Origin of the sequence: Ereboglobus luteus, assembly GCF_003096195.1 — a bacterium.
GTDB lineage: Bacteria > Verrucomicrobiota > Verrucomicrobiia > Opitutales > Opitutaceae > Ereboglobus > Ereboglobus luteus.
On record NZ_CP023004.1, the window covers coordinates 1,699,571 to 1,814,913 of the forward strand.

Here is a 115,343-nt window from a genome sequence, read left to right on the forward strand (position 1 = left end):
GGGACGGTTCGCCCTGCCAAAATATAATAGGATATTATTCTTCCGGCAGCGCGACGACCATCAGGTTGAGGGCCTTGCCGTCGGTGAGCATGCCGGACTGGATGAGCACGCGCTTGCTATCCTTGCTCACGATCGGGTGCGTGTGGTCGGGGCGCATTTTGTGGCCGGTGGTGAGCATCGTGCGTTTGCCGGTGGCGCGGTTGATCGCGTAAACACTGCCTTTGAAGGTGTCGCCGACCGCCCACTTGCCGTCGGGGGAGCCGTTGCTGTGCCAGAAGCCGCCGAGCTGGCCGTTGCCCATGTCCTCCTCGACCTGGCCGAGCAGCTTCATCTCTTTTGTGCGGAGATTGATGACGGCGATGCCGGTCGGGTGCTCGCGAAGGTAGGGGAGGTGGCCCATGATGTTGAAGATGAGTTCATCGGGGCCGGCCACGGTTTCGTGCGTGATCCACTCGTCGTCGGTTTCGACGTAGATGGGGCGATTGTTGGAGCCGTCGGCGTTGCAGGCCCAGATGCGCTGCACGGCGTCGCCGGTGGTTTCGTGACAATAGATGATTTCACCGGGCGTCCACGGATTGGCCTGCAGATGGCCGAGACGGAAGGGGACTTTGATGACGTCGGTGATTTTGCCGGTGGCGATGTCGATCATCTTGATGCCGCAGTCGCCCTTGCCGGCCTCGGCGAAGCGTTTGCGGTTGGCTTCGCGGTCAACTTTCGGGTCGGTGTTGCTTTTGTCGATCTGGCGGGCGCCCTTGGAATCGCGCGCGGCGGCAGCCTGGCGCTGGCGCGCCTGCAGGTCGGGTTTTGCGTAGTTGACGCCCCAGTAGAGGCGCGTCTCGTCGGCGTCGAGCGCGAGGCCGCCGTCGCGCACATCATCGGGAAGCGTGACGACAATGCGCTCGTAGGTTTCGGGAGCTTTTAGTTCGCCGGCCATGCTGTCGGCAATGAGGTTGCCGATGTTGAGCTCGATGACTTGGAGGGGCCTCGGGGCTTCCAGCGTGGTCACCGATCCGGGCGGCAGGCGGCGCGGACCACCGCGCGAATAGTAGAGTTTCATTTCCTTGCGCGAGAGGTTGATCGAGCCGGTGTTGGTGGCGGGATCACCGGTGAGCTGAATGATGTCGCCGGTGATTTCGCTCACGACAAAAATCTGGCCGTTTTTGGCGCCGTCACGCGTGGAGCGGAAGATGATCCAGTTGCCGTCGGCCGTCCAGGTGTCGTGCGTCTGGTAGGGCTTGGCGTCGCTGAAGCTGGACGCGGTGAGCACGGTGAGCGTGGCTCCGGTGACGCGGTCGGTCATGGTGCGCATTTCCGACGGATAACGCTTGCCGACATTGGACGCGTCGAGCGCGGCGGGAACAATAAATGCGCAGAGCGCGGTGATGAGAAGGGTGCGTGTTTTCATTTTTGGTTTTGGGAAAGGTGCGGATGACACAAAGACTGCGCAATTGATGCGCATTGTCGCCGAATGTTTTTAGTGGACTGTCAACTGGCCGGCCACGCGCTTGTCTTGAGGCGTGTTTCGCAAAAATTCAGATGATGGATGGACAGCCACTGGTCGCCGCCTATTGTCCCCAACGCGATAAAGAAACGAACAACCCCCATCATCACCATGACTGACTCTGTTAATAATCTTTCAAGGCGAACTTTTTTGCAAACCGGCCTTGGCGCCGGCGCGGTTGCGTGGGCGAGCATTGCGTTTGGCGCAAAAAGCGTGTCCGGAAAAAACGCGTTGCCCGGGGCGCTTGAGCGCCAATCGGCCAGCACGCAGTTTCTGGAAAACGAGGTCGATGTCCTGGTTGTCGGCGGCGGCACGGCGGGGCATGTTGCGGCCATTCAGGCGGCGCGCGCCGGGGCGAAGACATTGCTTGTCGAGCGCTCGTCCATGCTTGGCGGAACCATGACGCTCGGCGGCGTGGCCTGGCCGGGCATCTTTCACGCATGGGGCAAGCAGATCATCGGAGGGTTTGGCTGGGAGCTTGTTAAAAAGGCGGCCGAGTTTGACGGCGATCCCATCCCGGATTTCACGGTGCCCTACGAGGGCCGCAAACACTGGCAGCACCAGATCAGGATCAATCAACATTTATACGCGCTTCTCGCGGAGGAGGCGGTGCTGGGCGCGGGCGCGGAGCTTTGTTATTACGAGTTTCCCGCGGGCATCCGCGCGGAGCCGGACGGCTGGATTGTCGCCACCGCCGGGCCGGGTGTTTGCCGCACAATTCGCGCGCGCCAGCTCGTCGACGCCACCGGCGGCGCCGACATTGCGGGCATGGCCGGATTGGCGCGGCTCCGTGAAAATGAAACCCAGCCGGGCTCGATTTTATACAAGACGGGGAGCGGCTTCATTCCCGGGCGCGACAAAACCCGCGCGATTTATGTCCATGGCGCGGACTCTTCGTCGGCGCTCACGCGAACACGCGACAACCAGCAGGCGCGGAGTTCCGTTTTGAAACGCCTGCGCGCGATCAAGGAAAAGACGCCGGAGAAGGCAAAGCTCACGCATTTGCAGCCGGAGGTGTCCATCCGCGAAAGCTGGAGAATCGACGCGGAATACAACGTGACCGTCGATGACTACCGCTCCGGGCGAAAATTCCCCGACGCGGTGTGCAACGCGTTTTACCCGGTTGACTTGCACACAAAAACTGGCGTGCGCCCCGAGCAGCTAAGCGAGGGAACCGTGCCGACAATTCCACGGCGCGCGTTGATACCGAAGGGCGGAAAAAACATTCTCGTCGCGGGCCGCTCGGTCGGCAGCGACCGGCTGGCCAATTCCGGCTTCCGAGTCCAGGCCCCGTGCATGGCGATGGGGCAGGCCGCCGGCGCAATCGCGGTTCTGGCCGCGAGGAAAAAATGCCAGCCGATTGACGTTCCCTTCGGGGAGGTTCGCGCGTTGCTCGAACAGCACGGCGCGATTGTTCCCTGAGCCGCGCTCAGGCGAGGTGGCCGTAGAGCGAGCTCACCGTGGCGCGCTCGATGCGGAACGGCACGAGCTGCCCGACGCGGTGCGGCTGTGTGTCGAATATCGCGACGCGGTTGCCGCGCGTGCGGCCGGTGAAGTGGAGACCGGTCTTGTCGCGCCCCTCGACGAGCACCTCCTGCACGGTGCCGACAAGCGACTCGTTTCGGCGGAGGGAATTGCGGTGCAGGATGTCGAGCAGGATTTGGTTGCGATGCTCCTTCACCTCGTCGGGAACCTGGTCGGCGAGCGCGGCGGCGGGCGTGCCCGTGCGTATCGAATATTTGAATACATAGGCCATGTCATAATTGCATGCCTCGAAGAGCTCGCGCGTTTGCTCGAAATCCTCGTCCGTTTCGCCGGGGAAGCCGACGATCACGTCGGTCGAAAAATAAATATCGGGGTTCGCCGCGCGCAGTGAATCGACGATTTCCTTGTAGCGCGCGGGTGAGTAAGGCCGGTTCATCGCCTTGAGGATGCGCTCGCTGCCCGATTGCATGGGCAGGTGCACTTGCTCGCAAAGTTTCGGCATGCGGCCCGGCGCGAAGGCGTCGACCAGGTCCTGCTTGAACCCGCGCGGATGCGGCGAGGTGAAGCGGATGCGCTCGATGCCGTCGACGGCGTGCACGCGCTCGAGCAGTTGCACGAAGGGCGAAATGCCGCCGGTGTGCGTGTAATCGCGCCGCCCGTAGCTCGTCACAATCTGGCCGAGCAGTGTGATCTCGCGCACGCCGCGCTCCGCAAGCCGCCGGCATTCCTCCACGATGTCGTCCATCGGGCGCGAGCGTTCGTCGCCGCGCGTTTTTGGCACGATGCAAAACGCGCAATCCATGTTGCAGCCCTGCTGGATCGAGACGAACGCGCTCACTTGTTTTTCGCCGGCTTCGTCCGAGTCAAACACGCGGTGATCCTTGATCGTGTTCTGGGAGCCGGCCTCCTCGGCAATGTCCACGATGGTTTCGCCGACGGGCAGGCCCGCTTCGCGCGCGGCGCGGATGTTGTCGAGATAACCGGGCACCTGGTGAAACTTTTGCGTGCCGATGACCAGGTCGACGTCGGGCAGTTTGTCGAGCAGCGCGGCGCCGCGGTTCTGCGCCATGCAGCCGAGGATGCCGAGGACGAAGTCGGGATTGCGGCGCTTGCGGCCCCGCATGTAGGACGCCTTGCCGATGGCTTTCTGCTCGGCGGCGTCGCGCACGCTGCACGTGTTCAGCAGCATGATGTCGCACTCGTCCTCGCTCCGCACGATGCGGTAGCCCCGGGCGCGCAACATCGCCGCGACCGCCTCGCTGTCGCGCTCGTTCATCTGGCATCCGTATGTCTTGATGTAAACCCGGTTCATCTTTTTTGCGCGCTGTTATGCGCGAATTGAGGGTGAATGAACAGACGCAAGGGGCCGTGTTCGTCAAACGGGAAAGCGCGGTTATTTGCGCGTTTGTCGCGCTATTTTGCCGCCGCATCAATCCACGCTTTGTGTTTTTCCAACTGTTGCGCAGCCTTGCATCGGCTGGTTTTTCGGGCGTGACTCTCCGCTTTGCCAGCACTTCATATCTCACACTTTCGCATGTCACAGCCCTCGAGCAGCCTGAACCTATTTCGCACCCGCCGTTTTTTGCCGCTTTTTGTCGTGCAATTTTTCGGGGCGTTTAACGACAATTTTTTCAAGAACGCCTTTGCCATTCTCGCCACGTTTCACTTCGCGGTGACGCACGACTGGAATGTCGCCGTGGTCACGCAGATCATCGCGGCGTTGTTCGCGCTGCCGTATTTTTTGTTCTCGGCGTTCGCGGGGCAGTTGTCGGACAAACTCGAGAAGTCGCGGCTGGTGCGCATCAACAAGCTGTGTGAAATCGTGATCGTGGCCTTCGGCTCGGCGGCGCTGATCATGGGCGTGGCGTGGATGCTGTTTGCGACGATTTTTCTGCTGGCGGTGCAATCGACTTTTTTCGGACCGCTCAAATACAGTTTGCTGCCGCACCATTTGCGGGAGAGCGAGCTGGTGGGCGGCAACGCGATTTTTGAGGCGGCCACGTATGTCGCCATCATCGGCGGGACGCTTCTCGGCGGCGTGCTGATCATGGTGAAGGGCGGCGCGTATATCGTGAGCGCCGGGCTGGTCGTCTGCGCGCTGGTGGGCTGGGGGGCGAGCCATTTTGTGCCTCAGGCGCCCTCGGAAACGCCCGACCTGAAAATCAACCGCAACATTCTCACGGCAACGCGCGACCTGATCGTTTTCACGTCGCGTCGGCGGCGGATTTTTTTGGCGATCCTGGGCATCTCGTGGTTCTGGCTCATCGGCGCGTTCTGGATCAACCTCACGCTGCCGTTTGTGAAGACGCAGTTGCACTCGGACAACCACACGGTGACGGCGATGCTGATTATCTTCGCCGTGGGCGTGGGCGCGGGGTCGATGTTTTGCAACCGCCTGCTCGGCGGAAAGCCGTCCGCGACCTACGTGCCGCTGGCGGGGCTGGCGATCTCGGTTTTCATGGTGCACGCGGCGCTGCTGACCGCGGGAATCGGCGACCGGTATGTGACGGAGACGTTTACGTTTTTCTCGTTCACGGGCCTTTGGCTTTGCGTGGATTTGCTGGGCGTGGCGATTTGCGGCGGCATATTCAGCGTGCCGTTGTATGCGCTGATGCAGCTGTGGTCGCCGCCCGCGTATCGCTCGCGCATCATCGCGGCGAACAACGTGATCAACGCGCTTTTCATGGCCGTGGTGGCGGTGGTGTGCGCCGTGCTGTTTGAACTGGGCGCGACCCCGACGATGCTGATCATGCTGCTGGCGATCATCAACGCCGTGATCGCGATCTACATCATCGCGCTGGTGCCGGAGGCGGTGCTGCACACGTTTTTGCGCTGGCTGCTCAAGGTGTGGTTCAAGGTCGAGGTGCGCGGAATGGAGCATTTCGACGAGGCGGGCAAGCGGCGCGTGATCATCGCCAACCACACGTCGTTTCTCGACTCGGTGCTGCTGACGGCGTTCCTTCCGGTGCGGCCGACGTTTGCGATCAGCCCCGACTGGGCGGCGCGCTGGTGGCTGAAACCGTTTTTACGACTGGTGAATGTTTACCCGGTCGATCCCACGAAACCGATGGCGATCAAGGCGCTCACCGCGCTCGCGCGCACGGGCGTGCCGATCGCGATTTTCCCCGAAGGGCGGCTCACGGTGACGGGCGGAATCATGAAGGTTTACGAGGGGCCGGGATTGATCGCGGACAAGGCCAACGCGGACTTGATCCCCGTGCAGATCGACGGCGCGATGCACACGATCTTCTCGCGCATGCGCGGAAAGTTCCGCCGCCGTTGGTTCCCGAAGATCACCATCAGCATTTTGCCGCCGCGCAAATTTCACCCGCCCGAGGGGCTTCACGGCCGCGACGGTCGCGCGCACATGGCGCGCGAGCTCTACGACATCCTCGTGCAGATCAACGTCGCGACGGCGGATTGCGGGCGCACGCTCTTCCGCAGCGTGATCGAGGCGGCGCTGCGCCACGGGCACAAGGTGCCGATTCTCGACGACACGAATTTCAGGCCGATCAGCTACCGGAAGCTGCTCGCGGCGAGTTTGTTTCTCGGCCGGAAAATGTGCGCCGGCACGAAGGCGGGCGACCCGATCGGCCTCTTGATCGCGACCAGCTCCGCGGCGGTGTGCGCGTTTTTCGGCGTGCAGTCGATGGGGCGCGTGTGCGCGATGCTCAACTACTCGGCGGGCCCGGCGAGCATCAAGGCGGCGTGCGAGTGCGCGCGGATTCGCGTGGTGTGGACCGCGCGCAAATTCATCGAGGTTGGAAAACTGCAGCACCTGGTTGACGCGATGCTCGAGTGCGGCGTCGAAGTGCGCTACCTCGAGGACGCGGCGAAGCGCAATTTCGGCGACTACCTGCGACTGCCGTTTTACCTGCGCGCCGCGCGCTGGGTGGCCACGAGCCGCGAGCGCCGCGCGGCGGAGGAATTGTTTGCGCGCAACCATTCGGGAAATGTTTACCAGACCGGCAGGACCACGCCGCCGATGCCGGTGCCGCCCGTTGCGTCAAGCGGCGCCGCAGACGCCCCCGCGCTGAGCGGCGCGGCGGCGCGACGCCAGCGGCTTTACGACATGCTCGCGAACGCGCGCTCGCGGCTGGTGAAGACGATCGAGCGGTTTTCGCGCTACGACGAATCCGTGCTCGCGGACAAGCCCGCCGTCATCCTGTTCACCTCGGGCTCGTCGGGCACGCCGAAGGGCGTCGTGCTTTCGCATCGCAACCTGATTTCGAATTACCAGCAGTTGCTCGCCGGCGTGGACATCACAAGCTCCGACCGCTTTTTCAGCGCCCTGCCGATCTTTCACGCGTTCGGGCTGACGGGCGGCGTGGTCGCGCCGATCCTGAACGGAACGCCCACGTTCATGTATCCGACGCCGCTGCACTACGGCATCATTCCGGAAATGATCTACCAGACAAACGCGACGCTCATTTTCGGCACGAACACATTTCTCGCCGGCTACGCGCGCCGCGCGCATCCCTACGACCTGTTCTCCGTGCGCTACATCGTGAGCGGCGCGGAAAAGCTGAAGGCCGAGGTGCGGCAGTTTTACTCGGAGCAATTTGGCGCGCGCATTTTCGAGGCCTACGGCTCGACCGAGGCGTCGCCCGGCATTTGCCTGAACACGCCCATGTATAACCGCCCCGGCTCCGTGGGCATGTTCCTGCCCGGCCTGGAATGGCGGCTCGATCCCGTGCCCGGCATCGAGCACGGCGGTCGCCTCTGGGTGCGCGGACCGAACGTGATGCTCGGTTATCTGCTTGTGGAAAATCCCGGCGTGCTCGTGCCGCCGCCCGGCGGCTGGTATGACACGGGAGACATCGTGGACGTGGACGACGAAGGTTACGTCACGATCATCGGCCGCGCAAAACGCTTTGCAAAAATCGCCGGCGAAATGGTGTCGCTCGCGGCGGTCGAGGAGCTCGCCTCGGCGACCTGGCCGGAGGCGCTGCACGCGGCGATCTCGCGCAACCATCCGCAGAAAGGCGAGGAGATCGTGCTCGTGACGGACCAGAAAAACCCGCAACGCTCCGAGCTTCTCGCCAAGGCGAAGGAAAAGGGGCTGGACGAGTTGCAAGTGCCGCGCGTGCTGATTGAGCGCGACGTGCCCGTGCTCGGCTCCGGCAAACCGGACTACCTGACGCTTGAAAAAGAGCTGCGCGAACCGGCGGAGGCGAGTGCCGCGCAATAACCGCCGAACCGCCTTCCCCGTGTGAAATAATAAACCGAAAAAGCTCGTCACCGCTTTATTGAATTGGCCGCATCTTGGAAATCTCCCCCTTCATGAAAAAACCTCACACCTCCCCCGGCGGTCGCACGTTCCGCCTTCGTATTATGGCGCTGGTTGCCGTTGTGATTTGTTTCAACGCCGCAACCGCCTTTGCATTGGAAACGGGGCCGGGCGAATATCGGCACGAGGACCGCGAAACCGGCAAGACGCTCACCGTGTGGTATTACAAGCCGGCGGATTTCGACGCGCGGACTCCGGTTGTGATCATCATGCACGGGATGGGGCGCAACGGGAAAAGTTATCGCGATTCGTGGGCGCGCCACGCGCAGGCAAAAAACTTCATGCTTCTGGTGCCCGAGTTTTCCAAGAAGGACTTCCCCGGCAGCGAGGCCTATAATCTCGGCAACTACATGCTGCCCGACAAGCGGGTCAGTCCGAAGTCGAAGTGGAGCTACACAATCATTGAAAGAATCTTTGATGATTTCAAAACCCGCCGCGAAAAAACCGATGTCCGAAAATACTACCTCTACGGGCACAGTGCCGGCGCGCAATTTGTCCATCGCCTGCTGCTGCTGCTGCCCGAGGCCCGCGTGCAGCTCGCCGTCAGCGCCAATGCCGGTTTCTACACCATGCCTGATTTCACGAAGGAATGGCCCTACGGCATCAAGGACACGAACCTTCCCAAGGATTCGCTTCGCCAATACCTGGCTGTGCCGATGGTGGTTCTGCTCGGCGAGAAGGACAACGATCCCAACCATTCCAGCCTTCCGCGCGCCCCCCAGGCCTACGAGCAGGGCGACAACCGTTTCGCGCGTGGAAACTACTTTTTCGACTTCTGCCAAAACGCCGCGAAAAAAAGCGACATTCCGTTTAATTGGAAAAGGCAAACCGTCCCCGGCGCCGGTCACAGCAACAAGTTGATGTCCGTTGCCGCCGTGGAACTCTTTGCCGCCGACATGGCCGCCGACAAAGCCGCTGCGGCAAAAGCGAAATAGATCCCGTGCGTTGACGGTGGGGCGCGCGTGCCGTGTGCGCCGGAAGTGACGGAAATCGACAACCAATCCGCGGCGGCCTCGGCGAGACCGCCCTACCGAAACAGCTTATGCCTGGCGCCGTGGCGCGTCCACATATACGAGCACGCCGGTGGCGTTGTCGCGGCCGCCGCGGTCGTTGGCGGTGGCGATGAGGCGGGCGAGGATGTCGGCGGGCGCGTCGTCCTTTGTCAGCATGACGGCGAGCTCAAGTTCGTTGATGGCCTTGTCGATGCCGTCGCTGCAGAAAAAATAGCGGTCGTTTGCCTGAAGGGGAAGCTGGAGCGTGTCGACCTCCGGATGCCCTTGCTGGCCTATGCAACGGGTGAGCGATTTTCGCTGCGCCTCGTTGTAAACCGCGTATCCGGCGGCGGCGCGGCGGCGCGCGTCGTTTTCGACGGTGTGATCCATCGTGAGCGGGGTGAGTTTGCCGTCGCGTATCCGGTAGCAGCGGGAATCGCCAACGTGCGCGAGGCAGAATTGATTTTCGCGCAAAACCGCGTAGGTGAGCGTGGTGCCCATGCCGATCGGGCTGATTTTTTCGGCCAGCGAACAAACCGCTTGGTTGACGCGACGCGTGACGGGCACGAGGTCGGGTATGGGGCCGTCGGGCATGGCGGCGATCTCCTTGCGCAAGGTGGTGACGGCCATCTGGGCGGCTTCCGCGCCGCCGGGCAGTCCGCCTATGCCATCCGCTACGCCGTAAAGCAGCAGCGAGTCGTCGCAAACGAAGCGGTCTTCGTTTGCGCGCCGGACTTTTCCGATATCAGTGGATGCTGCGCTGCGGATTTGCATATGTAGGTAATATGCAAAAACTGTGAAGGGATTCCGCTCCGAGTAAATGATGATTTTTTATTGTTCCTTTGTGCGGGCGAAAACGCGTGGTTTTGGACGCCGGCTAAACTTGGCAAAGTTCGGACCACTTGACTTGTGCCGGTGAAGGCGAATGGGCAAAATCACTCGAACGGGAGGAACACGTCGTCGCGATTTTCGCGCGTCATGCGCGTGATGCGGCGCTGGGGCAGGCATTCGAGAAAGAGGCGTCCGTAGGTTTTGGCGTGGAGGCGCGAGTCGAGCAGGGTGACGACGCCGCGGTCGGCGGCGGTGCGGATGAGGCGGCCCGCGCCCTGGCGAAATTTTATCAGCGCGTCGGGCAGCGTGAGTTCGTTGAAGGGGTTGCCGCCGCGGTTGCGGATCCATTCGGCGCGCGCCTCGAGCACGGGGTGCGTGGGCACCTCGAAGGGCAGGCGCGTGATGACGACTTGCGAGAGCGCGGGGCCGGGCACGTCGATGCCCGTCCAGAACGAGTCGGTGCCGAAGAGGATGGCGTTGCCCGCCTCGCGCATGAGACGCGCGAGCTCGGTGCGCGAGCGTCCGTCGCCTTGCATGAGGAAGGGGCGCGCATAGTCGGCGAAATCGCGGGCGAGCGCCTGCGCGGCGGCGCGCATGTCGGCGTAGCTGGTGAAGAGCACGAGCGAGCCGCCGGGGACGCGCAACGTGCAGTGACGCAGGTAGTCGATGAGCGCGTCGAGCGCGAGCCGCGCGTCCTTGGGCGAGGGAAGGGGGATGTCGGTCGCGGCGAAGACGCGCATGTGGCGCTCGAAGTCGAAGGGCGATTTTTCGACTGCCCAGCGCACGCCGGTCGCGCCGATGCGTTGCTGGAAGGGCTCGATGGCGCCGCCCATGGCGAGCGTGGCGCTGGTGAAGAGCACGGAGGTGTTGCGCTCGAGGAGCGTCTCGCGGAGCGCGGGGGCGATGTCGATGGGGGCGTTGCGGAGGGTGACGATGGTGTGGCGGCGGCCCGTGCGCTCGACCCAGTAAACGGATTCGTCGTCGGAGAGTTTCAGGAAGTCGCGTAGCGTGGCGAGGCAGGTGTTGAGCTTGCGGTATTGCTCCAAAAGTTCCTCGCGGGCGCGACCGGCCTCGCCGTTGTCATCGAATTTGTCGGCGTAGGCGCGCACGGCCTTGATGAGCGCCTGGAGGGGAGGGTTGAGCCACGGCTCGGCGATGCCGGGCTCGCGCACGCGGACGATGGCGCGCTGGGCGAGGACGCGCTCGGCGATGTGCGAGAAAAACTGGTGCGCGGCCTCGATGGCGTCGCTGACGAGCTGGAGGGTTTCGAGCGGGGCGCGGAGTTTGACGAGGAGGCCGCGTTTGTTTTTCGGGTTGTAGAGATATTTGAGCATGCGGTCCACGCCGTAGCTGGAGAGGCGCATGCCGAAGTGGTCGGTGGCGACGCCGGGCACGGTGTGCGCCTCGTCGAGCACGACAAAGTCGTCGGGGAAAAGGATGCCGCGTGTCGCGCCGCCTTTTTCGCGCGCGCCGCCGGCGTTGATGAGCGCGAAGAGGAGCGCGTGGTTGACGATGATGAGGCTGGCCTTGGCGATGCGAGCGCGGGCGCGCTGGTAGAAGCATTTTTCGCAATCGCAATATTTGCGCGCGCATGCGGACGAATCGGCGTTGACCATTTCCCAGACATCGGGCGAGGGCGGCGGGTTGAGTTCGTGGCGGAGTCCGTCGCGCGAGGTGTCGGCCCATTCGGCGATGCGCCGGAGTTCGTCGTGCTCGGGCGTGGAGAAGAGCTCGTGCTTGTCCTTGAGGGCGGCGGCGAGTCGCGTGGTGCACAGGTAGTTGGATTTGCCGACGAGGACGGCGCTCTTGAAGTCGGCGTATTTTTTGAGCTCGGGGCGCGAGGAAAAGATGCCGCGGCAGTGAGGGATGTCCTTTTTCTCAAGCTGTTCCTGAAGCGCGATGGTGTGTGTGGAAACGACGAGCTGGCGCGACTGGTCGACGGCGTGGATGATGCCGGGCAGGAGGTAGGCGAGCGATTTGCCGACGCCGGTGCCGGCCTCGAAGAGGAGCGGCTCGTCGTCCCGCATGGCCGCGGCGACGGCGCGCGCCATGGCTTCCTGTTGCGGGCGGTGCTCGAGATCGTGTCCGGACTGGAGCCATCCGCCCTCGGCGAAGATGCGCGCGGCCAGCCGCGGCGCGTGCGAAGGCGGCGGCTCGGGCGGCGGAGGCATGTCCTCCGGCGAGTGCGGGTTGGAGAGTCCGATCATGTTGGCGGAGTGAAGGGAAAACAGTGAGTGCGCGGATGCGCGCGGTGCGCAAACTATTCCGCGAGAATTTTTCCACGGGCGTGACGAGGTGCGGCGGACGGTCTTAAAATGGTTGCAACAGCACGCCGCTTTTTCAGATTCGGGCGCATGTTTATTATCCTTGGCAGCGATGGTGTTGAGTATGGGCCGGTGGATGCGGCCACGGTTAAGGCGTGGCTGAACGAGGGCCGCGCGGTTTTGCAGACGAAGGCGCGGAGGGCGGATTCGCCCGAGTGGCAAACGCTGGCGGCCTTTCCGGAATTCGCGGAGAGCGAAACACCGCCGCCGCTGCCCGATTCGGTCAGGAAAACTCCGGTCACAATCGATGCCGAGGCGTATGCGGCGGACTTGGTCGCGCGCGCGAAACCGCTCGATGTCATTGGCTGCATTTCGCGCGGGTGGGCGTTTTATAAATCGGATTTCGGACCCATTCTTGGCGTGACGCTGCTGACGCTGGTGTTGATGAGCGCGATACCGTTTGGCGCCGTGATCGCCACGGGGTTGGGCATGGCGGGGATTTATTATTATTACCTGGGAAAAATGCGCGGGCAGCAAAGGCAGCTTTCGGATGTGTTTGTGGGATTGTCGCGCATGACCACGCCGCTGATCGTGGGCAACCTGGCGATTTTTGGGATCGTGTTCGCGTGCATGCTGCCGATCTATGCTTTTGTTGTGGTCGGGGCGATTATGCAATCCCCGGCGGGATTGATAGTGGCGGCGGCCGGCGGATTGGCGGGCATGGCCGTGATACTCTACATTTCGGTGGTGTTTACTTTTGTGTTTCCGCTTATCATCGACAAAAATCTCGACTGGAAGGATGCGGTGAAGGTGAGCCGGCGCGTGATTGGGGCGCAGTTTTGGCGGTTCCTGTTGTTGATGATTTTGGTGGGACTGATTTCGTGCCTCGGATTGCTGCTATTTTTTATCGGCGTGTATCTGCTGGTGCCCCTGGCCATTGCCTCGTATGCGCAGGCGTATGAGGATTTGTGCAACCCGAAGGATTGAGATTGCGCGCCGGAGACGCGCATCGACGCGATTCGGCATTCAGTTAATAATTGCATTGGGCGCGCGCGATTGCATGGTTCGCCGGTTCCAAGCATGGAACCCAAGGCACAATCGTATTTTTCGGAGGCGCGCAGCACGTTGCTGCTCGCGGTGCCGATCATTGCCGGCCAGGTGGGGCAGGTGCTGATGGGGATCACCGACAGCTACATAATCGGTCGCATCGGGGACAAGGTTTCGTTCGCGGCCTCGTCGTTTGCGGGCAATATTTTCAACATGTTCTACATCGCGGCGATCGGGCTGCTGGCGTCGGTGCCGGTGCTGGTGGCGCGCGCGCATGGCGAGAACAATCCGCGCGAGTGCGGCGAGCTGCTGAGGCACGGTTTGCTGATCGCGGTTGTGTTTTGCGCGCTCGAACTGGCGGCGTTGTTTGTGTTGAGCTTTCATTTGCACCTGTTCGACCAGCCGGAGGCGGTCGTGGCGGCGGCGGGGGCGTATTTCCGCATCGTGGCGGTGTCGCTCGTTCCGGTGATGATTTTTCAAGTGCTGCGGCAATATTCCGAGGCGATGGGGCGGCCGTGGGAGCCGATGGTCATTTTGCTTTCGTGCGTGGTGCTCAATGTGTTCCTGAACTGGGTGCTGATCTACGGCAACCTGGGCGCGCCGAAGCTGGGGCTTGTGGGCGCGGGCTGGGCGACGTTGATTTCGCGCGTGGCGGCGGCCGTCGCCTTGTTTTGGTGGCTGAGGCGCGCGGCCACGGCGGGCGATTGGGACGAGCTTGAGCGCAAGGCGTGGCCGGCGCGGTGGTTTTACCGGGCAAAGGGCTCGCGGATCATCGCGATGCTGCGCATCGGCGTGCCGACCTCGGGGCAGTTGCTGTTTGAGAGTGTCGCGTTCGCGGCGGCGGCGGTGATGATGGGCTGGTTCAACAGCGTCGATCCGATCGCGGCGCACCAGATCGCGATGAACTGCGCGGCGTTCACATTTATGTTTGTGCTGGGCTTGGCGACGGCGGCGTCGATCCGGGTGGGCCAGTGCGCGGGCGCGGGCGAGCGCGAGCGTCTGCGCGTGGTGGGTTTCAGCGCGATGGCGATGTGCGTGCTTTGGATGTCGATGGCCGCCGTGGCGATTTTTCTGGGGCGCTGGATGGTCGCGGGCTGGTTCAAGCAGGACGCGGCCGTGACGGCGCTCGCGGCGCAATTTTTGGTGGTGGCGGCGGTGTTCCAGATTTTCGACGGCGTGCAAGTCGTGGGCGCGGGCATGCTGCGCGGGCTGACCGATGTGAAGGTGCCCACGCTGGTCACGTTTGTCGCGTATTGGGTGATCGCGCTGCCGCTGGGATATTTTTACGGCGTGCGCGGCGGCGGCGGGCCGGTGGGCATCTGGATCGCGCTGGCGGCGGCGCTGACGGTCGCCGCGGTGATGCTTTCGCTGCGATTTGCGCGATTGACGCGGACGGGGCAACTGCGCGGTTAAATTCGAAAATCAGCCACGAGCACACTGCTGCGATTGTCCGGGCGCGGTCCCACGGTGCGCATGGCTCGGAACGCGGCAACAACCGAGGCGTCAAACACGGTGCTGCCCGATGTGCGGAGGATTGTGACTTCGCCGATGGTGCCATCGGCGGCGACTTCGTATTGGATGCGCACGGCGAGTTCGCGCTTGGGGCCGAGGGTGGCGGGGATTTCGTAGGCGTCTCTTAATGTTTGCGTGAAGATTGCAAAATAGCTGTCGATTTCTGAATGCTCATCCTTGGTGGAGGAGTGTCCGATCAGGGGCATCGTGATGCCCGCGGTTGTTTCGTCCTTGGAGGTTTCGCCGGGGGCTGGAATAGTGAATGATGGCAGTTCGGAGAGCAATGGCGCGGAGTGCGCAAATGTTTCGGACGCCGCAGGCTGAAGGTTTGGGCTTGCGGGCACGGTGTGATGTGGTTGCGGCAATGGCGGCGGTTCGGGTTTGCCGGCGAGGCTGGCGGGTTTTGCTTCATCGGCGGAATCGAGGGGAGGCGTTGCCGGCTCGTCGGGTTGGAGCGTGATAATAACTTCGTTCGTTTTGGGCGCGGGGCTGAAGAGGTTTGTTGACAAGGCCACCGCGACGCCAATGCACACGGCATGGATCAACATGGAGCAACCGCAGGCTTTGAGCCGGCGCGCGCGCTGGGGAGTGATGCGCAGTTTCATGACAACGATTGGCAGCCTTGCGGAGTGGCGGGGTTTTGACAAGTGCAGGGAACGATAATTGCCACACTCTTTTTGTTGGGGGATTATCTGTCGGGTGGGGGGAATCAATTTTGAGAGTTTTACGTCCGCGCCGGTGTTCCTTTTAGGGGTATTTTGAAAATGGCATGCCCACCTGAAATTATTATGCAATAAACGTCATTTATTGCAAAGTCATAACAATCTATCAATCAGGTGATTGCTTGACTTGTTTGCGAACTGCCCCAAATAATATCGCTCCCCACCAAAACCCTAAACCCAAAACGCAGTTTGCAGGAATCATTCTGTCTCCACGGGATTAACGTAAATAAATCATAAAAAATAACCCATAATCAGTCCTCAAAACGATGAACACTAAACATAGCCGCACCACTTCCATCTGTTGCCCTGGTAATTGTTCAATTAAATCCCTCGCCACGGCTGCCGCCGTGTTTGCCGCGGGATTTTTCTCACCGCTCTCGGCTGCGATACAGTATGACGACAACGATTACCGTTCGGACCCGGTATCGACCGGTGCCGCGGGCAATGTCGAGGAACTGCGTGTGAACAACGGACATGCGGCGCAGGCCGGCACCATCAGCGGCGAGGGCGGCGTGCTCAAAACCGGGGCGGGCGACCTCTGGCTGGCTGCGGAAAACACGTTTGCCGGCGGACTGACGATTGGCGGAGGAATTATTTCATTTTATCAAGGTTCCGCGCGCGCCGATGGAGCGCTCGGTGCCGCTGGCGGCGCGATCACGCTCGACGGTGGACTACTCTACTCGACCCACTCCATCACGATTGATCCGACTCGACCTATTACACTTGGTGCGAATGGCGGTGCGCTGGCCGGCAATCTCATCATCAACCAAACTATCGGCGGTAGCGGTGCGCTGTCTGTCGAGCACTATGGTAGCAATTCATCTACCATCCTCGGCGGCTTTCAAAACTACACCGGCGCAACCACGGTCGACAGCACAGAACTTTGGATTACGGGCACATCGCTCAACCCGGGCGGAATCACGTTGATCGGCGAATCCTATCTGCAAGTCGGCGATTATGACTCGGACGCGGCGCGTCTGGACGGCTTGGTGAACGCCCGCGATGGCAGCGTCTACTTTTTGGGCGAGTCGCTTTTCAACGGAACGATAAATCTCGGCACCGACGACGCGTCATCCGTGTGCACGCTGTCCTTTGGGGAAAATAGTTCCGCCGGAAGCTCCGCCTTTAACATTAATCCCAACGGCAGTCTTCAATTTTGGGACAATGCCCTGCCCGGTTCGGCCACCATCAAGAACAACGGCGGCACGATTGAGTTTTATTATTTCGACATGCCTGTTTCCGCGGCCTCGGTGAGCATTGTCAATGAAGCCATGTCTTCTTTCCCGGGATATGTTTATATTCAAACCATGGGCGGCCTGGGCGATACCTTTGCCATTGGTCATCTGGCCGGTAGCGGCAACGTTTATATTGGCGATTCCACCCTCATCCTCGGCGGACTCGACAGTCGCGACATGGTCATCAGCGGCACCATCTCGTTTGGCGATCCGGGCGGTTACGGCGGCGTGCTAGGCGGCCTTCGAAAAATCGGTGACACCACGCTCACACTGAGCGCGGCCAACGCCTATTACGGCCCCACTTCCCTGGTTGCGGGCAGAATCGTTCTCAGTGCCGCCGACGCCGTCTCATACAGCGCGCTCGTCGAGCTCGCCGAGAACACCACAATGTCACTCACGGCCGACAACACCCTCTGGAACCTTACCGCCGGCTCCACGTCCGCCAGGCTCGAGCTTGCCAACGGTGCCACGGCCACGCTTGCCAACGGTATTGTCGAAAACATCGACACCTATTACGGCGGCACCACCGTCGTCATTTCCAACGGCACCACCGCTTTTGCCGGCAGCATTGCGGGCAACGGCGCAATCACAAAAACCGGCGATGGCACGCTTCTCCTCTCCGGCGTTAATACTTACACCGGCAACACCACGATTGAGGAGGGCGAGCTCGCCATCGCCTCCGACGCCGCCCTCGGCGCGGCTGGTGGCACGATTACCGTCATGGGGTATTCCAATGCGCCCGAAATCACCCTTGCTGGTGATGTTGATGCCGCGAGCCGCGCACTTTCCCTCGTCAAGCTGGCCGATCCCGGCGTGTCCGAGACCAGTGCCGCCGCCATAATCAACACCGCCGGTCACACGCTCGCCATTGGCCGGGGGCTTTCCGGTAACGGCAATCTTCAGGTCACCGGCGGCGGCGAGGTTTCGATTGCCGGAACCGTTGCGCATGCCGCCACAATTGAAGTCACAGGCGCCGCCACGCTCGCTCTCGCCGGCGCGGGAAGCGCGGGCAAAATTGTCCTCGGCGACGGCGCTCTCGCCCCCAACGGCGAGCAAACCATCGCCAGCCTCGAATGGCAGTCCGGCGGCACGCTCAAGGTGGACATTGACCGCGGCGACCGCCTCAACGTGACCGGTGTGATCGAGCGCGCCGGCGCCAGCCTGCTCAATGTCGCCCCTGTGAAAAGCGGCGCGTGGGCCGGGAACGAAACCCACGTCATCGCCAACTTTGCCGGCACATCGCTCACAAACGCCGATTTCGCCACGCTCACACTCGGTGACGGAATCACGGGCCGGATCATTGTCGATGGCAACACGCTCAAGCTCACCACCGCCTCCGATGTCGAGCCGGAACCGTCGACCAACCCCTACACGGCTTGGATAAACGGTTTCAATCTCCCCGTCGCCGATCGCGCGCCCACGGCCGATCCCGATGGCGACGGCATTCCGAATCTTCTCGAGTTCATCCTCATGCTCGATCCGACCAAGGTTGATTGCCATGGCATCGTCGCGACCACGGTCATCGTTGGCCAAAGCAAATATCCCGCGGTCGGCTACGTGCGCCGTCGCGCCCTTGGCGATGTCCGGTCGGCCGTGCGCATTTACAGCAATCTCAAGCAGGCCGCCGATCTCAATCCCGTCGAGGTCTCCGTCACCGCTCGCGACGCGCTGAGCGACTACGTCATCATCCGCTCCGCCTCGCCCCTCACGCAACGCGCCAGCCAGTTCTTCCGCATCGAGGCCACCGCGCCATCCTCGCTCAGGGGCACGGTCACGCGCTCCATTCCCATCTCGATGCTCTCCGACCCCGTCGGCGCGATGTATCGCGGTTTTTCATACGGCAGAACCGCCACGGTCGCGTTCCCGCTGCTCGACGATGTCTGGGCCGGCATCGTTTCCGCCGGTTCCAGCAAAACGATCACCTTCAACGAAACGCTTCCCGCGCTTGAGCGCGGCGCCAGTTACTACCTTGAGGTTGTCACCGGGCCGCGCGCCGGTGATCGCTATGATGTCGCGGAAGTTGCGGGCCAGTCCGCGAAGCTCGACCTCTCCGCGTCCTCATGCAGCACCGTGAAAAACGTGCTTCCCGCGGACATCGCCGGAGCCCGCTGCATCCTGCGCGAGCACATGACGCTCGCCAAGCTCGGGCAGCTTTTGGATGCCGGCAAAAGGGACTCCGCTGACATTGCGGCGACCGCGCACAAGTGTGTTTGCAAGAAAACATACAGGCATCGCGGCAAATACAACATCCGCAGCCTGTCCCACAGGCAGCTGTGCCGCGGAGATTGTTATCATGGCGGCAATGGCGGCAGCCAAAACACATCGGCCTTTGGTTACAGCCACGTGGAAGTTTATCATGGTCCGTTGATGGGCTGGGTTTGTTATTATCCCGATAGCACGGGCGCGGTTTGGACCCTGCAAAAGAACCCCGGAAGAACTGCCGTCAACAAAGCCGGCACGATCATCGCCCCCGGCACGGTGGTCAAGGTTGTCGCGCGCGCACCCGGCCTCAGTCTTGTGCAAACGGGTTCCGTTCGCACGAACCCGTTCAACCTGCCGCTCGTCAGGGGCCTGCAATTGTTCTCGACCGGCTTTCCGTGCGCGATGAGCTCGGACGAGCTCGCGATGACACGGGACAACGGCTGGACGGGCGCGCCGTTTTCGTTGCTCGCGGACGAGGTCTACGCGCTGAGCTCCAAGACCACGTCGGGTTACATGCACTACCTCGACAGCAGGGGAGTCTGGAGGGCCCTGTTCGGCCAAAAATCCTCCATCGTCATCGGCCCCGATGATTACATCAAGGTCAAGCGCATGAGGGCCGACGAGGACTATACAATCCTGCCTCCGTTCTGATTATATATTAATAAACTAAAAAAGGCGCCCGGCCAGTTTTGCCGGGCGCCTTTTTCGTTTATGCATCCTGGCAACCACGGCGGTTTCGGCGTTTCGCGCGTTGGCGTTAGTCAGCCAACCACCCTACTATTGATGACGCCTAAAGAATAAACTTGGTCGTAAATAGTATGATTTTTAGAGTTTCAATGCCGCGCGCAAACGGTCCGCCAGCTTTCGCGCGTTCGGGCGCACTTGCTCGGTGCGCGGGTTCCATGCGAGCACGAGGTCGCGTTTCAGTTTTCCCAGTTCCGGCGCGTTTGCCTCGACGAAACTGCCGCGCTCCATGTCGCGCAACGCGATCGCCGGCAGCACCGCCGCGAATCCGCCCGAGCGCACCGCCGCGAGCGTTTGCGGAAAACTCTGGCACACCAGCGCCGGCTTCATTTCCACGCCCACTTTGGCGGCGACTTCGCGCAGGCGCTGCGTGAATTGTCCGTCCGCCATTTGCGCCGCGAGGGGCAGCGCGCCGCCGAGCACGTCGACCAGGCCGATCTTCTGTTTCGCCGCGCGCGCGGGGCCGCCGAACAACGCCGCCGGCACCACGCCCGCGTAGGCGAGCGTGCCGAGTGACGCGGACTTCAGGCCGTCGGTCAGCGCATCCTTGCGGATCACGCCGAAATCCACGCGGCCGTCGCAAAGCTGCTGCACGATTTCGTTTGTGCGCAGGTTCACCGTCACGAATCGCGCCTTGTCGCCAAACTCCGACACCAGCGCGCCGAGCTTCGGAATCACAAACCAGTGGATGAGGCTGTCGCCCGCCGCGATTGTGTAATCGATGCTTTCCTCGCGGCACTCCGAGCGAAAATCCTCCAACGCGCGCAACTGCGCCCGCGCCAGTTCCGCGAGTCGCGCGCCCTGCGGGCTGAGCTTGAGCAGCTTGCCCCGTCGCCTCGCGACTTCGCAGCCGAAGAACTCCGATATCTCGCGCAACTGGCGGCTGTATTGGCTCTGGCGAATCAAGTCGCCGGGGGCGGCCTGCGCGATGCTCCCCGCGTCGTGCACCTCGACAAGCACGCGCAACCGGTCGAGCGAAAGTCCCCTCTCTGCGAACAATTTTTCAAACATGATTATCCAGTCATATATTATGCGTCAACTATAGTGGAAGGAAAAAATATTTCGTGTATTCTCCTACCCCAATCCATTGAACGCGGATTGCGCGGACAGGCGCGGTTAACCACCGCAGGGACCGTCCGTGTGATCCGTGAATAATAAAACTTTTCAAACAACCAACTCATCATGACACACACACACGCGCACATGCAGCCCGGCATCCGGGCCTCGGAACAGTATCGCCCCGGCATGGATTCGCGCGACGTGCAAAGTCTCAAGTCCGCAATGAACAATTTCGTCCATAATATAAACACACAAGGAAGCGGTGCCTAGACGCACCCGGAACACACGTAGTGATTCCAACAGCGAGCCCGCTTCCAAATCCGGAAGCGGGTTTTTTATTTCGCGCCAAAACCACGCCGCGAAAAACGAAAACCATGCGACGACTCCGGAACCCGCCGGGAGACCCATGCCCGTTGGTCAATTTTCAGATTCCACAGGTGGCTTCACAGCTGAGCCCAGATCAATCAGCCAACGTCCGCGCAAAATCCCGCGGTCGTCCAAACCGCTAGCATGCAAACAATGCGCGCGAGAGGGACGCGGGTGTGTGTTCTTTTACGCGCTTCGCGCCAATGAAGAATGTATGCTGTGAAATGTGGAATAATATGGATCAGCAACCTGGAGTGGCATCAAAACGGCGCCGGGTCCGGGCCTTTTCCGTCTATCATTAGACATCATTCATTCTTTATTAGTGCGCGGAGCGCGCGCAAGGAGCTGTAGTGTTTAACAGATAGCACAGCGGGCTTTTAACTCGCAAGGTGCGGGTGCGAATCCCGCCGGCTCCACCAATTTTCACCTGCGGTCATTGAGGGCGGCAAGAGCGGAGAAGTCTTCCGCCGCCGAGCGACCTGAGCCGCAGTCTAATTTTTTCCAGGTAGGGCGAAGCCTCCGGCTGAGCCGACGCGGTTTGAATATCGCAACGTTTTTCGGCTCAGCCGGAGGCTTCGTTCTGCCTAAACATAAACAATATTATATTGAGTTAATATTATTCAGGTGCGCGGCCCGGGTAGCGGGGCACCGGCTTGTGACGCCGGAGAAGCGGGTGCAATTCCCGCCCACCTGACCAGTATGCGGTCGAGGGCAAACCAGCAGAGCCGTCTGCCTGTCGAGCAGAAGATAGCGGGGGCGGCACCCGCCGACCGCGCCAATTTTTTGCCGGGTAGCATAATAGTAATGCGACGCCCTGTTAAGGCGGTGGATGCAAGTGCGACTCTTGCCCCGGCAGCCAGTCTCTCAGTCGTATCGGAGGTTTGGATGCGACGAGGGGAAAAGCCGGCCCGGTGTGTAATCGCATCGGAGCAAAAGTTTCCTCCGCTTTGCCGGCACCAATTTTTCCGGACGTGGTGTAGTAGTCAACATGCTCGCATTGGAAGCGAGGGACCGCGGGTGCGAATCCTGCCGTCCGGACCATTTTTTTTGCGGTGTCGTCTAACAGCAGGACCACGGACTTTGAATCCGGAAATGGAAGTGCGAGTCTTCCCGCCGCAGCCAGTGCAGTCTCTCGTGAAGAGAATGGACAACCCCATGTCAGGAGCACGGAGTATTGCAGAAAAGATCTTCGCTTCAGTGTCAGCGGGCTGCAGCTATCCCTGCGGCAAGCGGCGGGGCATTAAGCCGTCTTTATTAATATGCGCTGGTTTTGAAGCCCAAAGGGCTTCCATAGCTTAGCCCAGGGTTGCTGCAGCAACGCGAAAGCTACCCTGGGTTAATATAGAAAAATAAACATGACCCTGTAAGGGTCGCACAATCGAAATCTCACGATGCTTTGTGCAACCCTTGCAGGGTTGTGTATTAAAAACTTTGATACCCAGGGTAGGCTCCTGTGTCGCCAACCCTGGGCTGATGTATAAAACCCCGTTGGGGTTTAGCTTATTTTTTCAATTACCCGAAACCTGCCCCAAGGCTCTTTATATTTATCATTATATATTTCCAATTTTCCGGACAGTGAGGCTTGGAGTTACTTCGTAGCTCAATGGTAGAGCAATCAAATCCTAATTGATGTGTTGCGGGTTCAATCCCCGCCGAACTCGCAAGAGTTCATCACTCCAGCCGCCGTTCTTCCGGAATTCTCTTTTCGGGCAGTGAAGGTGAAGATACTTCAACCAACGACAAAGGCCAGATGCTCCCGGGCCGAGGGATCGATGAGCCGGCGTGTAATGCGCCGGCTTTTGCGCGTAGTGCTAAAATCGAAACCGAGCGGTGTGTGGCGCGGCAGGGCTCCTAAACCAAGCCCTGCTATGCAACATGTCAGCGCACTCCGTCAGGGAGCGCCTCTTCGCCGATTATTCTCCCGAAATCCTTTTGTGCGGGCAATCCCCGCACGGTGTTGCATCCACTTTCGAGGGCAGTGAGGGCGCGGTTACTTCCCGTCACGAAATCCAACCGCGCTCGTGAATCCTCCCTCGATCTTGGCGGCACCGTTTTCCACTTTTCCTTTGAGGGTGGTGAACGCGCAGTTACTTCGGAAAAGCGCCCATGCGTCGCCGTTCTAATCGGCAAATTCCGCGCATCCCATTCTCCCTCATTTCTTATTTTTCAATTTTTTGCAGGCAGTAAGTTTGCGGTTACTTCTTAACCGAAAAGTCGGCGGTTCAAATCCGCCAGCGCGAAAGCGCTTGGCCCAGTGGTAGGGCATTCGGACGCCGCGAGGCATCTCCGCGAACGCCGTTCTCCTGCAATGTTACATTACCACACGCAACCCGGCGCACCGGGCAAACCAAACAACCAGGAAAGGAGGCCAACCATTATGGCCAAATTCAGCAAAATCCTGTCCGCTGCGCGCAAAACTTTCATCCGCGCGCCGGACACCGTCAACCATGCCGGCGGCGCCGCCTACGCGCAGCCCGCCAAGCTCGAACTCGTTTCGACGCTCGTCACCTCGTTCCTTCAGGACGAGTTTTATCGCACCGAGCCTCAGACCGTGGCGCGCATCCGCGAACTCATCGCGATGCTCGTTGCGACCGATCCGCTCTTTGTCGCGAAAGCCGCGCTCTACGCGCGCCACCAGCACGGCATGCGCTCCGTCAGCCACCTCGTGGCCGGCGAGATCGCCAGGCACGTGAAAGGCGCCTCGTGGAGCAAAAACTTTCACGACAAAATCGTGCGCCGTCCCGACGATGCGATCGAAATCCTCGGCTACTATCTCGCCGCCCACGGACGTCCGCTGCCCAACTCCCTTAAAAAAGGGCTCGGCGCAGCGCTCGCCCGTTTCGACGAGTATCAGCTCGCGAAATACCGCCGCGATCACGCCGCGTTCAAACTCGTCGACGCCGTCAACCTCGTGCGTCCGCCCGCCACGCCCGCGATCAACGCGCTCATGCGCGGTCGGCTCGCTCCCGCGACAACCTGGGAGACGCGCCTCACGCAGGCCGGCGCCGCCGCGGCCGCGGAAAGTCCCGACAACGCCGAAGCCCTCGCCGCCGCGAAAGCGGACGCTTGGGGCTCGCTCGTCCGCGAGCGCAAACTCGGCTACCTCGCGCTTCTCCGCAACGCGCGAAACATCCTCGAGCACGCGCCCGACGCCGTCGGCGAACTCTGCGGGCAGCTCGCGGACGAAACCGCCGTGCGCCGCTCGCTCGTGTATCCGTTCCAGTTCCTGACCGCGCTTGACGCGCTCAGGAAAGGCAACCTCGCCGGCACCGACCGCGTGATGGACGCGCTCAACCAAGCCGTCGATCACTCGCTCGCCAACGTCCCGCGCTTCGAAGGCGCGACCCTCGTCGCGCTCGACTGCTCGGGCTCGATGGCCGGACACCCGCAGGCCATCGGCTCGCTCTTCGCGGCCGTGTTGGTCAAGGCGAGCGGCGCGGACCTGATGCTCTTCAGTGACGACGCGCAGTATCACGCGCTCAACCGCCGCGACACCACGCTCACCGCCGCGAAAAGCATCCCCTTCGCCGCCGGCGGCACGGACTTCAACGCGATCTTCCAGTGCGCCAACCGCGCCTACGATCGCGTGATCGTGCTCTCCGACATGCAAGGCTGGATCGGTGGCGGCGCGCCCCTCGCGGCGCTTGCCGACTATGAGCGCGCGCACAACGCCTCGCCGCGCATCTTCAGCTTCGACCTGAACGGCTACGGCACGCTCCAGTTTCCGCGGGAGCGTGTTTACTGCCTCGCGGGCTGGAGCGACCGGGTGTTCGAGATCATGCAAAAACTCGACCACGATCCGCGCGCCCTCGTGCGCGAAGTCGAGGCGGTCGAGCTTGGCTGACGGACAACAATTCACGCGTTGCATGAGCGTGACACACGGGCTTCCGCCCGTGGGTTTGGAAAATGAAACACCGCAAAAGCGACATTTCACCGCGGGGCGATTTGCCCCGCGAGGTTTGCGCGGCATGGCAGCAACTTTTTGCCATGAGAGTTGGAGCGCACGGATGATTCACCGTGCCGCGCCGCGCAAACTTTTCCAACCCACGGGCGAAGCACCCGTTTTCTTTTCGTTTATTCGTTTTTCGTAGCGCAGACTGCCAAGTCTGCCCTCCTTAAAAATATTCAACCACCAGCATGCAGACTTGGCAGTCCGCGCTACACTCACCTCGACGCCAAATGCCACATGCCGCAAACCGCGCAGCGATACGCCACGCGCCGCCGCTCGACACCCGCCAGCAACGCGGCATCAAGCGCGTCGCCCTGTGATTTGTAGCGACGTTTGCGGGTGCACATCCTGTGCCGCAGTTCGCGAGACGGCTCGCGTGCCGGCTTCCTTGCCATGCGTGTGACACTATTTTCCGCCGCTCACCCTGCAAGCCGCTTCAACCATTTTTCCATCCAACAACCCTTCATCGTCCAAAAGCCAGGACGCGGCCGTGCGAAGGCCGAAATCGAGGTGCAAGTCCTCGTGAAGGGACCACGTTTTCAAATGTATAATGAGTAATGTATAATGAATAATGCGCCAGCCCTGCCATTACGCGCACATTCACCCGGTTCATTATACATTTAAAATTATCCATTATTCATTAGCGCGAAGCGCGCACAGAACACACGCCACCGCTCACCACACATTACATATTCTTCATCCAACATTCACCATTAACGCGCAACGCGCGCGCAAACACCATGACACCGCTCCTCGACAAACCGCTCGTTCTCTCGCTCAACCGCTCCTGGCAGGTTATCGGCCACCGCACGGTCAGGCAGGCGCTCGTCGCGCTCAACGGTGGCGATCCCTCCGCCGCCTCCGCGCTTCCGCCCGCGCTCGGCATCGACATCGCCTACGGGCAACACGCCGACGGCACTTGGGATTTTTCCCATCCGCTCTACCTGAACCCGCTCGCTTGGGACGACTGGCTCGCGCTGCCGATCCGCGATTTCGACCTCACCGTCAACACGCCGCGCCAGGCCGTCCGCGTGCCCACGGTCATGATCGCAACCAACTACGCGAAAATGCCCGTGCGCATGCCGCGCCTCACGCGCGAGGCGATCTACGAGCGCGACGGCGGCGTCTGCCAATACACCGGCGAATACGTCGGCCGCGGCAACGGCAACCTCGACCACATCGTGCCCCGCTCGCGCGGCGGTCGCGACACGTTCGAAAACCTTGTCTGGGCCAAGCGCGAAATCAATTCGCTCAAGGCCGACCGCCTCCCGCACGAGGCGGGCCTGCGCCTCCTGCGCAGCCCGCAAACACCGCGCCCGCTGCCCGCCTCCGCGCTCATCCGCGAAGTGCGCCACCCAGACTGGCGCCACTTCATCACCGCATCCGCATAACAAAAACAATAGCCGCAAAAGGCACAAGAAGCACAAAACGAACCCTGCTTTCTTTGCGCCTTTTTGAGCCTCTTTGCGGCTATTTCAATTCTCAAAAAAACACACACATTATGAATACCAACATGGAAATTAAAGCACGCGATCTCATCGCCGCCGGCTGGCACGAGGGCAAACGCCTCGGCCCTGCGCTCCGCCGCGCCCGCGAACTCGAGGCGTCCGGACTCCCGCGCGCGCACATGCTCGCGCAACTCGAGGCCGAGTTTCCGAAACAGCTCATCGTCGCCTTGCCGCGCCACGAACCCGCGCCGCTTGCCGAGGCGATTGAGGCGGAAACGCCGGAGGAAATCGCCAACGTCGAACTTGCCCGTCAGCGCATGCGCGAACTGCTCACGATGCCCGTCGTGCAGCGCGGCGTCATCATGCCCGACGCGTGCCCTTCCGGCCCGCAACGCGCGTGCATTCCCGTCGGCGGCGCAATCGCCGTCGAAAACGCAATCATTCCCGGCGCGCACTCGTCCGACATTTGCTGCTCGATGTTCGCCACGTTTTTCCCGGCGAACCATCCGACGCAGGAAATCATGGACCATCTCTTCAAGCTCACGCACTTCGGCGCGGGCGGACGCCGCCGCGGCGAGCAATGGACCTCGCCCGTGCTCGACGAACCGGTATGGGAAAACCGCTTCCTGAAAAATCTCCGCTCTCGCGCGCAGGATTTCATGGGCACGCAGGGCGACGGCAACCACTTCGCCTACGTCGGGCGTATCCAGTTTTCCGATACACAGCGCGCCGCGCTCGAATCCGCGGGATACACCGAGCTGGCCGAGTGGATCGTGCGCCGCGACGGCGAGTTCAACGTCCTCGTCACGCATCACGGCTCGCGCGGTCTCGGCGCCGACCTCTTCAAGCGCGGCCATGTCGCCGCGCGCAAGTGGTGCGATGAAAACGCGAAGGACGTGCCCGATTCCGCCGCGTGGCTCGCCGCCGACTCGCCCGAGGGCCGCGACTACTGGGACGCGTTGCAATACATCGCCCGCTGGACGCGCGAGAACCACGCGCAAATCCACGCCGCGCTCCTGCGCCGCCTCGGCCAGCGCGCGCTCGTGCAGATCGGCAACGAGCACAACTTCGTCTGGAAGCGCGGCGATGGCGTCTTCATGCACGGCAAGGGCGCGACCCCCGCCTGGCGCGACGCGCAAGGCCGTCCGCTCCTCGGCTTGATTCCGCTCAACATGGCGCGCGAAATCCTCCTCGTGCTCGGCGCGGACAACGACGAATACCTCTCGTTCTGTCCGCACGGCGCGGGCCGCAACCTCTCGCGCTCCGCCATGCTCCGCGGCTACCGCGATGCCGACGGCGAACTCGATCCCGCGCGCGTGCAACAAACGCTCGCCGAGACGACCGCGGGCCTCGACATCCGCTGGCACAACGGCGCGCCCGACCTCTCCGAGTCCCCTCTCGGCTACAAGGACGCGACAAAAGTGAAGGCGCAAATCGAGCGCTTTGGCCTCGCGACAGTCGTCGGCGAAATCCAGCCCCGCGGCTGCATCATGGCCGGCGAAGCGCCCGAGCCGCATTGGATGCGCGCCCGCCGCGAAAAACGCGAGGCTCACAAAGCCCAGCGCCGCGAGGGCGACGCGGAGGCGGCGGTTTGACGGAGCGACGGCTTCCCAGCCGCCGGGAGCGATAACCATCCGCCGGAAATCGGCGCGTCATCATGGCGCGCTGGCATCGGCCAGCGATTCATATTGTGTATGACGAACGCATCGACTGCATGCGATCTTCTCGCATTTTTGTAAATAGTATGGCCATTTTTGGTAGGGCGGTTGGCAGACTGTCGCTAACGCTCGAAACGCCGAAACCACTGCGGTTGTCGCTCGTAATTCTCGGCGCGCTCGGCGAGCACGCCCTACCCAATGCGGATACCGTTTCACTCAAATTTCTCTAGCGTCCGGTGGTGGAAAACGCGCTCCTGAATAAACTTATTCACACCAGAGAATATAATCTCGCGCGGTGCGCGGCGGGTGCAATCAATCGATGCGCAACCAAGCCGCCTTTCATCATCACGCCATGCGATTTTTCACGCGAAAACAAGAAACCGACGCACCGACGCCTCTCCATCGTCGCATCCGTTGGCTGCGCGTGGCCGGCGCGCTGTCGGTCGCAAGCGTATTGTTTGTCGCGTTTGCGAATTATTATATAATCACGGCAAACCGGGATTATATATACGATGATATTGCGGTCGTTCCGGCGTGCGATGTCGGGCTTGTGCTGGGAGCGAGCTCGCATCTGGCCGACGGTCGCGAAAATATGCACTTTGTTTCGCGCATGGACGCGGCGGCGGCGCTGTATCACGCGGGCAAGGTGCGGCATTTGCTTGTGAGCGGGGACAATCACAGCGCCGATTACGACGAGCCGACGGCGATGAAAAACGCGCTTGTCGCGCGCGGTGTGCCGGCGGGGGCGATCACGTGTGATTTCGCGGGATTTCGCACTTATGATTCGGTTGTTCGCGCGAAGGAAATTTTTGGCCTGTCGGATCGCGTGATCATTGTCACGCAGCGTTATCACAATACGCGCGCCGTGACGCTGGCGCGCGCGAACGGAATCGGCGCAATCGGCTTTTGCGCACGCGACGTGGTTTTTCGCCATTCGGTCCGCACGGAAATCCGCGAGATTGTTTCGCGCACATTCGCGATGCTGGAGATTTATATATTTCCGCACAAACCGCGCCATCTCGGACCTCGCGAGCCGATTGTTTTGTCCAAGGTTCCGGCAGGAGCACCGCAACTTGGGATGCAGTGATAGATTGAGCTTTTCGATGTGAACTATCGCGGGGAGATGCTTTTTGGTAGGGCGAACCCTCCGGGTGAGCCGGGAATGTTTCGGCTCACCCGGAGGGTTCGCCCTACCAAAAGATGCGACTGAGCAAATCGAACATGCTCGCGACTATATTTCGTCCGGTTTTTTTCGGGTGTTGTGTTCACCTCGCGTTGCGACCTTCAATCCGGTCACCCGAAATGAATCGCAATGATATTGGCGGGAGTCCCGGTTACGGGGTGGGCGGCGTGCTTGTTGTCACGTTTATGAGGGGCGGCGTGACGAGGAGTTGTGAGTTGAGGCCGGGGAGTCGTTCGGAGAATTCGTCGTCGGGGTCGCCTGGCGAAGGGTGCGCTGCACCATGCCCATTTTGGCGTCGAGGTTGTCGACCATAGAAACGAAGACGGCCTCGGGCGTGGCGGCGTAGATGGCCGCGCCCCATTCGGGTTCGCCTTGGTGCGAGAGGATGATGTGTTCGAGGCGCTCGAGGAGGTCGGCGTTGAGGCGGGCCTTGAGTCCGTGTTTGCGGGCGATCTGGTAGCCGAGGACGACGTGGCCCTGAAGGATGCCCTTGCGCGAGCGGCGCGTGGCGAACGCGCCTTCATATTCGATGGTCTTGCCGGTGTCGTGAAGGAGGATGCCGGCCATGGCGAGGTCGGGGTTAATTTCGGGATAGACGGGGAAAAGCGCCTTGGCGGCGCGCGCCATGTGCGTGGTGTGCTCAAGCAGGCCGTGGCGGTAGGCGTGGTGCATGGCGACTGCGGCGGCGGAGGCGCGAAAGGCGTCGCCGATTTCCTCGAAGACGCCGCGCACGGTCATGCGGAGTTCGTCGTGCGCGATGGAATCGATGTAGGCTTGGAATTCGGCCCAGAGCGCGTCGGCGTTTTCGGGCGGGGTTTCGACAAGATTTTCGAGCAGGTTGGGATTTTGGACGAGTTCCTCCTCGGTCAGCGGGGTGAGCTTGAGGATTCTGGGCGAGAGGCGTCCGTTGAAGTGATCGACGCGGCCCTCGATGCAAACGGGCGAACCCTCGGCGAGCGATCGGGTGGTGTCGAACTGCGGATGATCGGCGAAGAGATTGGCATTGAACGAACCGGTGCGATCGCCGACTTCGATTGAGAGAAACGGATTGCCATTCGACGCGGTCTTGGCCGTGCAGCGCTTGAGAATGTAGGTGCCGGTGAAAGGCGCGCCTGAAGGCGTGTCTTGTGAGCGAAGGTCGCGGACGGTGAGCTGGGGGGAGGTGGAGTCGGGCATGGTGGAAAAATTAAGATAATAAACTTTGCACAGAAGGAAACGTCGGGAGCCGTAGGTTTTTGTGGGGCAAGCGAGTGTTTATGGAGTGATTATGTGTTCTGTCGTTTCGAAAATAGTGCTAATTTTTGCAGAAAATCGACCGTCGGATGCTGTGAGAATATGCCGATTCTATGCGGAGGAATAAATCTAATATTCGTTCCGAATGGAGTGCTTTTGTTTAGTGTAATAGTGATCATTTCCGGGCTAAGGCGGTGATTTTTCACGGAAACTATGTCACAGATATCGACGACAATTTCTTTGGTCAGACCCTTGATGTGGAGGGCATTGGTTTCGGAATTATAAAATACATCTTTTAAGGGAAAAAGCGCAAATGCGAATAATGCCATGAGAATTATAATAAGGAAAATGGATGCAGTATAACTCTCATTGAATCCAAGCCATCCAAGCACCATGCATAATAGGGGAAAGATGACCTTCCAGAAAAATGTAGCACGTGATGAAAGGCGAAGCATGGGGCATGCAGTTTTGGGTCGATTGATCTTATGTCGAATATTTCTTCACCAACTTCGTGTAATCTTTGAATGCCGGGTGCTCGGTGGTGCCCACCACGCTGTAGAAGATGGTTTCCGAGGGGAGGGCGTAGGCACCGAGGCGGATCAGGGCGGCGAGGGCTTCGCGGGCGTCGTCGGGGCGGCGGGCGCTTAGGCAGTCGGTGAGGAGCGTGACTTGCAGGTCGCTGTTGATGGCGTCGAGCGCGGTTTGATAGACGCAGATCGGGGTCTCGATGCCGCAGAGGATGAGGTGCTCGACTTTGTGTTTTTCGAGGAGGGTTTCGCGGATGCCGTCGTCGGCCAGCGCGGAGAAGGTGTTTTTGGCGAGTTGCTGCGGTTTGCGGCGCGTGCCTCCGGCGGCGGCTTTTAGGAATTGCGGCGCGGTGGGGCCGAGTTTTTGCGGGACTTGCTCGGTGAAGGCAACGGGGATGCCGAGCAGGCGCGCGGCTTCGATGGCGAATTCGCAGCGCGAGGAAAGTCGCCCGGCGTCGGGCATGGCTTTCAGGAAGATATCTTGCAGGTCGATGCAGAGCAGGAGGGCGCCGGGGATGGGGGAAGACATGGAGGAGAGGATGGAGGAGGCGGGAGGAATCGGAATTGATTAACCACGGAGGACACGGATGAGCACGGAGAGGTGGAAAGGCAGAGTTCTTTTTTCTATTCGGGACTCTGTGTCTCTCCGTGCTCTCTGTGGTTAATTTTTTGCTATCAGAGCCGATACTTGGATTTGAAGGGGTTTATGTTGGCCTTCTTTTTGACGGCTTTGTTGGCGGCGAGGTGCTCCAGGATTTTGAATGCGAGCTCGGGATCGCCGCCGACTTGCGCGGCGAGTTGCTCGGCGGTGGCGGGCTTGGCGTCGGGCGCCCGGAGCGCGGCCATGAGTTTTTGCTTGAGGGCGATCACGGCGGTGGCGGCCTTCTTGCCCGCCTCGACGCCGGGTTGGTGATAGGCGTTGATATTGACCAGGTTCGCGTAGAGGCCGACGGCGCGCTCGTAGAGGGCGATCAACATGCCGAGTGTGCGCGGGGAGATGTCGGCGACGGTGATCGTGATCGAGTGACGGTCTTTTTCGGTGAGCGCGGCGCGGGTGCCGAGGTAGAAGCCTTGCAGGTAGTCGCCTGTGGTGATGCCGGGCTCGACCTCGATGGCGGTCTTGGCAGGGCGGTCCTTGAGGACTTCGATGAAGGTGATGAAGAAGTTGTTCACGCCCTCGCGGAGTTGCTGCACGTAGGCGTGCTGGTCGGTGGAGCCTTTGTTGCCGTAAACGGCGATGCCTTGGTTGACGACGGCGCCGGCGAGGTCGAGTTCCTTGCCGAGCGACTCCATGACGAGTTGCTGGAGGTAGCGCGAGAAGAGGAGCAGGCGGTCCTTGTAGGGGAGGATGACCATGTCCTTCGCGCCGCGTCCGTCGGTCGCGTAGTGCCACATGAGGGCGAGGAGGGCGGCGGGGTTGCGCGCGGTGTCGGCGCGGCGGGTGACTTCGTCCATGGCGGCGGCGCCGGCGAGCATGGCGTCGATGTCGATGCCTTGGAGCGCGGCGGGGAGAAGGCCGACGGCGGAGAGTTCGGAGGTGCGGCCACCGACCCAGTCCCACATGGGGAAGCGGGCGAGCCAGGCTTCGGCGGTGGCGGTTTGGTCGAGCTTGCTGCCGGCGCCGGTGATGGCGATGAAGTGCTTGGCGTAGTCGAGCTTGGCGGCGCGGAAGGCGGCGGCGGCCTCGAGCTGGCCGTTGCGGGTTTCGACGGTGCCGCCGGATTTGGAGATGACAATGACGAGGGTGCGGTCGAGGCGGCGGCGGAGCGTGTCGAGCACGTAGTCGATGCCGTCGGGGTCGGTGTTGTCGAAGAAGTGGATGTCCATTTTGTCGCGGCGGGGCTGGCCGAGGGCGTGCTGGACGAGTTGCGGTCCGAGCGCGGAGCCGCCGATGCCGACGACGAGCAGGTCGGTGAACTTCTTGCCGGTGGAGCCCTTGATTTCGCCGGAGTGGATTTTGGCGGCGAAGTCCTTAATGGAGGCGAGGGTGCCGGTGATGGCGTCGCGGAGCTCGGCGGTGGGGGCGAGGGCGGCGTTGCGGAGCCAGTAGTGGCCGACCATGCGGTTTTCGTCGGGATTGGCGATGGCGCCGCGCTCGAGCTCGGCCATGGCGGCGATGGCGCGCTGCGCGGCGGGTTCCATGTTCGCGAAGAAATCGTCAGGGAACGGGATGCGACTGATGTCGAGCGAGAGGCCGAGCGAGGCGTTGTTGTAGTAGTATTTTTGGAAGCGTTGCCAGGTCATGATGAGTGTGGTCTACGAGTTTGCGAGTGGTTTGACATGCGGAATGAACCGCGGAATTGAAAGTTTGAGAGTTTGGATGGTGAAAATACAGGAGAAAAGCCGTTTGTTTTTCGGGGCGACACAAGCCGGATTTCAGACCTTGCTGAACGCCGGCGCGCTTGATGCGCATTCCGCGTGAACTAGGCGTTTTTGCCGAGGCAGCGGAGGGTCATTTCCCGCAGGACCTGCTCCTGTTCGCTGGAGCGGCGGATGATTTCCTCGAAGGCGATCAGGAATTCCTGCTGGTTGTCGATGAGATCCTTCATGGACGGAAGCCGCGAGGCGAGGCGGCCGAGATACCAGGTGTTTTGGCTGAACAGGTTAAAATTGGTTTTCTCGGTGACGCCGGCGAAGTGGCGTCCGTAGGAATCGGGCGAGGCGAGTTTTTCGAAGGAGGATTTGTCGATGCCGTAATTGCCCATGCGCAGGTCGCCGGCATGGACGAGGGCGCGGATTTGAAGCAGCAGGCGGTTGCGGCCTTGAAGCGAACTGATGAGCGGGCGGGCGTCGCCGCCGTTGAAGAAGTGGCGGTGAATGGCGTCGAGTGTGCGCTGGAGGTTTCCGCTGAAAAATGCCTCGGTGGCCTCGAAGAAATCGCCCTCGGCGATATTGGGCGTGAGTTCGGCGATGTGGGCTTCCTCGATCACGGTTTCGCCGTCGTTGAGGTAGTTGGCGAGTTTGTGGACTTCCTCGATGAGGAGGCGCGTGTTGAGGCCGATTTTGGCAAGGAGGAGCGGGAGGGCGTTGGCGCCGAAAGTGACGCCGAGGGTTTGCGCTTCCGCGGTGACAATGGGGGCGAATGCCTCGGGCTTGTTCTTGTCGGATGAATCCCCGCCGCAAAGGGTGAAGTCCGCGTTTTTCTCGCACCATTTGTAGAAGCTGCGGCGCTTGTCGATGGGCGCGGCGGTGATGAGGATGGCGACTTGCCCGGGGTTGTTGGCGGCGAGGATTTCCCGGAGGTTGTCGACTTGGGCGAGCGTTGACTCGGCGCGCCCGGTCTGGTTGTCGGCGAGGAAGGTGACGTCCTTGAGCCAGACGAGGCGGCGGTCGCCGAACATGGAGATGGTCTGCACACTGTCGCGGAAGCGGTTCACGGCGGCCTCGACCTCGGCGACGTTGTTGGCGGTGCCGTTGATGATTTCGCGTGAAAACTCGTCGGTGATGGTCGCGGCGATTTCATCGTAGCGCGCCTTGCCTTCGCGGCTGACGAGAAAATCGTCGGCGCCGCAGATGAAGATAAAGGGTTTGGCGGAAGCTGGCATGTCGTCCCCAAGATGCGAACGGCGGCGCGGGGTAACAAGAAAGAATCAAGTTTTCGGGCGATTTAATCGCGGGAGGGCGGGGCGCGCCGCGACCGGTCAGCCTTTTTTCTTTTTCTTGATTTTGGGTTTGGGCGGCACGCGGTTGATCTTCACGTCGACGGCCTCGAAGCCGTCCACATGCTCAAGAATGTTGTCCCGCTGCACTCCGTTGAAAACGCTGTCGCGCACGGTGATGTTGCTGATGGGCGATTTCGCAAAACCGCGGAGGTAGAAGGCATACGAGCTGGACTGGCTTGTCATGTTTTCGATCACGACATTGCGGAGGACGGGCGTGTGCGCGCCTTTCGCGCCTTCCTCGTAATTAAAATCGACGTGCACGACGGCGTCGGCGACCTGGCCGACCTGAATGTTGCGGAAGTAGATGTTTTCGATCACACCGCCGCGCACGGCGTTTGTTTTGAATCGGAGCGCGCGGTCGAGGTGCGGGCTGTCCATCCGGCAGTTTTCAACAAAGACGTTGCGGCAGCCGCCGGAGATTTCGCTGCCGATGGTGACGCCGCCGTGGCCGTCTTTCATCACGCAGTTGCGGATGATGATGTTTTCAGAGGGGACGTTGACGCGGCGTCCGTCGTTGTTGCGTCCGGACTTGATCGCGATGCAGTCGTCGCCGGTGTCGAAATACACGTCCTCGATGAGCACATCGGCGCACGATTCGGGGTTGCAGCCGTCGTTGTTGTGGCCGTGGGAGATAATTTTCAGGCCGCGCACGGTTACGTTTTGGCAGAGCACGGGGTTGATTTCCCAGAAGGGCGAGCGGAGGATCGTCACGCCTTCGATGAGGATGTTTTTGCAGTTGTAAGGCTGGATGAAGGGCGGGCGGAGGTTTTCGCCCTTGCCGTAGATGCGTTTGCGCGGGTCCATTGTTTCGATGGGCTCGTCGGCCTGGCGCATGAGGGTGTTGCGGCTGTCGGAGCCAGGCGGCTGGCCGGGCACGCGGTTTTTGGAGAGGTCGTGCATGGCCCACCAAGTGTCGTCGGTGGCCTGTCCGTCGAGCGTGCCCTTGCCGGTGATGGCGATGTTTTCCTGTCCGTGGGCGTAGATGAGCGGCGAGAAGTTCATGAGCTCGACGCCTTCCCAGCGCGTGAAAATATTCGGCATGTAGCGGTCGGGGTCGTTGTAAAATAGGAGCGTGGCACCCTCGGCGAGGTGGAGGTTGATGTTGCTTTTGAGGTGAATCGGTCCGGTGAGAAACGTGCCCGCGGGGACAAGCACCGTGCCTCCGCCGGCGGCGGCGCAGGCGTCGATTGCCTTGCGGATGGCCTCGCTCGAGTCGCCCTTTCCATCGGCCGTCGCCCCGTATTTGGTTATTGGATACACGCGGTCGGGAAACGAGGGCGCCTTGATGCGCGCGAGAATCTTGGGAACCCCGGCCCAAGGGTCGGGCGCGCCGCCGGCGGAAACAAAATCGGGCGCGCAGGCCGCGATGAATGCGGCGGCGGCGAGGATGCGTGTGAGGATGTGTTTCATGGGTGGTTTTGTTTTTTTGCGAACGGAAAGTCAGCCTAGGTTTTTGGGGCCGAAGGCGCGCGGCAGCAAGATGTCGAGCGTTGTGTCGAGGAGGTCGTCGCTGTCACAAATGGAGATAACGCGGGCTTGCGGGCCGAATTCGTTGATCACCTGGCGGCACGCGCCGCAGGGCGAGGAGGCGGTTTTTGTGGGCGTGTAAACGACGACGCAGCGCACCTCGCGCTCGCCTCCCGCGACCGCGGTGAAGATGGCGGTGCGCTCGGCGCAGTTGCACAGGCCGTAGGATGCGTTTTCGACATTGGCGCCGGTGTAGGTTTTGCCGGAGCCGGCGAGGATTGCCGCCCCGACGGGAAACCCGCTGTATGGGGAGTGGGATTTTTTCGCCGCGGCTCGCGCGAGTTTCTTCAAACGCTGCACGGTTGCGGAGGGAATCTTTTTCATGGGACGAAAAGTGTGAGGTTGGGGAGATGAAAAAACTAAATTAGGACACGTGGCAATTGTTTCCGTATCGCCCTCAAAAGTCTTGCGCTTTTTCCCCGTCAAGACGTGCTCAATGCAACTCCCATGAACTGGCTCTTCGAACAGTCCACCATTGATGACATCAAACGTGTTTCGTTGCATATCGTCGGACACCTGCCCAAGGCGCTCGTTTACATAGTATTCATCACGGTATTGTATTTCATCGCCAAGCGGCTGCTGCTCTTTTTGTCGATGCGCACCAGCGCCACGTTTGCCGAGCCCATGCGGCGCGCGACCAAGTATTTTTTTGTTTTTGTCGGCGTGATCGCCGTGTTCGGCGCGTTCGAGGCCGACCTCGGCAGCCTTTGGGCGATGATCGGCACGGTGGCCGCGCTGATCGCCGTCGGGTTTGTCGCCATGTGGAGCGTGCTCAGCAATCTTTCGTGCACCGTGCTGATTTTGTTTTTCCGGCCGTTCGAGGTTGGCGACGATATTGAGTTCACCGATCCCGCCGGATTGCGCGGCAAGGTCATCAACCTTAATTTTGCCTACACGACATTGCAGGACGACGAGGGTCGCCTGATCCAGATTCCAAACAACCTCTTCTTTCAACGCATCGTAAAACGCCGCCCCGGGGGCAAGGTTGTCGAGACCACGCTGGCCGAGCAACTTTACAAGGACGAACACCACAAGGAGGGCTGATGGCGCGAGGTTTTTTGCAGCGCATGCGTCCGGCCGCCGTCATCCTGTTTGCGCTGGCCGGCCTTGCAACGATGCCGGCGAAGGGCGGCGCAAAAAAAGCCGACGCAATCGTCGCCGCCGACGGCTCCGGCGACTACAGGACGGTGCAGGAGGCCATCAATAAAACCCCGCAGACAACCTCGCGCGACAATCCCTGGATTATCCTCGTCAAACCCGGCGACTACAATGAGACCGTTTACATCCAGCGCGAGAAACGCGGTGTGCGGCTCGTCGGCGAGGACGCGGCCACCACGCGCATCACCCATAACCTCAATGCCGGCGCGCTCGGCGCGAACGGCATGCCGCTCGGCACATTTCGCACTGCCACGCTCCATCTCGACGCGGACGATTTCACAATCGAAAACCTCACGATCGAAAACAGCGCCGGCAACACGGGACAGGCGCTCGCCATTCGCGTGGACGGCGACCGCGCCGTGTTTCGCGGCTGCCGATTTCTCGGTTACCAGGACACGGTGTTCATCAATCGCGGGCGCCAGTATTTTGAGAACTGCGAGATCACGGGCGCGGTCGATTTTATATTCGGGGGCGCGACGGCGTGGTTCGAGAACTGCGACATCGTCTGCCTCCGTAACAGTTACATCACCGCGGCGAGCACGCCGAAAGAAAGCGTGCACGGCTACGTTTTTTCGCGCTGCCGCGTGACTGCCGCGAGCCCCGGAATCAAAACGCATCTCGGGCGCCCCTGGCGCATGCACGCCGCGACGGTGTTTATGAATTGCGAATTCGCCGACTGCATTCGTCCCGAAGGCTGGCAAAAATGGAACGTCGCCGATCCGGCGGGGACTGTTCGTTACGCCGAGTATCGCAACACCGGCCCCGGCGCCGCGACCAGCGGGCGTGTGTCGTGGTCGAGACAACTTACCGATGCCGAGGCCGTCGCAATCACAATCCACGCCGTGCTCGGCGGCACGGATAATTGGGAGCCGCGGAAACAGAGGAAGGACTGAAGGGCTGAAAGACTGAAGATCTGAAGGAATGGTTTCGGCTCACCGGGACGGTTCGCCCTACCAGGGCGGCGCGAGCGACGCCTCTATTTCAAAAATCCGCGCACGATTTCGTAGAGTTCCTCGGATTCGAGAAGGAAGGAGTCGTGGCCGAGGTCGGTGGTGATTTCTGCGTAGCTGGCGCGCTTGCCTTCGCGGAGCAGGGCGAGGACGATTTCACGGTTTTGCTCCGGGGGGAACAACCAGTCGCTCGTGAAGCCGACGACGAGTGTTTCGGCCTCGATTTTCTCGAAGGCTTTTTCGAGCGAACCGTGGGCCTCGGCGAGATCGAAGTGGTCGATGGCGCGGGTGATGTAGAGATAGGAGTTCGCGTCGAAACGATTGATGAAGGCCTCGCCCTGGTAGCGCAGGTAGCTTTCGACCTCGAACTGCGCGTCGAATGTGTAGGCGGCGGTGGAGCTTTCGGCGGCGGTGCGCTTGCGCCCGAACTTGCGGTCCATGCTCGCGTCGGAGACGTAGGTGATGTGCGCCATCATGCGCGCGATGGCGAGCCCCACGCGCGGGCCTCCGTTTTTGGGATAGTCGCCGTGGTTCCAGTCGCGATCCTGCATGATGGCCTGGCGTCCGACTTCGTTGAAGCCGATGCCTTGCGCGCTTTCGCGGGCGGTGGTGGCCATGGGCAGGAGTTTGCGAACAAAGGCGGGATATTCAATGCCCCATTGGAGGACTTGCATGCCGCCCATCGAGCCGCCGATCACGGCGTAGAGCGATTCGATGCCGAGGGAGTCGATCAGGCGTTTTTGCGCGCGCACCATGTCGCGGATGGTGACAAAGGGAAACGTCATGCCGAACACGCGGCCCGTTTGCGGGTTGATCGTGGAGGGGCCGGTCGAGCCCTGGCAGCCGCCGAGGCAGTTGGAGCAGATGACAAACCAGTGGTTGGTGTCGACCGCTTTGCCGGGGCCGATGAGGTTGTTCCACCAGCCGGGCTTGCGGTCGGCGAGGGTGTGGATGCCGGCGCTGTGGTGATCGCCGCTGAGTGCGTGGCAGATGAGGATGGCGTTGTCGCGCGCGGGGTTGAGGCGTCCGTAGGTTTCGTAGCGGAGCGTGAAGCCGGGGAGTTTCTGGCCGCTTTCAAAAACAAACTCGCCGGTCGAAACAAAATCGCGCGGCTGCACGATCCCGACTTCCCCGGGTTCGGCGCGTTCGATTGTGTTTTTGCCAGCGGCGTCGTTCATGTTGTGCGTGCGGGTTTTTCGGGAGTCGAAAAACGGGCGCTTGGTTTATGCCATCCATTCAAACGAAAATAGCAAGTGCGCGAGTCGCATCAGGCCGTAGCCGATCAGCCCCGTCACCGGTATGGTGAGCACCCAGGCCCAGACGATGCGCCCGACGATGCCCCACTTGACCGCGCTGAAACGCTTCACCGAGCCGACGCCCATGATCGAGGTCGAGATGACATGCGTGGTCGAGAGCGGCACGCCGAAATGCGTGGCGGTTTCGATGACCATGGCGGCGGTTGTCTCGGCGGCGAAGCCGTTTATGGGCTGAAGTTTTACCATCTTGTGGCCCATGGTTTTGATGATGCGCCAGCCGCCCGCGGCGGTGCCGGCGGCCATGGTGAGCGCGCAGGCGATGATGACCCAGGTGTGCACTTCCATCGTCTCGACGCGCAGGAACGAGAGCCATTCGGGCAGGTCCTTGAACGCGCCTGTTTGCGTGCCGGTGAGGAGCGCGAGGGTGACGATGCCCATGGTTTTTTGCGCGTCGTTGGAGCCATGGCTGAAACCCATCCACGCGGCGCTCATCACCTGGAGTTTTCCGAAAATCATGTTGATAAAGCGCGGTCGCACGCGGCTCAACGCCTTGTAAAGCGTGAACATGACGATCGCCGCCACCACAAACCCGACGCACGGCGCGATCAACATGGGGCCGACGACCTTGGGCCAAAGGCCGGTGGCCCAGTGGAGCACGCTCCAGTCGCCGTGCGTGGAGGCGAGCGCCGCGCCGCAGAGCCCGCCGATGAGCGCGTGGCTGGAGCTCGACGGCAGGCCGAGCCACCAGGTGAAGACGTTCCAAAAAATCGCGCCGAGCAGTGCGCAGAGCACCGTGGGCATCGCGATCACGCTGGTGTCCACGATTCCCGCGCCGATTGTCTTCGCCACGCTGGTGCCCATGATGAGCGCGCCGGCGAGGTTCATGACGGTGGCCAGCAGGATCGCCTGGCGGGGCGTGAGCACCTTGGTGGAGACGACTGTGGCGATGGAGTTGGCGGTGTCGTGGAAGCCGTTGATGTATTCAAAGGCGAGCGCAGTCAGCAGGACGATCAGGAAAAGAGTCATGTGGGATCGTGGCGAGTGTGATGGTGCGGAAAAAATGCGATAAAGACATGAATTGAATTCGAATCGCTGGAGAATTTCACGCAGATTCGCGGGTAAGAGAAAAAATTCAGGGGGGCGGCTTTTTGAACACGGCTTTTGAAGATGGCATGGCGGAATGGCTCCGGGTTAAGGGCGTTTGTCGTCTGAAGGGCGGTGCGGATATTTTTTCTGTGCAGTTTTAACGCATTGGGACGCGACGAATTATGCCGCGTCGGGGTTTTGCTCCAAGCGACAGTCCGCCATGGTTGCGCCGCTTTGGCTTGGCGCCATTCCGTCCTGACTCCTTCAAAATTTCTCCTCCTTACCATCCCATGCCATTTCAATTTTTTCGCCCGGCGTCCGGAAATAAAATCGTTGACTGTCTCAAATAATCTGATGAATGAGGCGCCTTTTTTTTAATTAACGCTCATTAAGCAAGTCATGCACGCAAAGAGAATGACAACACAGGACAAAATTAGGCGGGCGGCCTTAAAACGATTCGCCTCGCAAGGGTTCGATGGCACGGCCATGTCCGAAATCGCAAAGGACGTCGGGATTAAAACCCCCGGCCTCTACGCTCACTTTGCGGGCAAGACCGAGCTTTTCCTCGATCTTGTGAGTCTCGTAATTGAGCAGGAACTTTCCTACACCCAGCAATTCCTCAACGAACCCGGAACCCCCGAAAAACGTCTCTCCGCGTTCCTTCGCGAAACTGGCCGGCGCTTCGAGTCCAGTCCGCAGCTGCGCTTCATCCTCAACGCCGCCTACGTTCCCCCGCGGTCAATCGAAAAAAAGATCGCGAAGTCCATGCAGGGTTATTTCGACGGGATTGAGCAAATTGTGCAGAACGTCTTCAAGAACCTGCCGCCATCACGAATGACCTCCCGGCAGCTTGCCGCGGCCTACATCGGGATCATCGATAGCCTCCAGGCGGAGCTGCTCTACGGGGGACATGAGAAATTCCAAAAACGCCTTGATGCGATGTGGGCGCTTTTTTGCCTCGCAATCAAATAGTGGGCGCGTCGCGCGCCGTCGCATTCAACAAGATTCCGGATACCGGAGAGGAACTATTATGAAGAATCAACACGTCATCAGTGGAAAAAAGGAAGCCACGCTGGGCCTGCTCGTCCTGCTGGGCGCCTTTACCGCATTCGATTCCATAGCGATCGACATATACCTGCCCGCCTTCAACGTCATCGAGTCCGACCTTAATCTCCGCGCCGGATTGATGCCGGTGTCGCTTTCCGTGTTCCTCATCGGACTCGCGCTCGGGCAGGCGATCAGCGGACCGATTGCGGACGGTCTTGGGCGGCGCATCCCGTTGCTCGCGGGCGTTGTCCTCTTCGGCGCGGCTTCCTGCCTGGTGGCTGTTTCCACGAACGCCACCATGCTCATGACCGGCAGACTTCTTCAGGGAATCGGCGGGGCGACCGGTCTTGTTATTCCGCGCGCCATTGTCAGCGACCTGTATGAGGCGAACCAGGCGACAAGGATATACACCTTTCTTATTCAGGTGCAGTCGATCTCTCCGATCCTTGCGCCCATCATTGGTGGTGTGATACTCAGCCTCATAGGCTGGCGCGCGATCTTTTGGGTTCTCGTGGCCTTCGCCTTGGCCGCATGGGGGTTCGCGTGTTTTTTCATTCCAGAAACCCAACCGATTCAGATGCGTTCGCGCCTCACTCCCGCGGGCGTATTCAAAGACTACTGGGAGATTATAAAGAACCGGCGTTACCTCGGAATGGCGCTCTCCAGCGGACTGATCATGGGAACGCTCTTCACTTACATCAGCGGGTCATCCTTTATTTTCATGACGCATTTCGGGATGTCGCCAACTGTCTACAGCATCATGTTTGCGGCCTATTCCGTCGGCATGATTCTGGTTGGGCAGTGGAACATGTATTTATGCTCCCGCATGAGTGTGCGGAAAAATCTTAGGTTTGGCTTTACTGTCCACCTCGGTTGCCTCGGCGTGCTGCTCGCGGCCCTGCTGCTCGGCGTTGAAAACGCTGTCGTCGTTTGCGGGCTGTTGTTCTGTGCGATATCCAGCCTTAGTTTTCTGTTCGGTGGGCTCACCTCCGAGGCCATTTACTGTGTCAGCGCCCAGCGTGCGGGCACCGCTTCCGCGTTGCTCGGCGTGGTGCAATACGTCATCGGCGGAGGGGCGGGCATTCTGCTTGGACTCATTCCCAACGGCACGTTGTTCCCTCTGGTTTTGCTCCTCTGCGCCTGTTCCGCGCTCGCCCTCATGTTCTGGCGATCCGCCAGTTCGCTCGCAAGTTTTCGCATCGTGAACACGACCGTATCCGTCGCCACGGAGGAAGACCGGCAGTCGGTATCCTAGGAATTTTTGAAGGGACCGGGCCCATGCTCGTTGATTAATTAAGTTGACCGAAGGAAGGGGAGTCGGAGCATCGCGGGCATGCCCCGCATGATGCAAATCCAGTATCCGAATACCCGTTACCGCCTGATCGACCGCAACAATTACAAGGCGGAGCCAATGGAGTCGTGCCGGTCAGCGACTCCTTCCGGCGCGTCGGTCTGGTAGATTGCGAAAAGCTGGACATGGGCAGGCTCTCAAGCGTGCGCAACTACATGAGTAGAAATCAAACCAAGGTCTATAAAGTCAACAAACAGCGTCCATCCCCCTTCAAAAATCCATCGCAATGGACAATGATGAAAAATTAACAAGTCTCGGATTGCCCCCTTTTTTACCTCTTTGCTCCTTCAATAAAATTAATCGACGTCTCAATAGATCTTTTCCAATGAAATCCGCCAATCTAGAAACTTACGAAAAATATAAAAAATTAGCTGAGGAGGGTATTAACCAGTATCAGTTGATTGGCGCATTGAAAAATGAAGGTTATTCAATATTGGAAGCGATGAAAGTTTTAAGGAGAATATATAGCATATCATTAGGAGATGCGAAAGAGGCTATTACTAAACATCCTGACTGGAAATCTACTGTATTGGAGTCACAGGGTCTGCATGACGATTTTGAGCAAGCCATAAACAACCATCCGAACACCCCGAACACCCAATAACGCTAACCGGTGTTTTTTTCTAGCTGAAGGTATGATCCAGAGAGATAGGCAACACTTAATCCGGGGTGATAGGTTACACTTTTGGGCATTATTATGCCTTGGAAAACTATCACCCACATGGACGAGATTATACGCTTTGTAACACTCGCGCAGACGGATCGTTTTACGATCACCGAGCTGTGCGAGTAATTTGGCATCAGTCGCAAGACCGCTTACACGCACCTTGATCGTTATGCAAATTTCTGAAGGAAATTTTCAAAGGGCTCGGAACGTTGTTTTTTGATTGAATCGTGTCGGGCCGGATGCGTTCTGCTGTTCAGAACCGGGTTGGTGCGGCATTTGGGATTGCGCTGAGGGGCGGCCAGCTTCGTGGTGGTTTTATCCCACCACCGACTCGCGACGCATCAAAATGTGAACAGGGCATGCGCGAGGCGCATCAGGCCGAAACCGACGAGGCAGGTGATCGGCAGTGTGAGCACCCAGGCCCAGACGATGCGTCCGACGATGCCCCACTTGACCGCGCTGAAACGCTTCACCGCGCCCACGCCCATGATCGAGGTCGAGATGACGTGCGTGGTCGAGAGCGGCACGCCGAAATGCGTGGCGGCCACGATCACGCACGCTGCGGAGGTTTCGGCGGCGAAGCCGTTTATGGGCTGAAGTTTTACCATCTTGTGCCCCATGGTCTTGATGATGCGCCAGCCGCCCATCGCGGTGCCGGCGGCCATCGTGATGCCGCAAAGAAGAATGACCCAGGTGTGCACCTTCATCTCGGGCGTGCGCAGAAACGATAGCCATGAGGGCAGGTCGTCGAACAGGCCGCTGGTGGTGGCGGTGCAAAGCGCGAGCGTGACGATGCCCATGCCTTTTTGCGCGTCGTTGGAGCCGTGGCTGAAACCCATCCACGCGGCGCTGACGATTTGCAGCTTGCCGAAAATCATGTTGATGAAGCGGGGGCGCACGCGCTTCAGCACAATGTAGAGAATGCTCATCACAATCACCGCCACGCCGAAGCCGATGCACGGGGCGATGAGCATGGGCATGATGACCTTGGGCCAGATGCCGATGATGTTGCCCGCCGCGTCAACATCCGACCAGTGCAGCACGCTCCAGTCGCAGTGCGCCGAGGCGACCGCCGCGCCGCAGAGCCCGCCGATGAGCGCGTGGCTGGAGCTCGACGGAAGGCCGAGCCACCAAGTGAAAAGATTCCAAAAAATCGCGCCGAGCAGCGCGCAAAGCACCGCGGGCATCGTGATCACGCTCACATCGACAAGTCCCGCGCCGATTGTCATGGCCACGCTGGTGCCCATGATGAGCGCGCCGGCGAGATCGACGGTGGCCGCCATCATGACGGCCTGGCGGGGCGTGAGCACCTTGGTCGAGACGACTGTGGCGATGGAATTGGCGGTGTCGTGAAAGCCGTTGATGAACTCGAACGCGAGGACGGCGATGATGACGATTAGGAAAAGGGTCATGGCGTGGCGCGGCGACTGCTGGGCGGCGTGCTGAGGTTATCGGTGGGAGATTGCCGACGGGCCGCTCAGGAGTATTTCAGCACGATTTGGAAAATCACGTTTCCAGCGTCACGGCAGCGGTCGATTGCCTTTTCAAGCATTTCGAAAAATTCACCGAGAATGACGGTTTCCTTCGCATCGTAGGGGCCCTGGTAAAGTTCCTTTATCAATTCGAGCAGGTGCCGGTCGCCCTCGCCCTCGATGAATTGCAGGCGCGTGTTGTCCTCGCCGATGCGCTCCATGTTGGCGCCGCCGCGCAGCTGCTTGACCATGCCTACGACGCACTCGGCGGCCTTGCTCAAGTAGGCGGCTTGCTGGATCAGGCTTTCGCGGGGGAGCTTGCCGGGATAAACCGAGATGCGCGAAACGAGCTTCTCGACCGTCTTGGGGATTTTGTAGAGCGCGGTCGAAAGCGCCTCAATATCCTCGCGCTCAATGGGGGTCACGAAGGTGCGGCAGAGTTCCTCGGTGATGCGGTTGTTGATTTTTTTGTCCTTGCGACGGTTGTGAATGAACTCGTCGAGATCGGTGGAGGAATTGCGAAACGCGTCCAACCGTTGGAGAAAGTTTGAAAGGAGCTTGGTGCTCGTGAGCGACTCTTCCGCGCTGGCTTCGAGAAGATCGTAGAATTTCTGGTCTTTGCCGAAAAGCTTTTTGAGAGAGATCATGAGGGAAGCTCAGAGGTTGGGAGATTCGATGCGACTTGGGAAATGAAAATTTTGAGAAAATCAAAGTTCATCGTAATGTGGCAGTGGACAATTGATTGCACTTCCTCCGGCGATTACGCGAAAAAACGGAAAGACGGCCATGATGGAGGCGGGCGCGGAGTTTTTTGGGCGGACGGGTGTAATTGTGATTGGTGGCAAAACTTTTTGCCAATGGGTTTTGCGCTCTCCATCAAACCGCCGCCATTTGCCGGTCACCGTTGCGGGCGAATGCGGGTAAACTCACACCGTTTTTACCGCGGGGGAGTTGGACGCTTGGCACGGGACATGCTCATTACATGCATGGTCAGTTCTGATCATGTGGTCGGCGGGAGGTCGCCGGGAGTTCTTTGAAATTGCGCGCAACAAGGGCAGGGTGGGGTGCGGCGTTTCCAGGGTATCCCAAAACTGAAGGATTTGGGGCGTGTCGCGATTGCGCGGCGCGGCTCCGAACAACGCGATGTCTGCGGCCTTTGCGGCCGGTGGTGTCGCGGTGTCTGAAACCAAAAACACAAAACAAAAAGAAACCAAACTCTCCGCCTTTGCGCGGAGTTTATGAAAAATGAAAACTGTCAATAAACTCGCGGCTGTGCTCAGCCTCGCACTCGTTGGAGCCGTCTCCTCATCCTCCGTCCTCAGGGCGGAGGCAACTGATCCGGGGGCTTACATCGCATCGTATCGTTCGCACAAACCTGAATTCCCCGCGCCCGTCAGGGTCGTGGCGCCGTCATCCGCGCTTCTGGCCGGGGATGAAAACGATGGCAGTGTCGATGTGACATTTGTCGTCAATGCCAAGGGCAGGCCGACGGCCATCACCGTGGCCTACGCTTCGGACGAGGCGCTGGTCGGTCCGGTGGTTGAGGCCGTGGAGCGCTGGAAGTTCACGCCGGCGATTCGTGAAGGCGTGCCCGTGGCAACAAAGGTGATGCTGCCGGTGCGCTTCACGATCGCGGCGGACAACTGAGCGCGCCGTTTGATGTGTCATTAAACAGGGCCGCCGCCCGCAATTACGCGGGCGGCGGCTTTGTTGTTTTTAGAGTTGTTTGAAGCGCGCGGCATTTACTTTTTCTGCGGCGGCTCGGAGGCGAGCGCCGCCAGGACCTCGCGCAGGCGCGCGGCTTGCACGGCGTCTACGATGAGGTAGTAGTTGTTGCCGTTTTTGTCGGCGACGAACTTTGTGTGGCCGTCGGGGCCGAATTCGACGTTGCCTGCGGGCGAGAGCGAAAAATAACCGCGGTCCTTGCCGGGCCACACGGCGTAGGCCACCGAGGTGAGATCCCAGCAGGGGCGTTCGTGCGGCGTGGGGTTGTAGGCTTGGTAGGCTTGCTGGACGGGGTGGTTTTTCACGTAGCGGTAATCGTTGTCGATGCTCCATGCGGGATAGAGCACGGCCTTGCCGATTTCAAAGCCGCTCCACACGATGGGGGTCGGCCAGCCCGCGACGAGTTTGCGCGCGGCGGGCACATCCCAGCGCACGTTGAACTCGGGCTTTTTCTTGTTGCGGGTGTCCTGTGGAAATTGCCCCGCCATGATCGAGAGAATCTTCACTTTTTTGCGGACAAGTTCCTTGCCCGAAAGGGGCGAGATGGCGTCCGGGCCGGATTCGAGCAGACGGGCGAGATTTGTGGAAAAACCAACTTGCACCATGACGATTTCGCGATCGCCGGCGGAGGCCAGCACGCGGCGTATCAAGTCAACCGATTTCGGCGCCTTGGCGGCGTTGAACTTGGCCGGATAAAGCAGCTTGCCCTTGCTGTCCTTGTAGGCGGCGACCTTCAGATACTTGCTTTCGGGAACGGCGACGGGGGCGTCGGGCGTGACTCCGATAGGAATGTTCGGCCTGCCGTAAAAGGTGTTCACCGCGGCGACAAATTGCCCCGCGTCGGGTGTCGGATAGGTGAGCGTGACGGCGAGCAGTTCGCTCTCGCCGCGGTTTTGCAACGAATGGAGCATGGCGAGCGCGAGCGCGTCATCGACATCGTTGCCCATGTCGGTGTCGAAGATGATTTTCACGGGCTTGCCCGGCTCGACGGAGTAATCCAAGGCGGACGCGAGGTTCGCCAGTAACAATGAGGACGCAATCGCTGCGATGATGAGGTTTTTCATAGGGAATAATCGTGTGGATTTTTGGGAGAGAAGACAAAAACGGCACCAATTGAAGGGCTTCCGAAATACGGGATTGGATTGGCAATGAGAAGAAATATGTCATTCGTGTCAACACAATCGTTTGCGCAGATTGTTTTGAATCATAATTAGCTGTGAATTAATTATTTATAATAAAATCAAAGGAATTTTTCATTTATCCGATATCAGAAGTGCGCATGGATTAACCTGTGATGTGAAACCGAAAACCTGATTTGTTAACCCGTATCTATATAATATTCAGCGAATTATTTTTTCATTGACGGTCATTCTGAAATGAACTCTAACGATTGCGCAAAACCAGCAAGCCCCCACCCTCGCATTTGTCTTTGTTATCAACTTAATCCGTTTTCGTGGAATGAATTCCAGACCTCGCAACTCCCTGAAGCTCATCTCGGAAAAGTTTGGCGTTTCGCCAACCACGGTTTCGCGTGTGCTCAGCGGACAGGCCCAGAAATACCGGATCAGTCCCGAAACCGAAAAAGCGATCAAGGACTTCGCCGCGAAGGAAAACTTCACTCCAAATCCGATCGCGAAAGGCCTGCGTCTCAAAAAAACGCACACCATCGGCCTGATAATTCCCGACATCGCCAATCCCTTTTTCGCCGGCATCGCCAGCCAAGTCGTCAACGTGGCGCGCACGCACGGTTACTCAATCGTGCTTTGCGACAGCGAGGAAAACCCCGCGCTTGAAAAGCAGTCCATCGAGTTGCTCTGGGCGCGGCAGGTTGACGGCATGATTCTTTGCCCGGTCGGCCAGACGCCGGATTACCTCGAACGCTACGCGCGCGAGCAACGCCCGCTGGTGCTGGTCGATCGCGTCTTCCCCGGCCTCGGCCTGCCCTATGTGAGCGCGGACAATTTCACCGGCGCGAAAAACGCCACCGCGCACCTGCTCGACAACGGCCACCGCCGCATCGCCTGCCTGCAGGGCATGGTCGGCACCGCGCCCAGCGAGGCGCGCGTCGGCGGCTACACCGCCGCGCTCAAGGAGCGGGGCGTTCCCTTTGATCCGCGCCTTGTCGTCGGCGATTCCTTTGGCGAGCAAAGCGGCTACCTCGACACCAAGCTCCTCATCCGCGCGACCCCCGACATCACGGCGATCTTCGCCATGAGCAATCTTCTCGCGCTCGGCGCCCTGCGCGCCTTGCGCGAGGAAAACCGCAGCGTGCCCGGGGACATTTCGGTGATCGCCTTCGACGACCAGCCCTATCTCGCGCACCTTTCCCCGCCGCTCACGACCGTCGCGCAGCCGCACCTCGAAATGGGCGCCGCTGCCGTCAAGCTCCTCCTCGACGAAATGCGCGCCCCGTCGAGCGCGACGAAAAGCGGCCTGTATCTGCCCACCTCGCTCGTCATCAGGCAGTCAGTGCGAAAACTGGATTAATATAAATTAGTATAAAATAATATAAACGCCCGCGCCGCGCGTCCTGTCGTTCGTCCCGTCTCAATTTTCCGCCGTTATTGTCCAATATCAAACCTGCAAAACAAAAATATAAACCCAAAATATAAAACATCATGCTAACAATACAATCATACCCCGTCGCGGTGATCCTGTGCTTCGTGACCATGCTCTGCTGGGGATCGTGGGGCAACACCCAGAAACTCGCCAGCCGTGAATGGAAATACCAGCTATTCTACTGGGACTACGGCCTCGGCGTGCTGCTCTCCGCGCTCGTCATGGCATTCACCATCGGGAGCATCGGCTCCGAGGGGCGCGGCTTCCTCGCCGACATCTCGCAGGCCGGCACCAACCACATGGCGCTCGCGTTTCTCGGCGGCGTTTTGTTCAACCTTTCAAACATCCTGCTCGTCATCGCAATCGACATCGCCGGCCTCGCCGTCGCGTTTCCGATTGGCGTCGGGCTCGCGCTGGTCGTCGGCACGCTGCAGACCGCCTTCTTCCGCCCCGGCGAGGTTGGCAACGCCACGCAACTCTACATCGGCGTCGCGCTTGTCGCCGTCGCCATTGTTCTCAACGCCCTCGCCTACAAAAAACTCATGGCCGCCAAGAGCGGCGGCGGCAAGTCCGGCGGCTCCGCGTTTGGCATTGTGATCTCCGTCGTCGCCGGCCTTCTCATGGGCGGCGGTTTCTTCGGCCTCGTTTCCAAGGGCATGATTCAAAACTTCGCCGCACCCGAGCCCGGCCTGATGACGCCCTACACCGCGCTCGTTGTGTTCGCGCTTGGGCTCTTCCTCTCCAACTTCGTCTGGAACACCATCGCCTCCAAAAAACCCGTGCGCGGCGAACCCGTGCCCGTGAGCGACTACTTCACCAAGGGCAATCTCCGCCTGCACGCCGTCGGCGTCCTCGGTGGCACGGTTTGGAACATCGGCATGGCGTTCAGTCTCATCGCAGCCTCCGCCGCCGGCGCCGCCCTGTCCTACGCGCTCGGCCAGTGCGCCACGATGGTCGCCGCCGTCTGGGGTGTGTTCATCTGGAAGGAATTCAAGGGCGCGCCCAAGGGCACCTCCCCGCTCCTCGCCGCCATGTTCATCACCTTCTTCATCGGCATCGCATTCCTCGTCATTTCAAAACTCTAAAGCCGTTTTTTGACCGCACGGATATGCACGGATCAATGCCGCGGGACGCCGCTTGCGCCGCCCGGTTTGTCATCCGTGCCAACCCGAGCAATCCGTGGTCAAAATAAAACTTCAACGCCATTTTCCCAATATGAAAAAACCTCGCATCCTCGTTGTCGGCAGCTCCAACACCGACATGATAATAAAAGTCGGACGCATTCCGCGTCCCGGTGAAACGCTCATCGGCGGCCGGTTCGTGACCGCCGCCGGAGGCAAGGGCGCCAACCAAGCCGTTGCCGCCGCGCGCGCCGGAGCCGACGTCACCTTCGTCGCCCGCGTGGGCCGCGACATGTTTGGCGACCGGACTCTCGCGGGACTCAAGGCCGACAAAATCAACACGCGCCACATCCAGCGCGACCCGAAAGCGCCCTCGGGTGTCGCGCTCATCTTCGTGTCCGAGTCCGGCGAAAACAGCATTGCCGTCGCCTCGGGGGCCAATGAAAAACTGCTCCCGAAAGACGTTCAAAACGCCGAGGCCGCCTTCAAGAACGCCGACATGCTCGTGACGCAACTCGAAAACCCGGTTTCGTCGATCACGGCCGCCGCGCGCCTTGCGAAAAAGCACGGCGTGCCCGTCATATTAAATCCCGCCCCGGCGCCCGCCGCGCCGCTTCCGGCCTCGTTGCTCAAGCTCGTATCGATCATCACGCCCAACGAAACCGAGGCCGAGTTTCTTTCCGGCATCAAGGTCACCGACACCGCCAGCGCCGAGGCCGCCGCCCGCGTGATCATGGGCAAGGGCGTGAAAAACGTGATCATCACGCTTGGCTCAAAAGGCGCGTATCTGTGCAACGCCGAAACGAGCAAACTCGTCCCCGTCCGCAAAGTGAAGGCGGTGGACACAACTGCCGCCGGCGACACCTTCAACGGCGCGCTCGCTGTCGCGTTGAGCGAAGGCCGGTCATTGGCCGACGCGGTGTGTTTCGCCAACGCCGCCGCGACAATCTCCGTCACCCGTCTCGGCGCCCAACCCTCCGCGCCCACACGCGCCGAGATCGAGCGCCTGATGCGGAAAAAATAAGCGAACGCCTTCAGACATTCAAGGTAGGGCAAAGCCTCCGGCTGAGCCGAAAATGCGAACGGCTCACCGGGACGGTTCGCCCTACCTCAAAATGCGACAAAAAACGCGCCAGCTTGTAGGGGCGCACCTCGCGTGCGCCCTCGTCTGCGCACGGGGGCGGGTTGGAATTAAACGCTGTTGTCGTCGAAATCGCGCTTGCGCCGGAGCGGCTGCGTCCCGCTGCCGGACGCGTGCAACGCAAGCGCCCCTCGCGCATCTGGTTTTCGAACCCATCGGAGTGATGATGCGCCAAAAGGCGGGCCCGCTGATCGAATCTTATTTCTGCTGGTCCAGCTTTTTTACTCCGCCAAATAAGCAACCACTTTGATGTCCTTCAGTAAATCCACAACCGCATCGGCAATACATCCGTTGAGATCCTGAATTACCTGGCCGCTGCCATGGCGAACGACTTTCTCAATCTTCTCCGAGCCACCTAATACGGCGGTATATCTCAGTTCACTTTTCCACCACATCATCTGGTATTCGCTTTTTAAATAAGTCACTTGGATTTCTATGGTCTTGGGTTTGCCTGCGGTCTTGGTTTGCGTGTTCTTCGCCAATTCTTTTTTTGCCTGATCAACCATCAGTTGGGTTATGTCTTTATAGTTCGACGTCAGGTTGACGCCGATAAATTCGTAAACACGCACTTTATTAGTTTCTGATAGGCCATTAATTATGGATGTGTCGCCCGCGACACTAAGCAATGGGATCACCCCGTCTCTGAGCTTATATTCCGTTGGCGTATATGGCCGGGTGCCGCATCCGGACAGGCAGATTATTGCGACGAGGAGTATTATTGATAACTTGGGGTTCATGATGAGATTTTTTGTGAATGCTACAGAGGGGCCCGCGCAGACAAACGTTTTTGTATTCAAGATTTTCTACTATGCGCGTTGGATCTCGCGTTCTGTCAGCCTCTTTTTTCTTTCCATTTGTGGGTTTGGAAGTATTCATAAGAAGAGAAATAAATTTCCCCTTCGGTTTTTTCGCTGCGACATTTGGGGCAGCCTGAATGCAAAAAACTACCGCCGCAGTCACACTCTGGTAAGGGCGTGTTATCATATCCCGATTGCAGCCATACATCCCCGCAAGAATTACAGATTGCAGGCATGCGATCATCGAAGCCCGATTGCCTTAAGCCCGCGTAATTCACTCCACAGTTGGCACATATGTAACGAACGGCGCAATTGAATGGCCCGCGCAAGGCCACAAGCTCTCGCCATTCGGGTTCAGCAAACATTTGTAACGTGTCATCCGTGGCATAGTGGGCGATTTTTTGGGCAAGATTAGCAATTAGTGAAAGTGTATCAGTTCGGCCTGGATAAAATGAAAAAGCTCCTTTCCATTCTTCATAAGCATTGAAGAGACAATAACCGTCATCAAGTGTCGTTTTAAAAGCATCAAGCAAATCCCGGGCGGTGGAATCACCCTCTAGGTGCCGCTTGGTGAGGTCAGCGAACACTTTTGTTTTATCGAGATTCATTTTTTGGAATACGGCTTTTTAGCCGCGAGTGTTGCCCCTCCGAAAAGAATCGGAGGGGTTTGCCGCTTACACGATCTTCAGCTTCGGCAGATCCTGGCCGTCGATCACGCCGACGGGGCGGGCTTTTTTGTCAACCACGATGAGATCGTCGATCTTGTGCTTTTCGAAAAGGCGCATGGCCTCGACGCTCAGGGCGTTTTCATCAATGACCTTCGGCGTGCGCGTCATGAACTTGGAGACGGGCTTGGACAGGAAATTGTTGCCGGTGAGCGCGGCGCGGCGGAAATCGCCGTCGGTGAGGATGCCCGCGAGCTTTTTTGTCTTCGGGTCGATGATTGCGATGCAGCCGGACTTGGCGGCGGTCATGGCGAGGATGGATTCCTGGAGCGTGCCGTCGGCCGTGATGAGCGGGAGGCGGTCGCCGGTGCGCATGATGTCCTTCACCTTGAGCAGCAGCAGGCGTCCGAGGTTGCCGGCGGGATGGCGCAGGGCGAAATCCTCGCGCGTGAAGCCGCGCGTTTCGAGGAGCACCATGGCGAGCGCGTCGCCGAGGGCCATGGCCGCGGTGGTGCTGGCGGTGGGGGCGAGCTCGAGCGGGCAGGCTTCGCGGGGCACGCGATAGAGCAGGCGGCAGTCGGCGTGACGCGCGATGTCGGAGTCGGCAAAACTGGTGAGCGCGAGGATTTTCAGGCCGAAGCGTTTCAGGGCGGGAATGATGCGGAGGATTTCCTCGGACTGGCCGGAGTTGCTGATGAGGAAGGCCATGTCGCCCTCGGCGCAGATGCCGAAATCGCCGTGGAGCGCCTGCGTGGGATCAAGAAAGCAGGAGACGATGCCGGTGCTGTTGAAAGTGCCCGCGAGTTTTTGGGCGATGTGCGCGGATTTGCCCACGCCGGAGAAGATGAGCTTGCCGCCGTTCGCGGCGGTGTCGCCCACCATGCGGGCGCAGACGGCGAACTCCTCATCGAGTGCGACGGCGGTTGCCTTGAGCGCATCCATTTCGGTGCGAATGCAGGCGCGGGCGCGGGAAAGGGCGGTTTTTGTGGAAAGTGTCATTGATTTGAATTGTCTCTGCCGGTTTGTTGCAAAAATTACGAAGGAGTTTATTGTCGTTCAAATCCTTTTCCGTCTAGCTTTTCAAGATGAGATCCCGCCGGTCCCTGTTTTCCGTGTTTTTTTGCCTGTGCGCCGCGCTGCTTTTGGCGGCGGGATGCTGGCGCGCGGAGAGCACCGCGGAAGTGGCGGAGGTTGACGATCCGGAATACAGAAAGGCGAAGGAAATGGTCAGGCAGGGGCGCACATCGGAGGCGCTGGCCACGTATGACCGGGTGCTCGTCAAGCGCGGGCTCAACAATGCGCCGGAGACGCACCTGGACATGGCAATCATTTACCAGCAGCAAGTGCGCGACTACCTGACGGCGATTTTTCATTACCAAAAATACCTGGCCATAATGCGGAACTCGCCGCAGAGCGCGATGATCAAGCAGCGGATCGACGCGGCAAAGCGCGACTACATGAGCACGCTGCCCGGGCGGCCCTCGCTGGATTTGTCCGGGGCGTCCCCGGATTACGCCGAGACAATCAAGCGGCTTCGCGCGCAAAACGAACGCCTGCGCGCCGACCTCGCCGTGGCGCAAGCAGCGGCGGCGCGCGTTCCCATAAACACGACCCATCAGACAACGGGGCGCGTCGTGGCGGCGGAGAATCCGATCATCGTCACATCGCAGAACACGCAGTTTTCCCAAGCCGCGCCAGTCGCGACCCAGCAGCCCGTCGCGCAGCCGCAGGGCACCGCGCACGCGGCGCCGACAACCGTATCGCAACCGGCGCCGCAGCCGCAACAGGCCGCGCCCGCGCGCCGGCACGTGGTGCGCCAGGGTGACAGTTTATACAATATCGCGCGGCAGCATTACGGCTCGGCGCGCAACGCGCAGGTGGATGCGATTGTGAACGCCAACCGCGACCAGCTCCAGTCGCGCAACACGCCGCTGCGCGTGGGAATGGAATTGCGCATTCCCTGAGGCAGTTTTTTATCGCCAATCGACGCCAACCAACATGAATGGATGCAAATGAACTCGAACAATCATAACGAAGGATTAAGCGCGAAAAAATGCGGGCGGGGCTTTTTCCGCGCGGGCGTGCTGGCGCTTGTTGCGGCGGTGTGCGTGTTGATGTCGGGCTGCCAGTCGTTCCGCGCCTGGGGCGAATCGGGCAACAGCACGGGGACAACCGGCGGCGGAAGCCTGTCGATTCCGCTCGGAAAAAAGCGATAGTCGGGGAAACAAAACACAAAGGGCGGGAGACGGAAAACCAGAGGCCGGACACCCTGTCCGAAGTCTGTTTTTTCACCACTCCCCGCTCACTTTCCGTTATTCCCATTTGTCATGACTTCCCGTGAACGATTTCTCGCCGCGTGCGCCTCGCAACCGTTGTCGCGCCCGCCAGTGTGGGTGATGCGGCAGGCGGGGCGTTATCTGCCGGAATACCGCGAGCTGAAGGCGCGTTCGTCGTTTCTTGAAATGGTGCGCACGCCGGAGCTGGCGACGGAGGTCACCTTGCAGCCGTTGAAACGGTTTCCGGGGCTGGACGCGGCGATTTTATTTTCCGACATCCTGGTGATTCCCGAGGCGCTCGGGCAGGCGTATGCGTTTCGCGAGGGCGGGGGAATTGAAATGGCGCGTCGGATTGAATCGCGAGCGGACATTGACGCGCTTGCGCCGGCGGAGGCCGTGCCCGAGCGGCTTGTGTATGTGGACGGCGCGCTGCGTTTGCTCAAGGGCGAGCTGGCGTCGGACGGCAAGGCGCTGCTCGGTTTCGGCGGTTCGCCGTGGACGCTGGCGGCGTATATGCTCGAGGGCGGAAGCTCGGACGATTTTGCGCGCGCGAAACAGCTTTATTACACGGACCGCGGCGCGTTTGAGGCGCTGATGCGCAAGCTCACGGACGCGCTGATTACGTATTTCCGGATGCAGATCGCGGCGGGGGCGGACGCGATTCAGATTTTCGACTCGTGGGGCGGAATCATCGCGGCGCATGACTACGAATATGTATCCTTAAAATGGATACGCGAGATCGCGGCGGCGTTGCCCCCGGATTTTCCGGTGATTTTGTATGCCAGGGGCGCGGCGGCGCAGCATGGCGCGCAGGCGAAGTCGGGTGTTCGCGTGTTGAGCGTGGACTGGACGGTGAACCTGGCGGCGCTGCGGCGCGGATTGCCGGCGGGCGTGGCGCTGCAGGGCAACCTTGATCCGGCGCTGATGCAAATGCCTCCGGAGATTGTGCGCGATGAGGCGGTGCGCTTGCTGTGCTCGATGCGCGGGTTGCCGGGCGGGCATATTTTCAACCTTGGGCACGGCATCACGCCGTCCGCCAAAATCGAGTGCATGCACGCGCTGGTGGACGCGGTTGTTGAATTCGGGGAGGTCGGGGGAAAGGCTGAAGGGCTGAAGGGCTGAAGCGTGAGGGGGGAAATAAAAAAAGCGCGCTGGAATTCCGGCGCGCTTTTTGTTTGAGTGTGTTTGCGTGCGCTGCGTGTTCGCTTAGCGCGAGAGCCAGCCGCCGTCCACGGCGAGGGTGTGGCCGTTGATGTAGTCGGAGGCGGGCGAGGCGAGGAACACGACCGTCGTCATGAGGTCCTCGGGCGTGCCCCAGCGGCCGGCGGGGATGCGGTCGAGGATCGCCTTGTTGCGCTCCGGGTTCTCGCGAATCGGGCGCGTGTTTTCCGTGGCGATGTAGCCGGGGGCGATCGCGTTGGCGCAGATTTTGTGCGGGGCCAGTTCGTTGGCCATGAGCATCGTGAGGCTCTTGATGCCGCCTTTCGACGCCGCGTAGCCGGGGACGAGGATGCCGCCCTGGAACGAGAGCATCGAGGCGATGTTGATGATCTTGCCGCCCTGGCCTTGCGCGACCATCTGCTTGGCGACGGCCTGGCTGAGGAAGAAGGGCGTGGAGAGGTTGATCGCGATGACGTCGTTCCAGTTTTTCGCGCTGTGCTCGGTGAAGGGTTCGCGGCGGATGATGCCGGCGTTGTTCACGAGGATGTCAACGCGGCCGAGTTTTTGCACGACTTCGGCGACGATGCCGGGAGCGGCTTCGTCACCCTTGGAGAGGTCGGCGGTGATGCTGACGCTCTTGCGGCCGAGGGCGGCGATTTTCGAGGCGGTTTCATCCATCGGGATGACGTCAACGAGCGCCACGTCCGCGCCGGCTTCGGCGAGGGCGAGGGCGTAGCCTTGGCCAATGCCGCGGGCGGCACCGGTGACGATGGCGACTTTTCCGTCGAGTTTGAAGAGATCGAGTAATTTGCTCATGGAATATTATTTTGGTTGGTTGATGGGAGAGGGAGTTTTGCTTAGCGCATGTCCTTGATTTCGACGGCGTCCATGTCCTCGAACTTTTGGTTGTCGCCGCCCATGGCCCAGACGAAGCGGTAGGCGGCGGTGCCGCAGCCGGAGTGGATCGACCAGCCGGGGGAGAGGACGACGTCGCGATCCTGCACCATGATGTTGCGGGTGCGGTTGGGCTCGCCCATGAGGTGCACGACCATCTGGTCCTGCGGCACGTCGAAATAGAGATAGACTTCGGTGCGGCGGCTGTGGACGTGCGAGGGCATGGTGTTCCAAACGCTGCCGGTTTCGAGCGTGGTGCAGCCCATGACGAGCTGGCAGCTCTTGATGCCGCCCTCGAGCTGGTGAATGTAACGGCGGATGACGCGCTTGTTGGCGTTGACCGGGTCGCCGATGGGCGGGGTCTTGATGTCCTCGCCGCGGAGAACGGCGGTCGGATACTTCATGTGGGCGGGCGTGCTGATGCAGTAGAATTGGGTGTCGCCGGAGAAGGTGACGTCCTGTTCGCCGAGGCCGATGTAGAGGCAGTCGAGGTGGCCGAGCTCGTATTTGTTGCCGCCGACGGTGACGGTGCCAGGCGTCTTGGTGATGTTAAGGATGCCGATTTCGCGGCGCTCGAGGAAGTAGGACGAGCCGATTTCCTTGTAGTTGCCGAGCTTGAGGGGCGCGCCGGCGGGCTGCACGCCGACGACAACCATGCGGTCGAGGTCGGTGTAGTGGGCGATGATCTGGCCGGGCTGGAAAATGCTCTGGATGAGATAGGTGTCACGGAGCTGCTCCGTGGTCATGCTGTTGGTGGTGTCCGGGCTGGCGGAATAGTGGAGTTTCATGGTTTTATGTTTATGGTTTATTGCGGGTTTACTGGTCTAAAGTCGGAAAAGATTAACGCCAACGATGTAAAGGGTCGACGCAATCAGTCAGTTCGATTTTGCAACGATAGCAGGGAAAACGCGACGCAAGGGCATGGCTTTTCCGAGCGCGACGCAAGGGCATGGCTTTTCCGAGCGCGTCGCGAGGACGGGCGGAGGGGCGGCGAGGGTTTTCATGAGTGTGAGCAAAATGAACAAGGAGAATGATAAAAATGCAAAAACGGACACGAGCAACATGCGTCCCCGAGCCAACACCGATTGCTTGGAAAAACCAAGCGCGAAAAGCCGTGGGGCAGGACATGTTTCAACCGGCGGCGGGTTCCGTCCGCGCAAACACCGGCAGTCGGCAGGAGGCCGCTGTCACTTTCCGCTGAGCATGTCCTTGGCGCTGTCGAGCGTGCGTTTTTCCTCGTCGGTCAGCGAGGCGAATCCCTGGCTGTTGATCTTGTCGAGAATGCGATCGACCTCGGCGCGCAGATCGGCGCGGCTGGTGATGTTGACCGTGTATTTGGGCGTGACGACCGCGGCGGGCTTTTTCTTTTTCTGGAGCCATTCGGGCAGCGCGGACTCGCGGGCTGCCTCGCTCCTGCGCCAGGCCCGCTTGTGGATGAGGAAATAATAACAGACCGCCACGATTATGCCGCCGACGTGCGCCGAGTAGGCGACGGAAATGTCGGTGTGCCTGCCGGGGATTTCGAGAAACAACAGGCCGCAGAGGTCGAGCGTGGCGGCGGCGATGGCCAGGTATTTCGGGCGGATGGAAACCGGTATGATGAAGAACAGCAAAACCGTGATTTTGTTGTTCGGATAAAAGCACGCGAAGAGAATCAGCAGCGCGAGCGAGATGCTGCTCGCGCCGATGAGCGTATAATACTGGTGGTGGAAATTGACGGCGAGCCACATCAACCCGCCGCCCGCCGCCGCCGCGACGCAGAACCAGGCGAACCGTTTGTTGCCAAGCAGCGGAAGCACCTCGCGCCCCATGAAGTAAATCGTGATGCCGTTCACGAGCAGGTGCAGCCAGTTGCCGTGAAGCAATGTGTAGGTGACGAGCGTCCAGGCGCGGCCCTTGACGAACAGGCCCGGCACAAGCGCGGCGGCCTGTGTGAACGCGCCCTCCCCGCCGGGCACGAGTCGCTCAAAAACCGATTGTATGATAAAGCCCGCGCCGATTGCGCACAACAGCCACACCAGCGTGCTGGTTTGCTGGCGGTTGTTCCTGTGGTTGTCGCGAACGTATGATCTGTCTGAGAATGCCATCGGAAAGTGAATCGCTGTCTTGGCGGAGAGGCTGCAAAACTTGCCCGATAAGCCGGCAAACACAAGCACTCGTCCGTGAAAATTTGCGGGCGGATGCGCGTGTTTTTGCGCCCACGGGACAAATGAGCTAACTTGACAGCGCGAAGTTTTCGTTTTGTTTGCCTGTCATCATGGCAAACAAAGACGATAAATGGCCCTCCAATGTTCCCGGTAAATTCTATGTCGACCAGCAATGCATCGACTGCGACCTGTGCCGCGAGACGGCTCCCGCGTTTTTCGCGCGCAGCGATGAGGGCGGATACTCCTACGTGCAAGCGCAGCCGGCGACCGAGGAAGACACGGCGCTGTGCATGGAAGCCCTCGAGGGCTGCCCGGTCGAGGCCATCGGCAACGACGGCGAATAAGCGCGCGACAAGGATCTCTTATTTTCTCGAAGCCACCGATAAGATCGGTGGCTTTTTTGTAGGTTGCGCAAAGCCGGATGACGAGGCAGATTGCCACCAAAAATCAACCCGGCCCCAATCATGCACTGTCATAAAGCACACATCGGTTTCGGCGTTTTATGTGCTCGATCAAATACGCCGGTGCGGCATCTGGAGAGTGACGATACAACCGCGCAATCCTGACGCATCACGCCCGTAGGGACGGTATTTTGCGTTTGCCCCTACATTTCCGGCTGCGCGGGGATTTGGTCGGGGTGTTTTTCGAAATACTTTTTTAGCACGTAGCCCGCGATCGGGGCGGCTTTGGCTCCGCCGCCGAGTTCTTCGCCGGGGATGTTGCCTTCGAGAACCACGGCGATTGCAATGCTCGGGTTTTCCGCGGGCGCGAAACCTATGAACCACGCGAGGTTGATGATGCCGCGCTTGCCATCCACCCACACTTCGCGCTGGGCGGTGCCGGTTTTTCCGGCGATGTCGAGATAACCAAGATTGAGCGCCTTGAAGCGCGGATTGGTGAGCATCCGGCCGGAACCGGTTTTCATGGTCTCGCGCATCGCATCGACGAGCGCGTGGCGCTGTTCAGGCGTCAGCCCGATGGGTTCGGTGCGCTGGCGCGTGCGGTTGGGGTCGTGCAATATCGTGGGCGTGGTGCGGGTTTCGTTGCGCGCAACCGAGGCGGCGAAACCCGCCATCTCCAAGGGCGTGACGGTGATTTCGCTTTGACCGATTGCCAGCGTGACGGTGTCGCCGCCGGTCCATGGCAGGCCGCGTGCGCGGCGCTGGATCGGGTCGGGTATGTTCCCCTTGCCCTCGCTGGGAAGCTCGATGCCGGTGCGTTGGTCGAGTCCGAAGCGGCGCGCTTCGTCGGCGATGGGTTGCGCGCCGAGGACGAGGCTTTCGCGATAAAAAAAGATGTTGCAGCTCTTGGCGATCGCGTCGCGAAAACTCATTTCGCCGCGCATGCTGTGGTTGTTGCAGACAAAGTTCCGGTTGCCGACGCGGAGTATGCCGTCGCAATAATACTCGGTGTCCGGCTTGAGCACGTTGTGCCGGAATCCGGCGATGGCGTCTATGATTTTGAATGTGGAGCCGGGTTGATAACCGCCGGCGATGGCGAGGTTGAACCATGCGCGCTGTGTGTTCATCTTGTCCACCGTTTCCTGGCTGAGGCGCGGGAAAAAGTCGTTGGGGTTGTAGCCGGGGTTGCTGGCAAGCGCGAGGACTTCGCCGGTGGGCACGTCGAGCGCGACCACGGCGCCGCGATAGCCGTCGTTGTCGATGTCGCCGAGTTGCGTCTCGGCGACTTTTTGCAGGTCGATGTCGAGGCTGGTGACGATGCTTTGTCCCTGGACGGCGCGCTGGTGCTCGAGCGGGGGCTCGATGCGGTAGCCCGCGGGATCGACGCGGTAGATGGTGTAGCCGGGCTTGCCCTGGAGGTGTTCGTTGAATCTTAGCTCGAGTCCGTCGCGTCCCGTGGTGCCGCGCATTTTGAAAGTGGTCAGGTTTTCGCCGGGGAAGCCCTCGGCGTCGAGGTCGTCGCTGGAGCGGATATAGCCGAGCACGTGCGCGGCGGCGCTGCCGTGCGGATAATAACGGATGCTGCTGGCGGTGAGCCGGAGCGGCGAGTTGACGGGCAGTTGCTCGGCGAGGCGCGCGTATTCCCCGGGTGTGAGGTCGTCGATCAGCGTGTAGGGGATGAGCAACTGCTGGTTGAAATGGCGCTGGAAGCGCGTGGCGTTCACCGCCTCGTCGCGTCCGGTGATTTCGTTTATCCGGTCGAGGTAGCGTTGCATGACCGCGTAGCGCGCAATGATCCAAAGCTGCCTGGACGAGGGTATGTTTTTGTCGTCCGCCTCGCGGTAGTTGCGGCGCGTGATGAGGTAGGCGCGGCGGAACTCGGCGCGGAGTTCGTCGAGGTTTATGGTGACGGCGTAGCGGGCGAGGTTGCCGACGAGCAGGCGGCCTTCGCGATCGTAAATGTTGCCGCGCGGCCCGGGCGTGAGAATGCGGCGCAGGCTTTGGATTTTTTCGCTTTCCGCGTATTCGTTGGTCTTGAAGAGCTGCTGGTAGGCGAACCCGATGGCGACGATGAGCAGGAGGATGCCGATGGTGGGATAAAAAATGACAATGCGCTTGTCGTAGGTTTTGTGGATCTCAACGAGCGTGCCGGAGCGCGGGTCTGTCTTGTCGGGCGGCTGCATTTTTTAGTCGTGCGCGGAGAGGCCGAGCTGCATGTGCGCGTTGATGCCGGCGAGTTCGAGGGCGCGTGTTTGCAGCGCGATATACCACGGCGCGATCAGCGCCACAAGCGCGCTCGAAAGCACGAGGTTCACAAGCAGCGTGTAGAGGACGCCGGTTTGCACGGGGCCGCGAATCGCAAAGGCGATCGCGATCACGACAAACAGGATGGCGTTGGCGCTCACCGCGGCGATCACGCCCGAGGCGGTGTCGACGCGCGGCGTGCGTCCGCGCACTCGGTGAATAATCACGCCCGCCAGCAGAAAAAGCGCCGCGTGCATGCCGAAGGGCACGGCCGACGCGGCGTCGAGCCACAGGCCGAGCGGCAGCGTGATGCGCCAGATGACGCGCGACCGAAAGCGCAGCGCCGCATGGGCGACCATTAATCCGCCCGTGAAAAGATTGAGGTGCCACACGGCGAGGTAGTGGTTGATTTGCGCGGTGATCGTCCAAAGCAAGATCCCGCAGACAATCACGACAAGCGGCTGGCGGTGGAGGGAGATCATCGCGCGCCTCCCTTCGGCGGTTCATTGGGGGCGAGAGGCACGAGCACGGTGACCTCCATGAGGGAGGAGAGGCGCGAGTCGAGGCTCACCTCGGCGGATTGGAAAAGCCCGTCGCTGTCGGGCTCGAGTTTGCGTAGCACGCCGAGGGAAAGCCCCGGTGGAAACACACCGCCCAGGCCGGAGGTGACAACGCGCGGCTCCTCGCCGGGCGCGATAAAAATATCGAGCGGCACAAACTCGAGCGAGCCGGTTGCGTTCGAAAACGCCGCGCTCGAGCGTCCCTGAAAATTGACGGGGCGATGCTTGCCGTCCGTCTCAATGACAGCCGAAAGGCGCACGCCGGGGCTGCTGAGCAGATCGACGACGGATGTGTAGAGGCCCACCTCGCTCACGCGTCCCACGACACCCCCGGCAAAAATCACCGGCGAGCCGACGGTGATGCCGTAGTTGCGGCCCTTGCGAATCGTGATGCGCTGCCACCACGCGTTGTAATCGCGGCGGACCACCCGCGCGGCCTCGTGGCGGTATTCGTTAAACACGGGCAGGTTGAGCAGCGCCTCGAGCCGGGCGACTTCGTCCTCAAGCGTTTTGGCCTCCCTGATTTTGTTTTCGTAAAATGAGTTCAGTCTCGCGATTTCCTGTCCCGCCTCGATGAGGTCGTTCGGGTTGCGCGTGCGCATCGCCCAGTAATCCTGAAACGTGCGGATGGTTGCCGCGCTTACGTCGATTGGCGCTTGGAACTCAAAAAACGTGTGCCTCGCGAAGCGTTTCACGGCGAACGGCAAAAACATCCACGCCGCGAATACGATGGCGAGAACGATGAATGGTTTTGTCTGGTCGAAGCGCTTGAATTGCACGAAGAAATTTTGGATTTTGAAGTCTGGATTTTGGATTACGCGCTACCGCGCGGAAACGAAAGCGAAATCGGAGCGGAGGCCCCAAAATCCAAAATCGAGAATCGAAAATCCAAAACCGGCAAAAATGCCGTCAGACATTTTGCAGCAACCAGTTGATGTCGTTCAGCACGGCGCCGGTGCCGTTTGCGACCGCGGAAAGCGGATCCTCGGCCACGGTGACGGGCAGGCCGGTTTTGTCGCTCAACAGGCGGTCGATGCCGCGAATGAGCGAGCCGCCGCCGGCGAGCACAAAGCCGCGGTCAACGAGGTCGGCGGAAAGCTCAGGCGGGCAGCGCTCCAGTGTCGCGCGCACGGCGTCGACAATCGCGCTGATGGTGTCCGCGAGCGCGTCACGGATTTCCTGCGAGGTGATGTGGATTGTTTTCGGGAGCCCGGCGACGGAATCGCGGCCCTTCACCTCCATGTCGATTTCCTCGTCGAGCGGATACGCCGAGCCGATGCGCATTTTGATTTCCTCGGCGGTGCGCTCGCCGATGAGAAGGTTATAGGCGCGCTTCATGTAGTTGACGATCGCGCTGTCGAGTTCGTCGCCCGCGACGCGCACGGACTTTGAAAACACGACGCCCGCGAGCGAAATGATGGCGATTTCGGTCGTGCCGCCGCCGATGTCCACGATCATGTTGGCGGCGGGTTCGTCGATGGGCAGGCCGACGCCGATCGCGGCGGCCATGGGTTCGGGAATGGTGATCACCTCGCGCGCGCCGGCGCGGGACGCGGAGTCCTTCACGGCGCGTCTTTCGACCTCGGTGATGCCCGAGGGAATCGCGATGACGACGCGCGGCGGGATGCGCAGCGTGTGGATGCGCGCCTTGCCGATGAAGTAGCGGAGCATCGCCTCGGTCACGTCGAAGTCGGCGATGACGCCGTCCTTCATTGGGCGAATGGCGGTGATGTTGCCCGGGGTTCGGCCAAGCATGCGCTTGGCGTCATCGCCGACGGCGCGAACCTTGCGTGTGTTGGTGTCGAGCGCGACAACGCTTGGCTCGCGCAGAACAACGCCCTTGTCCTTCACATAGACAAGTGTGTTGGCGGTGCCGAGGTCGATGCCGATGTCGTTGGAGAAGTAACCTAAGAGGTTTGAAGCCATTTTGTAACTGTTCGTTGAAAGGTGTGTTCCGCGCATGCCGCGGGGCGATGCGTGTCCGCGACAGAAAAGAATCTTCGAGGACAGTCTCTGTCAAAGGGTAAATAAGAATAATACAAGATCATTTGCAAGAGGCCGCGCCGGTTCGCCACGCGCCTTGTTTGCACACCTCCCATCATTTTTCTGTATAAAAATTACGCTGCTCACGCCTTGACATCCTCTGGGCAACGAACCAAATCTTTAAATCGTAATGCGGAATAGTTATTCAGACGACCAATTACATCTTGCCGCCCGCCTCTATTACGTGGAGGGGCTGGGACAGGATGAAGTGGCCAAATTCGTGAAGGTTTCGCAGGCCAAGGTGTCGCGCCTTCTCGCCATGGCGCGCGAGCGTGGCATCGTCCGCATTACGGTCGCGGATTACGAGCCGCGCGACCGCGAACTCGAAACCCGCTTGCGCGTCCAGCTCGGGCTTTCGACGGCCATCGTCATCAGGACCGCCGAAAACCTGCCGCCCGCCGACTTGCGCAAAACCATCGGCCTGTTCGCCGCCGGCGCGTTCGAGTCGCTTATCGAGACCAAGAGCATCATCGCCCTTGGCGGGGGCCGCACCATCCACGCGCTCATCCAAAACGTGCGCGAATCCAAGAGCCTGGCGCCGACCATCGTGCAATCGATGGGCAGCGTTGATTCCAACATAAACACTTTCGACGCCCAGGAAATCGGCCGCGTGCTCTCCCAGCGTCTCGGCGGCAACTTCGTGGCGATGAACACGCCCGCCTACGTGCATGAGAAAAAAATGCGCGACGCCCTGCTCGGACTTGAGCAGATCCGCACCGTGAACAACTATTTCGACCGCGCCCACCTCGCCGTCATCGGCATTGGCGCGCTGGACAATTCCGTGTTCACCGAGCGTCGCGTCCTCAAGCAAAACGAGATCGAGGCCCTGCGCGACGCCGGCGCGGTCGGCGAGGCTTGCGGGCGCTACTTCAACGCCGCGGGCAAGGAGTGCGACACTCCCTGGCGCGACTGCGTGATGAGCATCGAGCTTTCGCAGCTCGCCAAAATCCCCCAAGTCATCGGCGTGGTGACGGGCAACGACCGGGCGCCCTCGATCATGGCCGCCATCAAGGGCGGCTTTCTCAAGGGCATCATCATCGACGAGCCCAGCGCGCGCACGCTGCTTAACTATTCCGCACAATCCACAAAAACAAAATCAACCAAGAAAAAGAAATGAGCCCCCGCATAGCACTCGCCTGGCTGCTCGTTGCCGCCGCCCCAACCGCCTTGTTTGCGCAAGCACGGACCTCCGCGTCCCCGAAAAGCAATTGGAACGTCACCGACCACATCGCCCTTAAGGACTTCACCGTGCAAAGCCACCGCGGCGCGGGCAATCTCGCCGAGGAGGGAACGCTGGAGTCGTTCAAACTTGGCTGGGCCCTGGGCACCGTTCCCGAGGCCGACATCCGCGCCACCAAGGACGGCGTCATCGTCTCCTTCCACGACGGCAGTTTCAAGCGCCTGGTCAAGGGCGCCGACGAGGCTCTCAAGAAAAGCTCCGTCGAAAAAAGCACGTGGGCGTTTCTCCAAACCCTCGATGTCGGCGCGTGGAAAGGCGATTCGTTCAAGGGCCGCCGCGTTCCGAAAATGACCGACATCTTCGCCTACATGGCCGACAATCCCGAGTTCCGTCTTTACCTCGACATCAAGAAGGTGGACTTCGCCGTGCTCGCAAAACTGGTGAAGGACGCCGGCGTCAGCGATCGCGTCATCCTCGCCTCGCGCCATCCCGCGCATCATATCGAATGGAAAAAACTCGTGCCCGAGTCCGGCACGCTTCTCTGGATGCCCACGGGCGAGCAGGAAATCACCAAGATGATCGACGAGCTTGTCGCCAGCGGTGACATCAAAGCAATCACCTCGGTGCAATTGCACGTGCACCTCAATCGGAACGGCGCAAACTATGATCGCGCCAGCGACGGCGGCAGGGACTGGAAAAAAATCCCCTGCACCGACGATCCCTCCGAGCCGTTCAACCATACGCGCTCCTTCATCATCAAGCTCGGCGAGCGCATGCGCTCCCTCGGCATCCTGTATCAGTCGTTTCCCTATATTTCCCGCGAGGGCGTTTACTCAGAACTGATGGACCTCGGGGTGGCCTCCTTTGCCACCGACAATCCCGACGTCGCCATGCTCGAAATCAAAAAATACTACGCCAAGAAGGGGAAGAAATAATCCCCGCTCGTCACAGTTTCAACAATCACGAAGAAAACCAGCATCATGAACAACACTCCTTCCCCGGCCCAACCGGCTGACGCAAACACACTGTTCGGCATCACGCGCCTCTCCCCGCAGGAGGCGCTTGCCGCCGCGAGCGAAACCAAGGCGCTCGTGCTCGAACCCGGTTGCCTCGGGAAGGTCGCCCAAGTGTTCAAGCAACAATTCCCCGGGCGCAAGGCCGTCGTCATCGCGGACCAAAACACGATGGCCGTCGCGGGCAATGCCGTTCGCGACGCGCTCGCGGCCGACGGCGTCACCGTGCTTGAGCCGTTCATCTTCACCGACCCGGGGCTCTACGCCGAATACAAATACGTCGAGCAACTCATCGCCTCGTTCAAGACGCACGACGCCATTCCCGTCGCCGTCGGGTCGGGCACGATCAACGACCTCACCAAGCGCGCCTCGCACGAGACGGGCCGCCAGTATGTTTGCGTCGGCACCGCTGCGTCGATGGACGGCTACACCGCGTTCGGCGCGTCGATCACGTATGAAAACGCCAAGCAGACGCTCGTCTGCCCCGCGCCGCAGGCCGTCCTCGCGGACATCGACATTATCAAAAAAGCCCCGCCGGAAATGACCGCCTCCGGCTATGCCGACCTGCTCGCGAAAGTTCCCGCCGGCGCCGACTGGATACTCGCCGACGCGCTCGGCGAGGAACCCATCGAGACCAAGGCGTGGACAATCGTGCAAGGCGGACTGCGCGACGCGCTCGCCGATCCCGCCGCCGCCCGCGCGGGTGACGGTGCCGCGATCAACGCGCTCACCGAGGGCCTCATACTCGGCGGCTTTGCCATGCAATGGGCGAAATCCAGCCGCCCCGCATCGGGCGCCGAGCACCAGTTCAGCCACCTCTGGGACATGGAGCACCACACGCACAACGGCGCCGCGCCCTCGCACGGCTTCAAGGTCGGCATCGGCACGCTCGCCATCACCAGCCTCTACGAGCAACTGCTCCGCATGGACGCCTCCGCGCTCGACATCGACGCGATCTGCGCCGCCTGGCCCGACGCAAAGACGGTCGAGACCAACACCGCCGCCCTGTTTGCCACGGCGGATTTCAAGGAGACCGCCGTCCGCGAAACCATGACGAAATACGTCGATGCCGCCGCGCTCCGCAAACAACTCGAGCTCTTGAAAACCGAGTGGCCCGCGATCTGCGCCAAGCTCCGCCGCCAGCTCATCCCCTTTGCCGACATCAAGCAGCGCTTGCAATCGGTCGGCGCTCCCTTCGAGCCCGAGCAAATCGGCATCACCCGCCAGCGTTTGCGCGAAACCTTCACAAAGGCCTACCACATCCGCCGCCGCTTCACCGTCCTCGACGTCGCCGTGCGCACCGGCTGGCTCGCGCCCGCGCTCGACGCCCTTTTCGGCCCCGGCGGCACGTGGGAGTCAAAATAAACCGCCATGCCCAACAAAAACCATGCGCAACACACGCCGATTTTGGCCGGGGTTCTCATTTTTGCCCTTGCCTGACTCTCAAAAACGCATGGTTATTGTTGTGAAAAACAACCCCCGATTCTGACCTATCCTGTTCCGTTCCAATGACCGCATCCGCCACAACCACTGCCGACACCTCCCGCATTCGCCATGTCGTCCTCGACATGGACGGCACCATCTACAAAGGCGGCACGCTGTTTCCCTGGACAAAACCGTTCCTCGATTCCCTCACCCAGCACGGCATCGGTTACACCTTCCTCACCAACAATCCCTCCAAGAGCTCCGCCGATTACCTCGCGCACTTGGAGCGCATCGGGATTCCCTCCGCGCCCGAGCAACTCTACACTTCCGCGCAGGCCACCATTGACTGGTTGAAAGCCAATCATCCCGAGTTCCGCCGCCTGTTCCTCCTGGGCACGCCCAGCATGATCGGTGAATTCACCAAGGCCGGTTACGAATCCGCCAACGACGATCCCGCCGACATTCCCGACGCCGTCATCGCCGCCTTTGACATGAGCCTCACCTACGCGCGCCTCTGCCGCGCCTCGTGGTGGGCCTCGCAAGGCCGCCCCTATTTCGCGACCAACCCCGATCGCATTTGCCCCACCGACCAGCCCACCGTGCTCGTCGATTGCGCCGCGATCTGCGCGGCAATCCAGTCCGCCACGGGACGCGCTCCCGACCGGGTTTTTGGAAAACCCGATCCCTCGATGGTTACCGGTATCCTCCAGCGCCACAATCTCCGCCCGGAGGAGGTCGCGATGGTCGGCGACCGTATTTACACCGACATCGCCATGGCTCAAAACGCCGGCGTTACGGGCGTGCTCGTCCTCTCCGGCGAAGCCACGCGACAAGACGCCGAGGCATCCTCGGTCAAGGCCGACATTATTGTTGAAAACCTCGCCGGCCTCGGAGAGATGCTTATCGGTTCGCGCTAAACTCACACCGTCACCCCGCCAACGACCCCCGTTTTTTTCACCATAACCAACATCGGACTCACCTAAAACATATACGCATAAATATTCCAATCGAAATAACATGAGCACCACATACCAAGAGAAACGCAAATCAACGCTTTCCCAGCTTGCTGGGGAAACCCTGGACCTCCTCGTCATAGGCGGGGGTATCGTCGGCAGCGGCGTCGCGCGCGATGCCGCCATGCGCGGACTTCGCATCGGCCTTGTCGACCGCTACGATTTCGCCTACGGCACCAGCAGCCGCTCCAGCCGCCTCCTCCACGGCGGCTTGCGCTATCTCGAGCAAGGCCGCGTCGGCCTCGTGCACGAGTCCAGCGTCGAGAAAAAAGTCGTCCACAAAATCGCCCCGCACCTCGGCCAGCCGCTCGGGTTCATGTTCCCCGTTTACAAGGTCAACGGCTTCCCCCTCTGGATGATGCGCATCGGCGTGAAAATGTATGACCTCCTCTGCAACGGCAAAAACTTCAAGCCCTCGCGCGGCTTCACCGTCAAGGAAACCCTCGAGCACCTCCCGCAAATCAACACCAACGAACTGCGCGGCTCCGTGCGCTACTACGACGCGCTCACCAGCGACGCCCGCCTCACGCTCGACACCCTCCGCTCCGCCGTGAAGCACGGCGCGCACATCTCCAACTACACGCGTTTCATCGACTCCAAGCGCGAAAACGGCATCTGGACGTGCGAAATCGAGGACACGCTCACCGGTGAGAAATACACCGTGAAAACGCGCGCCATCCTTAACGCCGCCGGCCCGTGGCTGGAAAAAATTCCGCACAGCGAGATCAAGCTCCGCCTCACAAAGGGCATCCACATCGTCGTTGACCGCAAGCGCATCCACGTCGATGAGGGCGAGGCCGTCACGATGGTCGAGGGCAAGCGCATCCTCTTCCTCATTCCCTGGGGCGAGCGCCTCATCATCGGCACGACCGACACCGACTACGACGCGCGTCCCGAGGACGTGAAAGTTGACCTCGAGGACATCGACTACGTCCTGCACACCGTCAACACCACCTTCCCCACGGTCAAGCTCACCCGCGAGGACATCATCAGCTCCTGGGTCGGCCTGCGCCCGCTCATCGCCAACCGCGACGGCTCGCCCTCGAGCACCTCGCGCGCGCACCAGATCAAGCTCGTCGAGGAAGGCTGGTGGGATATCGCCGGCGGCAAGCTCACCACCTACCGCCTCATGGCCGAGCAAGCCGTCACCAAGATTGTCAAGAGCCTCGGCATCAGCGCCAAGGCCTGCCGCACAAAAGAGGAGCCGCTTCTCACACCCGAGGAGGCTGCGACCTACAGCGGCATCATCCCGACCGCCTATGGCGAGGCCGCGGTGAAGCACTACGTCGAAAACGAATGGGCGATCTCCCTCGCCGACGTGATCATGCGCCGCACGAGCTGGCACTTCTACATTCCCGACATGCCCTCGCGCGCCGCCGAAGTCGGCGCCTGGATGGCCGCCGCCGCCGGTTGGACTCCCGAGCGCCTTGCCTCCGAGCTCAAGCACTACGCCGAGGAAGCCGCCAAAACATATCCGGCTCCGAAAGCGGGCGCATAATCTATTCGAGCGCTAATCAACAAGCCGGCAAACGACCCGTTTTCAAACGGCGCTCGTTTGCCGGTTTTGTTTATTCTTTCGGCGTCTTCAATAGTGAGGCGGTTGGCGAAATGCCGAAACCGCCGCGCCGATCTCACCAGAAATCCACCGGCCCCTTGGGCACGGGGATGGATTCGCCGGCGTCCGTGGTTTCGCCCGCGGGGCGCATGAACGACGCCACGAGCGGCGCGGGACGGAAGCGCGGCAGCGGCTCGGCGTCGGGGTTTCCATTCTCGCAAAACGGTGCGCGCCACTTGCGATACGCGACGAGTATCGTTTCGAAATCCGCGCGTGTGTTCATTTTCACGATGCGCTGTTTGAAGTCCTTCGACGGACCCAAGCGGCGCGCATACCATGGCGCGATTTTGCGAAACATCCGGCAGCCGAGCTCCTCGCCGAACACTTCGATCATCAAATCCAGATGGCGCGACATCACGCGCACGCGCTCGGCAAACGTCGGCTCGGGCAGCAGTTCGCCCGTGCGCAGCAGGTGCTCCGTGCGGCGAAAAATCCACGGATCGTAAAACGCGCCGCGCCCGATGCTCACGCCCGCGCAGCCGGTTTCGTCGATCATCTTGCGCGCGGACTCGGGCGTGATCACGTCGCCGTTGCCGATGACGGGAATCGTTTTCACCGCCTCCGCGACCTTGCGGATTCCGGCGAGATTGACCGTGCCGGAAAATCCCTGCGCGCGCGTGCGCCCGTGCACAAACACCGCCGCGATGCCCGAGTCCTCCAGCACGCGCGCAAGGTCGGGCGCGGTGATGTTGGCGTCGTCCCAGCCAAGGCGCATTTTGGCGGTGACGGGAATTTTCACCGCCTCGACCATGCCGCGCGCGAGCTTCGCGGTTTTGTCGAGCTCGGTCATCATCGCCGAGCCGCCGCCAACTTTCACGACCTTGGGCACGGGGCAGCCCATGTTGATATCGATGGATGCCGCGCCGGACTGCTCGCAAATGACCGCCGCGTCGCGCATCTCCGCCGGGTCGGAGCCGAAAAGCTGGATCGCCATCGGACGGTCGGCGGGCGTGGAACGGATGAGTTGCAGCGCCTTCGGGTTGCGCTCGATGAGCGAGCGCGCGTTCACCAGGTCGGTGGTCGCCCAGCCGAGCCCGCCAAGCTCGCGAATCGTCAGGCGCATGGGCAGGTTTGTGTAGCCCGCGAGCGGTGACAGAAAGAGCGGTGAGTCGATTTGGACGGAGCCGATGCGCATGGGAAAATTGATTTTTCGCCTTTGAGTGGAATGAGAACAAAAGCCGGATGCAAACGCCAAAGGCGCCCGGCGTGTTTCCGATGGCAGGCAAACGGACGCGATCCCCGTTTTCAGATATGCTTTCCTTTTGAAAACAGCGGCACGTTTTCGAAATGGTGCGGGATGAGCCGGCCGTCATCCGTTCGTTCCACAACGACGACATCAAGGCGGTAGCTCAAGTCGCGCCAGCGGGGGCCGAGGGTGCGCAGATAGGTGCCGGCGGCGCGCTTGAGGACGTTTTTTTTGCGCGTGTTCACCGCCTCGTAGCCGTTAAGAAGCCGCGCGGTTTGATAGGTTTTCACTTCGACAAAAACGAGCGCGCCTTCGCGTGCGCGGCAGATGATGTCGATTTCGTCTCGGCGGTCCTTCGGGCTGCGCCAGTTGCGCGCGAGAATGGTCATGCCGCGTTCGTTTGCCAGGAAACGCGCGGCGGCGGATTCACCGGCTGCACCGTGTTTTTGTTTTTCGGTGCGCGCCGGCGTCGCCGCGCCGCGCAGCCTCGCCCATTGTTGCTTGAGCCATGAGATCACGCGCGGTGGGTTTCAAGCCACGCGCGCATTTCGGCGAGGGCTTGGTGTTGATGATGTTTTGTTTCGAGAGCCAGCCCTTGCGGGCGATGTTCACGCCCGTGCGCACAAAGGCGAGGTGGCCGGTTTCGTGTGCGTCGGGGTTGATTGAGCAGAGCAGGCCGCGTGCGGCGGCGCCGTGCCAGAGCCGCCAGTCCATGTCGAGACGCCACGGGCTTGCGTTGAGTTCGATGATTACGCCGTTGGCGATCGCGGCGTCGATCACCTTTGCCGCGTTCACGCGGTAACCTTCGCGACGCAACAGCAGCCGCCCCGTCATGTGACCGAGCATGGTGACGCGCGGGTTTTCGATGGCGCGGATGATGCGCGCGGTCATCTGCTCCTCGCCCTGCGAGAAGGCGTTGTGCACCGAGGCGACGACGAAGTCGAGTTGCGCAAGCGTGAGGTCGTCGAAATCCAGCGAGCCGTCCGTGAGGATGTCGCATTCGGTGCCGGCGAAGACATGCGTTTTGAAGCGCCCCGATGTATTTATTTTTTGGATACAGTCGACCTGGTCGGCGAGGCGTCGCTCGTCGAGGCCGCGCGCCTGGTGGCTCGATTTCGAGTGGTCGGCGATGCCGATGTATTCCCATCCGAGCGTTTGTGCGGCGGCGATCATTTCCTCGAGCGTGCTGCGGCCGTCCGACGCGGTCGTGTGGTTGTGAAACGCGCCGCGCAGGTCGGTGTGTTCCACGAGATGCGGGAGCCTGTTGTTTGTGAGTTCCGCCGCCTCGATTTCATCAAGCCCCTCGCGCAACTCGGGCTCGATAAACGCCAGGCCGAGCGCGGCGAAGAGTTCCGTTTCGCTTGTGATTTTCGCGCGCGTCTCCGCGTGCGCGGCGGCTTTTGTTTTGACGGTGCCCTCGCCATCGGCGGGCTCAAGTCCCCATTCGCTGAGACTCAGGCCTCGCGCGAGGGCGCGCTGGCGCATTTGCACGTTGTGATCCTTCGAGCCGGTGAAGTGGTGCAGCGCAAACGCGAATTGCTCCTCCGGCACGATGCGCAAGTCGGCCTGCAGGCCGTTTTCGTAGCGCACGCTTGTTTTTGTCTCGCCGCGCGCGGTCACCTCAAAAACGCCCGGCCGGGCCGTGAACCAATCGACAATTCGTCCGACGGCTTTCGAGTCCTTTGCGTCCGCCGCGACGATGAAATCAAGGTCTCCGACCGTCTCCAGTCCGCGTCGCAGGCTGCCCGCGGCCTCGGCGTGTTTCACACCGCGCAGTTTGCGCAATCCGGCGACAATCGGCCCGGCAACCGCGTGCGCGTTCCACCAGAGATGGCGGCGTCCGTAGGCCTCGCGGTGCTTGATTCCCTCGAGAAGCTTTTGCTGGGTTTTTTCGCCGAAGCCGGGCAGCTCCGCCACGAGGCCGTCGGCGCACGCCTTGGCGAGCGCGGCGATGCTTGAGATGCCGAGCTTGTCGTGCAGCGCCTTGATTTTTTTCGGACCGAGATTTGGGATTTCCAGCATCTCAACGAGGCCGGGGGCGACCGATGTGCGCAGTTCCTCGTGGAAGCGCAGCCGGCCCGTTTTGTGGAGCTCGGTGATTTTCTGCGTGAGCGCCTCGCCGATGCCCTTGACTTCGGAGAGCTTTCCGGAGGCGATCACTTCGCCGAGGTCGTCCGTGAGCGACTCCAGGGTGCGGGCTCCGTTTTCGTAAGCCCGAATCTTGAACGGATTTTCGCCCTTCAACTCGAGCAGCACGGCGATTTCCCTCAAAACATCGGCAATATCGTTTTTGGTCACGCCTCCAGTAAAACCGCTTTGAACCGAAAAACCACGATAATTTGTCCCTTTCCCGCAAACATCGTTTTTATCTGCGTTCATCTGTGACAGATGTGGATTTGTTTCGGAGTATTATCCACAGATGTCGCAGATGAACGCAGATATTTTTGGGTCATTCGTGTTCATCCTCGTTTTTCGGCGGATGGGTGCCGTGGACGAAGCGTTTGTATTCGAGTCGCGGCGCGCCGAAGTTCAAGAGCAGGGCTTTTTTGAGTCCGGATGCCTTTAGATAATTGATGACTTGTGACTCCTCGGAGCCGGAGAGCTTTTGGAGCGCCTTGAGTTCGACGATGAGGCTTTCAAAACAAACAAAACCGGCACGATACGCGGCCTTGAGCGCTTGGCCGCGATAATGAACCGGCAGTTCCCGTTCGCGTGAATACGCTATGCCCCGCATCTGCAATTCTCGTTCCAGCGCTTCCTGATAAACAGCCTCGAGGAAACCGTGTCCCAGTTCCGAGTGGACGGTCATTGCAGCTCCAATGATGGCATAAGTTTGTTCGTCGCGATTGTTTTTCATGGTGTTTATTGATTGGGGAGCTTATTTTTATCCACGGATTGTATCTGCGTTCATCCGCGACATCTGTGGATGTCCTTTTTCGGATATTTATCCACAGATGTCGCAGATGGACACAGATGTTTTTTAGGGCAGACGGATGATTGGTCGAAAGGGGAGGGTTCACAAATCAGTTTGCACGGGAAATGGATTCCGCCTTGCGCGCAATTTTTGTCCCTTTCCCTTGTTGACTACCCCCGGCGTGCGAATAGCCTTCCGCGCTTAATTTTTTGGGCATGGCAACCGATTTAAAAAACACTATCCAACTTCCTAAAACAGACTTCGCGATGCGCGCGAATCTCGTCAAGCGCGAGCCTGTCCGAATTGCCCACTGGGAAAAACTCGACCTCTACGCCGCCATCCAGAAAAAACGCGCCGGCGCCCCCGCCTTCGTCCTCCACGACGGTCCGCCGTTCACCAATGGCGACGTCCACATCGGCACCGCGCTCAACAAGGTTCTCAAGGACATCGTCAACCGCTACAAATCCATGCGCGGCTTTCGCACGCCCTTCGTGCCCGGCTGGGATTGCCACGGCCTGCCCATCGAGCAAAAAGTCACCGCGCAGCTTCGCGCCGAAAACAAAACCGTCTCCACCGCCGAAATGCGCGCCCTCTGCGGCGAGTTTTCGGAGCAATGGATCGCGCACCAAACAAAACAATTCAAGCGCGTCGGCGTCATTGCCGACTGGGCCAGCGAATACAAAACAAAGGCTCCCGCGTTCGAGGCCGACATCATCCGCACGTTCGCCGCGTTTGTTGAAAAGGGCCTCGTTTACCGCAGCAAGAAACCCGTTTACTGGTCGATCCCGTTCGAGACCGCGCTTGCCGAGGCCGAGATCGAATACAAGGACCACGTCAGCCCCGCCATCTGGGTGAAATTTCCCGTGCCGACCGGCGAGGCGCACAAATACGACCTGCCCGCCGACAAGCCGCTCTCCGTCGTCATCTGGACGACAACGCCGTGGACGATTCCGGCCAACCTCGCCATCGCGGTGAACCCCGATATTGAATACGAAATCGTCGGAACGGGGACTGAGCGCTACATCATCGCACATCAACTCTACGATGACTTTGCAGAAAAAACCGGCCTCACCCTAATCGACAATCTCAACTTCCGTCTAGGCAAACAGCTCGAAGGACTTCAGCCGCGCCATCCTTTCATCGACCGCGCCGCGCCCGTCGTTCTCGCCGATTACGTGACCACCGAAAGCGGCACCGGCTGCGTTCACACCGCGCCCGGCCACGGCGCGGAGGATTATCTCACCGGCCTCAAATACGGCTTGCCCATCTACTGCCCCGTCGATGACGACGGCAAATACATCGACGACGGACAAATCCCCGCCGACCTCGTCGGCCTCACCACGCTCGAAACCGTCGAGGATCTCGCCGCCAAGCGCACCTCGCCCGCCAACATCGCCGTCCTCAAAAAACTCGACGCCGCCGGTGCGCTCCTCGCGAAGGCGAAATACACGCACAGCTACCCGCATTGCTGGCGCTCGAAAACGCCGATCATCTTCCGCGCCGTCGACCAATGGTTTGTCTCGCTCGACAACAAGGCCGGCTCGTCCGATGGAAAATCCCCGCGCGAAACCGCCCTCGCCGCCATTACCAACGACGTTGCGTGGGTGCCCGCCAGCGGCGAGAAACGCATCACCGGCGCGGTCGAGTCGCGCCCCGACTGGTGCATCAGCCGCCAGCGCTCATGGGGCGTGCCCATCATCGCCTTCTACGACGACAAAAAAAATCCCTATCTCGACGCGGGCGTGATTCGCGCCGTCGCCGAAAAAATCGAGAAGCACGGCACCAACTATTGGTATGACGCCACGCCCGCGCAAATCCTCGAAGGCGTCGCGCTTCCCGCCACATGGCCCGCCGCCGACGCGCTCGCGTGCGGACGCGACACGCTCGACGTTTGGATCGACTCCGGCTCGTCGCACGCCGCCGTGCTCAAGCGCGGACAAGGCGGCACGCAATGGCCCGCCGACCTCTACCTCGAAGGCTCCGACCAGCACCGCGGCTGGTTCCAGTCCTCGCTCTGGACAAGCGTCGCCGCCTACGGCGCCGCGCCCTACAAGCGCGTCCTCACGCACGGCTTCATCGTCGGCGCGGACGGCAAAAAAATCTCCAAGTCCGGCCAATACGAAAAACCGCCCACCAGCGACAACTACATCGCGCAATACGGCGCCGACGTCATTCGCCTTTTGTTCGCCTCGCAAAATTTCACCGAGGACCTCCGCGTCTCCAATCTCGACACGGACCTCAAAAATCCCGCGAGCATCCTCAACGTCGTTGCGGAGGCATACCGCCTTTTCCGAAACACCTTCCGCTACCAGCTCTCGAACCTCTTCGACTACGACCACGCGCGCGACGCCGTGCTGTATTCGAAAATGGATACGCTCGACCGCTGGGCGCTCCACCAGGCCGCCGCGCTCATCCGCGAGTGCACCGCGGCCTACGATGCCTACGAGTTCCACCGCGTTTACCAGCTCTGCAACCAGTTCTGCTCGGTGACGCTCTCCGCCGTCTATCACGACATCCTCAAGGACCGCCTCTACACGCACGCGACGAACAGCCAGCAACGCCGCTCCTCGCAAACCGCGATCCACGAAATCTTCCACACGCTCGCGAAACTCCTCGCGCCCGTGCTCGCCTTCACGACCGACGAGGCGTGGTCGTTCGCCACGGCAAAAACGGAATACATTGATGGCGACTCCATCCACCTCCGCGACTGGCCCGTGGCGCCCGCCGAGTGGACCGACGCCACGCTCGAGGCCGACATCGCCGCGCTGCTCAAGACGCGCGCCGCCGTCACCGAGGCCATCGAACCGCTTCGCGCCGCGGGCAAGATCGGAAAATCGCTCGACGCCGTCATCACGCTCAACGCCGCCGCCGGCGCGCCCGAGCGCGCGCTCTACGAAAAGCACCGCGATTTTCTCCCCGAGCTCTTCATCGTTTCGCAAGTCGAGCTCGCTGACGCGCCCGGCGCGCCCGCGATCGAAGTAAGCCTTGCGTCCGAACGCGGACTGCACCGCTGCCCGCGTTGCTGGCGCTCCGTGTCCGCGCTCCAAGCGACGCCGCACGGCGACGTCTGCCCGCGCTGCGCCGAGGCGCTCCATGCATTTCAGGTGGACAAGTAAAAGCTTCAGCAAAAACAACCAACAAGGACAAAAATCATGGCCAAACCCAAAAAAAACGCCCCCTCTAAGAAACCAGCCAAAAAAGAAAAAAAACCTGCGTCAAAAAAACCGGCCGCAAAGAAGTCCGCGGCCAAAAAAACGCCGGCCCGGAAAGCGCCGTCCAAAAAACCTCTCCCGAAAAAGAAACCAGCGGCAAAAAAAACCGCCGCAAAAATTGTGGTAAAAAAGAAACCGGCGAAGGCACCCGCGAAAAAAGCGCCGGTCAAAAAAGCTTCCGCAAAAAAACCACCCGCGAAAAAAATCAAAGCATTGCCGAAATCCGCCGCGAAACCCGCGGCCCCTAAGAAAAAATTGAAGCCCGTGTCCAAAGCCGCCAAATCTGCGAAGAAACCCGCAACGAAACCGAAACCCGCGAAACCCGCGGCCAAAACCAAGGTCGCGCCCGCGAAAAAAAGCGCGCCCAAGGCCGCCGCGGAAAAGGGCCGCGCCGTCGCGTCCGCGCCGGTCAAGGCCGCTCCCGTTGCGGCCAAGCCCGAGACAAAGCGCGATCAGTTGCGCAAAAATATCATGGGCGGAAAAAAATCGCTCAGGCCCGTTGCCTTCAGCTTGGATGAGGCTCGCGAAATCGCCAAGACCGCGAGTGCCGCCGACAGCGCCTCCGCGTCCGCCTCCGCGAAAGCTCCCGCCGCGCCCGCCAAGCCCGACCTTGAAAAACTCGCCAAGGCCATCGCGCCCTCGCATGTGAAGGCGGCGTCGCTTGCCGACATCCTCGGCTTCAATCCCAAGAAGGCGCAGAAGCCGTCGCTCTTCGCCGATCCGAGCACGATCCCGGAGAAATACCGCCGCTATTACAAACTTCTCATCGAGCTGCGCAATTCGCTCACCGAGGGGCTTTCGTTGCACACCGAGGAAACGCTCCGCCGCTCCACGAAGGAGGACGCGGGCGACCTTTCGAGCTACGGGCAGCACATGGCCGACGCCGGCACCGACACGTTCGACCGCGACTTTGCGCTGAGCATGGTCGCCAACGAGCAGGAGGCTCTCACCGAAATCGACGCCGCGATCAAGCGCATCCAAAACGGCACCTACGGCATTTGCGAGGTTACTCAAAAACCCATCGCCAAGGAGCGCCTGCTCGCCGTGCCCTTCACGCGCTACTCCGCCGAGGCGCAGAAGGACATTGAGAGAAACCGCATGCGCGTGCGCACCGCCGCGGGGCTCTTCGCCGAAATGGGCGACGACTCCGGACGCGGCGACGACAGCAACGTCGAGGAGGAATGATTCCGGTTTCTGAATGCGGAATGCGGATTGCCGAATAGTCCGCATTCCGCTTTTTGTTTGTATGCACATGCAATCCGCCCCTTCAAAAACACCCACGCGCATGCAGCGCATATTTGCGTATCGCCGACTGCACATTTGCGCGATCGTTGTGTTTGTGCTCGACCAGGTCACCAAGGCGTGGATTCACAACAGCGAAAGGCTGCCGTTCAATTCCTACGGGCCGGGCGAGCACATCGAGGTGATTCCCGGTTTTTTCAACATCGTGCACGTGGGCAACACCGGCGCCGCGTGGAGCATCCTGAGCGGGCACAGCGAATGGCTCGCGGTGTTTGCCGTGGTCGTGCTGCTCTCCATTTTTTTCCTCCGCAAAACACTCGAGCTGCATGTGCGCGCCATTCAGATCGCGTTCGGCTTGTTGTGCGGCGGCATTGCCGGAAACCTCGTTGACCGCGTCATGCACAAGCACGTGATCGACTTCCTGGATTTTCATTTCGCCGGTTACGCGTGGCCCGCGTTCAACATCGCCGATGTCGGCATCGTCACAGGCGTGGTGCTCTACATCGGCTCCACAATCTTGGCGGCGGTGCGCGAAAGAAAAGGGGAGTGACTGACTCCTTCGCGCCGCGCGGGAAAAGCGCGCGCATGATATTTTCGGCGGGGAAACGCGCGCGTGTTTTTGTGACGCGACAAAAAAACCGCGCCCTGAAAATCAGGGCGCGGTTGGAGGTGTAAAGCGAAGCAGAATTATTTCTTCTTCGCTGCTTTCTTAGCAGGAGCTTTTTTGGCAGCCGCCTTTTTGGCGGGAGCCTTTTTAGCAACCGCTTTCTTGGCAGGAGCTTTTTTAGCAACCGCTTTCTTGGCGGGAGCTTTTTTAGCAACGCTGGTTTTTTTCACCGCTTTTTTGGCGGCCGGTTTTTTGGTTTTTGATGCCATGATCGTCATCCTTTGTGTGTTGGAGATGATGGAACCTCAACAAAATTTTTTAGGTAAATGCATTTTTGTTTTGCGTGTTCGCGCTCATTCAATGTTGGCGATTTGTTCGCGCACGCGCTCGAGCTCGTTCTTCATCTCGATCACGCGGCGCGAAATCTCGATGTTGTTCGCCTTGCTTCCGATCGTGTTCACCTCGCGCCCCATCTCCTGCAAAATGAATTCCGCCTTGCGTCCGATCTCCGCATCGCTGCGCAACAGCGCGGCGAACTGCGAGAGGTGACTGCGCAGGCGCGTGATTTCCTCTGCGATGTCGCAGCGGTCCGCGAAGAGCGCGACCTCCTTCAGCACGCGCTCGTCGCCGGTGTTGATTTCGAGTCCGGCGTCGCGCAGCCGCCGCATGAGTTGCTCTCGCCACGCGGGCGCGACGGCCGGCGCGAGCTCCGCGACCGAGCCGACGTGTGTATTTATTTTTTGGATACGATCCTCGAAGTCGGCGAGCAGCGCGGCGCCCTCCTTCGCGCGCATGGAGGAGAACGCGCGCATCGCTTCCTCGAGCGTCGCGAGGACGGTGGCGCGCACATCGTCGCCGGCGGGGAGGTCGGCCTTCTTTCTTTGCGAGCCGACGACGCTCCACAAAAGCTCGGGTGTGATCTCGAGCTCGATCCCATTGCGCGCGGCCTGCGCCTTGAGTTTTTCGAGGACGGCATCAACGGCGGACTCGTCCCAGTTGATGGTTTGGTTTTGCGCGCCCTCGGCGCCGGTCACGTCGACGCGGATGTTAATTTTTCCGCGAGCCGCGTATTTTCGCGCAAGCTCGCCCGCGGGCGCCTCGTATTCGGCCCATTCGGACGGGAGTGAAATCGCGAGATCGAGTGTTTTGCGATTCACGGAATTCACCTGGACGGTGAGCGTGTTGGTGCCGAGAGGAGCGGTGGCGCGGCCGAAGCCAGTCATGCTTTTCATGCGGCGAATGAACATGACCGCGCGTCCCGGCGCAAGCGCGCGCTGATTGGCGCGTGCGAATGCGCGTCACGCGAACCCGCGAAAGCTCGCGCGCGCTTTTCGCGCTATCGACAATTCTTCGCACGGTGTGCAATCTTTCATCATAACAAATCCATTCACCTCCCATATTCCCTCGTCTCATGAAACAGAAATCCCCCGTTTATTTCACCGACATGCGCACGCGCCCCGGCTTGAGCTTGCCCGACAAGCTCGAGCGCCTCGTCAGGCGCGCGGGCATTGAGAATATCGACTTCGACCGGAAGTTCGTCGCCATCAAAATACACTTCGGCGAGCTCGGCAACTTGTCGTTCCTGCGTCCCAACTACGCGAAGCGCATCGTGGACGTGCTCAAGCCGCTCGGCGCGAAACCGTTTCTCACCGATTGCAACACGCTCTATGTCGGCAGCCGCAAGAACGCGCTCGACCACCTCGACTGCGCGATGGAAAACGGCTTCGGCCCGCTGTCCACCGGCTGCCAGATCATCATCGCCGACGGCCTGAAGGGCACCGACGAAACCATCGTGCCTCTCACCGGCACCGAGTATGTGAAGGAGGCGAAAATCGGCCACGCGATCATGGATGCCGACGTGATTATTTCGCTCAACCATTTCAAGGGCCACGAGTGCACGGGCTTTGGCGGCGCGCTCAAAAACCTGGGCATGGGCTGCGGCTCGCGCGCCGGAAAAATGGAGCAGCACAACTCCGGCAAGCCGCAGGTGAACGAGTCCAAGTGCCGCAAGTGCAAAACATGCGGCAAAGAGTGCGGGCAGGATGCGATTTCCTACGATGAGCGCGGCATCGCGCGCATCGACACTGACAAATGCGTCGGCTGCGGACGCTGCATCGGCGCGTGCAATTTCGACGCCATCGAAAACACGAGCGGCGACTCAAACGAGATGCTCTCGAAAAAAATGGCCGAGTATGCGCTGGCTGTCGTGCGCGGGCGCCCGCAGTTCCACATCAACATCGTCACGCAAGTCTCGCCCTTCTGCGACTGCCATGGCGAAAACGACATTCCGATCATTCCCGACGTGGGCATGTTTGCATCGTTCGACGCCGTCGCGGTTGACCAGGCGTGCGCCGACGCGTGCAACCGCCAGCCGGTCATGGGCGGCAGCGTGCTTGAGCGCGTCTTGAAAAAGGCCGCTGGCGACGGGGCGGCTGGCGAAAACGAAATGCGGTGCGATCATTTCACGACGGTTTTTTCGAGCACGAACTGGCGCGACACACTTGCGCACGCCGAGAAGGTCGGCGTCGGCACGCGCGATTACGAGTTGGTGCGCGTGTGACGGCATTGCGCCCCGCCAATTACGCCAGTTGTCGCGCGAGCCAGTCGGCGGCGGTGCCGGTTGTCGGCTGGTGCAGGATTTCGCGGAGCTTTGCCGCGCAGGCTTCGGTGTGCGCGAGGCGCGCGGGGTTTTCCAGGCAATCGTGAAGTTGCGAGGCGAGCGCCTCGGGCGAGGCGGCACCCTGGATGTGCTCGGGATACATCGGTTCCTTGAGCAGCAGGTTTGCGATGCCGATGTAGGGCACTTTGACGAGGAGGCGTCCGAAAAGATAAGTCAGCGGGCTGATGCGATACACGACCGCGCCGGGGATTCCCGCGAGCGCGCAGTGCATCGACATCGTGCCGGAACTGGTGAGCACCGCCGAGGCCGCGACCGGCTCGCCGGTGGGGCGCAGCGTGATGCTGTCGGGAATGGGAAACTTGCGCAAAACGGACAGCACTTCCGCGCTTGGATAGAGGACGGCGGCGGGGCGGGGATTGGCGGTGGCACGGTAGCGCTCATATCCCGCGAGCACCACGGGGAAGATGCGCGTGACGGCTTGCTTGCGGCTGCCGGGCAGAAGCAGGATCGGGCCGTCGGGATTGTAGGTCACCGGCGCGGCGTAGTCGGCGGCGACGAAGGGATGCCCGACAAACTCCACGCGGCCTTTCAGCGAGGTGTCGTCGTAACACGCGGGCTCGAACGGAAAGATGACGGCCATCGCGTCGAGGTTGCGCGCCATCGAGAAACGGCGCCCGGCTTTCCACGCCCAGATTTGCGGGCTGATATAAAAGAGCGTGCGCGTGGGGCCGCCGCCTTTCACCGAGAGGCCGCGTTTGCGCATTTCGTTTGCGAGGCGCAGATTCATGCCGGGGTAATCGACGAAGCAGACGGCGCGCGGTTTATACACGGAGACCCAGCGAAGCACTTCGTTGAAGAGCGCCTTGAAAAACGAGAAATGTTTCAGCACTTCCACGAAGCCGATCACCGAGGTGGCGGTCATGTCGTGGAGCAGTTGCGCGCCCGCGCCGGCGAGCTCGGGGCCGCCGAGCGCGCAGACGGAGAGATTGTTTCCCTGGTCGTGCGAGAGGAATTCACGCACCATGCGCGCCGCGTGCTGGTCGCCCGAATGCTCGCCCGCGATGACGAGCAGGTCCACGTGCGAGGTGCGCGGGGCGGGAAGACGAAAGGGAAGGGCGGGCTGTGCCATGAATGATGTTGGTTAATCGCGGAAGCGCGAAGGAGCGAAAGCGCGGAAAAGTTTTTTAAAATTCCTGATCCGTGTTTCCGCCCCTTCGCGCTTCCGCGATTGAAAATCTCAGTGTTTGAAATGCCTGATGCCGGTGAAGACCATGGCCATGTTGCGCTCGTCGGCGGCCTTGATGACTTCGTCGTCGCGGATGCTGCCGCCGGGCTGGATGGCGGAGGTCGCGCCGGCGTCCGCCGCTGCGATGAGGCCGTCGGCAAACGGGAACAGCGCCTCGCTGACCACCGCGCTGCCCTTGAGGTCGAGCTTGGCCTCGCCCGCCTTCCACACGGCAATGCGCGAGCTGTCCACGCGCGCCATCTGGCCCGCGCCGACGCCGAGCGTGCGCTCGTCGCGGCAATACACGATGGCGTTTGACTTGACGTGTTTGCACACGCGCCAGCCGAACATCATGTTGGCCCATTCCTCGGGCGTGGGCTGGCGCTTGGTCACGACTTTGAAGTCGGCCTGGTTGCCGAGCTTGATGTTGCGATCCTGCACGAGCAGGCCGCCGACGCACGAGCGCACATCGAGGAGCGAATCCGCGCCGATGCCGCCCTTGGCAATCATGAGGCGCAGGTTTTTCTTTTTGCCAAAAATGGCGAGCGCCTCGTCGGTGAAATGCGGGGCGATGATAACCTCGGTGAAAATTTCGCTGATGATTTTCGCGAGGTCGGCCTCGAGCGTGCGGTTGACGATGATGATGCCGCCGAAGGGCGCCTGGCGGTCGGTGGCGAAGGCGTTGTGCCACGCGGTCACGAGGTCGTCGGCGCTGGCCACGCCGCACGGGTTGGTGTGCTTGAGAATCGCGAGGGTGGGGCGCTCGAACTCGCCGATGAGGTAGGTCGCCGAGGTGATGTCGAGGATGTTATTGTAGGAAAGTTCCTTGCCTTGGAGTTGCTGGTAGTGGTCGTGGAACGTGCCGTAGAGCGCGGCCTTCTGGTGCGGGTTTTCGCCGTAACGGAGCGACTGGGCTTTTTTGTAAGAGAGATTGAGCTGGTCGGGCAGGCCGGCGAGCGCGTCGAGATCGGGCGCGGCTGCGGTGGCCGCGGCTTGTTTTTCGAGATACGCGGAAATCGCGGCGTCGTAGGCGGCGGTGCGTTGGAAAACTTTGAGCGCGAGGCGGCGGCGCAACGCGAGCAGGCCGGCGGTGTCGTCGGATTTGGCGAAGGCGCCGAGCACGGCGTTGTAGTCGGCGGGATCGCAAACGACGGTCACGCTCTCGTGGTTTTTTGCGGCGCTGCGGAGCATGGAGGGCCCGCCGATGTCGATGTTTTCAATGGCTTCCTCGAATGCGACGCCGGGCTTCGCAACGGTGGCCTCGAACGGGTAAAGGTTGACGACCACGAGGTCGATCATGGCGATGTCGTTTTTCGCGGCCTCGGCGAGGTGCTCGGTTTTGTCGCGGCGGCAGAGCAGTCCGCCGTGGATTTTCGGGTGAAGGGTTTTGACGCGCCCCTCCATGATTTCCGGGAAGCCGGTGTGCTGGCTGACTTCGGTGACGGGCAGGCCCTTTTCGGCGAGCAGCTTGGCGGTGCCGCCGGTCGAGAGCAGGCGGAAGCCGTGTTGTTTGACAAGGGCTGTCGCGAATTCGACGAGGCCGGTTTTGTCACTGACGGATAGTAAGGCTAGCTTTTCCATAAAATTATAGGTGCCAATGATGTGGGCGGGGCGGGAAAAGAGGCAAGAGAAAGGATTGGTGGGAATGTTTTGGAGGTGTGTTCCGCGAGGTTGATTTGGCTTTCCTCATGAACGAATGGGCGCACACTGATGTCAGTATCCCGAACTCTATGAAGAAATTACTAACGCTGTTTATGTTTTTGGGCACAACTCTGCTTCCCGCGCAGGACGGCATTACATTCAAAATAGAGAGATTATCCAAACCTAAGGAAGCCCTCCCTGCGCAATCTATAACGAGCATATATGAAAAATTGATCCGTATGGATAACGGCGCGGATTATGGCCATGCGGAGAAAGACATTAACTATCATTATGAGATAATTGCGCAGAGCAAAATTGAAACGCCACTCGTCAGCTTCGGCTATAATCCTTTCTTTCAGGGCATGTATCAGGCTTATGCCGAGCACCGGCCGTTTGTGCTCTCGCCTGACATGGTGTGGCTTTTGATAAGTCAGGGGTTTGCGCGCCATGTCAGTGCCAATGCCGAGCAATTGCGCGAACGTTTCGTGAATTTTTCAGGCCAAGTTTCACTCGTTGTGAAAGCGAAGGGCGACATGCTCGGCAATCCCGATGCAGCATGGGAGGAAATTTTTCCGGGGTTTACCAAACAAATCGCACAGTATACAGGGGATCGATTGGTCGAAATTCTCTCCGCAAATTTTTCCACAACCACACCCGTCGAGGCAGTCGCATCGCAAATAACCATCATGGAGGCGATGAAGCCATATTTCGAATTTGTCGTAATGCGCGCCATATGCGGAATTCCTGAAATAACGCTCAAAGGCACACCGAAAGACTGGCAGCGTGTGCTCGATAAAACTAAGGCTCTGGCAGATTATGATCTCTCGTGGTGGACGCGTGAACTGGAGCCACTATTGAAGGAGTTTGTGAAAGCGTCGAAAGGTGATGTGAACAAGGTTTTCTGGAGAAACATGTTTAAATATCATTCACAGAAACAATATGGAGCGCCTAATATTATTGATGGATGGATTGTGAAATTTTTCCCTTATAATAAGAATGGGAAACGTAATAATCTCCGCCAGCTTGTTGGCGGTGATGATTTGCCGGACGAGATCGTGAAGGTTGATTTGAAGTATGTTGATCTCGTTACGAAAACCACAACTCCACTTGAGTTGTGGGCGGGGTTTGTGGGGCTTGAGCAAAATGGAGAAAATTATGCTCTCACACCAAAAATTGGCTGGATGATTCGAAAAAAAGATGTGCGTTACGATGCGCTCAGGCAAAAATTGGCTGTGGATATGAACGTAGGCAATGATGAAACGGGAGGATGGGTTAGGTTGCGCGTGCCGACAGTGCCGACCGCCTTGTTTTCCATGGGAAAAATTGATAATCTGTCTCTTTCATTTACAGATAAAATTTTAATTCCCAATGAACTTGCCCAAGTTGAAATCAAGCGGCTGGATTTGATGGGGCGCAGAATTGATGAAGGGGAGGAGGCGCGGATAAAAAAACTATTCCCGAATACGACGGTTGATATTAGTCTATTCCCCAAAAGCGCAGATTGATTGTTAGTGTTGAGCAGCGCCGGGGCTGGTTTTTCCTCTTTCAAAATAACTCAATCTGTCCGCTGTAGCGGGTTTCGGCTTCGGTGCGTGCGGTTTTCATGCCCATTTCTTCCAGGAAGGCGAGGAGTTCGGCGCGGCGGGGCTCCTGGTTTTGTTTTGCGGTGGCGGTGTCGAGCACGGGGAGCGCGAGGTTGAGCGTGACGAGTTTTAGGTTGAGGCGCAGCAGGTCGATGTTGGCGCGGAGGGCGTCGCGGAAACGTTCGGGCGCGATTGTGTCGGCGGCCGCGATGATGGCTTCGAGGCCACTGTGTTGCTGGAGCCATTTGACGGCGGTTTTTGGGCCGACGCCCTTGAGTCCGGGAATGTTGTCGGAGGCGTCGCCGACGAGCGCGAGGTAGTCGGCGATTTGCGAGGGCGGGACGCCAAACTTTTCGACAACTCCCGCGGCATCGAGCTTGCGCCAGCCGAGCTTGGCGTTGCCGGTCGGCGGGGGGAGCAGGATTTTTATGCGGTCGTTGACGATTTGCGCGAAGTCCTTGTCGGAGCTGACGATCAGGGCGTCGTCCCCGGCGTTTGCAAACGCGACGGCTTGCGCGGCGAGCAGGTCGTCCGACTCGACACCGTTTTGCTCAATGACGGCGAGGCCCATCGCTCGGCTGAGTGTTTTTAAATGCGGGATTTGTTTTGCGAGCGCGTCGGGCATTTCCTCGCGTTGCGCCTTGTATTCGGGGTGGAGCGCGAGGCGGTCTTGCGAGCCGCCCAAGTCGAAGAAGACGAGTGTGCCGGCGGGGTGTTCCTGGTCGATGAGGCGCCAGATGGATTTTATCCAGCCGTGGAGCGCGTTGGTCGGAAACCCGTCGGGACGCGTGAGCTCGGGAATCGCGAAGAAGCAGCGGTAGGCGAGGTTAAAACCGTCTATGAGGAGCCATTTGGACATGGGCGAAATTAGAGATTAGAAATTGGAAATTAGGAAGGATGAAGAATCGCGCGATGGTTTCATGCCGGAAATCTGGGCGAATTTTCATTTGTCCGAAAACGGAAAAACTCGCTTCACACAAAGCCTCGCGCGCCTTTTCATCTGTGTTTCGCGTGACACTCCTTTTCCTCAAGATTTTCGGCTGGCTCATTGCGCACACGCCTGAGTTTTTGCTGCATTTCACCGCCTGGCTGCTCGGCCCGGTGGTGTTGCTCTTGCCCAAGCGCCGGCAAATCGTTTTTTCCAATTTGCATCACGCGTTTCCCGAGAGAGGGCACGCCTGGCATCGCAAGATCGCCCTCAAGAGCTCGCGCCGGCTCATCGAGACGGGGATGCTTTCGCTCGCGAGCCCGTTCATGTCCGACGCGCGGTTGTGCCGCATCGCGCGCGCCACGCCGTCGTTTGACGCCGCGCTCGCGCGCCGCATCGCCGAGAATCCCGAATCGCCGGGAGTCATCGGCACGCTGCACCTCGCGTATTGGGAAAGCCTCACGTGGCTCGCGCTTTTCACGGAATATCGCGGCGAGGTCGGCGTCGTGTTCCGACCGCTCAAAAACAACGATCTCAACACGTGGATAAAATCCACGCGCGAACGCCACGGGCTGAGGCTGTTTTCACGGCGCGACGGATTGTTTGAAATTTTCCGCGTCATGAAACGCCGCGGCGTCATCAGCATTCTCTTCGATCAAAACGCCGGCCACCACGGCGCGCTCACGACATTTCTCGGGCGCGTCTGCTCGACGACGGAGTTTCCCGGGACTCTCGTCGAAAAATACAACGCGCGTCTCACGATCATTTATCCGCGCCGCTACGGATTCTGGCGCATCGGCTACGAGTGCGTTGACATCGTCACCGGCGGCAGCGCCATCGACGCCACCATCGCGCTTGACCGCTGGCTCGAGAACGCGCTCTCCAACGACGACAACATGTGCGCGTCGTGGCTCTGGAGTCACGGGCGCTGGCGCAGCCAGAACTGGCCGACCCTGCGCTTCCGCTTTCACACGAAAAACGATTATCTCGACGCCGACCTCGCCGCGCACGGTTTCACGCGCGCCACCATGCCGCGAAAAACGCGCGTGTGGGTGCGCTTCCCCGCGGACAAAATCGCGCCCGCGCAACTCGCCGCCGCGCTGCCGATCTTTCGCGACTTGCGCCGGTCGCGCCCCGACACGCAACTCACGCTCCTCGCGCCGGCGGGCGCGCTCGACGCGCTCAAGCCGCTCATCGACGACGGCACCGCCGACTACTTGCGCGAGCTGCCGCGCGGCGCCCTGGCATCGCGTTGTTATTTCAAAAAACTCCGCCTCGAATATCCCGACGTGTTTGTGAATCTCGACGAATCCGCGCGCGCCGATCGCGAGGCCAAATCCACGCGCAGCCCGCAGCGCTTCGGCCTCGCGCGTCCCGGCCAACGCCGCCCGAGCCTCACCGATGTTTACGAGGTCCCCGCTGATTTTCTCGCGACCAATCCCGCCCCCGCCGTGCTCTGGCGAAAACTCTTCGAACACTTCGGCCTGCCGGAGGAGGGGAAACCTGAAAACCTGAAAGCCTGAAGGCTGAAAACGGAATTCCCGGGGCCTCCAAAATTTCCGCCTGCGCGCCTTTTGCATTTTCTTTCAACCTTCAGTCATTCAGCCTTTCTCTTCCCGTGCTTCTCTCCGTCAAAGATCTTCGCACTTATTTTCACACGCGCAGCGGTGTGTATCGCGCGGTTGACGGCGTGAGTTTTGATCTGGAGCGCGGCGAGACGCTCGGCATCGTCGGCGAGTCCGGTTCGGGAAAATCCGTCACGTGCTATTCGCTCATGGGCCTCGTCCCGCAACCGCCGGGACGCATTGAAAGCGGCGTGGCGATGTTCGACGGCGTTGACCTGCTCCACTGCGCGCCGCGCCGGTTGCAGTCGATCCGCGGCAAGCGCATCTCGATGATTTTTCAGGATCCGATGACCTCGCTCAATCCCTACCTGCGCATCAGCGAGCAACTCATCGAGCCGCTCATCATCCACGAAAAAATCTCCCGCAAGGCCGCGCTTGCCCGCGGGCTCGAAATGCTCGAGGCCGTCGGCATCAACGACGCCGCGAAACGCATTCACTATCACCCGCACGAGTTTTCCGGAGGCATGCGCCAGCGCGTCATGATTGCGATGGCGCTCATCACGCGCCCCGAACTCCTCATCGCAGACGAACCCACCACGGCGCTCGACGTGACCGTGCAGGCGCAGATTTTGGAGCTCATTAAAAAAATGCAGAAGGAGTCCGGCATGGCCGTGGTCTTCATCACGCACGACCTCGGCGTCGTCTCCGGCCTCTGCGACCGCGTGCAAGTCATGTATGCCGGACGCATCGTCGAAACCGCCGACACGCGCACACTCTTTTACCAGCCGAAGCACCCCTACACAATCGGCCTGCAACGCTCGATCCCCTCGCTGCAACAAAAAGGCCGCGAACTTTTCACGATCAAGGGACTTCCCCCGACATATCAAAAAACTTCACCGGCTGCGCCTTCGCCGAACGTTGCGAACTTGCCAGGGAAAGCTGCCGCCAACAACAACCCGGACTCAAACCCGTAACCCCCGAGCACCAACAAGCCTGCCTGCGCGTGCAGGCAGGCGAAATTTGAAACCGCCTGATTAGCCCGATCCGTCCTATCAATCCAAAATCCCCAATCCAAAATCCAAAATTTATCTCATGCCGCCCATCCTCGAACTCCGTGACGTCAAGACGCACTTCCCCGTGCATCAGGGGTTCCTCGTGCGCCGCAACGCCGGCGCGGTGAAGGCGGTCGACGGCGTCAACCTCGCGCTCGCGCGCGGCGAGGTGCTCGGGCTGGTCGGCGAATCCGGCTGCGGTAAATCCACGCTCGCGCGCACGATCATGCAGCTCGTGCCCACCACGGACGGCGCGGTTATTCTCGAGGGCAAAAATCTCACCACGGGCGGCGCGGACGAAATCGGCGCCGTGCGGCGCGACATGCAGATGGTTTTTCAAGACCCCTACGCGTCGCTCAACCCGCGCATGACGGTGCACGACACCATCGCCGAGCCGCTCCTTGTGCACCGCGTGTGCGCGCCCGCCGAAGTCACGCCGCGCGTCGCCGAACTCATGACGCTCGTCGGCCTCGCGCCGCGCTTCATGCAGAAATATCCGCACGAATTTTCCGGCGGACAACTCCAGCGCATCGCCATTGCCCGTGCCCTCGCGCTCAATCCGAAAATCATCATCGCCGACGAACCCGTCTCGGCGCTCGACGTTTCCATCCAGGCGCAAATCCTCAACCTCCTCTCGCAGCTCGTGCGCAAGATGAACCTCAGCCTGATCTTCATCGCGCACGACCTCTCCGTTGTGAAGCACATCTCCGATCGCGTGGCCGTCATGTATCTCGGCAAAATCGTCGAGCTCGGCCCGGCGGTCGATGTGATCGAGCACCCGCGCCATCCCTACACGCGCGCGCTCATCAGCGCCATCCCCACGCCCAACCCCGACGTCGAGCGCGCGCGCAAACGCATCGTCCTGCCCGGCGATCCGCCCTCGCCTATCAACCCGCCGCGCGGCTGCGCGTTTCACCCGCGCTGCCCGCACGCGCAGGAACGCTGCCAGGCCGCCGTGCCGCCGCTCGAAAAACTCGAGGCCGGCGACAACCGCGAAGTCGCCTGCATCCGCGCCGAGGAAATCTGGCAGTGAAAATCGACCTCCCCGACAACGGCGGCAACGCCACGCAAACCGCGCCCGCGCGGCGTCCCGCGTTTCACCGCGCGCTGCACCGAGCCACCGACCGCACGCGCCCCTCGATTTGGAAATACGATTATCTCGTGCTCTCCAAGCTTGCCGAAAACATCAACGAACTTTTCACGCAGACCGTCGCGGAGCTCTCGGAGTCACCGCGCAAAATCGCGCTCGATGCCGGTTGCGAGCAAAGCCCGTATAAAAAACTTTTCGAGGCGCGCGGCTGGAAACTGGAGACGCTCGACATCGCGCCCGGCCCCGGAGTCGACCACGTCGGCACGGTTGAGCAAACCGGACTGCCCGCGGATGGTTTTGATTTTGTGCTCTGCACCGAAGTCATCGAGCACAGCGCGCAGCCATGGGCGGCGATGCGCGAGTTGCGCCGCATCCTGCGCCCCGGAGGACGCCTGCTTTTCAGCGTGCCGCACGTGTGGTTCTATCATCCGCATCCGGCGGATCACTGGCGATTCACGCAGCAAGGCGTGGCGCGGCTCGCCGTCGATTCCGGGTTCGAGATTGAAACACTCCTTTCGCGCGGCGGTTCCGCGGCGGCGTTTTTCCAAATCATGAACATGTATCTGTTCGGCGCTCTCGGCGTCTTTGGCGCGCCGCTGTATCTGATGAACAACATCGCCGGCGCGCTGTTCGACAAGTTGTCCGGCAACACCAAACTCTGCCTCGGCTTCGCCGCGCTGTGCCGGAAACCGGAGTGAACGCCGGCGTCCGCTGGCTTTTGAGCATGCCAGAAACACGGATGGGGAATCTGCGTTAAGGAAGTCGCGTCTTCTTGTCGTGCGTGTTTATAAAAATAAAAAAGCGGCGGAAAAAATTCCGCCGCCGTGTGAGCATTGTGAATGTTAAAAACTGTTTTGTTTAGAACGACACTGTTTTGAGCGAGGCAATATCCCAGAGGGGCTGCTTCGCCTCGGTGGCGAGTTCGTTGAACGCGTCGATTTCGGCTTTGCTGAAGAGGAGGCCGCCGGCTGCCGCCGTTTTCTTCGCGAACTCCGCCTCGATCTGGCCGGGGAGGATGCACTTGTCGTTGCCGTGGCCGAGGATGTCCCGAGGACGGCTTTCACGTTTTGCGATTGCGTGCGGCCCTTGGCAAACGCGCCGCCGCTGATCGCGTCGGGATGGATGACTTGGAAGTAGAAGCAGCAGGTGCCCTTGTCGCCCTCGGAGACTTGTTCCCAGCGGTTGCGGATTGTCGGGAGCGAGCCGCCGATCATGCCGCCGACGAGTTCGTTGATGAGCGAGAGGCCGTAGCCTTTGTGCGCGCCGAAGGGCATGAGCGACTTCGCTTTCGCGGGGTCGGTGGTCGGGTTGCCGTCGGCGTCAACGGCGGCGTTGGGCGGCAGTTGTTTTCCTTCGCGCAGGAGTTGTTGCACGCGGCCCATGGCGACGACCGATGTCGCCCAGTCGATCACGATCGGGAAGCCGATGGCGTCGGTGGTGGGGAAACCCCACGAGTGCGGATTGGTGCCGAGCGTGGGAAATTTTCCGCCGAAGGGAACGACTTCGGCGAGCGCGGCCGTGCAGTTCGTGTAGGCGTAGTAACCGCGGCGCGCGGCGTCCATCACGTAGCCGCCGCCCCAGAGATAGTGGAAGGCGTTATCAACGACAACGGTGCCGGTGCCGTATTGGTCGGCGAGTTTCATGGCGGCGTCCATGGCGCGGTAGGCGGTGGCCTGGCCGAGTTTTTTGTTGGCGTTCCAGATTTTCGTCGCGGCGAAGCGGGAGGGTTTCTCCTCGATTTGCGCGCCGGGCACGCAGCCTTTCGAGCCGGAGCCGAAGAGGTGGTCGAGGTGGAGGGCCTTGATGCCGTTGTGCGTGCGGATGCCGTGGCGCGTGGCGTCGGCGCAGAAGCGCGCGGCCTCGCCGGACTCGTCGGCATGGAAGCCACGGTGCATGTAGGCGGCGGCGACGAGGTCGTTATGCTGTTTTTCGGGAACGATGTAGTAGGTTTCCATTGGTAAAGGAGTCAGAATACAGGAGTCAGGAGTCAGAATGCAGAAGGCTTAAAGATGCCGAAGGTTTTTTCTCCTGGCTCCTGACTCCTGTATTCTGACTCCTATGTATTTCAGAATTTATTCGCTTGGTTGACGATTTTGCCTTCGAGGAAGGATTTGTAGTTCGAGACGCAGCAGCTCGCCTGGCGCACGACGCTTTCGTAGGTGCGCGAGCCGATGTGCGGCGTGATGACGACATTCGGGAGCTTGAGCAGCGGGTGATCGGCGGGGGGCGGTTCTTGGTCGAGCACGTCGGCGCCGTAGCCGCCGAGCTGGCCGGAATTGAGCGCCTCAACGAGGTCGGCGGTGTGCACGATTTCGCCGCGGGCGCAGTTGAGGATGATCGCGCCTTTTTTCATCGTGGCGATGGACTTGGCGTTGATCATGTCGCGCGTCTCGGGGGTGAGGTTTGTGTGCAGCGAAATGTAGTCGGCGGCGGCGAAGATTTCCTCCTTTGTGGCGGCGCGCCTGACGTTGTGCTGCGCGGCGAAGGCTTCGTCCCAGTAGACGTCGAAGGCGATCACTTCCATGCCGAAGGCGCGGGCGCGGATGGCGACTTCCTTGCCGATGCGGCCGAGGCCGACGATGCCGATGGTTTTGGCGAGGAGCTCATGGCCGGTTTTGCGTTTCCAGCCGCCGGAGCGGGTGGAATCGCAATGGAAGAGGAGTTGTTTTTCGAGCGCGAGCAGGAGCAGGAATGTGTGCTCGGCCACGGTGGTGTGGTTCACGCCGGGGGTGAAGAGCACGGGGATTTTTTTCGCGCTGGCGTGGGCGACGTCGATCTTGTCGAGGCCGATGCCGTATTTGCTGATGACCTTGAGGCGCGGGAGCGACTTGTCGATGACGGCGGCGGTGATGGCGTCGTCGCCGCAGAGGAAGGCGTCGAATTCGCCCGCGAGCTCGAGCATGCGCGACTCAGGGAGCGGGCCGCGTTCGCGGACAACTTCGACGCCGAGGCCGGCGAGCATGTCGTGATGGGCTCCGGGCGTGTCTTGGAATGAGGTGGTGGTGAGGAGGACGCGTGTCATGGGTGTGTGCGGCGGGTTGGGTTTTGGCGTTGGTAAAGGAGTGTTATTAGAAACTAAGACAGGTGTATTTGGAAGCCCAAAACAAGGTCGCGCGTGGTGTTTTTGGACGACAGGGGATGTCGCGGGTGTTCAGTTTGGGGAGGAATGGGCGGCGCTGCCGCGCCCGGGTTTGCGCGCAAAAAAAGACGGAGCCTTTTTGAGGGCTCCGTCTTCGTTTTAAAATCGATTTTGTTAGTGAATCGTTTTTCTGGTCGGGTGCTTTGGATTAGTCGCGGCGATCGCGACCGCCGCCGAAGCCGCCACGACGTTCACGACCGCCGAAGCCGCCGCGTCCGCCGCCGCCACCGAAGGAACGGCCACCGCCTTCTTCCTTGGGACGAGCTTCATTGACTGTGAGGGTCCGGCCGCCGAGATCGACGCCGTTCATCTTTTCCGCCGCGAGTTTTGCCTCTTCGGGGGTGCCCATGGTCACGAACGCAAAGCCGCGGGGGCGGCCGCTCATCTTGTCCATGGCGACGTAGACGTCGGTCACTGAACCGAATTGGCCGAAAGCGGCGCGGAGTTCGTCTTCAGTTGTCTTGAAAGACATATTGCCGACGTAGAGTTTTGAATTACCTGTCATATTTATCTGAGTTCGTAGAGCGAGCGTGGCTGCCAGTCCGTTCCCGACCATCGGGTTTCGAAATCATCACTCGAACAACTGCGCTCTCCTGACGACTCACCAGTTTCTGTTGACCTAACGTTTCTCTAACGAGACGGCGCAGCACATAGAACCGGGATGCAAAAGCAAGGGTATTTTGTTTTGGCAATGGCGGCTGGCGGATTACGCTGGAAGGCTTTATTGTTAAAATTCTCCTCATGCACTGGATTGTCGCGAGTCTTGTTTCGGCGTTTTTTCTCGGGTGTTACGATTTGTTCACCAAGGCGTCCGTGCGTGAAAACGCGGTGCTTCCCGTGCTGTTTTTTGCGAATTTGTGCAGCGCGGCGGTGTGGCTCGCGCTCATGGGCGCGCGGGCGGCGAGTCCCGGCGCGCTGCCGGAGATTTTGTGGGTGGAGCCGCTCAACGCGCATCAGCATTTGTTGTTGTTCGCCAAGTCCGCCCTCGTCGCCTCGTCGTGGGTATGCTCGTATTTTGCGGTGAAACATTTGCCCGTTTCACTCGCCGCCCCGATTCGCGCGACGGGGCCGGTGTGGACGCTTTTCGGCGCGTTGCTCGTGCTCGGCGAGCGTCCGTCGTGGCTGCAAATCCTCGGCGTGGTGACGACCATCGGCGCGTTCTTCGGCCTTTCGGTGGCGGGACGGCAGGAGGGCATCAATTTTTCAAAAAACAAATCCGTTTGGCTGTTGATTTGCGGCACGCTGCTTGGCGCGGTCAGCGGATTGTATGACAAGTTTTTGCTCGGCACGGTCGGTTTCAAGGCGTCGACGGTGCAGGCGTGGTTTGCGATTTATCTGGCGGCGATCTTCGCGCCGCTCGCGCTCGCGTGGAAGGCGCGCCTTTGGCCGCGCAATGAATTTCACTGGCGATGGAGCATTCCGCTTGTGGGGCTGGCGTTGCTCGCGGCGGACTTCCTTTACTTCGATGTCCTGCGCAATCCCGAGGCGCTCGTTTCGCTCGTGTCCAGTTTTCGCCGCGCCAGCGTGCTCGTGGCCTTTGCGGGAGGCCTGTTGATCTTTCATGAATCCAACGGTCGCAAAAAACTGCCCGCGGTCATCGGTGTGGTGATCGGGATTGCGCTGACAATCATGGGCTGACCTCAAATTGGGGCGGGGTAGGGGAAGTTTCAAAAGCGCCCCCCCCCGCGCTCCTCTTTGTGGCGTTCGTCAGTAGGAATGCCAGGACGCGGACGCGACATTCCTGTCGCGCTCAATGCCAACCGAATTATCCAAGAAAAAGCGGGTTTCGGACATATTTTTCGGGCGAGGACAGAACTCAAAGACACACCAAAAGGATTCTACATGCAAAAGTATTGCTAAATTAGCTGGCTCTATTAGGTCTTGCTTCGTGCCAGAGTAAAAAAATTTGCAACAAAGTGCTAATTTTTCTTACAATACGGCGATCCGACATACAAGCAACGCAGGCGTTTCCTCCAATGAAAGTGGACGCTTGGATGATGCTTTACACAAATCATTTTCAACAAATCAGCACATGCGCACAAAACCCATAATTCCTCGTATTTTTTTCAGCCTTTTTGCATTTGCAGGTTTTGCACTCGGTGCATTGGCGCAGACGACATCCGGCACGTTTACTGGCAATGGCGCAAATTGGGGTGACGCGGCCAACTGGGCCGGGGGCAAGATGCCCGGCTCGAACGCCGGCGACACGGCCGTGTTCAACGCCGCCTCGAACAGCTCGCTCGCCAACAAGACCATTTCGCTCGGGGAGGCGCGCACGATTGGCGCGCTCAATGTCATCGGACCCAACGGGGTCGATCTGACCCGTTCCCTGACCATCGGCTCGGCGGCTTCGCCGACGCTTACTTTTGGCGCCGCTTCCTCGGTGATCACCCTTTCCGGTGGCATCAACCTTCAGCTTGCCGCCAACATGGTCGCGAACGGCAACCTCACCATCAACAATAACAGCGCGGTGCTCGGCAAGATCAGTCTCCTCGGCGCGCTCAACGCCGGTTCGAACACGGTCACGTTTTATAATGACACCAGTTCGGCGGACATCCTCGTTTCCGGCGCGTTGACCGCCGGCTCGCTTGTCAAGAACGGCAGCGGCAGGCTTGTGCTCGAATCTTCATCGCCCGCGTCGGTCACCGGCCCGGTCAATTTCAACAATGGCACGCTCGTAATCGGCGCGAACAACGTGCTGGGCACCGGCACGCTCGTGCTCGGCGCAAACATCAACGAGAAAAAAATCAACCTCAAGGGCAACGCCGACCAAACGCTTTCCAACGCGCTGGATATTTCCGCGTCCAACTTGATTGTAAGCCGCGACGACTTGGGCAGCGCAACGGTGTTGCGCACGCTCACGTTCAACCCGGCCACGGCCTCGGTCTCCGGCATCGGTGCCTCGCGCACGATCAATGTGAGCGCGTTCACCGGGCTGGCGTTTGGCGCGAACCAGGCGTTCAGCGGCGGCACACTCGTCAAGCAGGGCTCGGGCGTGCTCACGCTCGGCGGCGCGGGCAGCACGTTTTCGGTGCTCGATATTCGCGCGGGCAGCGTCGTCGGCTACTTGAACAGCGCCTCGCTTTCCATCGGCGGCGGCTCGGGCGTTTTTGGCTCGGGCACCATTCGCGTGGACGGCGGCAGCTCCGCGCTCGAAGTGCGCGGCGCCGATCCGGGCCACACGCTCAACATTATCGCCGGCGCGAACATCACACTGAGCAACCAGGCGACATTCCGCCTGACCAACGCCACGCTCGGGCTCCTCGGCGGTGTCATCGACTTGGGCGGCAGCGGCATTTTTGATTACCGGGGCAATGTCATACTCGGCAGCACCTCGATTGTGAACACGCCCGCCGCGGGATTTGATTTCGCGGGCAACGTGGCGTTTCACGACACCCAAACAGGCATCATCGACGACGCCAACTACCGCATCAACCTCACTGGCGGCGGCGCGCAGACACTTTCGCGCACGGTTGCCGGCGCGGTTGTGGTTTCGGGCACGCTTGTCAAATCCGGCGCGGGACGCGTCACGCTGGACGACTCGATCACAAACCTGACGCTGACCAACCGCCTCCAGCTCGACGCGGGCGTTTTTGATCTCGGCAACTCATACCTGACCGCGACCGTCGGCATCGGCGCGGGCGACCTTGTTTTTGGCGCGGGCAACCAGTTTACCGGCGTGTTGCTTTACAACAACACCTCGACCGGCGCGGCGCGGCTCAATGGTTTGTCGCAAACATTCGACGACGTGACCATTGGCGCCGGCGCGGTGGCGCGCATCGACCTCGGCGGCGGCATCGACACCTCGACCGCGCTCACGCTCAACAATATCAGCTTTCTTGGCGCCACGGGTTACCTGAGCATTTACAATTACCAATACGGTGCGAACGCCGACCATGTTTATAACGGCGTCGCGATCCCGACGAACCAAGTTTGGTTCCACGGTTACAATCCCGGCGCCATTGTCAGCGGCGGCGAATTGTTTGCGCCGACCGTCGGCGGCACGGTTGGCGGCGCGCCGGATTTTCTGCGAGTCGAGTGGACGGGCGCGGCCAACACGATGGATACCTCCAATTACAGCAACTGGCGCACCGTCGGCACCAATATTACGCATCAGCTCGCCTTGCCCAACGCCCCGGGTGTCGTGGCCGTGCTTGGCGACCTCGGCGGCTCCCTTGGCGGCAAGACCGTTACCGGCGCGAACTTTGGTGTTAGCGGAAGCACGTGGACGCTGGGAAAATTGTTCATGAGCAACAACTCGGGCGCCACTTATACCGTGACTCCCGGGGCCGGCGTCACGCTGGTGTTTGACAGCGGCGTGGAGGGCACGCCGGCGGTTTTGTCGGTAAACACTTATAGTTGGAATCAACTCAACGGCAACGTTCGGCTGGACTCGGACCTGCGCTTGGAAGGAAACGCGAGCTTCTATTTTTATCCCAGCATCACCGGCACGCACGACATTATCATTGCCCGCACCGGCGCCCATGAAAACCGTTTCGGCGGTTCGAATGAGAATTGGACGGGTAACATTATTGTCAGCCAGGGGCGCATTTCCCGGCAGGGAGCCAACTCTTGGGGAAACATTACCAGCGCCGTGTTGCTCTCCGGCTCCAGCAATACCATCACCTTCAGGGGCGGCGGCATTCGCGGGCAGGCGAATCAAAATAAAATCAGCGTTCCCAACCGCATTTTTATTGAGGCCGACCTTAGTCACGCCAACAACACGGCTTTTACATGGAACGGCGATGTTTTGCTTAATGCCGGCATCAAGTCATTCTACAACATGAACGTCGATGAGGCCGTCATCAACCCCGCCGGTCAGCGCGCATCCCTGACCTTTAGCGCCAGCACCAATCTCGTGGGAGACGCCGGACTTTCCAAGTCGGGCGTAAACCCGATGGAGATCTTGAGCGGCAACAACACCTTTTCCGGCGGGCTGCGCGTGACGGCCGGCGTGCTCCACACCACAGTCGGCGCGGGCGGATTGGTGATCGGCCACATGGACGCCGGCAAAAACTATCTCGGTTCCGGCAGCATCAGTGTCACCAGCGGCACGCTGCAAGTGGACACGCAGGGTTATGAAACCCTGGTTTCGGGCACTGGTGGCGACAAGGCGATCATCAACCTGGGCTCCACGCACATTTCCTTTAACGAAGGCGGCCTTGTGACGCTCGGCACCGACAGCCAGGTTGTTGGCAATAATAATGACAACTCGCAGTTCCGCGTCTCCGGCAGCTTGAAGCTCGACGGCGGCATCTTCGGCGACGACGGCGTCACCACGGGCAAGAACGTCAACCTCTACCTCGACACCACAACCAATCCCGGTGGCGGCGGCGTGGGCAAGGGCTCCAACGGCGCCGGCGTTGTGAAGGGCTTGCGAAACATCGTCAAAGCCGGCTCGGGCATGATGAACATGGACTCCCAGCTGGCCTTCAATATTTCCGGCAACCTGCTCCTCGACGGCGGCGTGCTCCAACTCGGTGCGAACAATCAGGTCACCGGAGCCAACGGAATCTCGCTGGTTAATGTTAACCTGAATGGCGGCGCGCTTGGCGTGGAAGGCACCTCGCAATCCTTCAACAATCTAAACTTGCTCGCCAGCGGCGGTTCGCTGCTGCTCGGGGACAACGGCGGAATCACTTTTGCGGGGGCGGGCGCCTGGACCTCCTCCGCACTGCTTTCCGTTCAAAACACCAGCGGCATTTGGAACACCAACAACCTCGGTGCCTATATACGCTTTACCAGCACCTCCGGCCTGACCTCGCTCAATAATATTTCCCTGACCGGTTACGAATCCGGAGTCACGCTGACGCAGGGTGCCGACAACTATTGGTATCTCACCGCCAGCGCGCCCGCCACCATCGAGTGGACCGGCGGTGACAGTGACGTAAACGCGCTTTGGGGCAACGCCGACAACTGGCTCACGCCTGTCGCGCCCGACGGCGTGGATCTCAGTGTTTCCATCAAGGACATCGACGAAAACCTCGCGACCAAGACAATCGACGTTAACGGCAACTACACGCTCTCGCGCCTGAACGTCACCTCGGTGCAAACTGCTGTCACGCTCGGCGGATCGGGCACGCTGGTTTTCGAGCGCACCGGCACCGGGGCCGCGTCGCGAATCCTGCATGACGGCGGTTCCATCCTGACCATTGGCAGCGCCGTGCAATTGAAAAACGACATCGAACTGGCCGCCAACACGCTCTCCTCGGTCAGTTACCTGAAATGGACCGGCTCGGTCGGCGGCTCTGGCGGCATCACCAAAACCGGCGCGGGCACATTGCTGTTGATGAACAAGGACAGCGATTACACTGGCGGTTTCACCTGGCGGGATTCCTCGGTCATCCAGCTCGGCGGCGCCAACGCCGCCAGCTACGGCGGGGCGTATTTTGGCAGCGGCACGTTCGTCATCGGCGACGGCACCAACAAGAACTTTTATCTGGAAACATACAACGAGCAGCTTGCCTCCAGCAACACAGTCATCCAGGCAAGCACAACACGCTTCATCAATGGAGACTTCATCCTACGCGGTAACCTCATCCACCAACGCCAGACCGACTTGGGCCAGTTGGTCACAAACGGACAATATGGCGAAGTCTCCCGGATTGTTTTCAACGGCAACGGCGTCTTTGACGATCCGTCCGGCACCGGCGTCACCTACATCATCAATAACTACGCTCAGGCCACGACCGCTGCCGGCGACTACACCACCACGGTTTTTAACGGCAATATCACAGGATCGGCCAACATTCACCAGACGGGTTACGGTTTTGTTTATTACAACGGCGACAACAGCGGCTACACCGGTAACTACACCCTCGCCGGCAAGGCCGTCATAAAAAAAGACAACGCTTTCGGCACGGGCACGCTCACCCTTTCGGGTGGAATCAACGTTGGGCGCATCCAAGTTAGCAGCGGGAAGATCATGCTCTCCAACGTGCTGAACATCGGTGCCGGCACCAACTATCAAGGCGATCTGGTTTTCAATCTGGACAGCGGCGCGACCGGTCAGAAAAGCACCGTTACCGGAATTCAAGGCCTCGGCGGCAGCGGCGTTCTTACCTTCGGCAAGGATCACGTCATCGCGGGCGCGGGCGGTTTTGTCACCGGCGCTGAGAGCGGCTGGGGGCGCAGCGGCATCATCCGCTTCCTCGGGGCCAATGAGTTTTCCAGCAACATCAACCACCAAAGCGCGACCATCCACATTGGCCGCGACTCGTTATGGGATAGCGGCACCCTCGTCAGCGGCGCGCTCGGCATCGGCACGCTCAACATCATAAGAAACACCGCCGTCATCGGCGCGTATGTGGGGGCCGACAGCATCAACCCCGACGCCACCTCCATCCGCATGTCCAACGCGGTCAACTTCGGCGCCAACGGCATCACCGTCACCAACGCCGGCTCCGCCACGACGCTCATCTTCGACACCGGCTCCATTAGCCTCCGCAATGGCAAGTCGGACCTCTCGATCAACGTCACCACTGCCAACCAAGTCCTCTCCATCGAGTCCCTGCTCGCGGACAAGGACGGCTCCACTGCCGGCGGCATCACCAAGACCGGCGCGGGCATCCTCGAACTGCTCAACACTAACAACCAAATCAGCGACGGCATCGACGTGCAGGCGGGCGTTGTCCGCACAACCGTGGTCGGCGACAACGTGCAAGTCGGTTCGCATGCCGTCGGGGACTCCGCCTTCGGCACCGGCGTCTGGCGCACGCAAACCGCCTCCGGCGCGGGCACGGCGGGCGCGTTTGAAGTCGCCGCGCTGACAGCGAGCGCGACGGTCACCCTGACCGGCAGCAACAGTTTTGTCCTGAACGACAACGGCCGGCTCCGCATCACCGGCACCGATGTCAGCACCGTGCTCGCCGACAACGGCTGGCTCGCCAGCTCCGACACCGTCGGACAGGAGGGCGTGCTCGTCGCCGACAATATTTTCACCCAAAACTACACCCTCGGAGTCAAGCTCAACGCCCTCAACTGGACGCTCAACGCCGGCACCGTGAACCTTGCCCGCGCAAACCTGCTGGCCGACGTGCAAAACATTTATCTCACCCAAAACAGCACCCTGGATATCAACCAGCTCACGCAGACGATCAACGGCACGATTTACGTCACCGGCAGCGCGTATATCGACGTTTCCGGCGGCTCCGCGCACAACCCCGTCTCAATCCTCACCGGGACCATATCGGTCAATTCCACCGACAGCCTGCTGACATTCCTTGGATGGGATGCCGACCCCATCACGGGCCTCGGCTCGACGCTCATCCGCACCAGTCTCACCGAGGGCACGATCATCAACGGCGTTGTCCTCGGCGGCAACTCCGCCACCTCTGTTGTGGCGCAGCGCAACGACGAGGGCATTCGCGTGCTCCTGCCCTTCGACGATATTTTTATCTGGGATGGCGCGACCAACAACGTTTGGGCGAATAACAACTGGATGAAGCAGGACGGCCTGCACCTGCCCGATGCGCAGCCCAACATAAAAGGCGCGCAAGTCACCTTCAACACCGACCTCGCCAATCTCGCCGGCGCCACCATCACCCTGTCCGGTGATCGCCGCCTCAACAATCTCCTCCTCGTGGGAGCCTCCGACGAGGACTTCACGATTGCCGGCCCCGGCAACCTTGTCTTTCAGGGGCGCACCGCCTCGGCCTCGGGCTTCATCACGCAAACCGGTGTGAGCGACGTCACCATCGGCACGAACATCCTCCTCGAATACGATGCCACCGACTTGCTGGGTAAAAACCTCTCCATTGAGCAAAACGGCGCCGGCTGGCTCATCTTCAACGGCAAAATCGAGGGCCCCGATTCCATCGTGACGGTGAGCGGCACCGGCGCGGGCGCGGTCGTGTTCAATGCCGCGAACATGTTCAGCAAAGGCTTCGTCGTTGAAAGCGGCGAAGTGCACATCGGCGCCGACAGGCTCAACACCGGGGACGGCGGCCCGCTGGGCGTCGGCGCGATCATGGTCGTGGGCGGCACATTGCGCGCCACCGACGGCGCGGGCAACGACGCGAATCGCACGCTCGTCAACGACATCGTGTTCGCCGGCGACCTGACGGTCGCGGGCACGGGGGCGCTGTCGATCACCGGCGAGGGCACGATCGCCGAGGACGCGACGGTGACGGTGACGGAGGCGAGCGGCACCTTTGTCCTCGGCTCCGAGGGCGAAACGCTCTCCGGCACGAACAACCTGGTTTTTGAGGGGGATGGAAAAACAGTGGTGGTCTCCGAACTAAACCTCGCCGAGGTGACCGTTTCCGGCTCCCTCACGGAACTCGACGGAGTGATCAGCGGCACGACAAAGATCATAAAAACCGGCACCGGCACATTGTTGCTGCTCGCGGAAAACACGCACAGTGGCGGCGTGGCAATGCAAGGCGGCATCACGGGCATCAACAACAACTCGGCACTCGGCACCGGCACGGCGATGCTCGACAGCGGCACGCTGCGCCTCGACGCGAACAACCTCTCGCTCGCCAACAATTTCGCCCTCGCCAGCACCGGCGAAGTGAACACGCAAACCCACACCGGCACCCTCACGGGCGTGATCAGTGGCGCGGGCAACATCGCCAAGGCCGGCACAGGCGTGCTCACCCTTACCAACGCCGCCAACACACACAGCGGCACCATGCTCGTGCGCACGGGCACGCTCGCGCTCGCCGCGAACAACGCCGCCGGCGCCTCGACAATCCATGTCGATTCGGCCGCCCGCGTTAACCTCTCCTACACCGGCAGCCTCGCGAACACGGTAAGCGGCGCGGGCGTTGCCGAAGTCACCGGCACGGTGCTTGTCACCGGCGGCGCGGCGAACGACGACTTCAGCGGCACCTGGGCGGTCAACGACACCATGCGCATCGCCGAATCGAACGCGGCCGGCGCCGCGAGCAATATCGCGCTCGCCGGCCTGCTGCAAACCACCGGCACGGCAAACATCACCCTCTCCAACACACTCACGGGCGGCGGCACGGTGCAATTTGCCGGAAGCGGCACGCACAAGCTCGGCGCGAACATGGGCACCGCCTTCACCGGCCAGGTGGACGCAAACCAAGGCGCCTTCACCTGGGACGCCAACGCGAGCGCCGTCCTTGCGAACAACGCGACACTTCGGACAACCGGCGGGTGGACCGACATCGCCGCGGGCGCGCAAACCGCAAACACCCTCGCCATCGCGGGCGGCACGCTCGCGTTCACGGGAACGGCAACGGTGGCAACCCTCACCATCGACGCGCCCGCCTCGGTCCTCATGGACCAGGGCAAGCTCACCGCGCCCGGAATCCTGCGGCAAGACGAGGCGCGATCGGAAACGCTCGTCGCCGCCTCCAACAACACCTGGGGGGCAAACCTCTCCAATCTCGGCCTCGTGAACAGCGCCGGGGCGAGCCTCGGCGCGACATCGACCCTCGCGATCCAGGCCGGCGCAATAAACGCAATCTACTCGAACAGCCTCGCGCAAAACGGCAACAACCTGGAACTGCGCTACGGCCTCGACGAACTGGTCCTGCAACTCGGGCGCACGGGCACGCTCTCGGGCGACGACGGCTCGCCGGAAGGCTCGGAACTGCACGCGCTCGTCTCCGGCTCCGGCAGCCTCGAAATCATCGCGGGCAACATGATCACGCTCAGTTCGAGCGCGACCTACACGGGCACGACCACGACGACAAGCGGCACCTTCCTCCTGGGCGCGGCGGACGCCATTTACACGAGCGCGCTGCTCGTCAACAACGCCGTGCTCGACACCGGCACGAACGCGCAAAGCCTGCGCGCCCTGCAAGGCAGCGGCACCGCCCGCCTCACCCGCGCGCTCACCGTTGAAAGCGGCTCCTACGCCGGCGTGTTCGACGGCGCGGCGAACCTTGAAAAAACCACCGACGCCACGCTCACCCTCTCCGGCAGCAGCGCGCACAGCGGCACCACGCTCGTCACCGCGGGCATCCTGCGCGCAACAAACGCAGGCGCGTTCGGCGCCTCCGAGCTCGCGGTCAACGCCACCGGCACGACCGAGCTCTCCGGCTTCAACGGCGCGGTCTCGAGCGCGCTCAGCGGCTCCGGCGAGCTGCGCGTCGTTGACAACGCCGCCGTCAACTACACCGGCAACGCCTCCGCGTGGAGCGGGCTCGCCCGCGTCGACTCGGGCCGCCTCTACGTGAACAACGCGTTCGGCTCCGCGGCCTCGCGCCTGAACGTCTATTCCGGCGGCACGCTCAGCGGCACCGGCGCGATCACCGGCTACGTCCACATCAACGGCGGCGTCCTCGCCCCCGGCAACAGCCCCGGCCTGACCGCAATCACCGGCACGCTCCAACTCACCGACGCCACGCTCGAATACGATCTCGACGCCAACACAAACCCCGGCCACATCGACCAAGTCGCGGCGGGCAACAACGACCGCACCGACGTGACCGGCGACGTGATCCTCGTCGGCACGAGCACGCTCAACATCCTTGGAAGCGTCGCGCGCGGCGAGTATGACCTGATCAAATACACCGGCGCGCTCACCGGCGACGCCTCAAACCTCGCGATGGGCACGCTCAACAACGCCGCGGTCACCGACCCAGCCAAGTATCTCTTCGACACCGACGAGGACGGCTACGTCAAGCTGCTCTACGACTTTGGCTACTTCACCTACTGGGACGGCGGCACCGGCACCAACTGGAGCAACGGCAAGATCGACGGCGGCAGCGGCACCTGGTTCGCGTCGAGCGGAAGCGCCGTTTACCTTCCCTGGACCCGGAACGACTCCGGCGTTCCCAACGGCGAATGGCTCGACGCGGGCTTCGCGATCTTCAAGGGCACCGCGGGCACGGTGACGGTGGACAACACCTCCGGCTCGGGCACGATCGCCTTCTCCGGCGCGCAGTTCCGCACGGACGGCTACCTGCTCACCGGCGGCACGCTCACGACCGGCGGCACCGCCGCGGTTGTGCTCAACACCGACCTGAATGTGAGCGCCACCATCGCCACGCAAATCACCGGCACGCACAACGTGAACAAGGACGGCACCGGCACGCTCGTGCTCTCCGGCTCGAACACGCACACCGGCACGACCGGCGTTCTCGCCGGCACGCTCGTCATGGCCAACGAGCACGCGCTCGGCGCGAACACGGTGAACCTCGCCGCCAACGCCACGCTGCGCGTCGCGACCGGCAGCATGACCTTCGCCAACGCGCTCACCGGCTCCGGTCTCTTTGAAGTCGATCTCGCCAACGCGACGGACGTCTTTGCCTTCGCCGCCACCACCGGCACCGCCTTCACCGGCACGGCGAGCTTCAACAACAGCGCGTATCTCCTGAACAACAACACGCTGGCCAACGCCACCGCGAAACTCAACGCCGGCAACACGACCACCGTGGCCACCGGCACGCAGCACATCGGCAACCTCACCGCCAGCGGCGGCGCGCTCGGCTTCACCTACGCCACCGGCACGCAAGCCGACGGCATCATCCGCACCGGCGCGTTCGACGCGATCAGCGGCACGGTCACCGTTTCGAACACCAACCCGTCCACCGGCACGACCGGCTTGTTCGCAAGCACGCTCCTGCAGCAGGACGAGGGCCTCTCCGTGCGCCTCCTTAACGCGACGACCGTCAGCAACACCAACCTGACCCTCGCCGGAGGCGCGACCACGACCGCCGACATCCGCGACGGCGTGGTGACGACCGCCACGGCCACCTACACGCAGGCGCTCAACTACACCGGCGGCCTCGCGGTCGATTACGCGCTCACGCAGCTCGACCTCGTCGCGAACCAAACCACGACACTCTCCGGCGACGTTGCGACACCCGCCGGCGGCGCGGAACTGCACGCCCAAATCACCGGCGCGGGCAACCTCGCCATCAACGCCACCAACGCGATCACGCTCAACAACGCCGCCAACACCTACACCGGCACGACCTTTATCACCAGCGGCACGCTCATCAGCGGCACGAGCAACGCGCTCGGACAAACGTCCTACTTGTCCTATGGGACCCAAGGGTCCTATGACCTGTCGTCCCACACCCAAACCATCGGCGGCGGCAACATCGCCGGGAACCTCCTCGGCACGACCGGCAGCCTCGGCCTCGGCGGCATCGTGAGCATCACCAGCACCAACGCCGCCTTCGCGGCCAGCGTCGGGGTCACCGGCACGACGACAATCAACAACACGCAGGCGCTGGGCAACAGCGGCACGGCAAACGTAACCGGCGAACTCGTCCTCGACAGCGCCACCGGCGCGCTCGCCAAGCAAGTCGCGGGCACGGGCACGGTCTCGCTCATCAACACCTCGAGCGTCGCGCTGACCGGCGCCAACACGCTGTCGGGCGAATGGAACATCGCGCAAGACACCGCGCTGCGCGCCAGCAGCACTGCGAACCTCGGCGCGGCCGACATCACCGCCAACGGTCTTATCACCATCGCGAACGCGGCAGACGAAACCCTCGCCAACAACCTCAGCGGCAGCGGCACCTTCGCCAAGGAAAACACCGGCAACCTGACAATCAGCCACTCGAACGCCTTCACCGGTGCGACGCAAATTGACAGCGGCACGCTCACCCTTACCGACCTCGGCGGCGTCGGCACAAGCACCGTCGCCAACAACGCGATTCTCGATCTTGCCGGCACGGGCACCTTCGCCAACACGATCTCGGGCACGGGCGTGAATCTCGTCACCGGCTCCGTGAGCCTGCGCGGAACCAACACCGCCTTCAGCGGAACGCTCCACATCACCGGCACCGCCGACATCACCGACAACGACCAAATCGGCGCAAGCACGGCGCAAGCCGTCATCGCATCCAATGCGAAATTGGCCACGAGCGCGACCAGCTTCATCCACGAGCTGACCGGCCCCGGCCAGCTCGCCGTGGACACCGCGAACAAAACCTTCGGCTTCGCGGCAAGCGCGGGCAACGCCTTCAGCGGGACGGTGAGCCTGGCGAACACGACGATGCACCTCGGGACAAACGCGGCGCACACAAACAACGCCTGGGCGCTCGCCAACTCCACCCTGCAACTCCTCGGCGGCTCGACCCTCGCGACCAACTCCGAAACGCGCACCCTCGGCGGTCTTGACCTCGGCGGCGGCGCGATCTCCATCCCGATGGACGGCACGCACCCCCATGAAGTGCTGCAAACCGGCACGCTCACCGTCACCAACCCGAGCGACAGCAAAATCATATTTGAAGGCTACACCGGCACGACCCCCGTCATCTCCTCGACGGTGCACGTCAACTTCCTCGACGAGGACGGCCCGACCTCGACCGCGGTTCTCCTCGTTGCCACCGGCACACTCGTCGACGGCCACGAAAACCTCCACATCGACGTCGTCAAAGAGGACGGCAGTCCGCTCGCCGACGGCCAGCTTGTTGACTACGACAACGTCATCGCCACCTACAACTACACTGGCATCACCGTTTCCCGCAGCACCGCCTTCACCCACATCGGCAGCGCCACGGCCGGCATTTACTACGACTACGTCCTCACGCAAATCGACGTGAAAAGCGGCACCCACGCCTGGCTCGATGCCACCAGCGCGAACGACAACACCTTTAGCGCAAACATCACCGGCGCGGGCGGCGTCGTTTACACCACCGGCAGCACGCTCATCATTACCGGCTCCAACAGTTACTACGGCTCCAGCACCATCACCACCGGCACGCTCATTGCGGGCGTTGACAACGCCCTCGGCAACACCAGCCGCCTCGACATCAACAGCACCGCCGCGCTCGACCTGGGTGGCCACAAGCAAACCATCACCAATGGCGCGCAAATCGACGGCGGCCTCTACAACAGCCACACTCACGCCGCCATCACGGGCAGCCTCGGGCTTGGCGGCCTGGTGAGCATCACCAGCACCAACGCCGGCTTCGCGGCGAACGTCGGGGTCACCGGCACGACGACAATCAACAACACGCAGGCGCTGGGCAACAGCGGCACGGCAAACGTGACCGGCGAACTCGTCCTCGACAGCGCCACCGGCACGCTCGCCAAGCAAGTCGCGGGCACGGGCACGGTCTCGCTCATCGCCAGTTCGAGCGTCGCGCTCACCGGCACCAACACGCTCTCGGGCGAATGGAACATCGCGCAAGACACCGCGCTGCGCGCCAGCAGCACCGCGAACCTCGGCCTGGCCGACATCCTCCTGGACGGCCTGCTGAGCTTCGAGAACGCGGCCGACGAAACCCTCGCCAACAACCTTAGCGGCAGCGGCACCTTCGCCAAGGAAAACACCGGCAACCTGACAATCAGCCACTCGAACGCCTTCGCCGGAGCGACGCAAATCGACAGCGGCACGCTCACCCTCGCCGACCTCGGCGGCGTCGGCACAAGCACCGTCGCCAACAACGCGATCCTCGACCTCGCGGGCACGGGCACCTTCGCCAACACGATCTCGGGCACCGGCGTGAACCTCGTCTCCGGCAGTGTGAGCCTGCGCGGAACCAACACCGCCTTCACCGGAACGCTGCGCGTCACCGGCACCGCCGACATCACCGACAACGACCAAGTCGGCGGCGCCACCGCGCACACCGTCATCGCATCCAATGCGAAACTGGCCACCACCGCGACCAGCTTCATCCACGACCTGACCGGCGACGGCATCCTCGCCATCAACTCGGTGAGCGGCACCTTCGACTTCATGGCGACAACCGGCAGCGCCTTCGCGGGCACGGTGACGCTCGACGCGACCGCGCTCACGCTCAACACCAACCACAACACCGAGGCGCTCGCCAGCGCGACGCTCCAGCTCAACACCGGCGGCATCCTCCACTCCAACGGCGAAACCCGCCGCATCCACGGGCTGACGCTCAACGGCGGCGCGCTCTGGCTGCCGATGAACGGCGTGGACCCGGTCGAGGTGCTCAACGTCGGCACGCTCTCCATCGCCGACCTCGGCAGCACGGTGGTCTTTGAAAACTACACCGGGGGCACGACCGCGATCATCGACTCGACCGTCCAGAAGAACTGGCTCGACCAGGACAACCTCACGGACAACGCAACACTGCTCGTCGCCGCCGACACGCTCGCCGAGGCCGCGCCGCGCCAAATCGCCATTTACAAGGCCGACGGCACCGCGCTGTCCAACGGCCAGACAATCGAGCACGACGAAGTTTACGCCATCTACAACTACACCGCGCAAACCACCGGCAGCGCCAGCGCCCACACCAGCGGCAGCCTCGCCCCCGGCCTCTACTACGACTACGTGCTCACCGAGCTCAACGTGAAGCAGGACAAAACCCTGCAACTCACCGACGCCGGCGCGACCGACGACACGCTCTCGGCCGCGATCACCGGCGACGGCAGCGTCACCTTCACGACCGGCTCGGCGATGACCCTCACCGGCTCGAACACCTACACCGGCACCAGCACGCTGATCAGCGGCACGGTGGTCGCCGGCGTGGACAACGCGCTCGGTTCCACAAAACTCATCCTCGTGGAAATCCCCGCCACCTTTGACCTGAACGGCAAGGCGCAAACAATCGCCGAGGGCGGCCGCATCGACGGCCACCTCGCCGGCACGGGCACGCTCACCCTCGCCTCGGGCACCCTCGCCATCAACAGCGCCAACGCCGACTACAGCGCGCAAACCAACATCGGCGCCCCCGCCACCGTGCACGCCACCGACGCCGGGGCGCTTGGCACCTCGCACGTCCAGCTCGACGGCGTGCTCAAGGTTGACGCCACCGGCACGATGCAAAACACCCTCGCCGGCTCCGGCCAGTTCCACGCCTCGAGCGGAGACATCACCCTGGTCAACTCCAGCGCCTCCTTCCACGGCACCGGCACGGTCACTTCCGGGCGCCTCACCGCGACCGAAATCGACGCGCTCGGCGACGCGCCGATCGGCGTGGCCGCCGGCGCGGGCTTCGAGCAACTCAACGTCACCGGCACGCTGCAAAACGCCCTCTCCGGCGAAGGCACGCACCTGGTCACAAACAGCACGCTGCGCCTCAACGATCCGCTCAACTACACAATCGCCAGCACCACGCTCGACTCGAACTCCGCGCTCATCCTCGAGGCAACCGGCTACGCCTTCGGCACCCTCAACATGAACAACGGCGTGCTCGCCTTCGCCAACCTCGCCGACCGCGCCCGCATCGCCACCCTCGGCGCCTCCACCGGCAACATCGTGATGAACGCCGATCTCTCCGCACTAAGCGAAGGCATCAACAACGCCGCCACCATCGCCAACTACCTCGACATCGCCAACGCCGGCGCGGGCACGCACAACGTCTTCATCGAGACAAACGGCACGCTGCCCTCCGCGCTCAACGCCTCCATCGAACTGATCGGCGTGGACGCCGCGAGCAGCGCGACCTTCACCCTCGCGAACAACGCCGCCGGCAAACTTGAGTATGACCTCACTGTCTTCGAACTGGTGCGTGGCGACCTCAGCGACTATACGCCCAATGCGAACATGTGGTATTTGAGCGACCGCAACCTCAGCCACGCCGCCGACGCGATCATCAACACCGCCTCGACCCTGGCGATCGACTGGAACTACTCGCTCGACTCGATCCACCAGCGCCTCGGCGACATCCGCCTCGGCCTCGAGCACGCCTCCCTCGGCAGCGTCTGGATCAAGTCGCGCGGCTACCGCCTCAACGCCACGAACGAACTCTCCGGCATGTCCTTCCGCCAGTATGGCTGGGGAGTGACCGGCGGCGCGGACAAATCCTTCGGCACCCAAACCGGAGTCAGCCTGCTCGGCGGCTTCATCGACGCCGGCGGCATCAACCGCGAGTTCGACAACAACGGCAACGGCCACACCACCAACGTCGGCATCGGCGCCTACCTCACACTCATCAAAAACAACGGCTGGTTCGCCGACATCACGGCCCGCGCCGACCGCTACTCGAACCGCTTCGAGGCGCGCTCCTACGACGGCACGACGACCAAGGGCCGCTACAACAACAACGCCCTCGGCCTCTCGCTCGAAGCCGGCCGCCGCCTGCAGCGCACCGACGGCTGGTGGATCGAGCCGACCGTGCAAATGAGCGTCCTCTGGCTCGACGGCGCGAGCTACACAACCGAGGCCAACGCCACGCACCGCGCGATGAAAGTGAAGATCAACGACTCGATGAACACGCAATACCGCGCGCTGTTGCGCTTCGGCCGCCAGATCAAGGACAGCCGCTGGCACCCCTACGGCAAGCTCGCCGGGGTGGCGGTTGACTCGGATCGCGGCGCGATCAAGGCGCACGGCAAAACCTTCCGCACCGACTACGACGGCCGCCGCGTTGAGTTTGGCCTTGGCACGAGCTACCGCATCGACACTGCCTCGCAACTCTACATCGACTACGAATACGCCAAGGCCCAGGCCTACGAACGCCCCTGGTCCATCAATCTCGGCTACCGCAGACTCTGGTAAGCAAAAATCTGGAATTGCACGCCAAAGGCGTGCCACAACTTAGCCCGGGGCTGGTGACAAGGGAGTCTGCCCCGGAAATGGGGAAATAAACACCACGCGCTCTGACAGGGCGCGTGGTGTTTTATGGTTATGTTCCCAGGGTGCCGCAGTGGCACCCCGGGCTAAGTTGTGACGCGCCGTTGGCGCGGGGGATTTTGCCGAAGCCTGATTTATAATGTGGGCGCCGGATAATTTGTATTTCTTGAATTTGGTTTTCTATTCTTCAGCCGGGTTTCCCTAATTAGGATGAAAACGCCGTCCAACAATAATAGAAATCCCGCGCCAACACAGAGGCCCTGGAAAAATTTCCGGTTGGCTGTTTCTTTCTTCGAGATCAATGAGAGCTGCATCATCGCATATTCCAGCGAGCTATCCTTAAAGGAGGCGGGCGCACCTGATTGCGAATCCTTGTTAACGCGGGAATAAACCGATTCTTCCCAATGTTTCCATTCCACCGCCTGTTTCTTTTCGTTTTCCTTTATAATGCTTATAGCGGCAATGGGGAATATTAATAGAATCAGGGCCTTTATGAAAATAAGTAATGTTATTAATTTCATATTATATAATAAAAATGAAAACCTACAACAAACTCATCTGCGCGTCGTCTTCTGGCTTCACGGTGATTTTCTTTTTCGGGCGCGCTTTGGGTGTTGGCGCGGTCAGCTCGATGTCGGTGTCTTCGCTTTCCAATTTTTCCAGGATTGTCTTGGCGCGGTCGATCACTGTTAGCGGGAGTCCGGCGAGGCGCGCGACTTGGATGCCGTAACTGCGGTCGGCGGCGCCGGGGACAACGCGGCGCACAAAGACGATTTCGTCGTTCCACTCTTTCACCGCCACACTGAGGTTTCTCATGCGGGGCAAATGTTTTTCGAGTTGGGTGAGTTCTTGGTAGTGCGTGGCGAAGAGGGTTCTCGGGCCGCGGGTTTCGTCGCGGTGCAGATGCTCGACCACCGCCCAGGCGATGCTGAGGCCGTCGTAGGTCGAGGTGCCGCGGCCGATTTCGTCGAGGATGATCAGCGAGCGGTCGGTGGCGTTGTTGAGGATGTTCGCGGTTTCGTTCATCTCGACCATGAAGGTGGAGTTGCCGCGCGCGAGGTCGTCACTCGCGCCGACGCGCGAGAAGATGCGGTCAACGAGGCCAATGCGGCAGGCTTTCGCGGGCACCCAGCAGCCGACTTGCGCCATGAGCGTGATGAGCGCGACTTGGCGGATGTAGGTTGATTTGCCGGCCATGTTGGGACCGGTGATGAGCGCGATTTGCGCGTCGCTTGAGCTGAGTTGTGTGTCGTTGGGGACGAAGGTTTGCGGGCTTCCGGCAGAGGGATTTTTGAGCATTTGCTCGACGACGGGGTGGCGGCCCTCGGTGATTTCGAGGACGTCGGTTTCGTCGATTGTGGGGCAAACGTAATCCCATTCGCGGGCGAGCTGGGCCCAGCCGCAGAGGACGTCGAGTTCGGCGAGGGTGTCGGCGGTGCGGACGAGCGCGATGGATTCGTCGAGCACGGCGGTGACGAGTTCGTTGAAGAGGACGAGTTCGCGCGCGAGGG

Annotated in this window: 82 protein-coding genes, 7 tRNA genes and 1 pseudogene (1 of these 90 cut by a window edge); 48 read left to right on the plus strand and 42 right to left on the minus strand. The window is 60.8% G+C overall.

Annotated features, from left to right (window positions below):
* Nucleotides 1-34 precede the first annotated feature (34 nt).
* On the minus strand, nt 35-1,405 hold the full coding sequence (locus tag CKA38_RS06340; protein ID WP_108826450.1) for an oligogalacturonate lyase family protein: 1,371 nt from the start codon (nt 1,403-1,405) through the stop codon (nt 35-37).
* Nucleotides 1,406-1,612: 207 nt separating this feature from the next.
* Here CKA38_RS06340 and CKA38_RS06345 point away from each other — a divergent pair, with 207 nt between their 5' ends.
* Nucleotides 1,613-2,923: an FAD-dependent oxidoreductase gene (locus CKA38_RS06345; RefSeq protein WP_236919189.1), complete on the plus strand. Its 1,311-nt coding sequence runs from the start codon at nt 1,613-1,615 to the stop codon at nt 2,921-2,923.
* A gap of 7 nt (nt 2,924-2,930) precedes the next feature.
* Here the strand turns inward: CKA38_RS06345 and miaB are convergent, their stop codons facing one another.
* Complete coding sequence (gene miaB, locus CKA38_RS06350) at nt 2,931-4,298, minus strand: tRNA (N6-isopentenyl adenosine(37)-C2)-methylthiotransferase MiaB (RefSeq protein ID WP_108824736.1); 1,368 nt, start codon at nt 4,296-4,298, stop codon at nt 2,931-2,933.
* 222 nt (nt 4,299-4,520) lie between these two features.
* On the opposite strand from miaB, the gene CKA38_RS06355 reads away from it, so the two are divergent.
* Nucleotides 4,521-8,177, plus strand: coding sequence for an MFS transporter (locus tag CKA38_RS06355; RefSeq protein WP_108824737.1), 3,657 nt, complete (start codon nt 4,521-4,523; stop codon nt 8,175-8,177).
* Nucleotides 8,178-8,269: 92 nt separating this feature from the next.
* Nucleotides 8,270-9,211 carry an alpha/beta hydrolase family protein gene (locus CKA38_RS06360; protein WP_152032707.1) on the plus strand — a complete coding sequence of 314 codons (942 nt, stop codon included), beginning with the start codon at nt 8,270-8,272 and terminating at the stop codon, nt 9,209-9,211.
* A 105-nt stretch (nt 9,212-9,316) separates the two neighbouring features.
* Here CKA38_RS06360 and CKA38_RS06365 read toward each other — a convergent pair whose 3' ends face one another.
* Together CKA38_RS06365 and CKA38_RS06370 are read right to left on the minus strand one after the other, a co-directional pair.
* Nucleotides 9,317-10,042, minus strand: coding sequence for a PP2C family protein-serine/threonine phosphatase (locus tag CKA38_RS06365; RefSeq protein ID WP_108824739.1), 726 nt, complete (start codon nt 10,040-10,042; stop codon nt 9,317-9,319).
* Nucleotides 10,043-10,203: 161 nt separating this feature from the next.
* A complete protein-coding gene (locus tag CKA38_RS06370; protein WP_108824740.1) occupies nt 10,204-12,306 on the minus strand; it encodes an ATP-dependent DNA helicase in 2,103 nt (700 codons plus the stop codon).
* A gap of 147 nt (nt 12,307-12,453) precedes the next feature.
* Between CKA38_RS06370 and CKA38_RS06375 the strand changes: the two genes are divergently transcribed.
* Together CKA38_RS06375 and CKA38_RS06380 are read left to right on the plus strand one after the other, a co-directional pair.
* Nucleotides 12,454-13,350 carry a hypothetical protein gene (locus CKA38_RS06375; RefSeq protein ID WP_108824741.1) on the plus strand — a complete coding sequence of 299 codons (897 nt, stop codon included), beginning with the start codon at nt 12,454-12,456 and terminating at the stop codon, nt 13,348-13,350.
* 93 nt (nt 13,351-13,443) lie between these two features.
* On the plus strand, nt 13,444-14,823 hold the full coding sequence (locus CKA38_RS06380; protein ID WP_108824742.1) for an MATE family efflux transporter: 1,380 nt from the start codon (nt 13,444-13,446) through the stop codon (nt 14,821-14,823).
* On the opposite strand, the gene CKA38_RS06385 is transcribed toward CKA38_RS06380, so the two are convergent.
* Nucleotides 14,820-15,527, minus strand: a complete 708-nt coding sequence (locus tag CKA38_RS06385) for a TonB family protein (RefSeq protein ID WP_108824743.1) — start codon at nt 15,525-15,527, stop codon at nt 14,820-14,822. The genes CKA38_RS06380 and CKA38_RS06385 overlap by 4 nt on opposite strands.
* A 383-nt stretch (nt 15,528-15,910) precedes the next feature.
* Between CKA38_RS06385 and CKA38_RS06390 the strand changes: the two genes are divergently transcribed.
* Complete coding sequence (locus CKA38_RS06390) at nt 15,911-19,732, plus strand: autotransporter-associated beta strand repeat-containing protein (protein WP_108824744.1); 3,822 nt, start codon at nt 15,911-15,913, stop codon at nt 19,730-19,732.
* A 174-nt stretch (nt 19,733-19,906) separates the two neighbouring features.
* Here the strand turns inward: CKA38_RS06390 and CKA38_RS06395 are convergent, their stop codons facing one another.
* Entirely contained in the window at nt 19,907-20,836 is a 930-nt protein-coding gene (locus tag CKA38_RS06395; protein ID WP_108824745.1) for a LysR family transcriptional regulator, read from the minus strand.
* A gap of 171 nt (nt 20,837-21,007) precedes the next feature.
* Here CKA38_RS06395 and CKA38_RS15700 point away from each other — a divergent pair, with 171 nt between their 5' ends.
* The 13 genes from CKA38_RS15700 (at nt 21,008) to CKA38_RS06445 (ending at nt 29,392) form a co-directional block, all read left to right on the plus strand.
* Complete coding sequence (locus tag CKA38_RS15700) at nt 21,008-21,154, plus strand: hypothetical protein (protein ID WP_161554772.1); 147 nt, start codon at nt 21,008-21,010, stop codon at nt 21,152-21,154.
* A 437-nt stretch (nt 21,155-21,591) separates the two neighbouring features.
* Nucleotides 21,592-21,669: transfer RNA gene (locus tag CKA38_RS06400), tRNA-Lys, on the plus strand.
* A gap of 202 nt (nt 21,670-21,871) precedes the next feature.
* Nucleotides 21,872-21,947, plus strand: a tRNA-His gene (locus CKA38_RS15350).
* 4 nt (nt 21,948-21,951) lie between these two features.
* Nucleotides 21,952-22,028, plus strand: a tRNA-Asp gene (locus tag CKA38_RS15355).
* A gap of 6 nt (nt 22,029-22,034) precedes the next feature.
* Nucleotides 22,035-22,109: transfer RNA gene (locus CKA38_RS06405), tRNA-Asn, on the plus strand.
* Nucleotides 22,110-22,215: 106 nt separating this feature from the next.
* Nucleotides 22,216-22,291: transfer RNA gene (locus CKA38_RS06410), tRNA-Pro, on the plus strand.
* Between the two features lie 7 nt (nt 22,292-22,298).
* A tRNA-Gln gene (locus tag CKA38_RS06415) sits at nt 22,299-22,372 on the plus strand.
* A 463-nt stretch (nt 22,373-22,835) separates the two neighbouring features.
* Nucleotides 22,836-22,911: transfer RNA gene (locus CKA38_RS06420), tRNA-Arg, on the plus strand.
* 214 nt (nt 22,912-23,125) lie between these two features.
* Complete coding sequence (locus tag CKA38_RS16340; protein WP_236919191.1) at nt 23,126-23,275, plus strand: hypothetical protein; 150 nt, start codon at nt 23,126-23,128, stop codon at nt 23,273-23,275.
* Between the two features lie 352 nt (nt 23,276-23,627).
* Complete coding sequence (locus tag CKA38_RS06425) at nt 23,628-25,094, plus strand: TROVE domain-containing protein (RefSeq protein ID WP_161554773.1); 1,467 nt, start codon at nt 23,628-23,630, stop codon at nt 25,092-25,094.
* Between the two features lie 845 nt (nt 25,095-25,939).
* The gene (locus CKA38_RS06435) at nt 25,940-26,590 is read left to right on the plus strand and encodes an HNH endonuclease (protein WP_108824748.1); all 651 of its coding nucleotides are present in this window, start codon (nt 25,940-25,942) and stop codon (nt 26,588-26,590) included.
* A gap of 110 nt (nt 26,591-26,700) precedes the next feature.
* Complete coding sequence (locus tag CKA38_RS06440) at nt 26,701-28,242, plus strand: RtcB family protein (protein ID WP_108826451.1); 1,542 nt, start codon at nt 26,701-26,703, stop codon at nt 28,240-28,242.
* Nucleotides 28,243-28,657: 415 nt separating this feature from the next.
* On the plus strand, nt 28,658-29,392 hold the full coding sequence (locus CKA38_RS06445) for a SanA/YdcF family protein (protein ID WP_192881150.1): 735 nt from the start codon (nt 28,658-28,660) through the stop codon (nt 29,390-29,392).
* Nucleotides 29,393-29,671: 279 nt separating this feature from the next.
* Here the strand turns inward: CKA38_RS06445 and CKA38_RS06450 are convergent, their stop codons facing one another.
* The 6 genes from CKA38_RS06450 to CKA38_RS06475 form a co-directional block, all read right to left on the minus strand.
* Nucleotides 29,672-30,664, minus strand: a complete 993-nt coding sequence (locus tag CKA38_RS06450; RefSeq protein ID WP_236919193.1) for a 3'-5' exoribonuclease YhaM family protein — start codon at nt 30,662-30,664, stop codon at nt 29,672-29,674.
* Between the two features lie 540 nt (nt 30,665-31,204).
* Nucleotides 31,205-31,777, minus strand: a complete 573-nt coding sequence (locus CKA38_RS06455) for an isochorismatase family protein (protein ID WP_236919195.1) — start codon at nt 31,775-31,777, stop codon at nt 31,205-31,207.
* Nucleotides 31,778-31,923: 146 nt separating this feature from the next.
* Entirely contained in the window at nt 31,924-33,492 is a 1,569-nt protein-coding gene (locus tag CKA38_RS06460) for a glucose-6-phosphate isomerase (RefSeq protein WP_108824750.1), read from the minus strand.
* 179 nt (nt 33,493-33,671) lie between these two features.
* Entirely contained in the window at nt 33,672-34,793 is a 1,122-nt protein-coding gene (gene holA / locus CKA38_RS06465) for a DNA polymerase III subunit delta (protein WP_108824751.1), read from the minus strand.
* A 96-nt stretch (nt 34,794-34,889) separates the two neighbouring features.
* Nucleotides 34,890-36,320, minus strand: coding sequence for a glycoside hydrolase family 28 protein (locus tag CKA38_RS06470; protein ID WP_108824752.1), 1,431 nt, complete (start codon nt 36,318-36,320; stop codon nt 34,890-34,892).
* Between the two features lie 30 nt (nt 36,321-36,350).
* Complete coding sequence (locus tag CKA38_RS06475; protein ID WP_236919197.1) at nt 36,351-36,761, minus strand: cytidine deaminase; 411 nt, start codon at nt 36,759-36,761, stop codon at nt 36,351-36,353.
* Nucleotides 36,762-36,884: 123 nt separating this feature from the next.
* On the opposite strand from CKA38_RS06475, the gene CKA38_RS06480 reads away from it, so the two are divergent.
* Nucleotides 36,885-37,481, plus strand: coding sequence for a mechanosensitive ion channel family protein (locus CKA38_RS06480; protein ID WP_108824753.1), 597 nt, complete (start codon nt 36,885-36,887; stop codon nt 37,479-37,481).
* A 23-nt stretch (nt 37,482-37,504) separates the two neighbouring features.
* Nucleotides 37,505-38,488, plus strand: a complete 984-nt coding sequence (locus tag CKA38_RS06485) for a pectinesterase family protein (protein WP_108826454.1) — start codon at nt 37,505-37,507, stop codon at nt 38,486-38,488.
* Between the two features lie 83 nt (nt 38,489-38,571).
* Here CKA38_RS06485 and metX read toward each other — a convergent pair whose 3' ends face one another.
* Nucleotides 38,572-39,723, minus strand: a complete 1,152-nt coding sequence (gene metX, locus CKA38_RS06490; RefSeq protein ID WP_108824754.1) for a homoserine O-acetyltransferase MetX — start codon at nt 39,721-39,723, stop codon at nt 38,572-38,574.
* 45 nt (nt 39,724-39,768) lie between these two features.
* Entirely contained in the window at nt 39,769-40,827 is a 1,059-nt protein-coding gene (locus CKA38_RS06495) for an inorganic phosphate transporter (RefSeq protein WP_108824755.1), read from the minus strand.
* A gap of 546 nt (nt 40,828-41,373) precedes the next feature.
* Here CKA38_RS06495 and CKA38_RS06500 point away from each other — a divergent pair.
* From CKA38_RS06500 to CKA38_RS06510, 3 genes are all read left to right on the plus strand, one after another.
* Nucleotides 41,374-41,859: a TetR/AcrR family transcriptional regulator gene (locus CKA38_RS06500; RefSeq protein ID WP_236919199.1), complete on the plus strand. Its 486-nt coding sequence runs from the start codon at nt 41,374-41,376 to the stop codon at nt 41,857-41,859.
* A 58-nt stretch (nt 41,860-41,917) separates the two neighbouring features.
* Complete coding sequence (locus tag CKA38_RS06505) at nt 41,918-43,189, plus strand: multidrug effflux MFS transporter (protein WP_161554774.1); 1,272 nt, start codon at nt 41,918-41,920, stop codon at nt 43,187-43,189.
* Nucleotides 43,190-43,610: 421 nt separating this feature from the next.
* The gene (locus CKA38_RS06510; protein ID WP_108824758.1) at nt 43,611-43,889 is read left to right on the plus strand and encodes a hypothetical protein; all 279 of its coding nucleotides are present in this window, start codon (nt 43,611-43,613) and stop codon (nt 43,887-43,889) included.
* 404 nt (nt 43,890-44,293) lie between these two features.
* Here the strand turns inward: CKA38_RS06510 and CKA38_RS06515 are convergent, their stop codons facing one another.
* Both CKA38_RS06515 and CKA38_RS06520 read right to left on the minus strand, forming a co-directional pair.
* On the minus strand, nt 44,294-45,364 hold the full coding sequence (locus tag CKA38_RS06515; protein WP_108824759.1) for an inorganic phosphate transporter: 1,071 nt from the start codon (nt 45,362-45,364) through the stop codon (nt 44,294-44,296).
* A 65-nt stretch (nt 45,365-45,429) separates the two neighbouring features.
* Complete coding sequence (locus CKA38_RS06520; protein WP_108824760.1) at nt 45,430-46,071, minus strand: DUF47 domain-containing protein; 642 nt, start codon at nt 46,069-46,071, stop codon at nt 45,430-45,432.
* Between the two features lie 598 nt (nt 46,072-46,669).
* Between CKA38_RS06520 and CKA38_RS06530 the strand changes: the two genes are divergently transcribed.
* Nucleotides 46,670-47,071 carry an energy transducer TonB gene (locus CKA38_RS06530; protein WP_108824762.1) on the plus strand — a complete coding sequence of 134 codons (402 nt, stop codon included), beginning with the start codon at nt 46,670-46,672 and terminating at the stop codon, nt 47,069-47,071.
* Between the two features lie 95 nt (nt 47,072-47,166).
* Here the strand turns inward: CKA38_RS06530 and CKA38_RS06535 are convergent, their stop codons facing one another.
* Nucleotides 47,167-48,213, minus strand: a complete 1,047-nt coding sequence (locus CKA38_RS06535) for a nucleoside hydrolase (RefSeq protein ID WP_108824763.1) — start codon at nt 48,211-48,213, stop codon at nt 47,167-47,169.
* Between the two features lie 394 nt (nt 48,214-48,607).
* On the opposite strand from CKA38_RS06535, the gene CKA38_RS06540 reads away from it, so the two are divergent.
* From CKA38_RS06540 to rbsK, 3 genes are all read left to right on the plus strand, one after another.
* Complete coding sequence (locus tag CKA38_RS06540; protein WP_108824764.1) at nt 48,608-49,636, plus strand: LacI family DNA-binding transcriptional regulator; 1,029 nt, start codon at nt 48,608-48,610, stop codon at nt 49,634-49,636.
* Nucleotides 49,637-49,767: 131 nt separating this feature from the next.
* Nucleotides 49,768-50,793, plus strand: coding sequence for a GRP family sugar transporter (locus CKA38_RS06545; protein ID WP_108824765.1), 1,026 nt, complete (start codon nt 49,768-49,770; stop codon nt 50,791-50,793).
* Between the two features lie 130 nt (nt 50,794-50,923).
* A complete protein-coding gene (rbsK, locus tag CKA38_RS06550) occupies nt 50,924-51,853 on the plus strand; it encodes a ribokinase (RefSeq protein WP_108826455.1) in 930 nt (309 codons plus the stop codon).
* Nucleotides 51,854-52,191: 338 nt separating this feature from the next.
* On the opposite strand, the gene CKA38_RS06555 is transcribed toward rbsK, so the two are convergent.
* The 3 genes from CKA38_RS06555 to CKA38_RS06560 form a co-directional block, all read right to left on the minus strand.
* Nucleotides 52,192-52,707, minus strand: coding sequence for a hypothetical protein (locus tag CKA38_RS06555; protein ID WP_108824766.1), 516 nt, complete (start codon nt 52,705-52,707; stop codon nt 52,192-52,194).
* A 95-nt stretch (nt 52,708-52,802) separates the two neighbouring features.
* On the minus strand, nt 52,803-53,375 hold the full coding sequence (locus CKA38_RS15360) for a hypothetical protein (RefSeq protein WP_152032708.1): 573 nt from the start codon (nt 53,373-53,375) through the stop codon (nt 52,803-52,805).
* Between the two features lie 66 nt (nt 53,376-53,441).
* Nucleotides 53,442-54,431: a KpsF/GutQ family sugar-phosphate isomerase gene (locus tag CKA38_RS06560; protein WP_108824767.1), complete on the minus strand. Its 990-nt coding sequence runs from the start codon at nt 54,429-54,431 to the stop codon at nt 53,442-53,444.
* Nucleotides 54,432-54,517: 86 nt separating this feature from the next.
* Between CKA38_RS06560 and CKA38_RS06565 the strand changes: the two genes are divergently transcribed.
* From CKA38_RS06565 to hemE, 3 genes are all read left to right on the plus strand, one after another.
* Nucleotides 54,518-55,396 (plus strand): LysM peptidoglycan-binding domain-containing protein, encoded by an 879-nt coding sequence (locus tag CKA38_RS06565; RefSeq protein ID WP_108824768.1) that lies wholly within the window; start codon nt 54,518-54,520, stop codon nt 55,394-55,396.
* 117 nt (nt 55,397-55,513) lie between these two features.
* A complete protein-coding gene (locus CKA38_RS16735) occupies nt 55,514-55,648 on the plus strand; it encodes a hypothetical protein (RefSeq protein WP_257791572.1) in 135 nt (44 codons plus the stop codon).
* 111 nt (nt 55,649-55,759) lie between these two features.
* Nucleotides 55,760-56,830, plus strand: coding sequence for a uroporphyrinogen decarboxylase (gene hemE, locus CKA38_RS06575; protein WP_108824770.1), 1,071 nt, complete (start codon nt 55,760-55,762; stop codon nt 56,828-56,830).
* An 84-nt stretch (nt 56,831-56,914) separates the two neighbouring features.
* Here the strand turns inward: hemE and kduD are convergent, their stop codons facing one another.
* The 3 genes from kduD to CKA38_RS06595 all read right to left on the minus strand — a co-directional run bounded on the left by kduD (nt 56,915) and on the right by CKA38_RS06595 (nt 59,850).
* Entirely contained in the window at nt 56,915-57,685 is a 771-nt protein-coding gene (gene kduD, locus CKA38_RS06580; protein ID WP_108824771.1) for a 2-dehydro-3-deoxy-D-gluconate 5-dehydrogenase KduD, read from the minus strand.
* 41 nt (nt 57,686-57,726) lie between these two features.
* The gene (kduI, locus tag CKA38_RS06585) at nt 57,727-58,551 is read right to left on the minus strand and encodes a 5-dehydro-4-deoxy-D-glucuronate isomerase (RefSeq protein WP_108824772.1); all 825 of its coding nucleotides are present in this window, start codon (nt 58,549-58,551) and stop codon (nt 57,727-57,729) included.
* Between the two features lie 399 nt (nt 58,552-58,950).
* Nucleotides 58,951-59,850 (minus strand): rhomboid family intramembrane serine protease, encoded by a 900-nt coding sequence (locus CKA38_RS06595; protein ID WP_152032710.1) that lies wholly within the window; start codon nt 59,848-59,850, stop codon nt 58,951-58,953.
* 170 nt (nt 59,851-60,020) lie between these two features.
* Between CKA38_RS06595 and CKA38_RS06600 the strand changes: the two genes are divergently transcribed.
* The gene (locus tag CKA38_RS06600) at nt 60,021-60,254 is read left to right on the plus strand and encodes a ferredoxin (RefSeq protein WP_108824775.1); all 234 of its coding nucleotides are present in this window, start codon (nt 60,021-60,023) and stop codon (nt 60,252-60,254) included.
* 260 nt (nt 60,255-60,514) lie between these two features.
* Here the strand turns inward: CKA38_RS06600 and CKA38_RS06605 are convergent, their stop codons facing one another.
* The 4 genes from CKA38_RS06605 to CKA38_RS06620 form a co-directional block, all read right to left on the minus strand.
* A complete protein-coding gene (locus CKA38_RS06605; protein ID WP_108824776.1) occupies nt 60,515-62,494 on the minus strand; it encodes a peptidoglycan D,D-transpeptidase FtsI family protein in 1,980 nt (659 codons plus the stop codon).
* A 3-nt stretch (nt 62,495-62,497) separates the two neighbouring features.
* Nucleotides 62,498-63,037, minus strand: coding sequence for a hypothetical protein (locus CKA38_RS06610; RefSeq protein WP_108824777.1), 540 nt, complete (start codon nt 63,035-63,037; stop codon nt 62,498-62,500).
* Nucleotides 63,034-63,894: a rod shape-determining protein MreC gene (gene mreC, locus CKA38_RS06615; RefSeq protein ID WP_236919201.1), complete on the minus strand. Its 861-nt coding sequence runs from the start codon at nt 63,892-63,894 to the stop codon at nt 63,034-63,036. Before mreC ends, CKA38_RS06610 begins: the two co-directional genes overlap by 4 nt.
* A gap of 130 nt (nt 63,895-64,024) precedes the next feature.
* Nucleotides 64,025-65,041: a rod shape-determining protein gene (locus CKA38_RS06620; RefSeq protein ID WP_108826457.1), complete on the minus strand. Its 1,017-nt coding sequence runs from the start codon at nt 65,039-65,041 to the stop codon at nt 64,025-64,027.
* A 247-nt stretch (nt 65,042-65,288) separates the two neighbouring features.
* Here CKA38_RS06620 and CKA38_RS06625 point away from each other — a divergent pair, with 247 nt between their 5' ends.
* The 5 genes from CKA38_RS06625 (at nt 65,289) to CKA38_RS06645 (ending at nt 71,287) form a co-directional block, all read left to right on the plus strand.
* Entirely contained in the window at nt 65,289-66,275 is a 987-nt protein-coding gene (locus CKA38_RS06625) for a sugar-binding transcriptional regulator (RefSeq protein WP_108824778.1), read from the plus strand.
* Nucleotides 66,272-67,273, plus strand: coding sequence for a glycerophosphodiester phosphodiesterase (locus CKA38_RS06630; protein ID WP_108824779.1), 1,002 nt, complete (start codon nt 66,272-66,274; stop codon nt 67,271-67,273). Before CKA38_RS06625 ends, CKA38_RS06630 begins: the two co-directional genes overlap by 4 nt.
* Before the next feature lie 45 nt (nt 67,274-67,318).
* Nucleotides 67,319-68,716 (plus strand): sn-glycerol-1-phosphate dehydrogenase, encoded by a 1,398-nt coding sequence (locus CKA38_RS06635; RefSeq protein WP_192881151.1) that lies wholly within the window; start codon nt 67,319-67,321, stop codon nt 68,714-68,716.
* A 143-nt stretch (nt 68,717-68,859) separates the two neighbouring features.
* Complete coding sequence (locus CKA38_RS06640; RefSeq protein WP_108824780.1) at nt 68,860-69,693, plus strand: HAD-IIA family hydrolase; 834 nt, start codon at nt 68,860-68,862, stop codon at nt 69,691-69,693.
* A 100-nt stretch (nt 69,694-69,793) separates the two neighbouring features.
* Entirely contained in the window at nt 69,794-71,287 is a 1,494-nt protein-coding gene (locus tag CKA38_RS06645; RefSeq protein ID WP_108824781.1) for a glycerol-3-phosphate dehydrogenase/oxidase, read from the plus strand.
* A 133-nt stretch (nt 71,288-71,420) separates the two neighbouring features.
* On the opposite strand, the gene dusB is transcribed toward CKA38_RS06645, so the two are convergent.
* The 4 genes from dusB to CKA38_RS06665 all read right to left on the minus strand — a co-directional run bounded on the left by dusB (nt 71,421) and on the right by CKA38_RS06665 (nt 75,447).
* Entirely contained in the window at nt 71,421-72,539 is a 1,119-nt protein-coding gene (gene dusB, locus CKA38_RS06650) for a tRNA dihydrouridine synthase DusB (protein ID WP_108824782.1), read from the minus strand.
* Nucleotides 72,540-72,649: 110 nt separating this feature from the next.
* The gene (locus tag CKA38_RS06655) at nt 72,650-73,108 is read right to left on the minus strand and encodes a YraN family protein (protein WP_236919203.1); all 459 of its coding nucleotides are present in this window, start codon (nt 73,106-73,108) and stop codon (nt 72,650-72,652) included.
* Complete coding sequence (polX, locus tag CKA38_RS06660) at nt 73,017-74,888, minus strand: DNA polymerase/3'-5' exonuclease PolX (protein ID WP_108824783.1); 1,872 nt, start codon at nt 74,886-74,888, stop codon at nt 73,017-73,019. The genes CKA38_RS06655 and polX overlap by 92 nt, the downstream gene beginning before the upstream one ends.
* Before the next feature lie 151 nt (nt 74,889-75,039).
* Nucleotides 75,040-75,447 (minus strand): GxxExxY protein, encoded by a 408-nt coding sequence (locus CKA38_RS06665; protein WP_108824784.1) that lies wholly within the window; start codon nt 75,445-75,447, stop codon nt 75,040-75,042.
* Nucleotides 75,448-75,719: 272 nt separating this feature from the next.
* Here CKA38_RS06665 and ileS point away from each other — a divergent pair, with 272 nt between their 5' ends.
* The gene (gene ileS / locus CKA38_RS06670) at nt 75,720-78,620 is read left to right on the plus strand and encodes an isoleucine--tRNA ligase (protein ID WP_108824785.1); all 2,901 of its coding nucleotides are present in this window, start codon (nt 75,720-75,722) and stop codon (nt 78,618-78,620) included.
* Between the two features lie 5 nt (nt 78,621-78,625).
* Here ileS and CKA38_RS15370 read toward each other — a convergent pair whose 3' ends face one another.
* The gene (locus tag CKA38_RS15370) at nt 78,626-78,988 is read right to left on the minus strand and encodes a hypothetical protein (RefSeq protein WP_236919205.1); all 363 of its coding nucleotides are present in this window, start codon (nt 78,986-78,988) and stop codon (nt 78,626-78,628) included.
* Between CKA38_RS15370 and CKA38_RS15375 the strand changes: the two genes are divergently transcribed.
* Nucleotides 78,981-79,901: a TraR/DksA family transcriptional regulator gene (locus CKA38_RS15375; RefSeq protein ID WP_236919206.1), complete on the plus strand. Its 921-nt coding sequence runs from the start codon at nt 78,981-78,983 to the stop codon at nt 79,899-79,901. The two genes, CKA38_RS15370 and CKA38_RS15375, sit on opposite strands and share 8 nt — an antisense overlap.
* Nucleotides 79,902-80,001: 100 nt before the next feature.
* Nucleotides 80,002-80,508 (plus strand): signal peptidase II, encoded by a 507-nt coding sequence (gene lspA, locus CKA38_RS06680; protein WP_236919207.1) that lies wholly within the window; start codon nt 80,002-80,004, stop codon nt 80,506-80,508.
* A gap of 137 nt (nt 80,509-80,645) precedes the next feature.
* Here lspA and CKA38_RS06685 read toward each other — a convergent pair whose 3' ends face one another.
* Together CKA38_RS06685 and CKA38_RS06690 are read right to left on the minus strand one after the other, a co-directional pair.
* Complete coding sequence (locus CKA38_RS06685) at nt 80,646-80,834, minus strand: hypothetical protein (RefSeq protein ID WP_192881152.1); 189 nt, start codon at nt 80,832-80,834, stop codon at nt 80,646-80,648.
* Nucleotides 80,835-80,918: 84 nt separating this feature from the next.
* On the minus strand, nt 80,919-81,797 hold the full coding sequence (locus tag CKA38_RS06690) for a YicC/YloC family endoribonuclease (protein WP_108826460.1): 879 nt from the start codon (nt 81,795-81,797) through the stop codon (nt 80,919-80,921).
* A 179-nt stretch (nt 81,798-81,976) separates the two neighbouring features.
* Between CKA38_RS06690 and CKA38_RS06695 the strand changes: the two genes are divergently transcribed.
* On the plus strand, nt 81,977-83,125 hold the full coding sequence (locus tag CKA38_RS06695) for a DUF362 domain-containing protein (RefSeq protein ID WP_108824789.1): 1,149 nt from the start codon (nt 81,977-81,979) through the stop codon (nt 83,123-83,125).
* A 19-nt stretch (nt 83,126-83,144) separates the two neighbouring features.
* On the opposite strand, the gene CKA38_RS06700 is transcribed toward CKA38_RS06695, so the two are convergent.
* Both CKA38_RS06700 and purH read right to left on the minus strand, forming a co-directional pair.
* Complete coding sequence (locus tag CKA38_RS06700; RefSeq protein WP_108824790.1) at nt 83,145-84,314, minus strand: lipid-A-disaccharide synthase; 1,170 nt, start codon at nt 84,312-84,314, stop codon at nt 83,145-83,147.
* Nucleotides 84,315-84,422: 108 nt separating this feature from the next.
* Nucleotides 84,423-85,991, minus strand: coding sequence for a bifunctional phosphoribosylaminoimidazolecarboxamide formyltransferase/IMP cyclohydrolase (gene purH, locus CKA38_RS06705; RefSeq protein ID WP_108824791.1), 1,569 nt, complete (start codon nt 85,989-85,991; stop codon nt 84,423-84,425).
* A 149-nt stretch (nt 85,992-86,140) separates the two neighbouring features.
* On the opposite strand from purH, the gene CKA38_RS06710 reads away from it, so the two are divergent.
* Entirely contained in the window at nt 86,141-87,556 is a 1,416-nt protein-coding gene (locus CKA38_RS06710; protein WP_108826461.1) for a DUF4419 domain-containing protein, read from the plus strand.
* A 40-nt stretch (nt 87,557-87,596) separates the two neighbouring features.
* On the opposite strand, the gene CKA38_RS06715 is transcribed toward CKA38_RS06710, so the two are convergent.
* Nucleotides 87,597-88,493 (minus strand): 5'-3' exonuclease, encoded by an 897-nt coding sequence (locus tag CKA38_RS06715; protein ID WP_108824792.1) that lies wholly within the window; start codon nt 88,491-88,493, stop codon nt 87,597-87,599.
* Nucleotides 88,494-88,645: 152 nt separating this feature from the next.
* Here CKA38_RS06715 and CKA38_RS06720 point away from each other — a divergent pair, with 152 nt between their 5' ends.
* From CKA38_RS06720 to CKA38_RS06735, 4 genes and pseudogenes are all read left to right on the plus strand, one after another.
* Nucleotides 88,646-90,085, plus strand: coding sequence for an LpxL/LpxP family acyltransferase (locus tag CKA38_RS06720; protein ID WP_161554777.1), 1,440 nt, complete (start codon nt 88,646-88,648; stop codon nt 90,083-90,085).
* Nucleotides 90,086-90,252: 167 nt separating this feature from the next.
* Nucleotides 90,253-91,151: pseudogene (locus CKA38_RS06725) on the plus strand (ABC transporter ATP-binding protein).
* A 68-nt stretch (nt 91,152-91,219) separates the two neighbouring features.
* Complete coding sequence (locus tag CKA38_RS06730) at nt 91,220-92,212, plus strand: ABC transporter ATP-binding protein (protein ID WP_108824795.1); 993 nt, start codon at nt 91,220-91,222, stop codon at nt 92,210-92,212.
* Nucleotides 92,209-92,967, plus strand: coding sequence for a class I SAM-dependent methyltransferase (locus tag CKA38_RS06735; RefSeq protein ID WP_161554778.1), 759 nt, complete (start codon nt 92,209-92,211; stop codon nt 92,965-92,967). The genes CKA38_RS06730 and CKA38_RS06735 overlap by 4 nt, the downstream gene beginning before the upstream one ends.
* A gap of 144 nt (nt 92,968-93,111) precedes the next feature.
* On the opposite strand, the gene CKA38_RS06740 is transcribed toward CKA38_RS06735, so the two are convergent.
* From CKA38_RS06740 to CKA38_RS06750, 3 genes are all read right to left on the minus strand, one after another.
* Nucleotides 93,112-94,224: an Ldh family oxidoreductase gene (locus CKA38_RS06740; protein WP_108824796.1), complete on the minus strand. Its 1,113-nt coding sequence runs from the start codon at nt 94,222-94,224 to the stop codon at nt 93,112-93,114.
* Nucleotides 94,225-94,334: 110 nt separating this feature from the next.
* Nucleotides 94,335-95,291 carry a phosphoglycerate dehydrogenase gene (locus tag CKA38_RS06745; RefSeq protein WP_108824797.1) on the minus strand — a complete coding sequence of 319 codons (957 nt, stop codon included), beginning with the start codon at nt 95,289-95,291 and terminating at the stop codon, nt 94,335-94,337.
* A 265-nt stretch (nt 95,292-95,556) separates the two neighbouring features.
* Nucleotides 95,557-95,913 (minus strand): RNA recognition motif domain-containing protein, encoded by a 357-nt coding sequence (locus tag CKA38_RS06750; RefSeq protein ID WP_108824798.1) that lies wholly within the window; start codon nt 95,911-95,913, stop codon nt 95,557-95,559.
* 236 nt (nt 95,914-96,149) lie between these two features.
* On the opposite strand from CKA38_RS06750, the gene CKA38_RS06755 reads away from it, so the two are divergent.
* Both CKA38_RS06755 and CKA38_RS06760 read left to right on the plus strand, forming a co-directional pair.
* Nucleotides 96,150-97,046, plus strand: coding sequence for a DMT family transporter (locus tag CKA38_RS06755; RefSeq protein WP_108824799.1), 897 nt, complete (start codon nt 96,150-96,152; stop codon nt 97,044-97,046).
* 466 nt (nt 97,047-97,512) lie between these two features.
* Nucleotides 97,513-113,757, plus strand: coding sequence for an autotransporter-associated beta strand repeat-containing protein (locus CKA38_RS06760; RefSeq protein ID WP_161554779.1), 16,245 nt, complete (start codon nt 97,513-97,515; stop codon nt 113,755-113,757).
* A gap of 209 nt (nt 113,758-113,966) precedes the next feature.
* Here the strand turns inward: CKA38_RS06760 and CKA38_RS06765 are convergent, their stop codons facing one another.
* Nucleotides 113,967-114,353, minus strand: a complete 387-nt coding sequence (locus tag CKA38_RS06765; protein ID WP_108824801.1) for a hypothetical protein — start codon at nt 114,351-114,353, stop codon at nt 113,967-113,969.
* Between the two features lie 22 nt (nt 114,354-114,375).
* A protein-coding gene (gene mutS / locus CKA38_RS06770) for a DNA mismatch repair protein MutS (protein WP_108824802.1) crosses the window boundary here: on the minus strand, nt 114,376-115,343 show its final stretch. The gene runs 1,636 nt beyond the window's last position; only the last 968 of its 2,604 coding nucleotides appear in the window; its start codon lies beyond the right edge, outside the window — the gene reads right to left on this strand; the stop codon is at nt 114,376-114,378.

Bases quoted from the DNA above. Each gene is read 5' to 3' on its own strand.
- CKA38_RS06500 (WP_236919199.1), top strand. From the start codon at position 41,374: ATGTCCGAAATCGCAAAGGACGTCGGGATTAAAACCCCCGGCCTCTAC.
- CKA38_RS06710 (WP_108826461.1), top strand. From the start codon at position 86,141: ATGAAGAAATTACTAACGCTGTTTATGTTTTTGGGCACAACTCTGCTT.
- CKA38_RS06765 (WP_108824801.1), bottom strand. From the start codon at position 114,353: ATGAAATTAATAACATTACTTATTTTCATAAAGGCCCTGATTCTATTA.
- dusB (WP_108824782.1), bottom strand. From the start codon at position 72,539: ATGCGCATCGGCTCCGTCCAAATCGACTCACCGCTCTTTCTGTCACCG.
- miaB (WP_108824736.1), bottom strand. From the start codon at position 4,298: ATGAACCGGGTTTACATCAAGACATACGGATGCCAGATGAACGAGCGC.
- CKA38_RS06740 (WP_108824796.1), bottom strand. From the start codon at position 94,224: ATGGAAACCTACTACATCGTTCCCGAAAAACAGCATAACGACCTCGTC.
- CKA38_RS06595 (WP_152032710.1), bottom strand. From the start codon at position 59,850: ATGGCATTCTCAGACAGATCATACGTTCGCGACAACCACAGGAACAAC.
- CKA38_RS06435 (WP_108824748.1), top strand. From the start codon at position 25,940: ATGACACCGCTCCTCGACAAACCGCTCGTTCTCTCGCTCAACCGCTCC.
- CKA38_RS06425 (WP_161554773.1), top strand. From the start codon at position 23,628: ATGGCCAAATTCAGCAAAATCCTGTCCGCTGCGCGCAAAACTTTCATC.
- CKA38_RS06375 (WP_108824741.1), top strand. From the start codon at position 12,454: ATGTTTATTATCCTTGGCAGCGATGGTGTTGAGTATGGGCCGGTGGAT.
- CKA38_RS06755 (WP_108824799.1), top strand. From the start codon at position 96,150: ATGCACTGGATTGTCGCGAGTCTTGTTTCGGCGTTTTTTCTCGGGTGT.
- CKA38_RS06505 (WP_161554774.1), top strand. From the start codon at position 41,918: ATGAAGAATCAACACGTCATCAGTGGAAAAAAGGAAGCCACGCTGGGC.
- CKA38_RS06455 (WP_236919195.1), bottom strand. From the start codon at position 31,777: ATGTCTTCCCCCATCCCCGGCGCCCTCCTGCTCTGCATCGACCTGCAA.
- CKA38_RS06600 (WP_108824775.1), top strand. From the start codon at position 60,021: ATGGCAAACAAAGACGATAAATGGCCCTCCAATGTTCCCGGTAAATTC.
- purH (WP_108824791.1), bottom strand. From the start codon at position 85,991: ATGGAAAAGCTAGCCTTACTATCCGTCAGTGACAAAACCGGCCTCGTC.
- CKA38_RS15700 (WP_161554772.1), top strand. From the start codon at position 21,008: ATGACACACACACACGCGCACATGCAGCCCGGCATCCGGGCCTCGGAA.
- CKA38_RS06385 (WP_108824743.1), bottom strand. From the start codon at position 15,527: ATGAAACTGCGCATCACTCCCCAGCGCGCGCGCCGGCTCAAAGCCTGC.
- kduI (WP_108824772.1), bottom strand. From the start codon at position 58,551: ATGAAACTCCACTATTCCGCCAGCCCGGACACCACCAACAGCATGACC.
- CKA38_RS15360 (WP_152032708.1), bottom strand. From the start codon at position 53,375: ATGAATCTCGATAAAACAAAAGTGTTCGCTGACCTCACCAAGCGGCAC.
- CKA38_RS06645 (WP_108824781.1), top strand. From the start codon at position 69,794: ATGAGCACCACATACCAAGAGAAACGCAAATCAACGCTTTCCCAGCTT.
- CKA38_RS06560 (WP_108824767.1), bottom strand. From the start codon at position 54,431: ATGACACTTTCCACAAAAACCGCCCTTTCCCGCGCCCGCGCCTGCATT.
- CKA38_RS06395 (WP_108824745.1), bottom strand. From the start codon at position 20,836: ATGTTTGAAAAATTGTTCGCAGAGAGGGGACTTTCGCTCGACCGGTTG.
- CKA38_RS06460 (WP_108824750.1), bottom strand. From the start codon at position 33,492: ATGACCTGGCAACGCTTCCAAAAATACTACTACAACAACGCCTCGCTC.
- lspA (WP_236919207.1), top strand. From the start codon at position 80,002: ATGCAGCGCATATTTGCGTATCGCCGACTGCACATTTGCGCGATCGTT.
- CKA38_RS06345 (WP_236919189.1), top strand. From the start codon at position 1,613: ATGACTGACTCTGTTAATAATCTTTCAAGGCGAACTTTTTTGCAAACC.
- CKA38_RS06380 (WP_108824742.1), top strand. From the start codon at position 13,444: ATGGAACCCAAGGCACAATCGTATTTTTCGGAGGCGCGCAGCACGTTG.
- CKA38_RS06360 (WP_152032707.1), top strand. From the start codon at position 8,270: ATGAAAAAACCTCACACCTCCCCCGGCGGTCGCACGTTCCGCCTTCGT.
- CKA38_RS16340 (WP_236919191.1), top strand. From the start codon at position 23,126: ATGTCAGCGCACTCCGTCAGGGAGCGCCTCTTCGCCGATTATTCTCCC.
- CKA38_RS06515 (WP_108824759.1), bottom strand. From the start codon at position 45,364: ATGACCCTTTTCCTAATCGTCATCATCGCCGTCCTCGCGTTCGAGTTC.
- CKA38_RS06630 (WP_108824779.1), top strand. From the start codon at position 66,272: ATGAGCCCCCGCATAGCACTCGCCTGGCTGCTCGTTGCCGCCGCCCCA.
- CKA38_RS06535 (WP_108824763.1), bottom strand. From the start codon at position 48,213: ATGAAAAACCTCATCATCGCAGCGATTGCGTCCTCATTGTTACTGGCG.
- CKA38_RS06565 (WP_108824768.1), top strand. From the start codon at position 54,518: ATGAGATCCCGCCGGTCCCTGTTTTCCGTGTTTTTTTGCCTGTGCGCC.
- ileS (WP_108824785.1), top strand. From the start codon at position 75,720: ATGGCAACCGATTTAAAAAACACTATCCAACTTCCTAAAACAGACTTC.
- CKA38_RS06750 (WP_108824798.1), bottom strand. From the start codon at position 95,913: ATGACAGGTAATTCAAAACTCTACGTCGGCAATATGTCTTTCAAGACA.
- CKA38_RS06470 (WP_108824752.1), bottom strand. From the start codon at position 36,320: ATGAAACACATCCTCACACGCATCCTCGCCGCCGCCGCATTCATCGCG.
- CKA38_RS06355 (WP_108824737.1), top strand. From the start codon at position 4,521: ATGTCACAGCCCTCGAGCAGCCTGAACCTATTTCGCACCCGCCGTTTT.
- CKA38_RS06480 (WP_108824753.1), top strand. From the start codon at position 36,885: ATGAACTGGCTCTTCGAACAGTCCACCATTGATGACATCAAACGTGTT.
- CKA38_RS06495 (WP_108824755.1), bottom strand. From the start codon at position 40,827: ATGACTCTTTTCCTGATCGTCCTGCTGACTGCGCTCGCCTTTGAATAC.
- CKA38_RS06625 (WP_108824778.1), top strand. From the start codon at position 65,289: ATGCGGAATAGTTATTCAGACGACCAATTACATCTTGCCGCCCGCCTC.
- CKA38_RS06610 (WP_108824777.1), bottom strand. From the start codon at position 63,037: ATGATCTCCCTCCACCGCCAGCCGCTTGTCGTGATTGTCTGCGGGATC.
- CKA38_RS06440 (WP_108826451.1), top strand. From the start codon at position 26,701: ATGAATACCAACATGGAAATTAAAGCACGCGATCTCATCGCCGCCGGC.
- CKA38_RS06390 (WP_108824744.1), top strand. From the start codon at position 15,911: ATGAACACTAAACATAGCCGCACCACTTCCATCTGTTGCCCTGGTAAT.
- CKA38_RS06685 (WP_192881152.1), bottom strand. From the start codon at position 80,834: ATGGCATCAAAAACCAAAAAACCGGCCGCCAAAAAAGCGGTGAAAAAA.
- CKA38_RS06635 (WP_192881151.1), top strand. From the start codon at position 67,319: ATGAACAACACTCCTTCCCCGGCCCAACCGGCTGACGCAAACACACTG.
- CKA38_RS06485 (WP_108826454.1), top strand. From the start codon at position 37,505: ATGCGTCCGGCCGCCGTCATCCTGTTTGCGCTGGCCGGCCTTGCAACG.
- holA (WP_108824751.1), bottom strand. From the start codon at position 34,793: ATGCCAGCTTCCGCCAAACCCTTTATCTTCATCTGCGGCGCCGACGAT.
- CKA38_RS06745 (WP_108824797.1), bottom strand. From the start codon at position 95,291: ATGACACGCGTCCTCCTCACCACCACCTCATTCCAAGACACGCCCGGA.
- CKA38_RS06520 (WP_108824760.1), bottom strand. From the start codon at position 46,071: ATGATCTCTCTCAAAAAGCTTTTCGGCAAAGACCAGAAATTCTACGAT.
- CKA38_RS06620 (WP_108826457.1), bottom strand. From the start codon at position 65,041: ATGGCTTCAAACCTCTTAGGTTACTTCTCCAACGACATCGGCATCGAC.
- CKA38_RS06370 (WP_108824740.1), bottom strand. From the start codon at position 12,306: ATGATCGGACTCTCCAACCCGCACTCGCCGGAGGACATGCCTCCGCCG.
- rbsK (WP_108826455.1), top strand. From the start codon at position 50,924: ATGAAAAAACCTCGCATCCTCGTTGTCGGCAGCTCCAACACCGACATG.
- CKA38_RS06365 (WP_108824739.1), bottom strand. From the start codon at position 10,042: ATGCAAATCCGCAGCGCAGCATCCACTGATATCGGAAAAGTCCGGCGC.
- CKA38_RS06690 (WP_108826460.1), bottom strand. From the start codon at position 81,797: ATGAAAAGCATGACTGGCTTCGGCCGCGCCACCGCTCCTCTCGGCACC.
- kduD (WP_108824771.1), bottom strand. From the start codon at position 57,685: ATGAGCAAATTACTCGATCTCTTCAAACTCGACGGAAAAGTCGCCATC.
- CKA38_RS06695 (WP_108824789.1), top strand. From the start codon at position 81,977: ATGAAACAGAAATCCCCCGTTTATTTCACCGACATGCGCACGCGCCCC.
- CKA38_RS06605 (WP_108824776.1), bottom strand. From the start codon at position 62,494: ATGCAGCCGCCCGACAAGACAGACCCGCGCTCCGGCACGCTCGTTGAG.
- CKA38_RS06665 (WP_108824784.1), bottom strand. From the start codon at position 75,447: ATGAAAAACAATCGCGACGAACAAACTTATGCCATCATTGGAGCTGCA.
- CKA38_RS06545 (WP_108824765.1), top strand. From the start codon at position 49,768: ATGCTAACAATACAATCATACCCCGTCGCGGTGATCCTGTGCTTCGTG.
- CKA38_RS06640 (WP_108824780.1), top strand. From the start codon at position 68,860: ATGACCGCATCCGCCACAACCACTGCCGACACCTCCCGCATTCGCCAT.
- CKA38_RS06540 (WP_108824764.1), top strand. From the start codon at position 48,608: ATGAATTCCAGACCTCGCAACTCCCTGAAGCTCATCTCGGAAAAGTTT.
- CKA38_RS06715 (WP_108824792.1), bottom strand. From the start codon at position 88,493: ATGTCCAAATGGCTCCTCATAGACGGTTTTAACCTCGCCTACCGCTGC.
- CKA38_RS06555 (WP_108824766.1), bottom strand. From the start codon at position 52,707: ATGAACCCCAAGTTATCAATAATACTCCTCGTCGCAATAATCTGCCTG.
- hemE (WP_108824770.1), top strand. From the start codon at position 55,760: ATGACTTCCCGTGAACGATTTCTCGCCGCGTGCGCCTCGCAACCGTTG.
- CKA38_RS06730 (WP_108824795.1), top strand. From the start codon at position 91,220: ATGCCGCCCATCCTCGAACTCCGTGACGTCAAGACGCACTTCCCCGTG.
- metX (WP_108824754.1), bottom strand. From the start codon at position 39,723: ATGAACGACGCCGCTGGCAAAAACACAATCGAACGCGCCGAACCCGGG.
- CKA38_RS06445 (WP_192881150.1), top strand. From the start codon at position 28,658: ATGCGATTTTTCACGCGAAAACAAGAAACCGACGCACCGACGCCTCTC.
- CKA38_RS06340 (WP_108826450.1), bottom strand. From the start codon at position 1,405: ATGAAAACACGCACCCTTCTCATCACCGCGCTCTGCGCATTTATTGTT.
- CKA38_RS06510 (WP_108824758.1), top strand. From the start codon at position 43,611: ATGAAATCCGCCAATCTAGAAACTTACGAAAAATATAAAAAATTAGCT.
- CKA38_RS06530 (WP_108824762.1), top strand. From the start codon at position 46,670: ATGAAAACTGTCAATAAACTCGCGGCTGTGCTCAGCCTCGCACTCGTT.
- CKA38_RS06475 (WP_236919197.1), bottom strand. From the start codon at position 36,761: ATGAAAAAGATTCCCTCCGCAACCGTGCAGCGTTTGAAGAAACTCGCG.
- CKA38_RS06450 (WP_236919193.1), bottom strand. From the start codon at position 30,664: ATGCCCGACTCCACCTCCCCCCAGCTCACCGTCCGCGACCTTCGCTCA.
- CKA38_RS06700 (WP_108824790.1), bottom strand. From the start codon at position 84,314: ATGGCACAGCCCGCCCTTCCCTTTCGTCTTCCCGCCCCGCGCACCTCG.